Source organism: Pseudomonas sp. LjRoot71 (assembly GCF_964253255.1).
In the GTDB taxonomy this organism is placed as follows: domain Bacteria; phylum Pseudomonadota; class Gammaproteobacteria; order Pseudomonadales; family Pseudomonadaceae; genus Aquipseudomonas.
The window spans coordinates 744,071-855,753 of record NZ_CAXURA020000001.1; the positions used below are offsets into that span (position 1 = coordinate 744,071).

At 61.5% G+C, this 111,683-nt stretch carries 115 protein-coding genes (2 of these 115 running past the window's edge); 44 read left to right on the forward strand and 71 right to left on the reverse strand.

What is annotated here, in order from left to right; genetic code table 11:
• The 3 genes from ACSQ17_RS03515 to ACSQ17_RS03525 form a co-directional block, all read right to left on the reverse strand.
• Positions 1-1,102 carry the 5' portion of an aspartate aminotransferase family protein gene (locus ACSQ17_RS03515; protein ID WP_436067604.1) on the reverse strand. Its footprint begins 119 nt before the window's first position, so only the first 1,102 of its 1,221 coding nucleotides appear in the window; its start codon is at positions 1,100-1,102; its stop codon lies off the left edge, out of view.
• A 266-nt stretch (positions 1,103-1,368) separates the two neighbouring features.
• Positions 1,369-2,574, reverse strand: a complete 1,206-nt coding sequence (locus tag ACSQ17_RS03520; protein ID WP_436067605.1) for a patatin-like phospholipase family protein — start codon at positions 2,572-2,574, stop codon at positions 1,369-1,371.
• A gap of 214 nt (positions 2,575-2,788) precedes the next feature.
• A complete protein-coding gene (locus tag ACSQ17_RS03525) occupies positions 2,789-3,715 on the reverse strand; it encodes a lipid A biosynthesis lauroyl acyltransferase (RefSeq protein ID WP_436067606.1) in 927 nt (308 codons plus the stop codon).
• Between the two features lie 158 nt (positions 3,716-3,873).
• Here ACSQ17_RS03525 and minC point away from each other — a divergent pair, with 158 nt between their 5' ends.
• From minC to ACSQ17_RS03545, 4 genes are all read left to right on the forward strand, one after another.
• Positions 3,874-4,599, forward strand: a complete 726-nt coding sequence (gene minC, locus ACSQ17_RS03530; protein WP_436067607.1) for a septum site-determining protein MinC — start codon at positions 3,874-3,876, stop codon at positions 4,597-4,599.
• A 92-nt stretch (positions 4,600-4,691) separates the two neighbouring features.
• Positions 4,692-5,507 (forward strand): septum site-determining protein MinD, encoded by an 816-nt coding sequence (gene minD / locus ACSQ17_RS03535; protein ID WP_090251774.1) that lies wholly within the window; start codon positions 4,692-4,694, stop codon positions 5,505-5,507.
• Complete coding sequence (gene minE / locus ACSQ17_RS03540) at positions 5,504-5,758, forward strand: cell division topological specificity factor MinE (protein ID WP_025165363.1); 255 nt, start codon at positions 5,504-5,506, stop codon at positions 5,756-5,758. Before minD ends, minE begins: the two co-directional genes overlap by 4 nt.
• 168 nt (positions 5,759-5,926) lie before the next feature.
• Positions 5,927-6,562 carry an RluA family pseudouridine synthase gene (locus tag ACSQ17_RS03545; RefSeq protein ID WP_436067608.1) on the forward strand — a complete coding sequence of 212 codons (636 nt, stop codon included), beginning with the start codon at positions 5,927-5,929 and terminating at the stop codon, positions 6,560-6,562.
• A 124-nt stretch (positions 6,563-6,686) separates the two neighbouring features.
• On the opposite strand, the gene ACSQ17_RS03550 is transcribed toward ACSQ17_RS03545, so the two are convergent.
• Positions 6,687-8,288, reverse strand: a complete 1,602-nt coding sequence (locus tag ACSQ17_RS03550; protein WP_436067609.1) for an ATP-binding protein — start codon at positions 8,286-8,288, stop codon at positions 6,687-6,689.
• Between the two features lie 19 nt (positions 8,289-8,307).
• Positions 8,308-9,033 (reverse strand): winged helix-turn-helix domain-containing protein, encoded by a 726-nt coding sequence (locus ACSQ17_RS03555; protein WP_257778768.1) that lies wholly within the window; start codon positions 9,031-9,033, stop codon positions 8,308-8,310.
• 717 nt (positions 9,034-9,750) lie between these two features.
• On the opposite strand from ACSQ17_RS03555, the gene ACSQ17_RS03560 reads away from it, so the two are divergent.
• Together ACSQ17_RS03560 and ACSQ17_RS03565 are read left to right on the forward strand one after the other, a co-directional pair.
• Complete coding sequence (locus tag ACSQ17_RS03560) at positions 9,751-12,657, forward strand: ribonucleoside-diphosphate reductase subunit alpha (protein ID WP_436067610.1); 2,907 nt, start codon at positions 9,751-9,753, stop codon at positions 12,655-12,657.
• 403 nt (positions 12,658-13,060) lie between these two features.
• Positions 13,061-14,311 (forward strand): ribonucleotide-diphosphate reductase subunit beta, encoded by a 1,251-nt coding sequence (locus ACSQ17_RS03565; protein ID WP_436067611.1) that lies wholly within the window; start codon positions 13,061-13,063, stop codon positions 14,309-14,311.
• 675 nt (positions 14,312-14,986) lie between these two features.
• On the opposite strand, the gene ACSQ17_RS03570 is transcribed toward ACSQ17_RS03565, so the two are convergent.
• The 3 genes from ACSQ17_RS03570 to ACSQ17_RS03580 all read right to left on the reverse strand — a co-directional run bounded on the left by ACSQ17_RS03570 (position 14,987) and on the right by ACSQ17_RS03580 (position 16,539).
• Entirely contained in the window at positions 14,987-15,280 is a 294-nt protein-coding gene (locus tag ACSQ17_RS03570) for a type II toxin-antitoxin system RelE/ParE family toxin (protein ID WP_424485031.1), read from the reverse strand.
• Positions 15,277-15,501, reverse strand: coding sequence for an addiction module protein (locus tag ACSQ17_RS03575; protein WP_257778774.1), 225 nt, complete (start codon positions 15,499-15,501; stop codon positions 15,277-15,279). The genes ACSQ17_RS03570 and ACSQ17_RS03575 overlap by 4 nt, the downstream gene beginning before the upstream one ends.
• A gap of 138 nt (positions 15,502-15,639) precedes the next feature.
• Positions 15,640-16,539, reverse strand: coding sequence for a LysR substrate-binding domain-containing protein (locus ACSQ17_RS03580; RefSeq protein WP_436067612.1), 900 nt, complete (start codon positions 16,537-16,539; stop codon positions 15,640-15,642).
• A 118-nt stretch (positions 16,540-16,657) separates the two neighbouring features.
• Between ACSQ17_RS03580 and ACSQ17_RS03585 the strand changes: the two genes are divergently transcribed.
• From ACSQ17_RS03585 to eco, 4 genes are all read left to right on the forward strand, one after another.
• Complete coding sequence (locus tag ACSQ17_RS03585; protein WP_436067613.1) at positions 16,658-17,359, forward strand: FMN-dependent NADH-azoreductase; 702 nt, start codon at positions 16,658-16,660, stop codon at positions 17,357-17,359.
• Positions 17,360-17,465: 106 nt separating this feature from the next.
• Positions 17,466-18,152, forward strand: coding sequence for a GNAT family N-acetyltransferase (locus ACSQ17_RS03590; protein WP_436067614.1), 687 nt, complete (start codon positions 17,466-17,468; stop codon positions 18,150-18,152).
• A gap of 93 nt (positions 18,153-18,245) precedes the next feature.
• The gene (locus tag ACSQ17_RS03595) at positions 18,246-19,607 is read left to right on the forward strand and encodes a diguanylate cyclase domain-containing protein (RefSeq protein WP_436067615.1); all 1,362 of its coding nucleotides are present in this window, start codon (positions 18,246-18,248) and stop codon (positions 19,605-19,607) included.
• Positions 19,608-19,760: 153 nt separating this feature from the next.
• Entirely contained in the window at positions 19,761-20,237 is a 477-nt protein-coding gene (gene eco / locus ACSQ17_RS03600; RefSeq protein ID WP_436067616.1) for a serine protease inhibitor ecotin, read from the forward strand.
• Positions 20,238-20,254: 17 nt separating this feature from the next.
• On the opposite strand, the gene ACSQ17_RS03605 is transcribed toward eco, so the two are convergent.
• Positions 20,255-20,560: a putative quinol monooxygenase gene (locus tag ACSQ17_RS03605; protein WP_436067617.1), complete on the reverse strand. Its 306-nt coding sequence runs from the start codon at positions 20,558-20,560 to the stop codon at positions 20,255-20,257.
• A 153-nt stretch (positions 20,561-20,713) separates the two neighbouring features.
• Here ACSQ17_RS03605 and ACSQ17_RS03610 point away from each other — a divergent pair, with 153 nt between their 5' ends.
• Positions 20,714-21,295: an NAD(P)H-dependent oxidoreductase gene (locus tag ACSQ17_RS03610; protein WP_436067618.1), complete on the forward strand. Its 582-nt coding sequence runs from the start codon at positions 20,714-20,716 to the stop codon at positions 21,293-21,295.
• A gap of 10 nt (positions 21,296-21,305) precedes the next feature.
• On the opposite strand, the gene ACSQ17_RS03615 is transcribed toward ACSQ17_RS03610, so the two are convergent.
• Complete coding sequence (locus ACSQ17_RS03615) at positions 21,306-21,815, reverse strand: DUF2938 domain-containing protein (protein ID WP_436067619.1); 510 nt, start codon at positions 21,813-21,815, stop codon at positions 21,306-21,308.
• A 72-nt stretch (positions 21,816-21,887) separates the two neighbouring features.
• Between ACSQ17_RS03615 and ACSQ17_RS03620 the strand changes: the two genes are divergently transcribed.
• The gene (locus ACSQ17_RS03620; RefSeq protein ID WP_436067620.1) at positions 21,888-22,313 is read left to right on the forward strand and encodes a helix-turn-helix domain-containing protein; all 426 of its coding nucleotides are present in this window, start codon (positions 21,888-21,890) and stop codon (positions 22,311-22,313) included.
• A gap of 24 nt (positions 22,314-22,337) precedes the next feature.
• Here ACSQ17_RS03620 and ACSQ17_RS03625 read toward each other — a convergent pair whose 3' ends face one another.
• The 9 genes from ACSQ17_RS03625 to ACSQ17_RS03665 form a co-directional block, all read right to left on the reverse strand.
• On the reverse strand, positions 22,338-23,147 hold the full coding sequence (locus ACSQ17_RS03625) for a CAP domain-containing protein (RefSeq protein ID WP_436070421.1): 810 nt from the start codon (positions 23,145-23,147) through the stop codon (positions 22,338-22,340).
• A 315-nt stretch (positions 23,148-23,462) separates the two neighbouring features.
• Positions 23,463-23,756 carry a hypothetical protein gene (locus ACSQ17_RS03630; RefSeq protein WP_436067621.1) on the reverse strand — a complete coding sequence of 98 codons (294 nt, stop codon included), beginning with the start codon at positions 23,754-23,756 and terminating at the stop codon, positions 23,463-23,465.
• A 6-nt stretch (positions 23,757-23,762) separates the two neighbouring features.
• On the reverse strand, positions 23,763-23,936 hold the full coding sequence (locus ACSQ17_RS03635) for a hypothetical protein (protein WP_436067622.1): 174 nt from the start codon (positions 23,934-23,936) through the stop codon (positions 23,763-23,765).
• 251 nt (positions 23,937-24,187) lie between these two features.
• Positions 24,188-24,598, reverse strand: coding sequence for an HPF/RaiA family ribosome-associated protein (locus ACSQ17_RS03640; protein ID WP_436067623.1), 411 nt, complete (start codon positions 24,596-24,598; stop codon positions 24,188-24,190).
• 173 nt (positions 24,599-24,771) lie between these two features.
• Positions 24,772-25,203 (reverse strand): YybH family protein, encoded by a 432-nt coding sequence (locus ACSQ17_RS03645; protein WP_436067624.1) that lies wholly within the window; start codon positions 25,201-25,203, stop codon positions 24,772-24,774.
• A gap of 27 nt (positions 25,204-25,230) precedes the next feature.
• Positions 25,231-25,575, reverse strand: coding sequence for a YciI family protein (locus tag ACSQ17_RS03650; RefSeq protein ID WP_436067625.1), 345 nt, complete (start codon positions 25,573-25,575; stop codon positions 25,231-25,233).
• 134 nt (positions 25,576-25,709) lie between these two features.
• Positions 25,710-26,927, reverse strand: coding sequence for an RNA polymerase sigma factor (locus tag ACSQ17_RS03655; protein ID WP_436070422.1), 1,218 nt, complete (start codon positions 26,925-26,927; stop codon positions 25,710-25,712).
• A gap of 77 nt (positions 26,928-27,004) precedes the next feature.
• Positions 27,005-27,766 carry an ABC transporter permease gene (locus ACSQ17_RS03660; protein ID WP_090251723.1) on the reverse strand — a complete coding sequence of 254 codons (762 nt, stop codon included), beginning with the start codon at positions 27,764-27,766 and terminating at the stop codon, positions 27,005-27,007.
• Positions 27,763-28,692 carry an ABC transporter ATP-binding protein gene (locus ACSQ17_RS03665; protein WP_436067626.1) on the reverse strand — a complete coding sequence of 310 codons (930 nt, stop codon included), beginning with the start codon at positions 28,690-28,692 and terminating at the stop codon, positions 27,763-27,765. The genes ACSQ17_RS03660 and ACSQ17_RS03665 overlap by 4 nt, the downstream gene beginning before the upstream one ends.
• 160 nt (positions 28,693-28,852) lie before the next feature.
• Here ACSQ17_RS03665 and ACSQ17_RS03670 point away from each other — a divergent pair, with 160 nt between their 5' ends.
• Positions 28,853-29,152, forward strand: a complete 300-nt coding sequence (locus tag ACSQ17_RS03670) for an I78 family peptidase inhibitor (protein ID WP_436067627.1) — start codon at positions 28,853-28,855, stop codon at positions 29,150-29,152.
• Positions 29,153-29,192: 40 nt separating this feature from the next.
• Here the strand turns inward: ACSQ17_RS03670 and ACSQ17_RS03675 are convergent, their stop codons facing one another.
• On the reverse strand, positions 29,193-31,019 hold the full coding sequence (locus ACSQ17_RS03675; protein WP_436067628.1) for a long-chain-acyl-CoA synthetase: 1,827 nt from the start codon (positions 31,017-31,019) through the stop codon (positions 29,193-29,195).
• 158 nt (positions 31,020-31,177) lie between these two features.
• Between ACSQ17_RS03675 and ACSQ17_RS03680 the strand changes: the two genes are divergently transcribed.
• Positions 31,178-32,245 carry an AraC family transcriptional regulator ligand-binding domain-containing protein gene (locus ACSQ17_RS03680; RefSeq protein ID WP_436067629.1) on the forward strand — a complete coding sequence of 356 codons (1,068 nt, stop codon included), beginning with the start codon at positions 31,178-31,180 and terminating at the stop codon, positions 32,243-32,245.
• 21 nt (positions 32,246-32,266) lie between these two features.
• Complete coding sequence (locus ACSQ17_RS03685; protein ID WP_436067630.1) at positions 32,267-33,805, forward strand: sigma-54-dependent transcriptional regulator; 1,539 nt, start codon at positions 32,267-32,269, stop codon at positions 33,803-33,805.
• Positions 33,806-33,814: 9 nt separating this feature from the next.
• Here the strand turns inward: ACSQ17_RS03685 and ACSQ17_RS03690 are convergent, their stop codons facing one another.
• The 7 genes from ACSQ17_RS03690 to ACSQ17_RS03720 all read right to left on the reverse strand — a co-directional run bounded on the left by ACSQ17_RS03690 (position 33,815) and on the right by ACSQ17_RS03720 (position 38,922).
• Positions 33,815-34,582, reverse strand: coding sequence for a crotonase/enoyl-CoA hydratase family protein (locus ACSQ17_RS03690; protein ID WP_436067631.1), 768 nt, complete (start codon positions 34,580-34,582; stop codon positions 33,815-33,817).
• A 108-nt stretch (positions 34,583-34,690) separates the two neighbouring features.
• A complete protein-coding gene (locus ACSQ17_RS03695; protein ID WP_436067632.1) occupies positions 34,691-35,602 on the reverse strand; it encodes an SDR family oxidoreductase in 912 nt (303 codons plus the stop codon).
• A 107-nt stretch (positions 35,603-35,709) separates the two neighbouring features.
• Positions 35,710-36,240 carry a DUF1569 domain-containing protein gene (locus ACSQ17_RS03700; RefSeq protein ID WP_436067633.1) on the reverse strand — a complete coding sequence of 177 codons (531 nt, stop codon included), beginning with the start codon at positions 36,238-36,240 and terminating at the stop codon, positions 35,710-35,712.
• The gene (locus tag ACSQ17_RS03705; RefSeq protein WP_436067634.1) at positions 36,240-37,124 is read right to left on the reverse strand and encodes an alpha/beta fold hydrolase; all 885 of its coding nucleotides are present in this window, start codon (positions 37,122-37,124) and stop codon (positions 36,240-36,242) included. The genes ACSQ17_RS03700 and ACSQ17_RS03705 overlap by 1 nt, the downstream gene beginning before the upstream one ends.
• Positions 37,121-37,903 carry a class II aldolase/adducin family protein gene (locus ACSQ17_RS03710; protein WP_422909973.1) on the reverse strand — a complete coding sequence of 261 codons (783 nt, stop codon included), beginning with the start codon at positions 37,901-37,903 and terminating at the stop codon, positions 37,121-37,123. The genes ACSQ17_RS03705 and ACSQ17_RS03710 overlap by 4 nt, the downstream gene beginning before the upstream one ends.
• A 99-nt stretch (positions 37,904-38,002) precedes the next feature.
• Complete coding sequence (locus tag ACSQ17_RS03715; RefSeq protein WP_436067635.1) at positions 38,003-38,470, reverse strand: cupin domain-containing protein; 468 nt, start codon at positions 38,468-38,470, stop codon at positions 38,003-38,005.
• Positions 38,470-38,922: a flavodoxin gene (locus ACSQ17_RS03720; protein ID WP_436067636.1), complete on the reverse strand. Its 453-nt coding sequence runs from the start codon at positions 38,920-38,922 to the stop codon at positions 38,470-38,472. The genes ACSQ17_RS03715 and ACSQ17_RS03720 overlap by 1 nt, the downstream gene beginning before the upstream one ends.
• 112 nt (positions 38,923-39,034) lie before the next feature.
• Here ACSQ17_RS03720 and ACSQ17_RS03725 point away from each other — a divergent pair, with 112 nt between their 5' ends.
• Positions 39,035-39,496 carry a PAS domain-containing protein gene (locus ACSQ17_RS03725; protein ID WP_436067637.1) on the forward strand — a complete coding sequence of 154 codons (462 nt, stop codon included), beginning with the start codon at positions 39,035-39,037 and terminating at the stop codon, positions 39,494-39,496.
• Positions 39,497-39,547: 51 nt separating this feature from the next.
• On the forward strand, positions 39,548-40,159 hold the full coding sequence (locus ACSQ17_RS03730) for a hypothetical protein (RefSeq protein WP_436067638.1): 612 nt from the start codon (positions 39,548-39,550) through the stop codon (positions 40,157-40,159).
• A gap of 140 nt (positions 40,160-40,299) precedes the next feature.
• Here the strand turns inward: ACSQ17_RS03730 and ACSQ17_RS03735 are convergent, their stop codons facing one another.
• Both ACSQ17_RS03735 and ACSQ17_RS03740 read right to left on the reverse strand, forming a co-directional pair.
• Entirely contained in the window at positions 40,300-42,078 is a 1,779-nt protein-coding gene (locus ACSQ17_RS03735) for an acyl-CoA dehydrogenase C-terminal domain-containing protein (RefSeq protein WP_436067639.1), read from the reverse strand.
• A 205-nt stretch (positions 42,079-42,283) separates the two neighbouring features.
• Entirely contained in the window at positions 42,284-43,237 is a 954-nt protein-coding gene (locus ACSQ17_RS03740; RefSeq protein ID WP_436067640.1) for a MerR family transcriptional regulator, read from the reverse strand.
• Positions 43,238-43,328: 91 nt separating this feature from the next.
• On the opposite strand from ACSQ17_RS03740, the gene ACSQ17_RS03745 reads away from it, so the two are divergent.
• Positions 43,329-43,751 carry a thiol-disulfide oxidoreductase DCC family protein gene (locus ACSQ17_RS03745; protein WP_436067641.1) on the forward strand — a complete coding sequence of 141 codons (423 nt, stop codon included), beginning with the start codon at positions 43,329-43,331 and terminating at the stop codon, positions 43,749-43,751.
• Positions 43,752-43,755: 4 nt separating this feature from the next.
• On the opposite strand, the gene ACSQ17_RS03750 is transcribed toward ACSQ17_RS03745, so the two are convergent.
• Positions 43,756-44,052: a DUF6482 family protein gene (locus tag ACSQ17_RS03750; protein WP_436067642.1), complete on the reverse strand. Its 297-nt coding sequence runs from the start codon at positions 44,050-44,052 to the stop codon at positions 43,756-43,758.
• 263 nt (positions 44,053-44,315) lie between these two features.
• Here ACSQ17_RS03750 and folM point away from each other — a divergent pair, with 263 nt between their 5' ends.
• From folM to ACSQ17_RS03780, 6 genes are all read left to right on the forward strand, one after another.
• Positions 44,316-45,026 (forward strand): dihydromonapterin reductase, encoded by a 711-nt coding sequence (folM, locus tag ACSQ17_RS03755; RefSeq protein ID WP_436067643.1) that lies wholly within the window; start codon positions 44,316-44,318, stop codon positions 45,024-45,026.
• Between the two features lie 22 nt (positions 45,027-45,048).
• Positions 45,049-45,609, forward strand: a complete 561-nt coding sequence (folE, locus tag ACSQ17_RS03760) for a GTP cyclohydrolase I FolE (protein WP_233686321.1) — start codon at positions 45,049-45,051, stop codon at positions 45,607-45,609.
• Complete coding sequence (gene folX / locus ACSQ17_RS03765) at positions 45,609-45,980, forward strand: dihydroneopterin triphosphate 2'-epimerase (RefSeq protein WP_436067644.1); 372 nt, start codon at positions 45,609-45,611, stop codon at positions 45,978-45,980. Before folE ends, folX begins: the two co-directional genes overlap by 1 nt.
• A 101-nt stretch (positions 45,981-46,081) precedes the next feature.
• Positions 46,082-46,375, forward strand: a complete 294-nt coding sequence (locus ACSQ17_RS03770) for a DUF1244 domain-containing protein (protein ID WP_233686323.1) — start codon at positions 46,082-46,084, stop codon at positions 46,373-46,375.
• Positions 46,372-46,716: a HopJ type III effector protein gene (locus tag ACSQ17_RS03775; RefSeq protein ID WP_233686324.1), complete on the forward strand. Its 345-nt coding sequence runs from the start codon at positions 46,372-46,374 to the stop codon at positions 46,714-46,716. Before ACSQ17_RS03770 ends, ACSQ17_RS03775 begins: the two co-directional genes overlap by 4 nt.
• A gap of 181 nt (positions 46,717-46,897) precedes the next feature.
• Positions 46,898-47,485: a putative glycolipid-binding domain-containing protein gene (locus tag ACSQ17_RS03780; RefSeq protein ID WP_436067645.1), complete on the forward strand. Its 588-nt coding sequence runs from the start codon at positions 46,898-46,900 to the stop codon at positions 47,483-47,485.
• Between the two features lie 55 nt (positions 47,486-47,540).
• Here ACSQ17_RS03780 and trxB read toward each other — a convergent pair whose 3' ends face one another.
• A complete protein-coding gene (trxB, locus tag ACSQ17_RS03785; protein WP_436070423.1) occupies positions 47,541-48,491 on the reverse strand; it encodes a thioredoxin-disulfide reductase in 951 nt (316 codons plus the stop codon).
• Positions 48,492-48,906: 415 nt separating this feature from the next.
• Here trxB and cysZ point away from each other — a divergent pair, with 415 nt between their 5' ends.
• Entirely contained in the window at positions 48,907-49,659 is a 753-nt protein-coding gene (gene cysZ, locus ACSQ17_RS03790; RefSeq protein WP_436067646.1) for a sulfate transporter CysZ, read from the forward strand.
• Between the two features lie 117 nt (positions 49,660-49,776).
• Here the strand turns inward: cysZ and ACSQ17_RS03795 are convergent, their stop codons facing one another.
• Positions 49,777-50,886 (reverse strand): SRPBCC family protein, encoded by a 1,110-nt coding sequence (locus ACSQ17_RS03795; protein ID WP_436067647.1) that lies wholly within the window; start codon positions 50,884-50,886, stop codon positions 49,777-49,779.
• Between the two features lie 82 nt (positions 50,887-50,968).
• Between ACSQ17_RS03795 and bsrA the strand changes: the two genes are divergently transcribed.
• The gene (bsrA, locus tag ACSQ17_RS03800; RefSeq protein ID WP_436067648.1) at positions 50,969-51,871 is read left to right on the forward strand and encodes a LysR family transcriptional regulator BsrA; all 903 of its coding nucleotides are present in this window, start codon (positions 50,969-50,971) and stop codon (positions 51,869-51,871) included.
• A 58-nt stretch (positions 51,872-51,929) separates the two neighbouring features.
• On the forward strand, positions 51,930-53,105 hold the full coding sequence (locus ACSQ17_RS03805; protein WP_436067649.1) for a glycosyltransferase family 4 protein: 1,176 nt from the start codon (positions 51,930-51,932) through the stop codon (positions 53,103-53,105).
• Between the two features lie 66 nt (positions 53,106-53,171).
• On the opposite strand, the gene sfsA is transcribed toward ACSQ17_RS03805, so the two are convergent.
• Positions 53,172-53,879 (reverse strand): DNA/RNA nuclease SfsA, encoded by a 708-nt coding sequence (gene sfsA, locus ACSQ17_RS03810; protein ID WP_436067650.1) that lies wholly within the window; start codon positions 53,877-53,879, stop codon positions 53,172-53,174.
• Positions 53,869-55,050: a pyridoxal phosphate-dependent aminotransferase gene (locus ACSQ17_RS03815; RefSeq protein ID WP_436067651.1), complete on the reverse strand. Its 1,182-nt coding sequence runs from the start codon at positions 55,048-55,050 to the stop codon at positions 53,869-53,871. The genes sfsA and ACSQ17_RS03815 overlap by 11 nt, the downstream gene beginning before the upstream one ends.
• Positions 55,051-55,445: 395 nt before the next feature.
• Between ACSQ17_RS03815 and dksA the strand changes: the two genes are divergently transcribed.
• On the forward strand, positions 55,446-55,889 hold the full coding sequence (gene dksA / locus ACSQ17_RS03820; RefSeq protein WP_090251641.1) for an RNA polymerase-binding protein DksA: 444 nt from the start codon (positions 55,446-55,448) through the stop codon (positions 55,887-55,889).
• A gap of 50 nt (positions 55,890-55,939) precedes the next feature.
• Positions 55,940-56,827: a tRNA glutamyl-Q(34) synthetase GluQRS gene (gene gluQRS, locus ACSQ17_RS03825; protein WP_436067652.1), complete on the forward strand. Its 888-nt coding sequence runs from the start codon at positions 55,940-55,942 to the stop codon at positions 56,825-56,827.
• A gap of 10 nt (positions 56,828-56,837) precedes the next feature.
• Here gluQRS and ACSQ17_RS03830 read toward each other — a convergent pair whose 3' ends face one another.
• On the reverse strand, positions 56,838-57,197 hold the full coding sequence (locus ACSQ17_RS03830; protein WP_436067653.1) for a winged helix-turn-helix domain-containing protein: 360 nt from the start codon (positions 57,195-57,197) through the stop codon (positions 56,838-56,840).
• 16 nt (positions 57,198-57,213) lie between these two features.
• Positions 57,214-58,866, reverse strand: a complete 1,653-nt coding sequence (gene pgm / locus ACSQ17_RS03835; protein WP_436067654.1) for a phosphoglucomutase (alpha-D-glucose-1,6-bisphosphate-dependent) — start codon at positions 58,864-58,866, stop codon at positions 57,214-57,216.
• A gap of 129 nt (positions 58,867-58,995) precedes the next feature.
• Here pgm and ACSQ17_RS03840 point away from each other — a divergent pair, with 129 nt between their 5' ends.
• Positions 58,996-59,529, forward strand: a complete 534-nt coding sequence (locus ACSQ17_RS03840) for a hypothetical protein (RefSeq protein WP_436067655.1) — start codon at positions 58,996-58,998, stop codon at positions 59,527-59,529.
• A gap of 17 nt (positions 59,530-59,546) precedes the next feature.
• Here the strand turns inward: ACSQ17_RS03840 and ACSQ17_RS03845 are convergent, their stop codons facing one another.
• The 3 genes from ACSQ17_RS03845 to ACSQ17_RS03855 form a co-directional block, all read right to left on the reverse strand.
• Positions 59,547-59,780, reverse strand: a complete 234-nt coding sequence (locus tag ACSQ17_RS03845; RefSeq protein WP_436067656.1) for a zf-HC2 domain-containing protein — start codon at positions 59,778-59,780, stop codon at positions 59,547-59,549.
• Complete coding sequence (locus ACSQ17_RS03850) at positions 59,774-60,382, reverse strand: RNA polymerase sigma factor (protein ID WP_436067657.1); 609 nt, start codon at positions 60,380-60,382, stop codon at positions 59,774-59,776. Before ACSQ17_RS03850 ends, ACSQ17_RS03845 begins: the two co-directional genes overlap by 7 nt.
• A 202-nt stretch (positions 60,383-60,584) precedes the next feature.
• Positions 60,585-61,706, reverse strand: a complete 1,122-nt coding sequence (locus ACSQ17_RS03855) for a beta-ketoacyl-ACP synthase III (protein WP_233686405.1) — start codon at positions 61,704-61,706, stop codon at positions 60,585-60,587.
• A 362-nt stretch (positions 61,707-62,068) separates the two neighbouring features.
• On the opposite strand from ACSQ17_RS03855, the gene ACSQ17_RS03860 reads away from it, so the two are divergent.
• The 4 genes from ACSQ17_RS03860 (at position 62,069) to ACSQ17_RS03875 (ending at position 64,649) form a co-directional block, all read left to right on the forward strand.
• Positions 62,069-63,142, forward strand: a complete 1,074-nt coding sequence (locus ACSQ17_RS03860; protein WP_436067658.1) for a hypothetical protein — start codon at positions 62,069-62,071, stop codon at positions 63,140-63,142.
• A gap of 137 nt (positions 63,143-63,279) precedes the next feature.
• Positions 63,280-63,891 carry a LysE family translocator gene (locus ACSQ17_RS03865; RefSeq protein WP_257778813.1) on the forward strand — a complete coding sequence of 204 codons (612 nt, stop codon included), beginning with the start codon at positions 63,280-63,282 and terminating at the stop codon, positions 63,889-63,891.
• Positions 63,892-63,920: 29 nt separating this feature from the next.
• A complete protein-coding gene (locus tag ACSQ17_RS03870; RefSeq protein ID WP_436067659.1) occupies positions 63,921-64,373 on the forward strand; it encodes a hypothetical protein in 453 nt (150 codons plus the stop codon).
• Complete coding sequence (locus ACSQ17_RS03875) at positions 64,374-64,649, forward strand: hypothetical protein (protein WP_436067660.1); 276 nt, start codon at positions 64,374-64,376, stop codon at positions 64,647-64,649. It abuts the gene before it with no gap.
• Between the two features lie 27 nt (positions 64,650-64,676).
• Here ACSQ17_RS03875 and ACSQ17_RS03880 read toward each other — a convergent pair whose 3' ends face one another.
• The 3 genes from ACSQ17_RS03880 to ACSQ17_RS03890 all read right to left on the reverse strand — a co-directional run bounded on the left by ACSQ17_RS03880 (position 64,677) and on the right by ACSQ17_RS03890 (position 67,232).
• Positions 64,677-66,011: an FAD-dependent oxidoreductase gene (locus ACSQ17_RS03880; protein WP_436067661.1), complete on the reverse strand. Its 1,335-nt coding sequence runs from the start codon at positions 66,009-66,011 to the stop codon at positions 64,677-64,679.
• Positions 66,012-66,275: 264 nt separating this feature from the next.
• Positions 66,276-66,701, reverse strand: coding sequence for a 3-isopropylmalate dehydratase (locus ACSQ17_RS03885; RefSeq protein ID WP_436067662.1), 426 nt, complete (start codon positions 66,699-66,701; stop codon positions 66,276-66,278).
• 93 nt (positions 66,702-66,794) lie between these two features.
• Positions 66,795-67,232, reverse strand: a complete 438-nt coding sequence (locus ACSQ17_RS03890) for an HIT family protein (protein WP_257778820.1) — start codon at positions 67,230-67,232, stop codon at positions 66,795-66,797.
• A gap of 178 nt (positions 67,233-67,410) precedes the next feature.
• Between ACSQ17_RS03890 and ACSQ17_RS03895 the strand changes: the two genes are divergently transcribed.
• Entirely contained in the window at positions 67,411-68,115 is a 705-nt protein-coding gene (locus tag ACSQ17_RS03895) for a glutathione binding-like protein (RefSeq protein WP_436067663.1), read from the forward strand.
• Positions 68,116-68,284: 169 nt separating this feature from the next.
• Positions 68,285-68,611: a hypothetical protein gene (locus tag ACSQ17_RS03900; protein ID WP_233686347.1), complete on the forward strand. Its 327-nt coding sequence runs from the start codon at positions 68,285-68,287 to the stop codon at positions 68,609-68,611.
• 146 nt (positions 68,612-68,757) lie between these two features.
• Here the strand turns inward: ACSQ17_RS03900 and ACSQ17_RS03905 are convergent, their stop codons facing one another.
• The 9 genes from ACSQ17_RS03905 to ACSQ17_RS03945 all read right to left on the reverse strand — a co-directional run bounded on the left by ACSQ17_RS03905 (position 68,758) and on the right by ACSQ17_RS03945 (position 78,203).
• Complete coding sequence (locus ACSQ17_RS03905) at positions 68,758-69,234, reverse strand: DUF1348 family protein (protein ID WP_436067664.1); 477 nt, start codon at positions 69,232-69,234, stop codon at positions 68,758-68,760.
• Positions 69,221-69,466: a hypothetical protein gene (locus tag ACSQ17_RS03910; protein ID WP_436067665.1), complete on the reverse strand. Its 246-nt coding sequence runs from the start codon at positions 69,464-69,466 to the stop codon at positions 69,221-69,223. The genes ACSQ17_RS03905 and ACSQ17_RS03910 overlap by 14 nt, the downstream gene beginning before the upstream one ends.
• A 14-nt stretch (positions 69,467-69,480) precedes the next feature.
• The gene (locus ACSQ17_RS03915) at positions 69,481-71,538 is read right to left on the reverse strand and encodes a pyridoxamine 5'-phosphate oxidase family protein (RefSeq protein WP_436067666.1); all 2,058 of its coding nucleotides are present in this window, start codon (positions 71,536-71,538) and stop codon (positions 69,481-69,483) included.
• 51 nt (positions 71,539-71,589) lie between these two features.
• Positions 71,590-72,219 (reverse strand): glutathione S-transferase, encoded by a 630-nt coding sequence (locus ACSQ17_RS03920; RefSeq protein ID WP_436067667.1) that lies wholly within the window; start codon positions 72,217-72,219, stop codon positions 71,590-71,592.
• A 176-nt stretch (positions 72,220-72,395) separates the two neighbouring features.
• Entirely contained in the window at positions 72,396-73,301 is a 906-nt protein-coding gene (locus ACSQ17_RS03925; RefSeq protein ID WP_436067668.1) for a LysR family transcriptional regulator, read from the reverse strand.
• A 3-nt stretch (positions 73,302-73,304) separates the two neighbouring features.
• A complete protein-coding gene (locus ACSQ17_RS03930) occupies positions 73,305-74,201 on the reverse strand; it encodes a LysR family transcriptional regulator (protein ID WP_436067669.1) in 897 nt (298 codons plus the stop codon).
• Positions 74,202-74,523: 322 nt separating this feature from the next.
• Positions 74,524-75,015 (reverse strand): hypothetical protein, encoded by a 492-nt coding sequence (locus ACSQ17_RS03935; RefSeq protein ID WP_436067670.1) that lies wholly within the window; start codon positions 75,013-75,015, stop codon positions 74,524-74,526.
• A gap of 137 nt (positions 75,016-75,152) precedes the next feature.
• Entirely contained in the window at positions 75,153-75,848 is a 696-nt protein-coding gene (locus tag ACSQ17_RS03940) for a tRNA (adenine(22)-N(1))-methyltransferase (protein WP_436067671.1), read from the reverse strand.
• Between the two features lie 312 nt (positions 75,849-76,160).
• A complete protein-coding gene (locus tag ACSQ17_RS03945) occupies positions 76,161-78,203 on the reverse strand; it encodes an autotransporter outer membrane beta-barrel domain-containing protein (RefSeq protein WP_436067672.1) in 2,043 nt (680 codons plus the stop codon).
• Between the two features lie 515 nt (positions 78,204-78,718).
• Here ACSQ17_RS03945 and ACSQ17_RS03950 point away from each other — a divergent pair.
• From ACSQ17_RS03950 to ACSQ17_RS03960, 3 genes are all read left to right on the forward strand, one after another.
• Positions 78,719-80,893, forward strand: a complete 2,175-nt coding sequence (locus ACSQ17_RS03950) for a TonB-dependent receptor plug domain-containing protein (protein ID WP_436067673.1) — start codon at positions 78,719-78,721, stop codon at positions 80,891-80,893.
• Between the two features lie 61 nt (positions 80,894-80,954).
• Positions 80,955-81,653, forward strand: coding sequence for a hypothetical protein (locus tag ACSQ17_RS03955; RefSeq protein ID WP_436070424.1), 699 nt, complete (start codon positions 80,955-80,957; stop codon positions 81,651-81,653).
• Positions 81,654-81,663: 10 nt separating this feature from the next.
• On the forward strand, positions 81,664-82,740 hold the full coding sequence (locus ACSQ17_RS03960; RefSeq protein ID WP_436067674.1) for a 2Fe-2S iron-sulfur cluster-binding protein: 1,077 nt from the start codon (positions 81,664-81,666) through the stop codon (positions 82,738-82,740).
• A 218-nt stretch (positions 82,741-82,958) separates the two neighbouring features.
• Here the strand turns inward: ACSQ17_RS03960 and ACSQ17_RS03965 are convergent, their stop codons facing one another.
• Positions 82,959-83,702 carry a substrate-binding periplasmic protein gene (locus tag ACSQ17_RS03965; protein ID WP_436070425.1) on the reverse strand — a complete coding sequence of 248 codons (744 nt, stop codon included), beginning with the start codon at positions 83,700-83,702 and terminating at the stop codon, positions 82,959-82,961.
• A gap of 273 nt (positions 83,703-83,975) precedes the next feature.
• Between ACSQ17_RS03965 and ACSQ17_RS03970 the strand changes: the two genes are divergently transcribed.
• Positions 83,976-84,320 (forward strand): hypothetical protein, encoded by a 345-nt coding sequence (locus ACSQ17_RS03970; protein ID WP_436067675.1) that lies wholly within the window; start codon positions 83,976-83,978, stop codon positions 84,318-84,320.
• A 127-nt stretch (positions 84,321-84,447) separates the two neighbouring features.
• Here ACSQ17_RS03970 and hrpA read toward each other — a convergent pair whose 3' ends face one another.
• The 9 genes from hrpA to ACSQ17_RS04015 all read right to left on the reverse strand — a co-directional run bounded on the left by hrpA (position 84,448) and on the right by ACSQ17_RS04015 (position 97,306).
• The gene (gene hrpA / locus ACSQ17_RS03975) at positions 84,448-88,497 is read right to left on the reverse strand and encodes an ATP-dependent RNA helicase HrpA (RefSeq protein WP_436067676.1); all 4,050 of its coding nucleotides are present in this window, start codon (positions 88,495-88,497) and stop codon (positions 84,448-84,450) included.
• Positions 88,498-88,632: 135 nt separating this feature from the next.
• Positions 88,633-88,842 (reverse strand): cold-shock protein, encoded by a 210-nt coding sequence (locus ACSQ17_RS03980; protein WP_090251540.1) that lies wholly within the window; start codon positions 88,840-88,842, stop codon positions 88,633-88,635.
• A gap of 238 nt (positions 88,843-89,080) precedes the next feature.
• A complete protein-coding gene (locus tag ACSQ17_RS03985) occupies positions 89,081-89,269 on the reverse strand; it encodes a 4-oxalocrotonate tautomerase (RefSeq protein WP_311090908.1) in 189 nt (62 codons plus the stop codon).
• A 375-nt stretch (positions 89,270-89,644) separates the two neighbouring features.
• Positions 89,645-91,480, reverse strand: coding sequence for a GldG family protein (locus tag ACSQ17_RS03990; RefSeq protein ID WP_436067677.1), 1,836 nt, complete (start codon positions 91,478-91,480; stop codon positions 89,645-89,647).
• 8 nt (positions 91,481-91,488) lie between these two features.
• Positions 91,489-92,223 (reverse strand): ABC transporter permease subunit, encoded by a 735-nt coding sequence (locus tag ACSQ17_RS03995; RefSeq protein ID WP_108487108.1) that lies wholly within the window; start codon positions 92,221-92,223, stop codon positions 91,489-91,491.
• Complete coding sequence (locus ACSQ17_RS04000) at positions 92,220-93,143, reverse strand: ABC transporter ATP-binding protein (protein WP_436067678.1); 924 nt, start codon at positions 93,141-93,143, stop codon at positions 92,220-92,222. The genes ACSQ17_RS03995 and ACSQ17_RS04000 overlap by 4 nt, the downstream gene beginning before the upstream one ends.
• Positions 93,144-93,326: 183 nt before the next feature.
• On the reverse strand, positions 93,327-94,496 hold the full coding sequence (locus ACSQ17_RS04005) for an iron-containing alcohol dehydrogenase (protein ID WP_436067679.1): 1,170 nt from the start codon (positions 94,494-94,496) through the stop codon (positions 93,327-93,329).
• Between the two features lie 8 nt (positions 94,497-94,504).
• On the reverse strand, positions 94,505-95,893 hold the full coding sequence (locus ACSQ17_RS04010) for an aldehyde dehydrogenase family protein (protein WP_436067680.1): 1,389 nt from the start codon (positions 95,891-95,893) through the stop codon (positions 94,505-94,507).
• Positions 95,894-95,932: 39 nt separating this feature from the next.
• Positions 95,933-97,306 (reverse strand): glutamine synthetase family protein, encoded by a 1,374-nt coding sequence (locus ACSQ17_RS04015; RefSeq protein WP_436067681.1) that lies wholly within the window; start codon positions 97,304-97,306, stop codon positions 95,933-95,935.
• Between the two features lie 318 nt (positions 97,307-97,624).
• Between ACSQ17_RS04015 and ACSQ17_RS04020 the strand changes: the two genes are divergently transcribed.
• A complete protein-coding gene (locus tag ACSQ17_RS04020) occupies positions 97,625-98,431 on the forward strand; it encodes a substrate-binding periplasmic protein (protein ID WP_436067682.1) in 807 nt (268 codons plus the stop codon).
• Positions 98,432-98,509: 78 nt separating this feature from the next.
• Here the strand turns inward: ACSQ17_RS04020 and ACSQ17_RS04025 are convergent, their stop codons facing one another.
• The 7 genes from ACSQ17_RS04025 to ACSQ17_RS04055 form a co-directional block, all read right to left on the reverse strand.
• Positions 98,510-99,562: a TRAP transporter substrate-binding protein gene (locus ACSQ17_RS04025; RefSeq protein ID WP_436067683.1), complete on the reverse strand. Its 1,053-nt coding sequence runs from the start codon at positions 99,560-99,562 to the stop codon at positions 98,510-98,512.
• A gap of 167 nt (positions 99,563-99,729) precedes the next feature.
• A complete protein-coding gene (locus tag ACSQ17_RS04030) occupies positions 99,730-101,055 on the reverse strand; it encodes a TRAP transporter large permease (RefSeq protein ID WP_436067684.1) in 1,326 nt (441 codons plus the stop codon).
• Positions 101,055-101,561 (reverse strand): TRAP transporter small permease subunit, encoded by a 507-nt coding sequence (locus ACSQ17_RS04035; protein ID WP_436067685.1) that lies wholly within the window; start codon positions 101,559-101,561, stop codon positions 101,055-101,057. Before ACSQ17_RS04035 ends, ACSQ17_RS04030 begins: the two co-directional genes overlap by 1 nt.
• A gap of 150 nt (positions 101,562-101,711) precedes the next feature.
• Positions 101,712-102,659 carry an alpha/beta fold hydrolase gene (locus ACSQ17_RS04040; RefSeq protein ID WP_436067686.1) on the reverse strand — a complete coding sequence of 316 codons (948 nt, stop codon included), beginning with the start codon at positions 102,657-102,659 and terminating at the stop codon, positions 101,712-101,714.
• A 228-nt stretch (positions 102,660-102,887) separates the two neighbouring features.
• Entirely contained in the window at positions 102,888-103,997 is a 1,110-nt protein-coding gene (locus tag ACSQ17_RS04045; protein WP_436067687.1) for an NADH:flavin oxidoreductase, read from the reverse strand.
• Positions 103,998-104,033: 36 nt separating this feature from the next.
• The gene (locus ACSQ17_RS04050) at positions 104,034-104,636 is read right to left on the reverse strand and encodes a TetR/AcrR family transcriptional regulator (protein WP_436067688.1); all 603 of its coding nucleotides are present in this window, start codon (positions 104,634-104,636) and stop codon (positions 104,034-104,036) included.
• Between the two features lie 264 nt (positions 104,637-104,900).
• Positions 104,901-105,188, reverse strand: coding sequence for a PA4642 family protein (locus ACSQ17_RS04055; RefSeq protein ID WP_436067689.1), 288 nt, complete (start codon positions 105,186-105,188; stop codon positions 104,901-104,903).
• Positions 105,189-105,371: 183 nt separating this feature from the next.
• Here ACSQ17_RS04055 and dauA point away from each other — a divergent pair, with 183 nt between their 5' ends.
• A complete protein-coding gene (gene dauA / locus ACSQ17_RS04060) occupies positions 105,372-107,111 on the forward strand; it encodes a C4-dicarboxylic acid transporter DauA (RefSeq protein ID WP_436067690.1) in 1,740 nt (579 codons plus the stop codon).
• Here the strand turns inward: dauA and ACSQ17_RS04065 are convergent.
• Entirely contained in the window at positions 107,108-107,581 is a 474-nt protein-coding gene (locus tag ACSQ17_RS04065) for a WbuC family cupin fold metalloprotein (protein WP_436067691.1), read from the reverse strand. The genes dauA and ACSQ17_RS04065 overlap by 4 nt on opposite strands.
• 5 nt (positions 107,582-107,586) lie before the next feature.
• The gene (locus tag ACSQ17_RS04070) at positions 107,587-108,144 is read right to left on the reverse strand and encodes a hypoxanthine-guanine phosphoribosyltransferase (protein ID WP_436067692.1); all 558 of its coding nucleotides are present in this window, start codon (positions 108,142-108,144) and stop codon (positions 107,587-107,589) included.
• A gap of 249 nt (positions 108,145-108,393) precedes the next feature.
• On the opposite strand from ACSQ17_RS04070, the gene upp reads away from it, so the two are divergent.
• Positions 108,394-109,032, forward strand: a complete 639-nt coding sequence (gene upp, locus ACSQ17_RS04075) for a uracil phosphoribosyltransferase (RefSeq protein WP_436067693.1) — start codon at positions 108,394-108,396, stop codon at positions 109,030-109,032.
• A gap of 2 nt (positions 109,033-109,034) precedes the next feature.
• Positions 109,035-110,300, forward strand: coding sequence for a uracil-xanthine permease family protein (locus tag ACSQ17_RS04080; protein ID WP_436067694.1), 1,266 nt, complete (start codon positions 109,035-109,037; stop codon positions 110,298-110,300).
• Between the two features lie 55 nt (positions 110,301-110,355).
• On the opposite strand, the gene ACSQ17_RS04085 is transcribed toward ACSQ17_RS04080, so the two are convergent.
• Positions 110,356-111,683, reverse strand: partial view of a spinster family MFS transporter gene (locus ACSQ17_RS04085; RefSeq protein WP_436067695.1) — the 3' portion only. 4 nt of this gene lie beyond the right edge of the window; 1,328 of the gene's 1,332 nt are visible here — the last part of the coding sequence; the start codon falls outside the window, past its right edge; its stop codon occupies positions 110,356-110,358.

Below are 111,683 nucleotides of genomic sequence, written 5' to 3' on the forward strand. Positions count from 1 at the left end.
CCATCACACCTTCCACGGCAGCGGCATCGAGAATCGCCTTGGCCTTGCCCTTCCAGGCATCGGACAGCACCGCACCGATCAGCAGACCAAGACCGCGGACTTCGCTGAACACGCCGTACTGCTGGCCGATCTGCTCCAGCTTGCTCTTGAAGCGCTGATGCTTGGCTTTGACGCCCTCCAGCACCTCTGGGGTGTTGATGATGTCGATCACCGCCTCGCCCACCGCACAGGCCAGCGGGTTGCCGCCGTAGGTGGTGCCATGGGTGCCGACGGCCAGGTGCTTGGCCAGCTCGTTGGTGGTGAGCATTGCACCAATCGGGAAACCACCGCCCAGGCTCTTGGCGCTGGAGAGGATGTCCGGGGTCACGCCGTAATGCTGATAGGCGAACAGCGCACCTGTACGGCCCATGCCACTCTGCACTTCGTCGAACACCAGCAGCGCGTTGTGCTTGTCGCACAGTTCGCGGGCCGCTTGCAGGTAGGCCAGGTCGGCCGGCAGTACGCCGCCTTCACCCTGAATCGGCTCCAGCACCACGGCGCAGGTCTTGTCCGATACGGCGGCTTTCAGCGCGTCGATATCGTTATAGGGAATATGGCTGATGCCCTGAATTTTCGGGCCGAAACCGTCGGAATACTTCGGCTGACCGCCGACGCTGACGGTAAACAGGGTGCGACCGTGGAAACTGTTGGTCGCAGCGATGATCTCGCACTTGTCTTCGCCGTACTTATCAAACGCCACGCGACGGGCCAGCTTGAAGGCGGCCTCGTTGGCTTCAGCGCCGGAGTTGCAGAAGAACACGCGCTCGGCAAAGGTGGCATCCACCAGCTTCTTGGCCAGGCGCAGCGCCGGCTCGTTGGTAAACACGTTGGAGACGTGCCAGAGGTTGCCCGCCTGCTCGGTGAGTGCCTTGACCAGCGCCGGGTGAGCGTGGCCCAGCACGTTGACGGCAATGCCACCGGCAAAGTCGATCAGCTCGCGACCGCTCTGATCCCATACGCGCGAACCGGCGCCACGTACTGGAATAAAGGCTGCGGGTGCATAGTTGGGCACCATCACCTGGTCGAAATCGGCGCGTTGCACCGGGTCGTGCTGAACGGACATCTGAGCTCTCCTGACGAGGAACACCTGCATTCAATAGCAGGCGATGTGAAGGATTGTAGGGACTGATCCGGGGCCGGCATTGCCGCCATGCGACAACTTCTTATAGCGCCAACCCGAGGAAATCCGCTGCTTTCGCAAATGCGACAGAAAGCATCGGGAAGGCGCAGTTTAAATGCAGCCACCCGCCTTGGCGCGGTTTTCTCAGCCACGCGGAAAAGGAATTTGGCCGCACAGGCGGCCGGAATCAAACAAGAGTGATGACCTGGCTAGGCGGTTACCGGAATTACCGCCGGTACCGGCGGGCTGTCCAGGCTAAGGAATTCGATCAAGCGGGCTTTCTGCGCCATGGCGTCCTGATAACCCAGCTCGATCAGCTCATTGCAATAACCCGGCTCGAACAGCAGGTAACTTAGCACTCCGGCACCGCTGGCCTTGGTTGCCCCAGGGCCGCGCAGGAACAGACGCAGGGCTTTGGGCAACTCGTGACGGTGACGCGCGGCGATCAGGTCCAGCGGCTGACTCGGTGAAATCACCAGCACATCCACCGGCTTGAGCCCAAGGCCCCGCGGGTGTTTCTCTGCGGGAATCAGCCGACCCATCTGGTTCAGCCGCTCCAGCAATTCGATATCGCTTTCCAGGCTGTCGATAAAGGTGCTGTTGAGCATATGCCCGCTGATCTGCGCCAGGCTCGGCGGCCGGCTCTGCTGCGGCCGCACCACTGGCACCTGCGCCTGTGGGCCGGAAGCAGGATTGCCACTGACCCCCACCACCAGCACACGGCTGGCGCCCAGGTGCAGCGCCGGGCTGATCGGCGCGGACTGGCGCACTGCACCGTCACCGAAGTATTCGCGGTTGATCTTCACTGGCGGAAAAATCAGCGGAATCGAGGCACTGGCCAGCAAATGCTCAAGCGCCAGACGGGTCGGCACCCCGACACGGCGATGACGGAACCAGGGGTCGATGGCCGCGCGACCTTGATAGAAGGTCACCGCCTGACCGGTTTCGTAACCGAAGGCCGTCACCGCCACGGCGCGCAGCTGACGATGGCGCACGGCGGCGGCAATTCCGCTGAAATCCAGCTCGCGACCGAGCAACTCGGCCAGTGGCGAACTGTCGAGCAGCGCCACCGGCACTTGGCCGCCCAATCCCAGCAGGCTGTGACCGATAAAGCGACTGGCCTGGCGCAGCACCCCCGGCCAATCGCTGCGGTACACCTGATGGGTATGAAAGCCCTGCCAAACACTGGTCAGCCGGCGCACCGCTTCGGTGAAATGCAGCGCCCCACAGGCCAGGCCCACGGCATTGATGGCGCCGGCCGAGGTGCCCACGATAACCGGGAAAGGATTGTGCGATGCATCAGGTAGCAGGTCGGCAATCGCCGCCAGCACCCCCACCTGATAGGCCGCCCGTGCGCCACCGCCGGAGAGAATCAGCCCGGTAACCGGCTGACTGGTTGAAGCGGTGAGCGGCATAGGCTGTTTCCTGTTGTTTTTCAGCCAGTATAGGAGCCCGCCAGGCACACACGAAACAGGCAGCGCCAAGAAACCTCACCTCAGCGCAATAACCCGCCAATTGGATGGCGCACCTAAGAACCTGTTCACGATCTCGCGAGCTAGAGCGATACAAGGCAAAAAAAAGCGAGGAAGCGGAGTTTACGAACTGTAAATGAGCATTCCGAGCTTGTTTTTAACGTTTCTTCTTATAGAGCTTCGACTCACCCTCGGGGCGCGTCTTGAAGCGCCGGTGCGCCCACAGGTATTGCTCAGGACATTGGCTGATCGCCTGCTCGATCCACTGATTGACCCGCAGGCAGTCGGCCTCTTCGCTGTCGGTGGGAAAGTCCGCCAGCGGCGGATGAATCACCAAGCGATAGCCCTGGCCATCGGGCAAACGTTGCTGAGTAAAAGGGATCACCTGAGCGCGGCCCATACGGGCGAACTTGCTGGTGGCGGTGACCGTGGCCGCTGGGACACCGAACAGCGGCACAAACACGCTGCGCTGGGCGCCGTAATCCTGATCCGGCGCATACCAGACCACACCACCCGCGCGCAGCAGCTTGAGCATGCCACGCACGTCATCACGGCCAATCACCCCAAGCAAACGCTGCTCGCGGCCGCGACGCTGCACATAGTCAAACAGCGGATTCTTGTGCGGGCGGTACATGCCATACATGTTCTGCGCCATGCCGAGCAGCCCGCCACCCATTTCCAGGGTGGTGAAATGCAGCGCCATAAGGATCACGCCCTGCCCGTCGGCTTCGGCCTGGCGCAGATGCTCCAGGCCCTCGATGGTACCCAGGCGACGCAGGCGCTCGGCGGGCCACCACCAGGCAATCGCCATCTCAAAGAAGGTGATACCGGTGGAGGCGAAGTTTTCCTTTAACAGCGCCTCGCGCTCGGCGTCGGGCATCTGCGGGAAGCACAGCTCCAAGTTGCGTGCGGCGATCTTGCGCCGCGAACTGGCCAGGCGGTACATCACCCCACCCAAGCCGCGCCCCAGCTGCAGCAACACCTTATAAGGCAGCTGGGCGATCAGCCACAGCAGGCCCAGGCCCAGCCACAACAGCCAGAAACGGGGATGCAGAAAATAAGCGCGAAATACTGGGCGATCCATAACGCAGGTCCGAGGCACGCAATAAAGCGCGGCATTCTATCAGGAGTTTGTTCGCTGCCTGGTTTCACGGCGCGCAACTTGCGAGCACGCGGCGTTCTCGCTATAAGTCCGGCTTACTTTTCCTCCCGCGCCTAGATAAAGGCCGTATCAGGCAGACCATGAGCCAAGCCGACCTCCTCGAGCAAGACCCCGTATTCCAGCTTAAAGGCAGCATGCTGGCCATCACCGTGATGGAGCTGGCGCACAACGACCTCGCCCGCCTCGACCAGCAGCTCAGCGAAAAAGTCGCTCAGGCCCCCGCCTTTTTCAGCAACACCCCGCTGGTGCTGGCCCTGGACAAGCTGCCGGAAGGCGAAGGCGTGCTCGATCTGGCCGAGCTGATGGCGGTCTGCCGCAAGCACGGCTTGCGCACCCTGGCAATCCGCGCCAACCGCGAGGCCGATATCAGCGCCGCTGAAGCGCTGGATCTGCCCGTACTGCCACCCTCCGGTGCGCGTGAACGCTTGATCGACCTGGCCCCGCCAAAGCCGGAAAAACCCGCCGAACCCGAATTCAAGCCGAGCAAGATCATCACCAGCCCAATACGCGGCGGCCAGCAGGTGTACGCCCAGGGCGGCGACCTGATCGTCCTGGCCCCGGTCAGCGCCGGTGCGGAACTTCTCGCCGATGGCAACATCCATGTGTACGCCCCGATGCGTGGCCGAGCACTGGCCGGCGTCAAAGGCAATCTCAAGGCGCGGATTTTCTGCCAGCAGATGGGCGCTGAACTGCTGTCCATTGCCGGCCAGTACAAGGTGGCCGAAGACCTGCGCCGCGACCCGCTATGGGGCGAAGCGGTGCACGTCAGCCTGTCGGGTGACGTGTTGAACATCACCCGCCTTTAACGGATACTGCCGCCACTTTTCAAACAGGGCAGCCGGACGCCTGGAACAGGCCACGGAACCTGCGTTTTCTCTACATTTTGGGGTGAATCACCTTGGCCAAGATCCTCGTTGTTACGTCCGGCAAAGGTGGCGTTGGTAAAACCACCACCAGCGCTGCCATCGGTACCGGCCTTGCCCTGCGCGGCCACAAGACTGTCATCGTCGACTTCGACGTTGGCCTGCGTAACCTTGACCTGATCATGGGCTGCGAACGCCGCGTGGTGTACGACTTCGTTAACGTGGTTAACGGCGAAGCGACCCTCACCCAGGCCCTGATCAAAGACAAGCGCCTGGAAAATCTCTACGTGCTGGCTGCCAGCCAGACACGTGACAAGGACGCCCTGACTCAGGAAGGCGTTGAAAAAATCATCAACGAGCTGCGCGAAAACTTCGAATACGTGGTCTGCGACTCGCCGGCCGGTATCGAAAAAGGCGCGCACCTGGCCATGTACTTCGCCGATGAAGCGATTGTCGTGACCAACCCGGAAGTCTCCTCGGTACGTGACTCCGACCGCATGCTCGGCCTGCTGGCGAGCAAATCGCGCCGCGCCGAGAAAGGCGAAGAGCCAATCAAGGAACACCTGCTGCTGACTCGCTACAACCCTGAGCGCGTAGTCAAAGGCGAAATGCTGGGCGTGGAAGACGTCGAAGAAATCCTCGCCATCCGCCTGCTCGGCGTGATCCCCGAGTCGCAAGCCGTACTCAAGGCCTCGAACCAGGGCGTGCCGGTGATCCTCGACGACCAGAGCGATGCAGGCCAGGCCTACAGCGACGCGGTTGACCGTCTGCTGGGCAAGGAAGTGGCACACCGATTCCTCGATGTGCAGAAGAAGGGATTCATGCAACGCCTGTTTGGAGGTCGTGAATGAACATTTTTGACTTCTTTCGTGAGCGCAAGAAAGAAACCACCGCGTCCATTGCGAAAGAGCGTCTGCAAATCATCGTCGCCCACGAGCGCGGCCAGCGCAGCCAGCCGGACTACCTGCCGGCCCTGCAACAGGAACTGGTCGAGGTGATCCGCAAGTACGTGAATATCGACTCGGACCAAGTACAGGTTGCACTGGAAAACCAGGGCAGCTGTTCCATTCTGGAACTTAACATCACGCTCCCCGACCGCTAAACGCGGCTAGCGCAGCAGAGCCTGTACAAATGGCGGCCTTAGTGGCCGCCATTTTATTCAGGCACCAATCGCGGTCGACGTGGGAGGGGCTTTAGCCGCGACAGATTTACCCAAGAGCCGTCGCGGCTAAAGCCCCTCCCACCCTCAATCACCAACCAGCCAGTTGCCATGCCCCTCAGCCAAATAGAAATTCTCCACCAGGACGCCGCCCTGCTGGTGATCAACAAGCCCACCCTGCTGCTCTCGGTGCCTGGCCGTGCCGAGGACAACCGTGATTGCCTGGTCACCCGCCTGCAGGAAAACGGCTACCCGGAAGCGCGCATCGTTCATCGCCTGGACTGGGAAACCTCGGGGATCATCGTGCTGGCCCGCGACGCCGACAGCCACCGCGAGCTGTCGCGGCAGTTCCACGACCGCGAAACCGAAAAAGCCTACACCGCCCTGTGCTGGGGCCAACCCGAGCTGGACAGCGGCAGCATCGACCTGCCGCTGCGCTACGACCCGCCGACCAAGCCGCGTCACGTGGTCGACCACGAACAAGGCAAACACGCCCTGACCTACTGGAAAGTGCTGGAACGCCACGCCGAGCATTGCCGCGTCGAGCTGACGCCTATCACCGGTCGTTCGCACCAGTTGCGCGTGCACATGCTGTCGATTGGTCATCCGCTGCTCGGCGACGGCCTGTATGCCCACGAACAAGCGCTGACCGCCTACCCGCGCCTGTGCCTGCACGCCAGCATGCTCAGCCTGACCCACCCGCAAACGGGCGAGCGGATGCGCTTTGAGTGCCCTGCTCCGTTTTAAGCGCCACGGCTATTTAAGTAGGGTGCGCCATGCGCACCGGCCAGTAACCCGTGGTGCGTACAGCGCCCCCTACACCTGCAGTCGTTCGAGACTGATGCCCTCCCCGAATTACATCAGGGCACGCTCAGCCCTGCTTACGCGGCCAGATCAGGGTAAAGCATGCCCCGCCGAGGCTTACGCTGCGGCTGATCTGCGCGCGCCCGCCATGCCAGTAAGTGATGCGGCGCACGATGGACAGGCCCAAGCCATGCCCGCCGGAGGCGCGGGTGCGGCTGTCGTCCAGGCGCAGGAAGGGGGTGAAGATATGCTCCCAAGCCTCTTCCGGCACGCCGGGGCCGTCATCTTCGACATCCAGTCGGCAGCGCTGCTGGCCGACCTGATAGCTGACCCGCACCCGTGATTCGGCGTGACGCATGGCATTGCTCACCAGGTTCTGCAGGGCACGGTGCAGGTAGCGCAGTTCAGCTTCAACCAGCGCCCCACTGCCATCCAGCGCATCACGTGACGGGCCGTGTTCGACGCGCACGCTGGCGCGCAGCGGTGCCAGTTCGGTAATCACCTGATCGATCAGTTCATCCAGATCGACCTGCTGGAAGTTCAGCGCCGGCGCGCCCTGTTCCAGGCGCGCGTAGGTCAGCATCTCGTCAACCAGCTTGTCGAGGTCCTGGATATCGCTGTCCATGCCCTCCATATATTTACGCCGCGCGGCTTCGGTTTCCGCATCACCGATCATTTCCAGGCCGAAGCGCAAACGCGCCACCGGCGTGCGCAGTTCATGGGACACCGCACGAACCATCTCGCGCTGAATGCTCAAGGAGCGCTGCAAGTGCTCGGCCATGGCGTTGAAGGCAGCCGCCAGACGCCCCACCGAATCACTGCCTCTGGTCGGCACGCGGGCATCCAGACGGCCACTGGCGATGCGTGTGGCGGCGCCCTCCAAATCACTCAGGCGCTGCTCCAGCGGCCGCACCAGCAGGTAGACCATCAAGCCGATCAGGCTCAGGCCCAGCGCACCAATCAGCACCAGCCACTGCGCCGGATAGGGATTCATCTGGTACAGCGGGCCGATTTCCAGCACCCAGGGCGTGTCGACGATGCCGGAGAACACATGGATGCTGTCGCCACCACGACCCAGGGCCATCACCGTGTCGCCTTCATCGACCCGGCGACGCTGATCGGGGTCGAGGTCAGCCTGATCGAGGCGCACCAGGCGCAGGTCGAAGCCGAACTGCTTGTCCTGTTTCAGCGCTGCCAGCCGGCGCGGCTGTTCATCCCAGGGGTAGCGCACCAGCTCATCGATCAGCAGAAAGCTGGTGGCACGTGCCAACTGCTCGCTGACCTGCTGCACATCCGCCACCAGCAACAGCGGCTGCTGCGCCAACTGACTGTAAATGCGCGCTTCATGCGGCCCGGTCTGCTGCACCAGCACCTGCCCACGGCGCAGGCTGTTGCGCACACCACTGTCCAGGCTAGCCTCATCCAACGCCTCGATGCGCAACGGAATCCCGAGCAACCGTCCCCATACCGTCACCGCGCGCCGCCGCTCGATCTCCACCATCGGCGCGAGGTTGTCGGCCATCAGGCGGAACGTGCCCTGCGCCAGGCGCTCGCGGTACTGATCCACGCGCACTTCGTTGAGCAACTGCAAGGCGCCGACGCCAAGCAGCGCCACCAACACCAGCACCGCCAGCATGCCGCCATAGATGCGCAGAAAGATCGAGTTCATCAGCCGGCCACAACGCAGTTCATGCCATGGCCTCGGCGGCTTCAGCGACAAACAGATAGCCCTTGCTGCGCACGGTCTTGATCAGCCGTGGGTGCATCGGGTCGTCGCCGATCTTCGGGCGGATGCGCGAAATGCGTACGTCGATTGAGCGGTCCTGGCCGTCGTACTCGATACCACGCAGGGCGTTGAAGATTTCTTCGCGCGAGAGAATCCGCCCGGCATTGGAGGTCAGCAGCCACAGCAGGTCGAATTCGGCACTGGTCAGCTCAATGCTCTGCTCGCCCAGCCAGGCCTCACGCATGGCGCTGTCGATCACCAGCTGGCCGAATTGCAGACGGCGCCGCTCGCTGGGGGCCTGCGCCTCGCTGCTGCCTTCATGGCGCCGCAGCAGCGCACGGATACGCGCCAGCAGCACGCGCGGGCGCACCGGTTTGCACACGTAGTCATCGGCGCCCATCTCCAGGCCCAACACCTGGTCCATGTCATCCGTACGCGCGGTGAGCATCAGAATCGGCCCGTCGTACTGCCCACGCACTTTGCGGCAGATCGACAGACCGTCTTCGCCGGGCAGCATCAGGTCGAGAATCACCAGATCCGGCTGCTCCTGCAGAATCCGTGCAGCCGCCAGTGCGCCATCCATCTCGATGGACACATTCAGGCCATTGCCCTGCAGGTACTCACGGGTCAGCTCGGCCAGACGCTGGTCGTCCTCGACAATAAGAATGTGCCACGACTGCTGCTCCACAACGGACTCCCAGACAAGACCAAAACGGTCGGCATTGTAGCAATGCACCGGGCAGTGCACAGCGCATGCCAAAAACTTGCAAAAACACTAGATGTAGTATCCGTCTGTGAGCCAGAACACGCTTGTGCAACAGGCAGAAAAACCCCGTTCAACACCGACGAACGGTACACCCCAGCCAGTACACGGGCTTGCCGTCATTCGGTCGGTTTAACCCACAAACCACCCACAAGTTATCCACAGGTTGTTAGCGCTCGATTGCCTTGCAATACCCCACACAGCGCATTATCTTGTATGCCAATCGCGCGACACCCACCACATGTTGGGTTTAGCTTGGCAACCGGACAGAAGAAGAATGACTCGCACACGGCCTGGTCCCAGACCGTCACCGGTGGCCTGAAACGCTTTATGCAGTACGCCTGCGCTAGCCCGGCAGGTTTGGCTCCAGCGTCGCGCAGTGCGCACCTGAGCACGAATAACCGGTCAACCGCACACGCGGTTGCACCACTAGATGTAGTAGTTGAGGCGCAAAAACGCCTTGACGTGTGACTTTTGAGCCAGGAAGGCGCTTTAGTCGTTCCTTCCCTGCCCAATTTGCAAGCCCCCGTGTACCCGGCCTCTGGCTGTGCCCACGGTATTGTTGAAATGGAATGAAGGCAGTAGCCGGCAGTGATCGACGGCAAAGCGTCTAACTAATAAATACAGAACATGGAGACTTTCATGCACACCGACACCTCTCGCGAGAACCCGCAGGCCAATGCGCCGCAGGCTACCGATGACAACCAGAGCCTGAGCGCCACCGCGCCAGGTCAACTGCGGGTGATCAAGCGTAACGGCACCGTGGTGCCATACACCGATGACAAGATCACCGTTGCCATCACCAAAGCCTTTCTCGCGGTAGAAGGCGGCACCGCTGCCGCTTCGTCGCGCATCCATGACACCGTCGCACGCCTGACCGAGCAGGTCACCGCCACCTTCAAACGCCGCATGCCGTCCGGCGGCACCATCCATATCGAAGAAATTCAGGACCAGGTTGAACTGGCCCTGATGCGCGCCGGCGAGCAGAAAGTCGCCCGCGACTACGTGATCTACCGCGAAGCCCAGGCCAACAAACGCAAGGCCAGTGCCGGCAGCGAAATCGCCCAGCCGCACCCGAGCATCCGCGTCACCCACCTCGACGGCAGCGTTGCGCCGCTGGACATGGGCCGCCTGGACACCATCATCCGCGAAGCCTGCGAAGGCCTGGCCGAAGTCGATGGCGAACTGATCCAGAAAGAAACCCTGAAAAACCTCTACGACGGCGTGGCGCAAAGCGACGTCAGCACCGCCCTGGTGATGACCGCACGCACCCTGGTTGAGCGTGAGCCGAACTACAGCTACGTCACCGCCCGCCTGCTGATGGACAACATCCGCGCCGAAGGCCTGGGCTTCCTCGGTGTCGCCAGCAGCGCCACCCACCACGAGATGAGCGAGCTGTACGCCAAGGCCCTGCCGGCCTACATCGCCAAGGGTATCGAGTTCGAACTGCTCAACCCGGTGCTGGCCAGCTTCGACCTGGAAAAACTCGGCAAGGCGATCAACCACGAGCGCGATCAGCAGTTCACCTACCTGGGCCTGCAGACCCTCTACGACCGCTACTTCATCCACAAGGACGGCACCCGTTTCGAGCTGCCGCAAGTGTTCTTCATGCGCGTGGCCATGGGCCTGGCGATTGAAGAGAAGCAGAAAGAAGACCGCGCCATCGAGTTCTACAACCTGCTGTCTTCCTTCGACTACATGGCGTCGACCCCAACCCTGTTCAACGCCGGCACCCTGCGTCCGCAGCTGTCCTCGTGCTACCTGACCACCGTGCCGGACGACCTGTCGGGCATCTACAACGCCATCCACGACAACGCCATGCTGTCCAAATTTGCTGGCGGCCTGGGCAACGACTGGACCCCAGTACGCGCCCTGGGCGCCTACATCAAAGGCACCAACGGCAAGTCGCAAGGCGTGGTGCCGTTCCTCAAAGTGGTCAACGACACCGCAGTAGCAGTTAACCAGGGCGGCAAGCGCAAGGGCGCGGTCTGCGCCTACCTGGAAACCTGGCACATGGACATCGAAGAGTTCATCGAGCTGCGCAAGAACACCGGTGACGACCGTCGCCGCACCCACGACATGAACACCGCCAACTGGATCCCGGACCTGTTCATGAAGCGCGTGTTCGACGACGGCAAGTGGACCCTGTTCAGCCCGAGCGAAGTGCCAGACCTGCACGACCTGACCGGTAAAGCCTTCGAAGAGCGCTACGAGTACTACGAAGCCCTCACCGAGTACGGCAAGATCAAGCTGTTCAAGACCATCCAGGCCAAAGACCTGTGGCGCAAAATGCTCTCGATGCTGTTCGAGACCGGCCACCCATGGCTGACCTTCAAGGACCCATGCAACCTGCGCAGCCCGCAGCAGCACGTGGGCGTGGTGCACAGCTCCAACCTCTGCACCGAGATCACCCTGAACACCAACGCCGACGAAATCGCCGTGTGCAACCTGGGTTCCGTGAACCTGCCGAACCACATCGTCGACGGCAAGCTGGACACCGCCAAGCTGGAAAAGACCATCAAGGTCGCCGTGCGCATGCTCGATAACGTTATCGACATCAACTACTACTCGGTGCCGCAGGCGCGTAACTCCAACTTCAAACACCGTCCGGTCGGCCTCGGCATCATGGGCTTCCAGGACGCCCTGTACCTGCAGCACATCCCGTACGGCTCCGACGCCGCTGTGGAATTTGCCGACAAGTCGATGGAAGCCGTCAGCTACTACGCCATCCAGGCCTCCTGTGACCTGGCCGACGAGCGCGGCAGCTACGAAACCTTCCAGGGTTCGCTGTGGAGCAAAGGCATTCTGCCGCTCGACTCCCAGCAGATCCTCATCGAAGCCCGTGGCCAGAAGTACATCGACGTTGACCTCAACGAAACCCTGGACTGGGCGCCGATCCGTGCCCGCGTGCAGAAAGGCATCCGTAACTCGAACATCATGGCCATCGCACCGACCGCCACCATCGCCAACATCACCGGCGTATCGCAGTCGATCGAACCGACCTACCAGAACCTCTATGTGAAATCGAACCTGTCCGGCGAATTCACCGTGATCAACCCGTACCTGGTACGCGACCTCAAAGCTCGCGGCCTGTGGGACTCGGTAATGATCAACGACCTGAAGTACTACGACGGTTCCGTGCAGCAGATCGAGCGCATCCCGCAAGAGCTGAAAGACCTCTACGCCACCGCGTTTGAAGTCGACACCAAATGGATCGTCGATGCCGCCAGCCGTCGCCAGAAGTGGATCGACCAGGCGCAGTCGCTGAACCTGTACATCGCCGGCGCTTCGGGCAAGAAACTCGACGTGACCTACCGCATGGCTTGGTACCGTGGCCTGAAAACCACCTACTACCTCCGTGCCCTGGCCGCGACCAGCACCGAGAAGTCCACCATCAACACCGGCAAGCTGAATGCCGTGTCCAGTGGTGGCAACGATGGCCTGAGCGCAGCACCGGCCAAGGCCCCGGAAGTGGAAATGAGCGCAGGCCCGGCGCCAGTACCAAAGGCCTGTGCCATCGACGAACCAGACTGCGAGGCTTGTCAGTAAGCGCGCGGATCTGAGCGGCGCGCGCGTTGTTGCCTGATCGGTCGGCCCCCATCACATACAGTCGTATGCTCAGGGGTTCCAACCGACCAGGCGCCTAGCGCTCACTCGCTCAGCTACGCGCTCGAACGTCGAGCGAAGAGCACAAGCAACACACGGTTTTATCCCCTCGCCCCTTCGGGGAGAGGGTTAGGGAGAGGGGCAAAAGCAACACCGCCCTCCCCACTTATTACCAACCCCCGCCCTACCCGGCGTGGGTTTCGGGGCAACGGCCAGCCACTAGAGCCACCCCGACCAGCGGTACCCGTTTTACCCTTGCGCGCGATACGCAACGGAACATAATCAGAACTATCTGTATATCCATACAGGCCGGCACTTTCACCGGCCCGCAAGCAGGAGCCAAGCCATGCTGAGCTGGGATGAATTCGACAAGGAAGACGGCGCCGACGCCGTTGTAGCAAGCAAAGCCACTGCCCAACTGGCAGATATGAACATCGACAAACTCGACCAGGCCGGCGGTGCCGCCGCCGTCGAAGCCCGCGCCGTGGCCGCTGACGACAGCGCCGCCGTGGCCCGCGCCAAAGCCGCCCTCGACCAGCTCGACATCCAGGAAGGCCTGGACGAACTGGAAGGCTCCGCTGCCCGCGTACAGGTCGGCGACAAGCAGATGATCAACGCCCGCGCCGACCTCAACCAGCTCGTACCCTTCAAGTACGACTGGGCCTGGCAGAAGTATCTGGATGGTTGCGCCAACCACTGGATGCCGCAGGAAGTGAACATGAACGCGGACATCGCGTTGTGGAAAAGCGCCGACGGCCTGACCGACGACGAACGCCGCATCGTCATGCGCAACCTCGGCTTCTTCTCCACCGCCGACAGCCTGGTCGCCAACAACCTGGCCCTGGCCGTGTACCGCCTGATCACCAACCCCGAGTGCCGCCAGTACATCCTGCGCCAGGCCTTCGAAGAGGCGATCCACACCCATGCCTACCAGTACTGCATCGAATCGCTGGGCATGGATGAAGGCGAAATCTTCAACATGTACCACGAGATCCCGAGCGTCGCGAAAAAGGCATCCTGGGGCCTGAAATACACCCGCGCCATCTCCGATCCGCAGTTCAATACCGGCACCGTCGAAACCGACAAAGAACTGCTGCGCAACCTGATCGCCTACTACTGCGTACTGGAAGGCATCTTCTTCTACTGCGGCTTTACCCAGATCCTCTCCATGGGTCGCCGCAACAAGATGACCGGCGTCGCCGAGCAGTTCCAATACATCCTGCGTGACGAGTCCATGCACCTGAACTTCGGCATCGACGTGATCAACCAGATCAAGATCGAAAACCCGCACCTGTGGGATGCCCAGCTCAAAGACGAAGCCACCCAGATGATCCTGCAGGGCACCCAACTGGAAATCGAATACGCACGCGACACCATGCCGCGCGGCGTACTGGGCATGAACGCCGCGATGATGGAGGACTACCTCAAATTTATCGCTAACCGTCGCCTGACCCAGATTGGTTTGAAGGAAGAGTACCCAGGTACGACTAACCCGTTCCCATGGATGTCGGAAATCATGGACCTGAAGAAAGAGAAAAACTTCTTCGAGACGCGGGTTATTGAGTATCAGACTGGTGGGGCGTTGAGCTGGGATTGATTCCAGTCACTCACTAAAGAGATTAAGAGCGCTTTACCTGAAATGGATGTTTGGGGTGGCGCTTTAAGACTAAAAGCCCCGCCTAGTGCGGGGCTTTACTTTAGAATAAATAAAACCACTATAAAACAGCCAACTTAAAAGCGAATAACCATGGATGAGATTCTTTCTAAAAAACACTACAGACAGACTTTTTATCTTGTAATATTCCTACTGCTAATACTAGCTGTACTGTGAATCGCCCCGCCGAACCAATCCACTCGGGCCAGGACAAACGCCCCATCAGAAGGCCGAGTGGAATCGTTGTGAAACGGAGCGCAGCGAAGTAACAGCCGCAGGCTGGCCCGAAGGGCGAGCGAAGCGAGTCAAGGGGTTGAGCGGCATGGATGCCGCGAGAGCCGCGATGGGCCAGGGATGGCCCTTCGCGGCGGGCCCTTGGAGCAATGATGGAGCGAGGGAACCCGACGAAGTCGGGCCGGATGCAAGGGGCAAGACCTTTTGCTTACTTTTGGGGCGTCTGCCAAAAGTGAGCCGCCGTAAGGGCGGAACCGTTAGCCCGGCCAACACATAAGCGGCGCAGACAAAGCCCCAAAAGAAGCAGCAAAGCTCGCGGCTAAAGCCCCTCCCACGCGCTCGATAAAAATTCACGAGATGTGGCAAGCAGTGCTAATCGATGCGTTAAAACCTGCCAAGCCAGTACTGCGGGCGGCGGCGATGATGGGCAACAGCCAGCACCTGAAAACCGTCAGACGTTTCCCGGTAAACGATGGATAACGGAAAGCGCTGCAAGGGAACGCTGCGAATATCTGGCTCAAGTTCAACACGCCAGGCTTTCGGTGACTCGCCAATCAATGCGGCCAGAGCTTCGAACTCCATGATGAAAGCCCCACCCAATCCAGAAACCTTCGATTCGTAATAACCGACTGATTCCAAAAACTCGGCTTCCGCTGCCGGGTGAAAAGAGTAATTCATCGAATCAGGGCTCTGGCCTTCTTCATCACCTCATCACCGGGCACAGCCTGAACCGCGCCACTATCCAGCTCTTCTGCTCGCCGCCGCGCCTCAAGCAACCAGTCTGCTCGCAGCTCTTCTTCTGAGGGCGCATCCAGACTCAGGACCAACCGCTGAATCAGCTGTGCCCGCTCCTTCTTGGGAAGGTGCAGGGCTTCATCCTCAATTTTCTGCAGATCCATGACAAAACCTCTCGCTTATCTACCGGCAAAGCTTGGCACGGATGGCTAGCAGGTGCCATGGCCAGGTGCTTGCACGCTACAAGTGGCAACCCAGCTGGATTCCACAGCCCCCGCCAAGCTGCTGCTATACAGCCCAACCTACAACGTACACAGCCCGCCCGGCACGGCCATCACCCAATCGCGCACGGCCTGAATGGTCGGATCACTCTTGCGGTTTTCCGGGTACACCAGAAAGAACGGCTTGCCTTCCAGTTCCGGGCCGAAGGGTTGTACCAGGCGCCCTTCACGCAATTCATCCTCGATCAGCTGACGGCTCATCAGCGCCACGCCCTGCCCGCCGATGGCGGCCGAGACGGCATGGGTCTCGTCGGAGAACACCAGCCCGGCGTTGACGTCCAGCCCTGGCACCTGGGCCTGCTTCTGCCACAAGGCCCAATCCAGCGGTGAAGACACTGCAGCCTGATTGCGGAAGTGAATCAGCGAATGCTTGGGCAGCTCGGCGGCATCGTGCAAACCGAGGTGCGGGCTGCAGGCCGGAATAAAGCTGTTGTCGAACAGCTTCTCCGCCACCAGCCCCTGCCAGCGGCCGTCGCCATAACGGATGGCAATGTCGGCGGTAACGCCATCCAGCGCCACCGGCTCATGGGAGGCGTGGATGCGCAGGTCAATATTTGGATGGGCATCGCGCAGCATGCACACCCAGGACAGCAACCAGCGCACCGCCACCGCAGGTGTGGTGCTGAGCGTGATGGCCTGGCGACAGGGCACTGCGCTGAGGCGTACCGCCGTGGCGCTGATGCTGTCGAAGGCGCTTTCCAGCACCTGCTGCAACTCGCGTCCCTGGGCGGTCAGTTCCAACTGGCGCGGCTTGCGCAGAAATAGCGCGACCCCGAGCGACTCTTCCAGGGCGCGAATCTGGTGGCTGATCGCCGTGGCCGTCACCGAGAGTTCTTCGGCAGCCTGCTTGGCGCTCTGGTGGCGTGCAGCCGCTTCAAAGGCGCGCAAGGCGGAAAGCGAAGGTAACCAGCGCTGCGCCATAGATGAATCTACCTCATCCGTACCTGAAAATAATCGTCGTTTGTCGCCCGTATGGGCTGAACTTAGCCTGATTCTGCTGCGAACAACAGATGAATTCAACTTCGAAAGGAGACTCGACATGCCACATATCCTGCACCTGGACGCCAGCGCCCGCCCCGGCCTCGCCGGCAAGGATCAACACGGCTCGCACAGCCGCAACCTCACGCAGCGCTTTGTCAGCCAATGGCTGGCCAGGCGTGGGCAGGACAGCCTCACCTACCGCGACATCGGCCAGACGCCGCCGTCGATCATCAACCACGACTGGGTCGCGTCCTCCTTTACCCCCAAGGAGCAACGCGAACCGTGGATGCACGACACGCTGAGCGAGAGCGATCAGCTGGTGGATGAGTTGATTGCCGCAGATGTGCTGGTGATCGGCGCGCCGCTCTACAACTTCGGCATGCCGGCCGCACTCAAGGCATGGATCGACCAGATCGTGCGCCCTGGCAGAACCATGGGTATCAATGAGGGCAACCCGCTCGACCCTTACGTGCCGCTGCTGGCCGATCGGCCAAGACATGCGGTTATCCTCAGCGCCCGTGGCGGTGTCGGCTTTGGCGTGGGCGGCGAGCTGGCGCATATGAACCACCTGGAACCGAGCCTGATCACCAGCCTCGGCTTTATCGGCATTACCCAGGTGCACCAGATTGCCATCGAGGGTCAGGAAGTCTGCGGGGAACTGCTGGCCGAGTCGGTGGCTCAAGCCCTTAGCAAGGTCGATGCCTTGGTGCTGCAGCTGCAACGAGCGTTGCAGGTAAACCGCACCCCTGAGCCGGCCTGAAAACCTGCCGCGCAACCAGGTGAATCACTCATGGTTTGTCCACCCAGCACGTCAGCCGAGGGCGTTACACTAGCGCCCTCGCGCACGCCCCGGAGCCAGACTGACGATGTTCACCCTTGTACACCTGGATAGCCCGCCACCCGAATCGCTGAACAGCCAGGTGCTGCAGATGGTGATGGACTACCTCAGCGACATCAGCCCGGTATCGCTGACGCCGAGCAACCCGCTGTATCAGCTGTACCAGTACGTGATCGGCTATGAAATGCACCTGTACCTGCGCGCCATGGACAGTGCGCAGCCAAGCAGCGCACGCCTGATCCTCGCCCTGAGTGATCAGGACCCGTCGCAGGTGCTCGGTTTTGCCCTGTACCTGCCGGCCCAGGACGCACCCGACGCCTGCACCCTGGCCTATATGGCCGTGCAGGCCAGCCAGCGACGCCACGGAATTGCCCGCGCCATGCTGCAGCAGATGGTCGATCGCCACCCGCACGCCGAACTGGCCTGCGTGGCGGGCAAGGTCGCCACCTTCGAGGCCATGGGCTTTCAGGTGCTGGCCGCGCGTGGGCCGCAGGTGTTGATGAGCACCCGCGACCACAGCGCCAACGGCATGCTGGCGGTGCAGGACCTGGCGCCGATCTTCCAGTCCACGGAAGTCCGGCAGATTCACGCCTACCTGCTCAAGCAGCACGGCAAGCGGGCCATGAGCGATGCGGAGAAGCAGCGCGACCGCCTGCTCGACCAGATGGCCCAGCAGGCGCAGGCGCTGGTGCGCGAGCGGCTGACCGTGCATTGACGTAGCCATACCAGGGCGAGCACAGAGAAAACGCGGGCAGAAAGCCACCATAGCGCTGGCGAACCGCGCAGACAGGGCAGTATATTCACTGCCATGACGTCAAACCCGTACCTGCCTCACGACAAACTACTGGATCTGCTGCTGGACGTTGTCTGCGTAGTGGATATAGAGGGCCGCTTTCTGTCCGTTAGCGCGGCCAGCGAACGGGTTTTCGGCTACCGCCCCGAAGAGATGATCGGCCGCACCGCCTTTGAACTGATGCACCCCGACGACCGCGCCGCCACCCGCGCGCTGGTCAAGCAGATCAACTCAGGCCAGCCCTCGCACGATCACGAAAACCGCTACATCCACAAAGACGGCCATATCGTGCACATCATGTGGTCCGCCCAGTGGCTGGAGGCCGAGCTGGTGCGCGTGGGTGTGGCGCGTGATATCACCCGACGCAAGCGAGCCGAGGCAGTTCAGGCGGCGTTGTATGCCGTCTCCGAAGCGGCCCACGCGGCAGGTGATCTGCACATGCTCTATGGCCGCGTGCATGAGGTGATGGCGCAGCTGCTGCCCGCCCGGCATTTCTGCGTGGCGTTGTATGACGCGGCGAGTGATCAGCTGAGCCTGACCTATCAGGCCGAGCAATGCGCCACGCCCGCCGCCACCCGCCGCTTCTGTGCCGAGGTAATCCGCACCGGCTACGCCCTGCTGCTGACGCCGGACACCGCCAGCCACTGGCTTGCCCAGCATGAACCCGAGGCCGCAGCGCCTGCTCTGGACTGGCTTGGCGTGCCGCTGATCTCGGGCACCCAGACCATCGGCGCACTGGTGCTGCAGAACCACAGCGCCAAGGTGCGCTACAGCGAACAGGACCAGGAGCTGCTGCAATTTGTCTCCAACCAGGTGGCCACGGCAATTGAGCGCAAGCGCACGCAGTCGCGCCTGGAGTTTCTTGCCCAGTACGATCAACTGACTGAACTGTCCAACCGCACGCTGTTTCTCGACCGCCTGCGCAGCGCCCTGCAACGGGCCAAACGCGACGCCCTGCAGCTGGCGGTGCTGTACCTCGACATGGATAACTTCAAGCAGATCAACGACAGCTTCGGCCACGGCACCGGCGATCTGCTGTTGCAGGAAGTGGCGCGGCGTTTGCGCCAGTGCGTGCGTGAGTCGGATACGGTGGGTCGCCTGGGTGGCGACGAGTTTGCGGTGATTCTGGACAACATCGGCCGCCAGGAGGATGCCACCCTGGTGGCCGAGAAAATCATCACCGCCCTCAGCGCGCCCTACCTGCTCGACGGCCACCATTTGCTCAGTGCGCCAAGCCTGGGGATTGCGCTGTACCCCCAGCACTGCCAGAACGAGTTGCAGCTGGTGCAGTACGCGGATGAGGCCATGTACGTGGCCAAACGCAGCGGCGGCAAACGCTACGTGCTCGCACAGCAGCCGCTGACGGACGCCGGCTGACCGCGGCTGGCGATACCCGAATGGCCTCCCTGGCCAGCTGCGGTTTGCCAAGCCGAGGAACTTCACCTATGCACAAGAGTCAGTTGGCTGCGCTGCCAACCCGGCACGTTTGTTCCACGGACGGCCCACAAGGCCCCTTACTCAGGACTGCTTATGACCTCGCCAAAACTGCCCCTGTTCGTTCTCGCCTGCGCCCTGCCGCTGGCCGCTTGCGCCGCCACACCGGAGGCGCTCAAGCCTTACCCGGCAGCCGCCGCAGGCTATCAACGCCATGTGATCGAGCTGCCGGCCCAGGCCAATGAGGCCGAGCACAAGGTTGAACTGATTGCTGGCAAAACCCTGGAAGTGGACTGCAACTCCCAGCGTTTGGGTGGCCAGTGGCAGGAGAAGACCGTCGAAGGCTGGGGCTACAACTACTACGAGCTGGGTCAGGTCGGCCCGGCGATGAGCACCCTGATGGCCTGCCCCGACAACAGCCGCCAGCAGGCATTTGTCCCGGTGGGCGGCGAACCCTTGCTGGTGCGCTACAACAGCAAACTGCCACTGGTGATCTACGCCCCGGCGGATGTGCAGGTGCGCTACCGCATCTGGTCCGCTGCCGCAGACAGCACAGCGGCACCGCAGCAGTAAACGCAAGCAGCCCGGCGCTAGCGTGCCGGGCTGAGCATCTCGATCTCACGAATCTCGAAATCACGGCGCAAGTACTCCATGCGCCGCTCATAAAACTCGCGCATATGCGGCAAGGCACTGTGGATGGCCAGATGCTCCCGTGACTGCCAGACCTCATAGAAGATAAACAGCGTCGGGTCCTGGCGATCACGCAGCATGTGGTAGGCCATGCAACCGGCCTCGGCACGGCTGGGTTCGACATAGGCACGAAACAACGCCTCGAACGCGGCGGCCTTCTCCGGGCGGGTGTGGGCGTGCAGGATAAATCCGTATTGATCAGCCATTTGGGGCTCCAGGCAGGGTGGGTTTATTTACCCTATAACAGCCAAAGCCCGCGCATTCATGCCTTTTAGTCACAGGTCATTTGCCCGCCAGCGGCTGTTTCGACCCGCCTGCACGCCCTAGCATGGCGCCATCCATTTCCCGAGACCCCTGCCATGAAAAAGATTCTGCTGCTCAACGGCGGTAAACAGTTCGCCCACTCCGACGGCCGTTACAACGCCACGCTGCACGACACCGCACTGGCCTTTCTCGACCGCGCCGGTTTCGACCTCAAGCACACGCATATCGACAGCGGCTACGACGTCGCCGAGGAAGTGCAGAAATTCCTCTGGGCTGACGTGATCATCTATCAGATGCCCGGCTGGTGGATGGGCGCGCCCTGGACGGTGAAGAAATACATTGATGAGGTGTTTACCGCAGGCCACGGCAGCCTCTACGCCAACGACGGCCGCACCCGCTCGGACGCCTCGCAAAAGTACGGCAGCGGCGGCCTGATCCAGGGCAAGCAGTACATGCTGTCACTGACCTGGAACGCGCCGCAGCAAGCCTTCGACGACCCGACTGACTTCTTTGAAGGCAAAGGTGTGGACGCCGTGTACCTGCCCTTCCACAAGGCCAACCAGTTTCTCGGCATGCGCGCCCTGCCGACCTTCCTCTGCGTCGACGTGATGAAGCGCCCAGCTATCGAAGCCGATATAGCACGCTACGAACAGCACCTGGCGCAGGTGTTGGCTTAAGCGGCTGGCTTTAACCGCAGAGGGGCGCACTAAACAACTGCGCCCCCAACCAGCCGGCCAGGTACACACCCACGCCGAATACCAGGTGGGTAAGCAGCGCCCGCCCCCTGGCCTGCCAGGGTTTGGCCGTCCGTGAAGCGGCAACCCCCATGCCGAACCCCGGCTGCATCAGCAGCAACGGCGCCGCCACGCTGACCACACCCAACAGCAGCGCCGGCCACAGCGTCGGCCGGCATAGCCACTGCGGCCCTACCAGCGCGACAAACAGGCCGGCAAAGGCAACGCCGATCAGGTAATGGCTGCCCCAGCCCAACAGCCGTTCGCCGCGCACCGCTTGCGCCTTGCCGATGGCCGCATGCTGGAAACAGTCATGGCGCATATGCCCCAGCCAACGGCCAACCAGGGCGTAGTCGAGCGAGGCAATGCCGAATACGCGCCGCCGCGCCAGTGCCCAGACATCCATCAGCAGCGTTGCACCCACGCCCACCACCAGCACGTGCAGGATCCATTGACTGTTCATATCCACCTCTTTTGCTTTGTCTGAAAGGCTGTTTTCATAAGCCTGCCAGTTCAAGCCAACTTGAGGTCAAGGATGAAAGAGATGGATATCGGCAAAGTCTCACGCTGGTCCGGTTTACCAGCGTCAACGCTGCGCTATTACGAAGAGAAAGGCCTGATCAGTTCCATCGGCCGCAACGGCCTCAGGCGGGTGTTCAGCGAATCGGTGATCCAGCGCCTGGCCCTGATTGCGCTGGGCCGCGAAGCCGGATTTTCCCTGGACGAAATCGCCACCATGCTCGCCACAGGGACCCAGCCGGCGATTGACCGCGCCCAACTGCAAGCCAAAGCCGACGAGCTGGACCGCAGTATCAAACGCCTCAGCGCCATCCGCGACGGCCTGCGCCACGCCGCCTCCTGCCCGGCGGAAAACCACCTGGCGTGCCCAAAATTTCAACAGCTGATGAACCTGGCCGCACACACCACGGCCAAGCACAGGAATCACCCGCCGCTTAAATAACGGAGGGGCTCGATATGTTGGCTGTTACGGCGCACCAAACATGGCAGTCCAGTAGATGCCCGCATCGCTCTTCGGGTCGCTGGCGTAGGCCGCGCCCAGTTCAGTGAACTGTGGGTTCATCAGGTTGGCGCAATGACCGGGGCTGGCCAACCAGCCGGCCACCACCTTGCTCGCGCTATCGAGCCCAGCGGCTATGTTTTCGCCCACACGCTGGCCGCCGTAGCCGGCCAGTTCGGCGCGGTCGCCAGGGGTGCGGCCATCCTGATCCTGGTGGGCGAAGAAATTGCCATTGGCCATGGCCCGGCTGTGGGTGTGTGCGGTGCTGCCCAGCAACTCATTCCAGCCCAGCGCGGGTGCCGGGGCGAAGTGCTGGCTACCGCACTGGCGAGCGGTGGTGCGTGCCTGGTTGACCTGCTCCAGCAACTTCTGCCCTTCGGCCTGCCAATCGCCCAGACGGCCGGCCAGCAACGGCCGCGCCAGCAGGATGCGCCAGTCGCGGTCCTGGCGGCTGACGCCGATATCGACAAACTGCGGGTCGAGCACGATCTGACAGAAGCTTTCCTTGAGCACCTGCAAGGCCGAGGCAGCATCACGCGGGCCGGACAGGCTGATGGCCTGCACGTTGACCATCGGGTAGCCGCTGCTGGCCATGGCGGCCTGCAAATCCGCGCGGCCTGTGGCCGGCAGCAGCAGGCGCCGGTCGGCACTCAGGGGCGGCAGTTCTTCGGAGGCCTGGGTGCCACAGCGCTGCACCTCACTGCGATAATGGTTAATCAAGCCAACCAGTTGCGCTTCTTCAGCAGCCTGTACGCCGCCCTGCGACAACCCCAGCATCAGGGCGATGAACGCCCGCGTAAACCACCTGCGACCCATAGAATCCCTCGATCTGACAATGCCCACACGGCAGGGCTTGCTGATCTTGGCGCACCTGAAGCAGCGGCGCCAGCCCACTTCTCTGACAACAGGCCAACGCAAAACTATCCAGTAATGCAGCAGTTGGGGCGGCTCAGAACCTGTTCACGATCTCGCGAGCTAGAGCCATACAAGGCAAAAGCAGGCGAGGACGCGGAGTTTACGAGCTGTAAATGAGCAGGCCGAGCCTGTTTTTAACGCAGTAGGGCCGACGCGCAGCAGATCGCAAACAAGTTCTCAGACGTAGATGCTGACGCCACCCCTGGCTTGCAGCCAGTCACGATAGGTCGCCAACGAGTCGGTCTGCTTATCACCGTTGTAACCGACAAAGGTGCCGGTCTTGTCCATACCGGATTCAACCAGTTTGTTGATCTGTGCCAGCAGCTTGGCCGCATCGTCGCGATCCATCGTCGCAACATCGGGCAGGGTGATCATCGAGTTGCCACTGTTCTGCTCGGCCACCGGGCGGTAACGGTCGCTGGCAATCGAGCCGCTCGCGCCGCTGCTGTCAGCCTGCAGTGCACGCAGCAAACCACCTCAGCTATGGGCTACCACCTCGCTGGCAAAGCGGCGGATTTCGCCAAGCGGGTCCTGCGCGGTGGTGGTGCCGGCGGTATCCGCGCCACCGGTAGTTTTGGTGCTCGCAGCGCTGGGCTTGGCGCTGTTGCTGAAGTAACTCGCCAGCGGCGAATTGTTGGAAATACTGGTCATGGCAAATCCCTGCAACTGTCAGTTGGCCAGGGCACTGCAGGATATGGGCCAGCGCTCTACAGCCCAGTAAAACCGCTATTTCAGCCTGTTGAGTCGCCTATGAGCGGAATCGTCTTGCCGCCTCGGGCAGGTGCTTGCCGCTGCTGGCTACACCGCTACCGCCCCCTGAAACGACAGCGCCCCCGCAGAAACCTGCGGGGGCGCGAGCAAGGAGTGGATGGGCCGCCGGTCAACCGCCGGCCCGTAAATTGTCAGACCGCGCGCAGCTGCTCCTCGGCGAGGAAGTCCTCTTCCAGCAGTGCATCCTGGCCCAGATCAGCGGCTTCATTGGTATGCAGCGGCGTGGCGCGTTTGCTGCGCAGTTTGCCGAACTGATGCTCAAGGGCGTGGTGCAGTTTTTCGATAGAACCGTCGATGGCCTGCTCCAGGGACTCGGCCTTGTGGGTCACGGAAAGAGGTTGCAGGCCTTTTGGCCGAGCTTCGATCTGGCAGCGCTTGTCATGTGCGCCGGCTTTGGCGCCGTTGTCGTCATGCAGGTGGACGACGATACGGGTCAGTTCGTCATCGAAGCGTTCCAACTTGCTGGCAACACTGGCACTCACCCACTCCACCAACCGTGCGCTGCCTTCGATGTGGTTATCGCTGTGAACTTGGATTTGCATAAAGCTTTCCTTCTTCAACTGTTCGCGAATAGCGTCGCCAAGCAAGGCGACGACTCCAGCCTACGCCACTAAGCCCCCCTTTAGGCAAGCCCTAAGACGTTGGTCGTAGCCACAAATCGGCAGCGCCATAGCCGGCAATTGGCTACAGCCCTTGTGCCCCGTGCGTTAGCGAACTACGGCTGCAACTCAAACAAAATTTTTCCGCTTTCCATATCGCCCGGCATGGAGAAATGCTCGTGGGCAATCAGCCATCGTCCGCCTTGCAGGCGATAAAACTGGCTTACGCGCATCCAGCTGGTATGCAGTTCGCCCTTGTCGTCAGTGCCGCCGCAATTGAGCAGGTAATGCGCAACCGCCAGCTCGCCACTGAGCAGAATGCTCGGCTGATGAACCTCGAACAGGGTATGTCCGGGGCACATCGCCATACAGGCTTGCCAGTGTGCCTGGTAAGCCGCGCGGCCCTGAAAGCGCAGCGGGCCGATGGCGTCATAGGCCACCACATCCTCGGCATAGTGGCTGATGATGCGCTCGACATCCTTGCTGCGGCAGGCCGCAGCCCAGGAGTCCAGTAGTTGTTGAATCGGTGCGTGTGCGGTGCTGTTCATGTCGACTCTCCTTACGTGGGGGTTAGGTCAAACCTGCAACTCGCGAACCGGACGTACCTCGACGCAACCAACTCGCGCCGCCGGAATATTCCCGGCCAACTGGATGGCTTCATTGAGGTCGCGGGCTTCCACCAGATAGAAACCTGCCAGCTGTTCCTTGGTTTCAGCAAATGGCCCGTCAGTGATCGACAGCTTGCCGCCGCGCATGCGCACGGTGGTGGCCGTCTGCACCGATTCCAGGGCCTCGGCAGCAAGCATGCGGCCGCTCTGCACCACCGACTCGGCGTAGGCAAAGCACTCCTCATCACGCGGGCTGTCGGGCGAGTTATGCAGCGCATGCTCGTTGCTGTAGACCAGGCACAGGTATTTCATGGCGTTCTCCGGTGGTGTGACGCGGTTACCGACTAATCGAATGGCGCGGCACAGAATCGACAGCCCAGGTAAAAAATATTTCAGGCCCGACCAACGGTAGCCAAGCAGCAGGGATCTGCCAGGCGGATAACGGCTTAGTCGGCCGCCAGCTGATCCAGGCGCATCTGCAGAAATTGCCGATCCGCGCCCTGCTGAGCCAGCTCCAGGGCGCGCTGATAGGCCTCGCGTGCAGGCTGCACACGACCCAGGCGGCGATTGAGGTCGGCTTGTGCGGCATGGGCCAGGTGATAATCGCCCAGCTCGCCGCGGGTCAGCAGCGCGTCGATTAGCGCCAAGCCAGCCTCAGGGCCGTGCTGCATGGCCACCGCCACGGCGCGATTAAGCTCAATCACCGGCGAGGGGCTGATACGCAGCAACGCATCGTAGAGCCCGACAATCTGCGCCCAGTCGGTCTGCTCGGCGCTGGCAGCCTCGGCATGTACGGCGGCAATCGCCGCTTGCAGGGTGTAAGCGCCGAAGCGCCGCGAATGCAGGGCCTGCAGCACCAGGGCATCGCCTTCGGTGATCAGCGCACGGTCCCACTGGCTGCGATCCTGCTGCTCCAGTAGCACCGCTTCACCGCTGGCCGAACTGCGCGCACTGCGTCGCGACTCGTGCAGCAGCATCAGCGCCAGCAGGCCCTGCACTCCCGGTTCGGGCAGCAGCTCCAGCAGCAGACGCGCCAGGCGGATGGCCTCATCGGACAGATGCGTGCGAGTCAGCGAATCGCCAGAACTGGCGAAATAGCCTTCATTGAACACCAGGTAAATCACCCGCAGCACATCATCCAGCCGCTCGGGCAACTCGCTGCGGCCAGGCACCTCATAAGGAATGCGCGCATCGCGAATTTTCGCCTTGGCACGGACGATGCGCTGCGCCAGGGCGGCGGGCGTGGTGAGAAAGGCGCGGGCGATGTCCTCGGTGCCAAGGTCGCAGACTTCGCGCAGGGTCAGGGCGACCTGGGCATCGCTGGCCAACGCCGGGTGGCAGCAGGTAAAGATCAGTCGCAGGCGGTCGTCTTCGAGCAGCTCAGCTTCATCTACCGATGCGTCATCGGCCAGGTCGACCTGTTCATCCAGCAGCTGAAAGCGCCGCTGCCGGCGCAGGGTATCGATGGCCTTGAAGCGCCCCGCCGACACCAGCCAGGCGCGCGGATTGGCCGGCACGCCGCTCTGCGGCCACTGCTCCAGGGCCGCACGAAAGGCCTCGTGCAGCGCCTCTTCGGCCAGGTCGAAATCGCCCAGTAGGCGAATCAGGGTGGCCAGTACACGGCGCGATTCATCGCGGTAGAGCTGCGCGAGCTGGGCCTGCAATGCAGTTGACTGATCCTTGTCCACTCATCCCTCCCGCGGCACGCTGAACAATTTCACCCTAACGCATTAGATGTGCGTCAGCTCTTCAGCCGATAACCGGTTTTGAAAATCACGCCCACCGCCAGAATGCACAGCAGCAGAAAGCCGAGAATCATCGCCAGGCTCAGGCCAACGTTGACGTCGGACACGCCGTAGAAGCTCCAGCGGAACGCGCTGATCAGGTACACCACCGGGTTGAACAGCGTCACCGTCTGCCAGGCTGGCGGCAGCATGCTAATCGAGTAAAAGGCCCCGCCGAGGAAGGTCAGCGGCGTGACGATCAAGGCCGGCACCACCTGCAATTTCTCCCAGCCATCGGCCCACACGCCGATGATGAAACCGAACAGGCTGAAGGTCAGCGCGGTGAGCACCAGAAACGCCAGCATCCACAGCGGATGGAGAATCTCGAAGTCCACGAACAGCCGCGCGGTAATCAGGATCACCAGGCCGAGAATGATCGACTTGGTGGCCGCCGCGCCAACATAGCCAATCAGGATTTCCAGGTAGGACACTGGCGCTGACAGCAGCTCGTAGATGCTCCCCGAATACTTGGGCATGTAGATGCCGAACGAAGCGTTGGAAATGCTCTCGGTGAGCAGCGCCAGCATGATCAGCCCTGGCACGATAAACGCGCCGTAACTGACGCCCTGCACCTGGGTCATGCTCGAACCGATGGCCGAACCGAACACCACGAAATACAGCGACGTGCTGATCACCGGGGTGGCGATGCTCTGCAGCAGGGTGCGCCAGGTGCGCGCCAGTTCGAACAGGTAGATGGCACGGATTGCGTAGAAATTCATGCGCGCGACTCCTTGACCAAGGACACAAAGATTTCTTCCAGCGAACTCTGGCTGGACTGTAAATCCTTGAAGTCGATGCCATGCTGGGCGAGGTCCTTGAGCAGCTCGGCGATGCCGGTGTGCTCGCTCTGGGTGTCGAAGGTAAACACCAGCGCGCGGCCCTCGTCGTTCAGCTCCAGCGGGTAGCGCGTAAGCTCCGCAGGGATGCTCGCCAGAGGCTGCTGCAGCTGCAGGGTCAACTGCTTCTTGCCGAGCTTGTGCATCAACGCCTGCTTGTCTTCCACCAGAATGATCCGGCCCTTGCTGATCACCCCGATGCGATCGGCCATTTCCTCGGCCTCTTCGATGTAATGGGTGGTGAGGATGATGGTCACGCCGCGCTCACGCAGACTGCGCACCATGTTCCACATGTCGCGACGCAGCTCGACGTCAACGCCGGCAGTGGGCTCGTCGAGGAACAGAATCTGCGGCTCGTGGGAGAGCGCCTTGGCGATCATCACCCGGCGCTTCATGCCGCCGGACAGCTCGAAAATCTTCGCGTCGCGCTTTTCCCACAGCGACAGGTCCTTGAGCAGTTGCTCCAGATAGGCCGGATCGGGCTTCTTGCCGAACAGGCCACGGCTGAATTTCACCGTCGCCCAGACGGTTTCGAACACGTCACTGACCAGCTCCTGCGGCACCAGGCCGATCTGCGAACGTGAGGCGCGATAGTCCTTGATGATGTCCTTGCCGCCCACCAGCACCCGCCCGCCACCTGGATTGACGATGCCGCAGATAATGCTGATCAGCGTGGTCTTGCCTGCGCCATTGGGGCCGAGCAAGGCAAAGATTTCGCCGGGGCGAATATCCAGGTTGATGTCCTGCAGGGCCGGGTGGCCACTGGCGTAGGTCTTGCTCAGCTGTTGAATCGAGATCACCGCTTGCACAGAACCTCCTGCTCTGGGGAAAAGCGCAATTGTAGGGAAGTTGGCCGGGCTTGCGGAAATGCTGATGCAGTAACCTGACTGATTGACCAGCCCGACGTTGAGCTACAACGGATGCGGCTGCTAGGCTGACCCGAGTTTTATGCAGACAAGGAAATAGATCATGGCTCTTCGTCACGCCCTCACCAGCCTCAGCCTGCTGGCCCTGCTGGCCGGTTGCAGCTCACAGCCGCCCGCCCAGCAAGCAGCCGAAATCAGCGGCGACTGCGATGTCGAGCAGGTTCACGGCGTACTCGGCCAGACCGCCAGCAGCGAGCTGATCGAGCAGGTGCAACAGCAGGCCAACGCCAAAACCCTGCGCGTGCTCGCCCCCGGCGACGCCGCGACCATGGATTACAACCCGCAGCGCCTGAATATCGATATCGATGAAAGCGAAGTGATCATCCGCCTGACCTGCGGTTGAACGCCCCTCGATACACGAGGGGCGAGTCAAGTGTCAGGCCTTAGTAACGGTAGTTGCCGGCGCTGATGGCCGCGTGCAGCTCACGGGTCAGCGGCACATAGCGGTCAGAGCCGGGCAGCCAGGCATACAGCGGATCGCGGCAGCGGTCGAGGTCGTAGGCCTGCTCCTTCAGCGGCGCTTTCTTGTGCTTGAAGGTGCCGGTGGTTTCCATTTCAGCACTCAAACGCAAGAACAGCGGCACGGCGTAGGTCGGCAGTTCCTGGCGCAAGTGCGTAAGCAGGGCCTGGAAATCAAAAGCCTCCGGCGCACAGGCCAGACGGATACAGGCCATGCCGGCACGGCCATTGGTGTTGGCCACCTCGACGCCATAGACCACGGTTTCGCTGACCCCGGCCACGCCATCCAGCACCGCTTCGACCTGAGTAGTGGAAACGTTCTCGCCCTTCCAGCGGAAGGTATCGCCCAGGCGGTCGACAAACTGCGCGTGGCGAAAGCCCATGTCGCGCATCAGGTCGCCGGTGTTGAACCAGGCGTCGCCCGGTTCGAATACATCGCGCAGGATGCAACGCTCGGTGTCGCGTGCATTGGTGTAACCGTGGAACGGCGACTTGTCGGTAATCTTGCCCAGCAGCAAGCCCGCCTCGCCCTTGGCCACGCGCTGCAGGTGACCGTTCTCGCGCAGCGGCGCCTCGCGTTCCTGATCGTAGCGAACGATGGCGTAGGGGTAAGGCGAGAAGCCCACGGTGTTATCCAGATTGAGTAGGTTGGTGAAACCGATATTGCCTTCACTGGAGGCATACAACTCGACCACCCGCTCGACCGCGAAGCGCTGCTTGAATGCCTGCCAGATGCTCGGGCGCAGGCCATTGCCGACCATCACGCGGATCGGGTTGGCAGCGTCGCTCGCGCGTGCTGGCTGATCGAGCAGATAACGGCACAGCTCGCCGACATAGCCGAAGGCAGTCGCCCGATGCCGCTCCACTTCATCCCAGAAACGGCTGGCGCTGAACTTGCGCACCATGATCAACGCCGCCTGGCCGGCCAGTACCGAGCCCCAGCACACCACCATGGCGGTGCCGTGATAGAACGGCAGGCTGACGTACATGCGGTCCTCGCGGCCCAGGCGTACAGCCGCGAAACCAAAGGCCCCGTAGCCTTTCATAAAGCGCCCGTGATTGAACACCACGGCTTTCGGCAGGCCGGTGGTACCGGAGGTGTAGATATAGAAACAGGGGTCGTCGGCACGCACCGGGCGCTCCAGCAGCGGCGCATCGACGGGATAATCCTTAAGCGCGGCAGCTGGGTGTTGCCAGCCGACAGGAGCCTCACCCGGATCACGCCAGGTTGGCCGGTCGGCAAAGTAGTGGCAGGCATCGGCGGGTAACGCCACCTCAGCGGCGATTTCCGTGAAGGCGTCTTGCAATTCTTCGCCCACCAGCACCATGCGCGGTGATGCCAGGCTGATGCTGTGGGCCAGCACACGGCCGCGTTGGCTGCTGTTGATCAGCGCACTGACGGCGCCGAGCTTGGCGCAGGCGACCACCCCGGCGAGCAGCTCGAAGCGGTTCTCGAACATCAGCGCCACGCTGTCACCCTGGCGCAGGCCGTGAGCACGCAGGTAGTGCGCCAGCTGATTGGCCCAGCGGTCGAACTCGGCGTAGGTGAGTTGCTCGTCGCCCTGAATCAAGGCCACACCCTGTGGATTGTCACGGGCCGCCGACTCGATACAACTGGCCAGGCTGACGGGGTAGTCGCCACGGCTGCGGTTGCCAATATGCAGCCCCTTGACGATGGCGGGCAGGTCAACCAGCAGACGGGGCAAGCGCGACAGCAGGCGGGGCAAGGTGATCAGGTCAGCATGACTCATGGTGCAGGACTCCAGGCGGTGCGAAGCACTCGATGTTGTTTGCCGGCCAATCTAGTCGCTCGCTGCTGCGCGTTTAATAGCCAGAGGTTGCATCACTGTGGCAATTTGTCTCACCGGCGACGCACAATCGCATGACCCTGGTTGGAAAAGGACGCCCCATGGCACTGCCCCACATACCCAGCGCAACCGCTTCACAGTTGCTCGATCTGTACATGACGCTGCAGGGCTTCGACCTCGCCGGCCCGGATGACCTGGAAGAATTGGGCGTCGAGCTGGAGCAGTTGAAAAACCTGGAAATGCGCGTGCCAGTGCGCTGGGCCTTGCAGCTCTGGCAACGCGCGGCCAGCCGTGGCGCGCGTGCGGAAATCGGCCTGCTGGTCGGCCAGCAGCGCGGCCTGCACACCCGCGGGCCGGTTGCCCATCTGGCTGCGCAGAGCGCCACGCTGGGCGAAGCCATTGAGCTGTTTCGCCGCTATATCCCGGTGATGAGCGAGGGCGAAAGCCTGCGCGTCGAATCCTTTGCCGGGCGGGTGCGTATCCACTTTCTGTTCAATGCGCCGCTGCTCGGCCACCCCGTAATCAGCGAGCACAGCCTCAGTTCGGCACTGTGCTGGGCGCGTCAGCTCACGGGGGTGCGCCTGGTGCCGCAGGCCGTGGGCTTTCGTCATGCGCCACTGACAGCCCCGGCGATCTATCGCCAGGTGTTCGGGGTATCGCCACGCTTTGCCGAGCCCTTCGACTACCTCGACATATTGGAGAGCGATCTACAGCTAGCGGTGCTGGGCGCCAGTGCCTACCTCAAGGACCTGATGCAGCAACGGGTCAGCGCCATGCAGGCACAGTTGCCAACGCAGCACAGCACCCGCTTGCAGGTATTGCAGCTGATCGAGCAGAACCTGCTCAGCGGTGATCTGTCGGCGGACGGGGTGGCGCGGCACCTGGCCATCAGCCGGCAAACCCTGCACCGCCACCTGCGTGAAGAAGGCTGCTGTTTCTCCGAACTATTGGCGCAGGTACGCCGCCAACATGCGCTGCAACGCCTGCAACAGCCCGGTTGCCGGATCGAGGCGCTAAGCCGCGAACTGGGCTTCAGCGAGCCGAGTGCCTTCTACAAAGCCTTCAAGGGCTGGTTCGGCCTGTCACCCAAGGCCTACCAACAACAGGTTGCTGGCGACTCGACAGATTTAACTAAGCCAGACAGACCGGGCATACTGGCGCACCTGTAAACCAGTCGGCCGCCCGTTTTCATGCGTATTCACGTCAGCTTTATCGACCGCGTTGGCATCACCCAGGAAGTGCTGGCCCTGCTCGGTGGGCGCAATCTAAACCTGGATGCGGTGGAGATGGTGCCGCCCAACGTCTATATCGATGCGCCGACCTTGAGCCCCGACGTGCTCGACGAACTGCGCGAGGCGCTGTTCAAGGTGCGCGGCGTGCAAGCGGTGACCATTGTCGACATCCTCCCCGGCCAGCGCCGCCACCTGCAACTCGATGCCCTGCTTGCCGCCATGACCGACCCGGTGTTGGCGGTCGACAGCCAGGGCCGTGTGTTGCTGGCCAACCCGGCACTGATCGAACTCTGTGGCCAACAGCCTGATGGCCTGGGCATTGGTGAGCTGTTCGCCGACAACGATCTGCACCAGGCGCTGCTCGACCAGGGCTTTCGCCTGCCGATGCGCGAGGTCACGCTCAAGGGTCAGGCCCTGCTGCTGGATGCGCAGCCGATCACCGAAGGCGTCGACGGTGGCGCGCGGCAATTGGCCGGCGGTCTGCTCAGCCTGTATGCGCCAAACCGCATCGGCGAACGCCTGGCGGCGCTGCACCACGACCATGCCGAAGGCTTCGACTCTCTGCTCGGTGACTCCGCGCCCATTCGCAGCCTGAAGACCCGTGCCCAGCGCGTCGCCACCCTGGATGCACCGCTGCTGATCCAGGGTGAAACCGGTACCGGCAAAGAACTGGTGGCGCGCGCCTGCCATGCCATCAGCACACGGCGTACCGCGCCGTTTCTGGCGTTGAACTGTGCGGCACTGCCGGAGAACCTCGCCGAAAGCGAGCTGTTCGGCTACGCCCCCGGCGCCTTTACCGGGGCCCAGCGCGGCGGCAAGCCGGGGCTGCTGGAGCTGGCCAACCAGGGCACGGTATTTCTCGATGAAATCGGCGAAATGTCACCGTACCTGCAGGCCAAGCTGCTGCGCTTTCTCAGCGACGGCAGCTTCCGTCGCGTTGGCGGGCAGAGCGAGGTCAAGGTTAATGTGCGCATCCTCAGCGCCACCCACCGTGACCTGGAGAAGATGGTCAACGAAGGAGCGTTCCGTGAGGACCTGTTCTATCGCCTCAACGTGCTCAACCTGGAAGTACCGCCGCTGCGCGAGCGCGGCCAGGACATCCTGCTGCTGGCGCGGCACTTTATGCAGCAGGCCTGCGCGCAGATCCAGCGCCTACCCTGCCGCCTGACGCCGGACACCTATCCGGCGCTGCTGGGCAACCGCTGGCCGGGCAACGTGCGCCAGTTGCAGAACGTGATCTTCCGCGCTGCGGCGATCTGCGAAAGCAATTTGGTGCAGATCGGTGATCTGGATATCGCCGGCACCGCGGTGGCCGCGCAGCAAACCGAGGGTGAAGTCAGCAGCCTGGAAGCCGCCGTGGCCGAATTCGAAAAGAATTTGCTGGAAAAGCTCTACCCCAGCCACCCTTCAACCCGGCAACTGGCGACTCGCCTGAGCACCTCGCACAGCGCCATTGCCATGCGCCTGCGCAAATACGGGATTCCGGGCAAGCCGTAAACGCGCTGATCAGAAGGTGCCGTGACGCCCCGTGCCATCCTTGAAACGCTGTGCGCCGGCCAGGGTTTCACCGCTGGCGATTACCGTCATACCACCGGCAAATTCGTTGGCCATGGCCTGGGCAAACGGCAGGTGCCACTGCGCGTAGGCACTGGCGCGGTCGGCGAGCATGCAGCGCTGCGGGAAGCCAGCAATCTCCAGCGCCAGTTGCTGGGCGGCGGCTAACACGCTGCCAGCGGCGACCATCCGATTGACCAACCCCATGCTCAACGCCTCTTCAGCCAACACCGGACGACCGGTGAGAATCAGATCCAGCGCGCGGCCCTGGCCGATAATCCGTGGCAAACGCACCGTGCCGCCATCAATCAGCGGCACGCCAAAGCGTCGGCAGAACACCCCGAGCACGGCGTTATCGGCCATCACCCGCAGATCGGCGAGCAGCGCCAACTCCAGCCCACCGGCCACCGCGTGACCTTCGATAGCAGCAATCAGCGGTTTGCTCAGCTGCATGCGGCTGGGGCCCATCGGCCCGTCACCCTCGGTTTCCAGGCGATTGGTGCGCTCAACACCCTCGGCAAACGCGCCCAGATCAGCACCGGCGCAGAAGGTGTCGCCGGCCCCCGCCAAAACAGCCACCCGCGCCTGCTCGTCCGCTTCAAAATCCCGTAAGGCGCTGGCCAGCGCCTCAGCCGTCGGCCGATCAACCGCGTTGCGCACCTCCGCGCGGTTGATGATCAGGGTGGTTACCGGGCCGTTCTTTTCGATGATGACGCGCATGACCTGCTCCCTAAAAAGCCGAAGGCCGGCATTAAGCCGGCCTTCACCTTATAGCCCTGGGCGGTGGAAATCAGCCTGCTGACCGATCTCTCTGCCAGAGTGGCGCAATCAGAGGGCGAACTTCTGCAGGTTGGCCATCATCTCTTTCATCGCTTCGATATTGTCCTTCGGATGAGCCGCGCCCTCGAAGTCGCAGATCTGCGCAAAGTTGGCCGCCACGTCTTCCGGGCTGTAGCCTTCGCGCGGGTCAAAGCCGGCACCCAGGCTGCGTTCCCAACGCACTTTGCCCATCCAGCCGCCGCCCACTTCGAACAGGCCGGAGGTTTCTTCACAGACATTGCTCGCCAGGTACACCACCAGCGGGCTGACCAGCTCAGGCTTGAGCTGCTCGAACACCTGCGGCGGAATCAGGCCTTCGGTCATGCGCGTGCCGCCAGTCGGCGCGATGGCGTTGACCAGGATGTTGCTCTTGCGCCCTTCGAGGGCCAGGGTGCGGGTCAGGCCGTACAAGCCGAGCTTGGCCATGCCGTAGTTGGACTGGCCGAAGTTGCCGTAGATGCCCGAGGTGGACGCCGTGAAGATCACCCGGCCATAACCCTGCTCACGCATGTGCGGCCAGGCGGCGCGGGTAACCTTGTAGGCGCCTTCGACGTGGACTTTGTAAACCAGGTCCCAGTCGGCGTCTTCCATCTTGTGGAAGGTCTTGTCGCGCAGGATGCCGGCGTTGTTCACCACCACATCAATGCGGCCGAAGTTATCGAGGGCGCACTGCACGATCTTTTCGCCGTCGGTCACCGAGTCATGGTTGGCCACGGCGGTGCCGCCTGCGGCGCGGATTTCCTCGACTACCTTGTCTGCCGCCGAGGCGTTGGCGCCCTCACCGTGAGTGCTGCCGCCCAGATCGTTGACCACCACCTTGGCGCCGTGTTTGGCAAACAGCAGTGCATGGGCGCGGCCCAGGCCGCCGCCAGCCCCGGTGACGATTACAACCTGATCTTGAAAACGGATGGCGTCGCTCATGCAGCATTCCTCGGCAGATTAACAATGCGCCGAGTGTCCAGCAGGCGCGCCCCGGTCACAATAGATACAAGTTGCGCTGAATGGTGCGCAATAAAGCAGCAGGATAGTCAGGCCGGACGGATCAGACTCATGTGGTTATACAGATGCAACACATGGGCCTGGGCATAGTCGGCATGGCTAAGCGCGCCGTAGGCAAAATGCGGCTGTAACTCACCCTGATACGCGGCGAAGTCGGCAAACGCCTGCTGCAAACGCTGCAGCGCCTGAGCCTGGGTGGCTGGCACATTCAGCGCAGCGGCACCGGGAATGGCTTCATCCAGCGGATGTCGCATGGCCCCACGCGCGGCAAAGACGCTGAACGCCAAGGGGCCGACGCTGCTGCGAAACCAACCTGGCTTGAGTTCGGGGTAACCGCTGATGGAATACTCGATGCTCTGCGCGCAGTGATTGAACACTTCGGCCGGACTCCAACCCTTGAGGCTGCGCAATGGCTGATCGACCAAACTGGCCAGCAGCTTCTGGGCCGCGTCCAGGCTGACGGCGGCTGGCGCATCGCCGCTGGGCAACGCCCAGAACCCGGCACCGAGAACGGCCACACCTCCGAGGGCGGCACCTTTCAGGACTGTACGTCGTTGCATCATTTGGCCTCCAGCCGTTGACGAAATTGCAGGTAATGCGCCAGCACCTGATCCGGCGCTTCGGTCTGCGGATAATGACCAATGCCCTCCAGCAGCACAGTGTCCGGTTTGGCAATCAGCTCACGGTAACGCGCCACCATATGCGCCCCGGAGATCGGATCGACAGCGCCGTCGATCACCCGCAGCGGCACCGCGGTGGCCTGCATCGCCGTCACCCAACGCTCGCGGTTGACCCGACGCTCGGGCATATAGCGGATCAAGCGGTGCATCACCGCCGGGCCATTATTGGCAGCAATCAGGCTCCAGAAGTCATCCAGCTCACGGGCACTCGGCTGGGTGTGCGGGCCGAACACCTTGGCAAAACTCTGCGCCAGCTTCTGCCGGCTGAACAGCCGGCCAACCAGCGGGCCGATGGGGCTGAGCAGCAGCTTCTGCACCAGCACCGGATGGTGCGTTTCCGGAAACAACCCACCATTGAGAAACACGCAACTGGCGAGCTGCACGCGTCCGTCCTGATGCCGCGCCAGCAGCTCTTGCGCCACGCTGTCGCCGTAATCATGCGCCAGCACATGCAGCGGCTTATCCACGCCCAGATGCGCCAGCAGCGCCTGTTGCAGATCGGCCTGTTCCAGCAGGCTGTAGGCATGCCCACGGGGTTTGGCCGAATCGCCAAAGCCGAGCATGTCGCAGGCAATCACCTGGTAGCGCTCAGCCAGCGCGACCCACAGGTAGTGCCAATCCCAGCTGGCAGTGGGAAAACCGTGAATCAGCAACAGCGGCTCGCCCTGCCCGGCCGTCCAGTAGCGGATGCCATGGCCGTTAAAGCTGAAGTCTTGGCCCGCGTTGCGCCAATCCGCCAGGGCAATGCCTGGCAACGCCGTCATGCTGCGTAACCCGGCATCTGTTGGTCCAGTTTGCGCAGCAGCGCTGGCCACGGCAGTGCGCCGCCCATGCCCTGCGGGCTTTTCATCACGCCGGCGATCATTGCGCGGGCGCCATCGAGAATCTGTTGCGGGATATGGATCAGCTCGGTGCCGCCGCTCTGCGCCATCACCTGAATCTCGCAGGCACGCTGCAGGGTGAACATGCCGAGGAAGGCATCGGCGATGCTGCCGAAAGCGGTGAGCAGGCCATGGTTGGGCAGGATCATGAAATTCTTCTCACCGAGATCCGCCTGCAAGCGCGCTTTCTCGTCATGGTTCAGCGCTACGCCTTCATAGCCGTGGTAGGCCAGGCTGGCGAGGACGAACAGCGACTGCTGCGACAACGGCAACAGGCCCTGCTTCTGCGCCGACACGGCGATACCGGCGGCGGTATGGATGTGCAGCACACAGGCCACGTCGTGGCGCACCTCGTGCACGGCACTGTGGATGGTGTAGCCGGCCGGGTTGATGTCGAACGGGCTGTCCATCAGCTTTTTGCCAGTCAGGTCGATTTTCACCAGGCTGGAGGCAGTGATCTCATGGAACATCAGGCCGTAGGGGTTGATCAGAAACTCTTCGGTGCCGGGAATCTTCGCCGAGATGTGGGTGAAGATCAGATCATCCCAACCATACAGGGCGATCAATCGGTAGCAGGCGGCCAGGTCTACCCGGGTCTGCCATTCAGCGGCGGAGACCTGATCTTTGAGGCTGACAACAGGCAGTGCGTGGGCAACGGTCATGATGAACTCCTCGGCTTTTGTTATTGAAGTGCCCAGGAGTCTAGCGAGGGATGGCGCAAAGGTGAGTCGCTCTGGCGGCCAGCGTGGTGGCCTTGCAGGTCAAACCAGTTCGGGATGCAGCTGCGCGAGCATGGGCCAGTCGCGCTGGGCATCAAGGTCATCACTGAGCAGCTGGAAGCCGGCAAAGTCGAAACCCGGCGTCACCGTGCAGCCCACGAGGGTAAACGCCCCGGTGCTGCGCGCCGCCTGCCAGGTATGTGCCGGCACCAGGCGCTGCGGCAGTTGACCAATGGCTACCGGACCAAGACGCGCACAGCGCACCGCATCGGGCGGCTCGGCCAGCAGCAGCTCCAGCGGAGCACCTTCATAAAAGTGCCAAAGCTCGTCGGCATCCACCCGGTGCCAACGACTGACCGCGCCGGCGGGGAGCAGAAAGATGATCGCCGTGCCACACAGACGGCCACCGTCCAACTGTGCTGACGACTCATACAGACGGCGGTAATAACCGCCTTCCGGGTGCGCCTGCAGTTGCAGCGTGCTGATCAGTTCCTGGGCGCGCGGGTGCATCAGCCGTGCAACGCCGTAATAAAGTCCGCCAGCCAGGGCTCGGCGTCGGTTTCCGGGGTCACGCTTTCGCTGCTGTCCAGGCGCAGCATCGGCTGCACTTCGCGGATGCCCAACTCGGCATACAGCTCGCGCACCAGCTCGCCGCCGCCACAGAAGGTATCGCCATAACTGGAATCGCCGAGGGCAATCACCCCGCCCGGCAAGCCACTCCATGCCGGCAGATGATCACGGATGGCGTAGTACAAGGGCTGCAGATTATCCGGCAATTCGCCCATGCCAGTGGTCGAAGTCACCGCCAAAAAAGCTTCAGGAGCAAACGCCTGAATATCCGACAGGCTGGCGCGCGGGTTGTGCCAGGCCTCATGGCCGGCGGCCTTGAGCAGACGCTCGGCGTGGCGGGCAACTTCCTCGGCGGTGCCGTACACCGAGCCGGAAAGGATGGCGATTTTCATGCAGAACTCCGAAACAGTCAGAACCAAATCGATAAGCCCGGCATTATGCCGCAAGTAGACAGCCCGCCCGGATGTTTTAGAATGCAGCCGACATAGACTGGGAAATCGCCTCATGATCAACGCCAAACTGCTGCAACTGGTGATCAACGCCTCCAATGACGGCATCGTGGTGGCCGAACAGGAAGGTGACGACAACATCCTGATCTATGCCAACCCCGCCTTCGAAAAGCTCACCGGCTACGCCAGCGAAGACATCCTCTACCAGGATTGCCGTTTCCTGCAGGCCGGTGACCGTGATCAGGCCGGGTTAGCCGCAATTCGTGAAGCGGTGAAAGCGCAGCGCCCTTGCCGGCAGATCATCCGCAACTACCGCAAGGACGGCAGCCCATTCTGGAACGAACTTTCGATCACCCCGGTGGTCAACGACGCTGACCAGTTGACCTATTACATCGGTATCCAGAAGAACGTCACCGAGCAGGTCGAAGCGCAGGAGCGAGTCAAGGAACTGGAAGCCGAGATGGCCGTCCTCAAGGCTGAGCTGGCACGTTTGCAGGCGACGACCGGCACTAACTAATCCTCACATCAGCGGTCACAACAGCTCCAGAGCTTGATACAGACCGCGCCCATGCAAGAACAGGCACTCCTGACCCAGGCAGAACTGGCGTTTATCCGCCAGCTGCATCAGCCCGCCCCCACCGAGCAGCGCAACCAACCGCGCCTGCCGGTGGATCTCGGCAAACAACTCAGCGAACTGCTGTCGCACTGCGCGGCCAATGAACAGCTGAGCCTGCATGCGCACATCGCCAACCAGCACCTGACCTTTGACCTGCACCTCAGCCAGGACGAGCAAAACGCGCCCTGCCTGCAACTCAGCGCCCCGCAGATTTTCGACGAAGGTGAAATCAACCGTGCCTGGCGCTCGCCTCTGCCCGAGCCACTGCCGCTGCACAACAGACGGGCGCAGCCTGGCGACCTGTGGATTCATCAACTGTCGATGAATGGCGCACTGGTTGAATACCGTGGCAGCGGCCAGCCGCCCAGACGTTTTCAGCGCCTCCTGCCGGTAGGTGAAGAGCGCCCGATTGCTGTGAGTGGCACCTTCGTGCGCACCACCGCAGACGACCTACTGGCCTACCAACTGCATACCCTCGACCGCTATAACGACGAACAATTGCGCCAGTTCATCTATCAGCAACACCTGCAGCAGGAACAACGGCAGCAGGCCCGGCGCGGCTGAGTGAGCGCAGCAGAATGGCAGGCAAAAAAAGACCCGCACTCAGTGCGGGCCTAAGGTGCAGGAGAGATTCCTGCAGCAGGGATAAAAAAATCCGATAACCGAAAAGGGCGGAAAAATGGCTATCGGATTGCGCAGTCGTTTCAGGCAGCAAATTCCTCATCACTGAAGGCCATCAAGGTGGCTTTGCCGGCCTTGACCTCAGCCAGCAGGCTATCGGTCTCGGTGAGGATGCGCGCCATAAAGAAGTCGGCAGATTTGAGCTTGGCGCCGTAGAACAGGGTTTCCGTGCTGCCGGCCGCCAGCTTGGCTTTAGCCACCGCCGCCATCCGTGCCCACATCCAGGCCAGGCTGGCCAGGGCAAACAGGCGCAGGTAAGGCGTGGCCGCCGCACCGGCTTGCTCGGGGTCTTTCATGCCTTCGCTGGCAATCCACAGCGTGGCTTGCTGCAATTGTTTAAGCGCGGCACCGACCGCAGACACATGCTCTGCCTCGGCATTGGCCTTCAGCCAGCCTTCAATCAGGGCAAAGTAATTACGTACGGCACGCCCGCCACCTAACCCCAGCTTGCGACCAACCAGATCAAGCGCCTGAATTCCGTTGGTGCCTTCATAGATGCGGGTAATCCGCGAATCACGCACCAGTTGCTCGATGCCCCAGTCTTCGGTGAAGCCGGAACCACCGAGTACCTGCAAACCTTCGTTGGCGCAGTTGAAACCTTCATCGGTGAGGAAGGATTTCACCACCGGTGTCAGCAACTGCACCAGATCATCCGCCTGCTCGCGTACTGCAGGGTCTTCATGGTCATGGGCAACGTCTTCATGCAGCCCAGTGAAATACGCCAGTGCGCGGCAGCCTTCGATCATCACCTTCTGCCGTAGCAACATGCGCCGTACATCCGGGTGCACGATGATCGGGTCGGCCGGTTTGTCCGCCGCTTTCGGGCCCGACAGTGAACGACTCTGCAGGCGCTCCTTGGCGAAGCCGAGGCTGACCTGGTAGGCACTTTCAGCAATGCCGAGGCCTTGCATACCGACCATCAGGCGCGCCGAGTTCATCATGGTGAACATGCATTTGAGGCCTTTGTTCGGCTCGCCAATCAGCCAGCCCTGGGCACCTTCAAAATTCATCACACAGGTGGCCGATCCCTTGATGCCCATCTTGTGTTCCAGGCCACCGCAGAACGCCGGGTTACGGCTGCCGTCTGCAAGGAACTTGGGCACCAGGAACAGCGAAATACCTTTCACGCTGTCCGGTGCATCCGGCAGCTTGGCCAGCACCAGGTGCAGGATGTTGTCGGCCAGATCATGCTCACCGCCGGTGATCCAGATCTTGGTGCCGCTGATGGCATAGCTGCCGTCTGCATGCGGTACGGCACGTGTGCGAATCAGCCCCAGGTCGGTGCCGCACTGTGGTTCGGTCAGGCACATGGTGCCGGTCCACTCGCCACTGATCAGTTTCGGCAGGTAGCGCTCCTGCAAGTCACGGGTGCCGTGAGCGGTCAGCGCATTGATCGCGCCGTGGGTCAGGCCCGGATACATGCCCAGCGACAGGTTGGCCGAGCAGACCATCTCTTCGACCATCATGTTCAGCACATGGGGCAGGCCCTGGCCACCGAACTCCGGGGTACAGGCCAGGGCTGTCCAACCACCTTCGGCGAACTGCTGGTAGGCCGCACGGAAGCCATCCGGGGTTTTAACCGTCTTGCTCTGTGGGTCGTAGTGACAGCCCTGCTTATCACCCGAGCTGTTCAACGGAGCGAGCACGTTTTCCGCCAGTTTGGCGGCTTCTTCCAAAATGGCGCCACCGAGGTCGTCTCCGAACTCGCGCTGCGTAGGCAGCGACTGCAAGGTGGCATAAGCGTCGAGCACCTCGTCAAAAACGAAACGCATGTCACGAAGGGGTGCGCGGTATTGGGTCATGTTGCTGAGTCCTCAAGCTGTACAAGTGGAGACAAGCTATACACAAACAAACAATGTATAGCTTTTGTACAGCATAAAACTGCAAACAGCAAGTCTTTCTTGTACAGCATGTACAAGAAAAGGAATTCAGCCACAAAACACAGGCACAGGTAAGCACTGCCGGGCAGGCCACAATCGAGGGGGTCAGATCAATTCAGCGACGGACTCAGGTGTCCAGGTGGCCGGCGAGAAACTGCTGCAGACGACGCTGCATCAGACGGCCTTCATTGCCCAGGCAGGCAATCGGCGAACCACTGAGGCTGTCCTCAGCCAGGTCAGCGCCGTCCCCCGCCATCACCAGCGGGCAATCCAGCGCCAGCGCCAGGCGCGACAACACCTTAGGCAGGTCATCGCTGGGTGGCTGGTTGGAGAACAGCACCAGGGCCTGGGGCTGCATTTTTTCGCAGATCAGGGTCAATTCTTCCAGCGGCTGGCCCAGCCCCAGCACGCTGACAGCAGTGTCAGCGCTGCTCAGCAGCAAACCGGCCACCAACAATTCTAGTTCGCGGCAATGGCCTGGCAACGCCGCCAGCAGCACCCGCTCCTCCACCTGAGCACGCAGCACCTGCAAGCGTTGCAGGGTGCGGGCACGCAGGAAGGTATCGAAGAACAGCCACTCGCTGGCCTGGCCGTATTCGTCCTGGCGCAGCAACAGTTCCTGCCACAGCGGCATGAGGATGTCCTGAAACACCACAGGCAACGGGTAGCTGGAGAAAATCTGCCCGTACAGACGATCCAGGCGCAGCTCATCAAATGCGCTGATGGCACGGCGTAGCTGGGCTTGCCACTCGCCCCACTCGCTGGCGCTGACCTCTTCATAGACCGGCGAGCTGGCGGACTTGATCGAACCGCTCTTGGCCAGAATCTTGCCGACCTTGCTCACCGCCACGCCGCGCTCGATCCACGCCAGGATGCTGCGCACCGACTCAATGTCGGCCTGCGAATACAGGCGATGACCGCTGTCGGTGCGCGTCGGCTGGATCAACCCATAGCGCCGCTCCCAAGCCCGCAGGGTTACCGGATTGACGCCCGTCAGGCGCGCCACTTCGCGGATGGGAAACAGCTCCTCCTGCTTGAGGGCACTCGAAACGAGGGACGACGCACCAACGAGATCGGACATGGGCGGAGGTTTCACAGAAAAAATGTTGCACGCATTGTAACTCAGCTATTTAGCGCATACTTTGTACAAAACCTATACAAAGACTTAGACCATGAACACGCGACCGGCCTGGCCCCTGACGCTCTACTACGACGGCGACTGCCCACTCTGCGCACGCGAGATCCAGACACTGCGTCGGCACGCCAGCGTGCAGCGCCTGTGCCTGGTCGATATCAGCCTGAGCGACTTTCACCCCGAGTCCATCGGACATACCCGGCAAGACCTGCAGGACCGCTTGCATGCTCGCTTTGCCGACGGCCAGTGGGTTACCGGCCTGGACGCCACCTTGTGGAGTTGGCGCGCGGCCGGCCTGGGTCACTGGGCAGCGCCGCTGACCTGGCCGGCATTGCGCCCCCTGCTGGAACTGGCTTACCGCCTGTTCTGCCGGCTGCGCCCACACCTCGACTGGTTGCCGCATCCCGATGGCAGCCAGCGCTGCCGTAAGCAGCAGTGCGACAGCACATCTGCCCACTGAGCGGCTAACGCAGAGGCAGCCAGAGCCCCGGGTCGTCCCCAAGCAAGGCCGGGCGACCGATAATCTCATCGTGACTTTCCGGCTGCAGCAACAACACCTGACGCACCCCACTGCGGCGCAAGCGCATCTTCAGTAGTGCCAGGTTCGGCCAAAGCGCTCGACCCGCTGCGTAGTCCAGCGTGCGCACCTGCCCAGACTGACTGACCACCCGCACCTGATAGCCGCAGCAGCGCAGCGTCAACACCTCAACATGCCGTACTCGCCCGCACATCAACGCCACACTCAATTGCCAAGGCTTCATGACCACCATACCTGTACAAGAAAACCAATCTTGTACACGATAAAAACAATTTTATTGAGCCGCAATCTGTAAAAAATACCGATTAAACTCAATGAAATAGGGCATATAGCGGCAAAGGCAGCAGTATCCTCACAGGCTGCATGGTTGTACAAACAGCATTGCTGGTATAACTTTACTCCTGGTTCAGTCGAGGCCGCGCTCTACTGGTCAGGTAACCCGGCGCAGCGTCGCTGAACCCACCCCTTTCTTTCTGCGAGTCAAGCATGAGCGCCAGCGCCGCCCCCATCCTGATTACCGGAGCCAGCCAGCGCATTGGCCTGTACTGCGCCGAACGTCTGCTGGATGACGGTCACTCAGTGATCGTCACCTACCGCAGCGAACGCGACGGCATTGCCGCACTCCGGCAACGCGGGGTCCTGGCTCTGCAGGCTGACTTTTCCAACGAAGCCGGCATCATGGCCTTTATCGAACAACTTAAAGGACACACCGACAGCCTGCGCGCCATCGTGCACAACGCATCCGACTGGTTGGTGGAAACGCCGGGCGAAGAAGCGGCGGTCTTCCAACAGCTGTTCAGCGTGCACATGCTCGCGCCCTACCTGATCAATCTGAACTGCCAACCTTTGCTGGCACGTTCCACGCCGGCCGATATCGTGCATATCAGTGATGATGTTGCGCGCAAGGGCAGCGCCAACCGTCCGGCCTACTGCGCCAGCAAAGCCGGGCTGGACAGCCTGACCCTGTCGTTTGCTGCGCGCTTCGCGCCACAGATCAAGGTCAACGGCATCGCCCCGGCATTGATCATGTTCAACCCGGACGACGATGCCGACTATCGCAGCAAAACCCTGAACAAATCGGCACTGGGCATCGAACCCGGGCCTCATGTGATCTACCAAAGCCTGCGCTACCTGCTGGATAACCCCTACGTCACCGGTACCACACTGACTGTCAACGGCGGTCGCCATCTCAAATGAGGCTGGCCGCGAGGACCTTGCAATGACCCCAGAACTGCCTAACCACTACCGCGAGATTCTCCTTGGCGTTGGTGAAAACCCTGAACGTGAAGGCCTGCTGGATACGCCCAAACGCGCCGCCAAGGCCATGCAGTACCTGTGCAACGGCTACCACAAGAGCCTGGAAGAAGTGGTCAATGGCGCACTGTTCGAGTCCGACAACGATGAGATGGTGATCGTCCGTGACATCGAGCTGTACTCGCTGTGCGAGCACCACATGCTGCCCTTTATCGGCAAGGCGCACGTCGCCTACATCCCGACCGGCAAGGTGCTCGGCCTGTCGAAGGTGGCACGCATCGTCGACATGTATGCACGGCGCCTGCAGATTCAGGAAAACCTCACCAAGCAGATCGCCGATGCGGTCCAGCAGGTGACCAACGCCGCTGGCGTGGCCGTGGTGATCGAAGCCAAGCACATGTGCATGATGATGCGCGGCGTGGAGAAGCAGAACTCGGTGATGACCTCCTCGGTGATGCTTGGAGCCTTCCGTGAATCCTGCAACACTCGCCACGAATTCCTGCAATTGATCGGACGGAGCAAGTAATGCCGCGACTGGAACCTGGGATGGCGCGCATCCGCGTCAAGGATCTGCGCCTGCGCACCTACATTGGTATCAAGGAAGAGGAGATCAACAACAAGCAGGACGTGTTGATCAACCTGACCATCCTCTACCCCGCTGCCGAGGCCGTACGTGACAACGATATCGATCACGCCCTGAACTACCGCACCATCACCAAGGCGGTGATCCGTCACGTTGAAGAAAACCGCTTCGCCCTGCTCGAGCGCATGACCCAGGAAATTCTCGACCTGGTCATGACCAACCCCGACGTACGCTACGCCGAGGTGGAAGTCGACAAGCTGCACGCTCTGCGCTTTGCCGAGTCGGTGTCGATCACCCTCGCCGCTCACCGCTAACTGCTGCCCGGCGCGTCCTGCGCCGGGGCCGTTGCCGCCAGGCGGGCATGCTTCTATCATCGCCGCCAACGTCTCCTCGCCTGCCATCAGAGAGCATCGCCATGACCGAGCAAGAACGTCTCGAACTTGAAGCCGCCGCCTTTCGCAGCCTGGTACAACACCTGCGTTCGCGTCCCGATGTGCAGAACATCGACATGATGAACCTCGCCGGTTTCTGCCGTAACTGCCTGTCCAAGTGGTTCAAGGCCGCAGCCGACGACATCGGCGTCGCCATCACCCCGGATGAAGCCCGCGAAGAGGTCTACGGCATGCCGTATGCCGAGTGGAAAGCCAAATACCAGAAGGAAGCCAGTGCCGAACAGCAGGCCGCCTTCAATAAAGGAAAAGATGCATGAGTGTCCTGAACGAATTTCGCGCCAAGCTGCACAGTGACCATTTCACCTTCGCCGAAACCCTGGCGTTTATCGCCGAGCACTACCAGTACCAGCCCAGCGCCTTCAGCAATGGCGATGTGGCCAACGCGGCCGGGCAGAACGAAGGTTCGTGCAAGACCCTTGGCCTTGCCCTGCTCGAAGGCTTGAGCCTGGAAGAAACCCTGCGCTGCTTCGGCGAGCATTACCGCAGCGTGCTGGCCACCCCGAGCGGCAGCGACCACGGCAATATCCGCGCCCTGATGAATAGCGGTCTGGCGGGCGTGCGTTTCGAGCAACCATCGCTGCAGCGTATCAGTCACTAGTCACTCGCCAGGCCCACTGCGCAGATTTCTGCGCAACTGTAGGCAAAGGCTGACAGACATCAGTGTGCGGCCGCTCTAAACTGCGCGCCATCAGTCGAACGAGAACACCAGGGAAGGTGCTCCGTGCAGAGTCGTTGCCGCTCTTCCCGGTTTACCCCTTACCCGGCTTGGAGTCGCTTCAATGCAGCAGACCCTGGTATGGAAACCATGGCACAACCCCGGCGTGGAAAACCTGCGCCTGAACATCGATGAGCATGGCATCAACGCCACCAGCCATCTGATGCAAAGCTTGCGGGGCAACAGCATCGCCGCTACCTATGTGCTCAATTGTGACCCGCGCTGGCGCTTTCGCCGCCTGTGGCTGAAGGTCGACAACCACGGCCAGCGCAGCCTTAACCTGAAACGCGATATTCGTGGCAACTGGTTTCACAACGGCGAACCGCGCACGGACCTCAGTGAATGCCAGCAGGTGATGCTGTCCGACTCGCCCTTTACCCACACCCCAGCCCTGCAACGCTGCGCCCTGGAAACCGGGCAGAGTGAATCGCTGCAGGTGGCTTATGTCGACCTCTTGACCCTCAAGGTAGAAGCCCGTAGCCAGCGCTATCAGCGCCTGCGTGAGGAAGGAGGAAGAACCCTGTACCGCAGCGAATCACAAGGCAGCAAAAGCCGCGAGCTGACCGTTGACCAGCACGCCCTACTGGTCAAAGCCAGCGATCAGTTTTTGCGCATGAGCTCGCGGGATTTGAAACTTAATACCTGGGTCTGAGCCTGCCTCTGAGTGCAAAAAGCCCCGAGTCAATCGGGGCTTTTTGCACTCAGACTTATTGACCGTCGAGATAACGCTCCACATCCAGCGCCGCCATGCAACCAGCACCGGCCGAGGTGATGGCCTGGCGATAAACATGATCGGCCACATCGCCGGCAGCAAACACTCCCGGCACGCTGGTGGCGGTGGCATTGCCTTCGCGGCCACCGTTGACCACCAGATAGCCGTCTTTAAGCGCCAGCTGCCCCTCAAACAGTGAGGTATTCGGCGTATGGCCAATGGCGACAAACAGACCATCGACACTCAGCTCGTCAAAGCTGCCATCGTTGTTCTTCACCCGCACGCCGGTCACGCCCATATTGTCGCCAAGCACTTCATCCACCTCGGCGTGCAGCTTGAGCACGATCTTGCCTTCGGCGACTCGCGCTTGCAGTTTGTTCTGCAGAATTTTCTCCGCACGGAAGCTGCCACGGCGGTGCACCAAGGTCACCTTGCTGGCGATATTGGCCAGGTACAGCGCTTCTTCCACTGCCGTATTGCCACCACCGACCACAGCCACCTCGCGGTTGCGATAGAAGAAGCCATCGCAGGTGGCGCACGCGGAAACACCCTTGCCCATAAAGCGTTCTTCGCTGGGCAGCCCCAGATAGCGGGCGCTGGCCCCGGTGGCGATGATCAACGCATCACAGCTGTAGGTACCGCTGTCGCCGATCAGGGTGAAGAGCTTGCCGGCCAGGTCCACGGCATTGATATGGTCGTAGACGATCTCGGTCTCAAAGCGCTCGGCATGCTCCTGCATACGCTGCATCAGCGCCGGCCCGGTCAGGCCATGCACATCGCCCGGCCAGTTATCCACCTCGGTGGTGGTGGTCAGTTGGCCGCCGGCCTGCAGGCCGGTAATCAGTAAGGGCTTGAGGTTGGCCCGCGCAGCGTAGACCGCAGCACTATAACCGGCGGGGCCGGAGCCCAGAATGATCAAGCGGGCATGACGATTGGTAGACATCAGCAACTCCACCCGGCAGGGCCGGCAGCAATAAAAAGGGACTTCCACAATCACCAGGGGAAGGCAACAGAACCTGCTTATGACCTGCTGCGCGTCGGTCCTGCTGCGTTAAAAACAGCCTCGGAATGCTCATGTACAAAAGTACACTCCGCTTCCTTGCCTGTTTTTGCCTTGCAGGCTCCTAGCTCGCGAAGTCGTAAGCAGGTTCTTTAGTCGGAAGCCCCGCAAAGGGATAAACCATCAGTGCCGCGCAGCCTATGCTCGCTAGCCGCACGGCGGAAATATGCTTTGCCAATGCCCCATATAGGCAGGCCCTATAACGCGCCCCAGGCAATCGTTAGCGTCCGTTACCGAGGCTTTCACCTGCCTCGCAAAGCCGGTAAGGTCGGCGCGACTTCCACCTCATGGAGACTTCCCCATGCCCGCTCCCGTGCTGACCGGCCCGCAATACCTTAGCGAAGGCCTGAAACTGGTCTTGAGCCCCGGCTTGCGGCTGTTCGTACTGTTACCGCTGACGATCAACCTGATCCTGTTTACCGCGCTGATCGTGGTTTCCATGCAGCAGTTTGCCGGCTGGGTCGACACCTTTATGCCCAGCCTGCCAAGTTGGCTGAGCTTTCTCGAATACGTGCTGTGGCCGCTGTTTGTGGTGCTGGTGCTGCTGATGGTGTTTTTCACCTTCACCTTGCTGGCCAATATCATTGCTGCACCGTTTAACGGCTTTCTCGCAGAAAAGGTCGAGGTGGTGGTGCGCGGCCAGGACGACTTTCCACCGTTCAGCTGGGCCGAGCTGATGGCCATGGTGCCACGCACATTGGGCCGTGAAATGCGCAAGCTCGGCTACTTTCTGCCACGCGCCATTGGCCTGCTGATCCTCAGCTTTATCCCGGTGGTCAACCTGATCGCCGCGCCGCTGTGGCTGCTGTTTGGTGTGTGGATGATGGCCGTGCAGTACATCGACTACCCGGCGGACAACAACAAGCTGAGCTGGCAGGACATGCTCGCCTGGCTGCGCGAGAAGCGCTGGCAGAGCCTGGGTTTTGGTGGCATCACCTACGCAGCCTTGCTGGTGCCGGGACTGAACATTCTGATGATGCCGGCAGCGGTGGCCGGCGCGACGGTGTTCTGGGTACGCGAGCGCGGCGAGCAGACGCTGACGCCCGCCCCCTGAACTTATCCAGCTGTGTCTGGTGCGTATGGCCTCTGTAGGGTGCGCTGTGCGCACCGAAACACCGGCACCAGGTGCGCGCGGCGCACCCTACAACCCACTGACACTTAACCGAACTGCTTAACTGCGCTCCAAGACGCTGCGCAGTGCCTGCATCGAGGCCTGGGATTCGCGCTCAATGCGCCGGCTTAGCAGCAGGCGATTGGCCAGGCGCATGAGCAGATTGTCAAAACCGTACTCCAGGGTGCGAACAAACTCGCAACCGCCTTCCACGTCCTGGCACTCGTAGGTCAGCAGCAGCGCCAGACCGTGATCGCCACGGGCGCTGGCTTGCCAGCGGCGTACCGGTTGATAGTCGAGCACATCCCAGCACAGATGGCCGGCGCGGCCGCCGGCGTGGATGTCCTCTTCAAATACTTCGCCGGCAAGCAACGCCCCTTCGCGGCCGTAGATGCGCAACGAAGACGGATGCCATTCAGGCCAATGCACCGGTGCGGCGGCATAAGTCAGCACCTCGTCCGCCGGGCGGGTGAGACGGATGCGATGCTGCTGACGATTCTGCTGATAGGTCGGCTCCGGTTCCCAGTGCAGGGTGCCGTACAGCCAGTCCATCAGTGGATGGACGATGCCGAAGTTGCGCGCATGCATCAGCTCACGGCGGTGATGCAGGGTGTGCAAGCGGCGCATCTGACGAATCCACGGCAGGTGCGAAATCGGGTGTTCGTCTGGCAGATGCTCGCAGGCGTGCACCACTTCATAGCTCATATACCCCAGCAGCATGCTGCCGGCGAATAGCGCGGCGAGGTTGCCGTCGAGGTGTGCCAGCACCCACCAAATACCCAGCAGCGGCACGCTGTAGAGCACGATCAGCCAGGCCGGAAAGAGGATCACCCGCCAGTCACGCGACGTTTCATAGCGCATCTGGCCTTCGATGAAAAAGCTGTGGTGATCACCCGTGTGGCGCTTGTAGAACAGCTGGCCAAAGCGCGTCTTGTTGTGCCCCAGGCGCTTGTGTACCTGGTACTCGCCCCAACTGAAGAACACCAGGGTCAACGGCACCAGCAGCCACTGCCAGGACGCCACCGCATCCAGCGTGCGCCACAACAGGGTCAGGCAGATCAGACCGTAGGCCAGCACAAAGGCGGCATGCAGCCAAGGGTTGTACAGCGGGTGGATGGCATCCCGGTAACGCGTACGGAAAGCCTGGGCATTGTCATTGTTGTAGGCCACGGCATGACTCCTGTGCAGATTGACAGCAGTCTAGGCGCGGCCAGATCATTCCGATAATGGATATTTAGAAAGAGTATTATTCTTGATAACGAATTTACGCCAGCTCGACCTCAACCTGCTGCTGGTCTTCGACGCCCTGATGCAGGAGGGCAACCTGACCCGCGCCGCCGAACGCCTGCACCTGAGCCAGTCGACCGTGAGCAACGCCCTGGCCCGCTTGCGCCAGCAACTCGGTGAAGAGCTGTTTCTGCGCACAGCACGCGGCCTGACGCCCACCTCCCGTGCCCAGGCCCTGTATGTACCGGTGCGTCAGGCGCTGCGCCTGCTACAGACCGGCCTGGGCCCGGCTGAGCCATTTGACCCGCAAACCCCGCACGTTTTCAGCCTGTCGCTTAACGACTACGCGCAAGCCGCACTGCTGCCCATGCTGCAGGCGCACCTGGCGCGGAGCGCCGCGCAGGTCGAGTTGCTGGTGCAAGCCGATGATGCCGACAGCCTGGTGCACCGCCTGGAAAGCGGCGCACTGGACCTGGCCATCGATTACCTGCACTTCGACTCACCCGACCTTCACTACACGCCGCTGCGCGAAGAGCCGCTGGTAGCCATCGGCCGCGCCGGCCACCCGGCCTTTAGCGGCGGGCTGAGCCTGGAGAATTACCAACAGGCGCGGCATATCACGGTCACCCCGCGCGCCGGGCGCGGCTCGCCGCTGGAGATCGTCCTCGGTTCGGCCAGGGTGCGCCGGCAGGCGGCGTTGCATCTGCCCAACTACCTGCCAATTCCGGCCATCGTTGCCCAGACCGATCTACTCGGCACCGTGCCTGCCCGCCTGGCCGAAGCCTTCGCCCCGGTGCATGCGCTGGAAATCGCGCCGCTGCCTTTCGATATGCCGCCGGTGCAGGTCAGCCTGATCTGGCATCAGCAGCAGCACCACGACCCGGCACACGTCTGGCTGCGCCAACAGCTGATCGAACTGCTCGACTGACATATAAGCGCAACCCTAGCGTCACATGGGCTACATGACGGCGGCAGAGACTGCGTGCATGAACGCACCTACTTTGCATATTGCGCTGATCAGTGAAACCTTTCCGCCGGAAATCAACGGTGTGGCCAACACCCTTGGGCGCCTGGTCGATGGCCTGCGGGGCCGTGGCCATCGCGTGCAACTGATACGCCCACGCCAGGCCGGTGATCAGCGGCGGCCTGCTGACGACCTGCTGCTGACGCGCGGCTGGCCATTGCCTGGCTACCCCGGCCTGCAGTGGGGTCAATCGTCGCTGCACAAGCTGCTGCGCAGCTGGCAGCGGCAGCGCCCGGATGTGTTGTATATCGCCACCGAAGGCCCGCTGGGGCTTTCCGCCCTGCGCGCCGCACGGCGTTTGCAGATCCCCGTGGTCAGCGGTTTTCACACCAATTTCCAGCAGTACACCGGGCATTACGGCTTTGGCCTGTTAACCCGCCTTCTGACCCATTACTTGCGCTGGTTTCATAACCGCTCGCAGCTGACCCTGGTGCCCAGCGTCAGTCAGCAGATCGAGTTGCAACGCCGTGGTTTCGACAACCTGGCGCTGCTTTCACGCGGCGTCGACAGCCAGCTGTTCCACCCGGCCAAGCGCTGCGCGGCCTTGCGCACGAGCTGGGGACTGGAGGAAGGCGATATTGCCATCCTGCATGTCGGCCGTTTGGCGGCAGAAAAGAACTTGGCCCTGCTCAGCAAGAGCTTTCAGGCGCTGCAACAGGCGCACCCGCAGCAGCGGCTGAAACTGATCATGGTCGGCGACGGCCCGCAGCGCGCAAGCCTGCAGCAGCAACTGCCTGATGCAGTGTTCTGCGGCCTGCAGCGCGGCGAAGCGCTGGCTGCGCATTACGCCTCGGGCGATCTGTTTGTCTTTCCCAGCCTGTCGGAAACCTTCGGCAATGTGGTGCTCGAAGCCCTGGCTTCCGGACTTGGCGTGGTGGCGTTTGATCAGGCGGCAGCGGCGCAGCATATCCGCCACGGGCATAACGGCGCGCTGGCAGTGGCCGAGGACGAACAAGGCTTTATCGACGCGGCCAGCTGGCTGCTGACGGATCGAGAAAGCCTGCGCCGGGTACGCCTGAACGCCCGGCAGCACGCCTCACGCCAGGGCTGGCCGGCGATTGTCGAGTTGTTCGAGCAGCATCTGCGCAGCGCCATGCAGCCTGTGCAAGCGCTGCCGGCCGGTAGAACGCAACATTGAAGTGAATATTTGTGGGAGGCGCTTTAGCGGCGAGTTTTACCGCTATTGTCGCGGCTGAAGCCCCTCCTACAACTGCACATCCAGACGCTTGATCAGCTGCACACCCTGCGCACTGATGGCAGCACCATAGGCCAGCACTTCAACACCGGCGCTCACTGCCTCATGCAGGGCAGCGGCATAAGCCGGGTCGATTTCTTCGGCCGGGCGCACCGCATCGATATCTGTCAGGTTGACGCAATACAGCTGCACCGCGCGAATCCCCTCACGGGCCAGTGCCGCCAGCTCACGCAAGTGTTTGCTGCCGCGCTCGGTACGTGCATCGGGAAAGGCAGCAACGCGGCTATCGGCAAAGCCCAGCGTCACGCTCTTGACCTCAACAAACGCCGCGCCTGTGGGGTAGTCCAGGCGAAAATCGATACGGCTGCGTTCCTGGCCATAGGGCACTTCGCGCTTGAGGCCGGTAAAGCCGTTCAACTCGGCGATCAACCCAGCGTGTAACGCTTCCTCGACCAGGGCATTGGCGCGCCCAGTATTGATTACCGCCAGGCGACCATGGGGTGTTTCGCCGACTTCCCAGGTGCCGGGCAGCTTGCGTTTGGGGTCATTGCTGCGACTAAACCAGACTCGCGCACCTTCGCTCATGCAATTGAGCATCGAACCGGTATTTGGGCAGTGGACGGTCAGTTGCTCGCCACTAGCAGTCTCGATATCGGCGAGAAAGCGCTTGTAACGGCGCAGCAGGCGCCCCTCTTCCAGCGGCGGCTCAAACTGCATGGGCTTGCCAGCTGATCAGGCCACGCTTGATTCGCTCCACCGCCTGCTGCAAACGCGGTAAGTCCTGGGTATAGGCAAAACGCACATGCTGCGTCGCCAGGTGGCGACCGAAATCCAGGCCCGGGGTAAAGGCCACATGCTCGGTTTCCAGAAAGTGCTGACAGAAAGCAAAAGCATCACCGCCAAAGGCGCTGATATCGGCATACAGGTAGAACGCGCCCTCCGGCTCCACAGCGATCTTGAAGCCCAGCTCACGCAGGGCTGGCAGGAGGAAATCGCGACGGTTCTGAAACGCGTGGCGGCGCTGCTCAAGGATCTCCAGGGTCTGCGGCTGAAAACAGGCCAGCGCAGCATGCTGAGCCATGCTCGGCGCGCTGATATAGAGGTTCTGCGCCAGCTTCTCCAGTTCCGGCACAGCGGCCGGTGGCGCCACCAGCCAGCCGAGTCGCCAGCCGGTCATGCCGAAATACTTGGAAAAACTGTTAAGTACAAAGGCCTCATCGTCCACATCCAGCACGCTGGCGGCGTCTGTGCCGTAGGTCAGGCCGTGATAGATCTCATCGACCACCAGATGGCCGCCGCGCGCCTTCAGCGCCTGCGACAGCCCGCCCAGCTCATCACGGCTAAGCAAGGTGCCGGTCGGGTTGGCCGGCGAAGCCACCAGCGCACCGACGCTATCTTGATCCCAATAGCGCCCGACCAGCTCGGGTGTTAGCTGATAACGCACATCCGGGCCAACTGGCACCAGCTGCGCCGCGCCTTCGACCAAGCGCAGAAAGTGGCGATTGCAGGGATAACCGGGGTCGGCCAGCAACCAGTGCTTGCCCGGATCGACCAGCAGACTGCTGGCCAGCAGCAGCGCGCCAGAGCCGCCGGGGGTGATCAGAATGCGCTGCGGGTCGATATCCAGACCGTAACGTTGGCCATAGAAACTGGAAATCGCCTCACGCAGGGCCGGCAGGCCGCGCGCGGCGGTGTAACGGGTGTGGCCATCGGCCAGCGCCGCCTGCCCGGCGGCTACAATCGGCGCGGCGGTGGTAAAGTCCGGCTCGCCGATTTCCAGGTGGATCACATCATGGCCATCGGCCTGCAACTGATTGGCACGGGCCAGCAGCGCCATCACGTGAAAAGGTTCTATGGCGCGGCTACGCGCACTGTAGGACTGAGCCATGGGGCTGCCTTACTCGGGATTAAGGCGCGGATTCTAACAGGCCGTTGAAAAACTACCTGCGTTGGCAATACTGCGTTAAAAACAGGCTCGGTAAGCCGCTTGCCGCTAACGCGCTTTAGCGCGACCCGAAGGGCGAGTGAAACGAGTAATGCTCATGTACAAAAGTACACTCCGCTTCCTCGCCTGTTTTCGCCTTGTCTTGCCTGCCTCGCCTACATTTTTCAACGGCCTGTCGCCGCATACCCGGCGCAGCTTCGACAACCGGGAGTGGCGCAGGCTGAGTTGTTCTGGTAAGTTCGCCCGCTTGCAGCCGCAGGGCCAGTTCTACTTGATGTGGAATTGGCAAGGGACACCGTCCTGCGCAGTGGATTAGAGAGAGTGAGAGGCGGTCATCCATGCCCACCAAAGCAAAAGCAAAAAGCAGCCAACTGACTCGCGGTTTCGAGCCCTATAAAGAAACAAAGGGCGAGGAATACATGGGTGAGCCGATGCGCGCCCACTTCACCGGCATCCTTAACAAGTGGAAGCTGGAGCTGATGCAGGAAGTTGATCGTACTGTGCACCACATGCAGGACGAAGCAGCCAACTTCCCCGATCCAGCGGACCGTGCCAGCCAGGAAGAAGAATTCAGCCTGGAACTGCGCGCCCGTGATCGCGAGCGCAAGCTGATCAAGAAGATCGACGAAACCCTGCAGCTGATTGAAGACAACGACTACGGCTGGTGCGACTCCTGCGGCGTGGAAATCGGCATCCGCCGCCTCGAAGCCCGCCCCACCGCCACCCTGTGCATCGATTGCAAGACGCTGGCGGAAATCAAGGAAAAGCAGATCGGTTCCTGATCTGACCCAGAGGGTGCTTCGGCACCCTCTGTTGTTTCTGGCCTCCTCAGATGAACACACCCGCCTACATCGGCCGCTTCGCCCCCACCCCGAGCGGTTACCTGCACTTCGGCTCACTGGTCGCCGCCCTGGCGTCGTACCTGGACGCGCGCGCGGTAAACGGCCGCTGGCTGCTGCGCATGGAAGACCTCGACCCGCCACGGGAAGTCGCCGGGGCCCAGGCCGGGATTCTCAGCACCCTGGAAAGCTACGGCTTTGAATGGGATGGCGAGCTGGTGCGGCAGAGTGAGCGTCACAGCGAGTACGCCGCCCTGGTCGAACGCCTGCTGAACCAGGGCCTGGCCTATGCCTGCACCTGTTCACGAAAGCAGCTGGAAGGCAGCCAGGGTATCTACCCTGGCACCTGCCGCAATGCCGGCCACGGCTTTGCCGACGCCGCGATTCGCCTGCGTGTGCCTGAGCTGAGCTACCACTTTGTCGACCGAGTGCAGGGCGATTACCGTCAGCACCTGGGCCGCGAGGTGGGCGATTTCGTGATTCGTCGCCGCGATGGCCTGTATGCCTACCAACTGGCCGTGGTGCTCGACGATGCCTGGCAGGGCATCACAGATATAGTGCGCGGCGCAGACCTGCTCGACTCCACCCCGCGCCAGCTGTACCTGCAGGAGCTGCTCGGCTTCTCGCAACCGCGCTATCTGCATGTGCCGCTGATTATCCAGCCCGATGGCCACAAGCTGGGCAAATCCTACCGCTCGCCACCGCTGCCGGCTGACCAGGCTACGCCATTGCTGATCCGCGCCCTGCGTGCGTTGGGCCAGCAACTGCCGGACGCAGCGGACTATGGCGAACCGACTGAATTGCTGCGCTGGGCCAGCCAGCATTGGGACGCCACACGTATTCCACGCAGCCTGACCCTGGCCGAAGCGCAGCTGCGCTAAGTCAATCGACTCAACCCTCGGCAGCCGGCTCGGCCAATAACTCAGCCAGCTCATCGCAACCACCCTGCACCGCCGCCAGCGCTTGCCCGCAAAGCGCTCGGTAACGCTGCAACACCTGCTCGCCGGTTTCTGTCAGCTGCGTACCACCGCCATGTTTGCCGCCGGCCAGGGTGCTGACCAGCGGCTGCTTGAAGCTGCGGTTCATGGTTTCCACCAAGAGCCAGGCGCGTCGATAGGACATGCCCAGCGCCCGAGCCGCCGCACTGATCGAGCCATGCTGGGCAATCGCCTCAAGCAGATCAGCCTTGCCTGGACCAAGCGCAATATCACTGCCGTTATGCAGGCGGATTTTCAGGTCGAGACGATACATTGGCGTACCCAATGACTTATGCAGTGATCAAGGCCGCATCGACGATCTGCTGCGCCTCGCTGAAGATGCGCTGCAGGTGTGCCGCATCGCGGAAGCTCTCAGCGTAGATCTTGTAGATGTCTTCGGTGCCGGAAGGTCGCGCGGCAAACCAGCCGCCCTCGCTGATCACCTTGATGCCGCCAATCGCCGCGCCGTTGCCCGGTGCCTTGTCGAGCACCTGGGTGATGGCATCGCCGGCCAGTTCACGGCTGCTGATCTGCGCGGGCGAGAGTTTGCCCAGGGTCTTCTTTTGTGCGGGGGTTGCCGGCGCGTCGACGCGGTCGGCGTAGATTGCGCCGAACTCATCGCTCAGGCCCTGATACAGCTCGCCCGGATCGCGGCCACAGACGGCGGTCATCTCGGCAGCCAGCAGCGCCAGGGCGATGCCGTCCTTGTCGGTGGTCCAGACCCGGCCATCGCGGCGCAGGAAGGTCGCCCCGGCGCTTTCTTCGCCGCCAAAGCCCAGCGAGCCGTCGAACAGGCCGCCGGCAAACCACTTGAAGCCCACCGGCACTTCCTCCATCGGCCGCCCCAGGCGCGCGGCGACGCGATCGATCATCGCGCTGCTGACCAGGGTCTTGCCCACCGCCGCGCTGGCGCTCCACTGCGGCCGGTGCTGGAACAGGTAGTCGATGGCCACGCTGAGGAAATGGTTGGCCGGCAACAGGCCGACACTCGGCGCAACGATGCCGTGGCGGTCGTAGTCGGTGTCGCAGGCAAAAGCGATGTCGTAACCATTTTTCAGGCCGATCAGGCGCTGCATGGCGTGGCTGGAGGATGGGTCCATGCGGATCTGCCCATCCCAGTCCAGGCTCATAAAGGCGAACTGCGGATCGATGACCTGGCTGACCACATGCAGATTCAGGCCGTACTGCTCGGCGATGCGCCCCCAGTAATGCACGCCCGCGCCGCCCAGCGGATCGACGCCCAGGCGCAGACCCGCGGCGCGGATCGGGGCGAAGTCGATGACATTACCCAGATCACTTACATAGCTGCCGAGGTAATCGTATGCCTGCACATTGGCCGCCTGCCGCGCCTGTGCCAGGGGCAGGCGCTTGACCTCGCGCAGGCCGCCTTCGAGCAGCGCATTAGCGCGGTTCTCCACCCAGGTGGTGATATCGCTGTCGGCCGGGCCGCCATTGGTGGGGTTGTACTTGAAGCCGCCGCAATCCGGCGGGTTGTGCGACGGGGTGATGACGATGCCATCGGCCAGGCCCGAGCTGCGACCCTGGTTGTGCACCAGGATGGCCTGACTGATGGCCGGCGTCGGGGTGAACTCGCCACCGGCCGAGATCATGGTCTGCACGCCATTAGCCGCCAGCACTTCAATCGCACTGTCCAGCGCCGGCTGCGACAGAGCATGGGTATCGGCGCCAATAAACAGCGGGCCATTGATGCCCTGGGCCACCCGGTAATCGCAGATAGCCTGACTGATCGCCAGCACATGGGCCTGGTTGAAGCTGTGCGCCAGGGAACTGCCGCGATGCCCGGAGGTGCCGAAGGCCACGCGCTGGCTCGCCACGCTGAGATCCGGCTGCAAGTCGTAATAGGCCGCCAGCAGCGCGGAAATGTCAGTCAACAAGGAGGCAGGAGCCGGCTGACCGGCCAAAGGATGAATACGCGCGCTCACAAAAACTCCGAGGAGGATAGAACCCAGCAAAAGTGCGCAAGCTTAGCAGGCCAGCGCGCCTAAACGCAGCGCCTACAGATGGGTTTGCGCTATCCTTGCGGCCCATTTCTTATGCCGCAGGATGACCCGATGAAAGCTCAGCTCGAAGAACTGATCAGCAAGATAAGCTCGGGCTGCATGCTGGCCGAAGAAGTCGCACGCATCGCCGATGAAGCCGCTCGGGCCTACGCCGACCCACAGGCGTTTCTCGCTGCCAACCCGGACATCAATTACGACGACAGCTTCCCCATCCCGCTGGGTGAGTGGGTGGTGGTCGGCAGCCTGCCGGAAACCGTGCTGTTTCAGGCCGACAGCTATGACGCGCTGTTCCAGCAGATCACCGAGTCCTTTGGCCCGCAAGTGAGCTTTGTGCTCAAACCCAAGCAACTGGTGAAGGTTGAACCGCTGAAAGCGCTGAACCGTATCCAGGTGCAACTCGCCAGCCTCAGCCCGGAAACCAAGGGCTATGTGCTGCTGGATTTCAGCGAACCACTGGACGACGAACTACAGGCCGTACTGGTGTACAGCACGGATCTGCCGAGGGTGATGGAGTTGGCGGTGGAGGTCGGCATCTACGCCGCACCGGCCTATGAGGCGCTAAAGGCCGCGCAAGAAGCCGAATAGACGCAAAGCCTGGTCGGTCAGGAATTATTGCGGCGCAACTCCGCCAGCTTGGCGGCCAGCTGATCCAGCTCGGCGCTCTGCCCGGGTTGCAGTTGCCGCAGCACCGCCTGGCTCAGGCGCAGCTGCCGGATAAACCGCCGGCAGTGCTGACACATGGCCAGGTGCAGGCGCACCGACATACGCGGGCGCAGGCCGAGCTGACCATCGAGAAACTCGCTGGAGCGGGCCACCAGTTCCTTGCAGCTCAACATTGGCCGGTCTCCTCAAAATGCTCCAGGGTGGCGAATACCTTGAGCCGCGCGCGGTGCAGCAGCACCCGCACATTGGAGAGCGAGACCTGCAAAAGATTACAGATTTCCTCCAATTCCAGCCCTTCACGTTCACACAGGTGCAACACGCTGCCTTGCAGCTCGGACAAGCTGGCCAGGGTTTTCTCCAGACACTCACGTAACTCGTCCTCGGTCAGCAGGGCTTCCGGAGAGTCGTGGTGCCAGGCATGTGGCGCCAGCAGCCAGTGACCATCGGCGCTGAAGCGCTCATCGCCGATGCTGCCATGGGGCGCGGGAATATCGTCGAGCAGGATTTCGCGGCGATTGCCCTTGAGACGGGTTTTTGCGGTATTGGCGGTGATGGTCAGCAGCCAGGTTTTCAGGCTGGAGCGCGCCTGAAAACCATCGAGGCTGCGCACCACGGCCAGCCAGGCGTCTTGCACCACTTCATCAGCATTGCGGCTGCCGACAATGGCAAAGGCCACCGCGCGCATCGCCCCCTGATAGGTGGCGACCAGTTCGCGGTAGGCCTTCTGTTCGCCCGCCCGCAGGCGAGGAAGGAGATCAGCGTCATTTACCGGCATAGGCAAAATCGCCTTAAGGTCGTAGCGAGCGCAGGGCAGGCAAGGCGAAAACAGGCGAGGACGCGGAGTTTACGAGTTGTAAATGAGCAGTACTCACTCCGTTCGCCCTCACAGGCCACCCCTTGGGCGTTCAGTGGCAAGCCACTGTCCGAGCCTGTTTTCAACGCAGCATCCCCAAGCGCAGTAGACATTAAGGTGATTTTTAATGCTTGCGCAGGATCACGCTACCAATCGAGTAGCCCGCACCGAACGAGCTGAGCACACCGAGGGCGCCGCTCGGCAGGTCTTCCTGGTATTTGTGCAGGGCGATCACCGAACCGGCCGAGCTGGTGTTGGCGTAGGTGTCGAGAATCACCGGCGCTTCGCCTGGCTCAGCATCACGGCCGAGCAGCTTGCGCGCGATCAGCAGGTTCATATTGAGGTTGGCCTGGTGCAGCCAGAAGCGCTTCACATCGCCGACGTTCAGCTTGTTCTCGGCCAGGTGCGCGGCAATCAGCTCGGCAACCATCGGGCAGACATCCTTGAATACCTTGCGGCCTTCCTGGACGAACAGCTTGTCACGGGCGCCAACGCCCTCTTCCGCACAGCGGTTGAGGAAGCCGAAGTTGTTGCGGATGTTATTGCTGAACTGGGTGATCAGCTTGGTGCCGACGATATCGAACTGATAATTCGAGGTGGCTTGGTCGGCACGCTCGATAATCACCGCCGTGGCGGCGTCACCGAAGATAAAGTGGCTGTCGCGGTCACGGAAGTTCAGGTGGCCGGTGCAGATTTCCGGGTTGACCATCAGGATCGCGCGGGCCTGGCCCAGCTGCACACTGTTGGCCGCAGCCTGGATGCCGAAGGTGGCCGAGGAACAGGCCACGTTCATGTCATAGCCGAAACCTTGGATGCCCAGCGCGGCCTGCACTTCAATCGCCACTGCCGGGTAGGCGCGTTGCAGGTTGGAGCAGGCGACGATCACGCCGTCGATATCCGCCGCCGTTTTGCCGGCACGCGCCAGGGCGTCCTTGGCAGCGCCTACGGCCATTTCGCAGAGGATGCCCCAATCTTCGTTACTGCGTTCCGGGATGCGTGGCGCCATGCGTTTGGGGTCGAGGATACCGGCCTTGTCCATGACAAAGCGGCTCTTGATGCCGGAGGCTTTTTCAATAAAACCGCTGCTCGACTCGCTCAGCGCTTCGACTTCACCGCTGGCGATGGCCGCCGCGTTTTCGGCATTGAACTGCTGTACATAGGTGTTGAACGACTCGACCAACTCATCGTTGGAAATACTGTTAACCGGGGTATAGAGGCCGGTACCACTGATCACGACGTTATGCACAGTCATTCCTCTTGTTCTTCGCCGCAGGCAGCGGCCAGTTATGCAATGCGCCCAGGGCTATGCGGCCATGGGCAAAAATGGGCTGACAGGCTCAGCAAACTCGATCCATGAAACGTCCTGTTACGGGCTTCGGAGTTTGCCACAGCCAGGGGGCGTTCGTCCGCTCAGCACGTCAGGCCGATTGCAACAAGCGGTCGGCTATTGAGGCAAAGATGCTCGCAACGTCGTACAAGGCACATCACTCCAGGGCCCATCAGGCGTAGCGCAGGCGGGCATGTAGACCGCTCACCCGTCCGGGGGATAGATGATTGTCGGACAATCTATATGCTCGCCTTTCCCTAATAACAAGAAAGGTGTTCGTCATGCGCAAGCTGTTGCTATTGCTGGTGCTGAGTTTTGCCCCCTTGAGCCAGGCCGCCGTTGGGGTATTCCCTGACAGCACCTTCCAGAACCTCGACCATGGCCTGTACTGGTTCGGCTATGGCGACAGCTGGCAGAAGGCCGTACCCGGCCAGAGCAATGCCTATTACGTAGCCAACAAGCCGACGCTGATTTATATCCACGGCTGGCAGAATGGCTCCAGCCAGAACAAGAACCGCGAAACCTTCAACCGTAAGGATGCTGGCGGCCCCGATCTGGACCTGGCCAACGCCTGGCTGGCGGCAGGCTACAACGTCGGCGTGTTGTACTGGAACCAGTTCGCCGATGAAGGTGAAGTGAAAGACGCCGAAGCCAAGATCTGGACCGCCAGTGGCCCACGCGCCATGCGCTGGCGCAACAGCAGCGGGGTGTACAGCACGGGCCCAACTCAATCGGCCAGCGACCTGCTGTTCAACAGCTACAAAGCCAACCTGGCAGGCTACAGCGGCAACAATATCCGCATCACCGGGCATTCGCTGGGCAACCAGATGGCCATCGTGCTGACCAAGAAAATCAGCGATGCGGTCAGCGCCGGTACGGTTAACAGCAAACTGCTGCCTAAGCGCGTTGCCCTGCTCGACCCCTTCTACTCCAACAACGCGAAAAGCTACCTGGGCAACAAGTGGGTCGGCGAAGTCTGCCGCACCTATGTCAGCGAGCTGAAAACCAAAGGCGTGATCTTCGAGACCTACCGCACCTCCGGGGCCAGCAGCACCGGCTTTATCGGCGACAGCAACACCGGGCTGATGAACATGACCGCCTTCAGCGAACTCAAGCCCTGGTACTTCAACGCCACACAGCTGACCGAGAAGCACAATGCAGCAGTCTGGCACTACCTGTGGTCGTTCAGCAGCAACCCACCACTGATCAGCGGCACCAGCAACCAGGCCGCCTCGGCGAAAACCAGCGACAGCCGCATTACGACCCTGATGAACGGCAGCAAGAAGCTGGTGCAGGATCAGGGCGCCTATAGCAAGGAGCCGTCCGACGACAACTTCAAGGAGGCCAATCGCTGATTACCAGGCGCCGCCCAGGCTGATCATGACGACCGCGCAGCTCAAGTCGGCTTGACTATCCGGGCACAGCATGAAAAAACAGAGGCACGCAGGGCCGCGCAAGGCCCTGCACTCCCCTGCTTCTGGATACCTGTCTTATGGCCCTGCATACCTGGCTGCTCTTTGTTACAGCGGTGTTCGGCCTGGCGCTGACGCCCGGCCCCAACGGCCTGCTCGCCCTTAGCCATGGTGCACTGTACGGCCATCGCAAAACCCTGTTTACGGTCAGCGGCGGTGTGCTCGGCTTCACCCTGCTGATGGCTTTGTCGATGCTCGGCATCGGCACCTTGCTGCAAGCCTCGGCACAGGCCCTGACCATTCTCAAATGGCTCGGTGGCGCCTACCTGATCTGGCTGGGCATTCAACTTTGGCGCGCGCCGCCTCTGCATCTGAGCATGGCCGAGAAAGCTGAGGCGCAAAGCGGGCTCAAGCTGTTCCGTCAGGGCCTGCTGTCGGCACTGTCCAACCCCAAGGTGATCCTGTTCTTCGGTGCCTTTCTGCCGCAGTTTCTCGACCCACGCGGCGACCTCTGGCTGCAGTTCGCCATCATGGCGCTGACTTTTGCCGTGGTTGAAGGCAGCGTCGAATACCTGCTGGCACGCATGGCCCATCGCGTTCGCCCCTGGCTGCAACGCAGCGGCAAAGGCTTCAACCGTTGCTGTGGCGGGCTGTTTGCACTGATGGGCGCTGCCCTGCCGATGACACGCTGAACCGTCTCGGCCAGACAGGACCCACCCCGGTGCTCAAGCTGTTGCCCGCACTGCTGTTGCTCGCCTTGAGCCATTCCGCATGCGCCGAAGAACGGGCACTGCGCTTCTCGATCAACGACAGCTGGGCCATGCCCATGGTGCACATCGAAAACGGCCAGGCCGTGGCTGGCATTCTCGTTGACCTGCAACAGCGCTTGGCGGCCAAGGTTGGGCGCAAGGCTGAACTGCTGGTAATGCCACGCCTGCGCGTACAACAAGCGCTGGATAATGGCGAAATCGATGTGCGCTGCTACGTCAGCCCGAACTGGGTCAACGGTGGCCACTACCGCTATATCTGGAGCCTGCCGTTCATGAGCCAGCGCGATGTGCTCGTCGGCACCCGTGCAGCAAACCTGCAAGCCGAACAGTTGCAAGGCGAGCGCCTGGGCACCGTGCTCGGTTTCGCCTATCCACGCCTGGAGCCGCTGTTCGCCAGCGGCTAGTTGCAGCGCGAAGACGCCCGCACCCAGGACCTGGCGCTGCTCAAACTGAGTGCTCACCGTTACCAGTACGCCATCAGCAACGAGCTCTCGCTGCACTGGTTCAACCGCCAGCAACCCGCAGAGCAGAAACTGCACATTCTCAGTGAAATAGCCTCCGACCCGATTGCCTGCATTATCCGCGACGCCCCCGACGTTCCCACCACAGCCCTGCTGCGTGCCATGGTGCAGATGAAACAGGCGGGCGAGTTCGACGAGTTGCTGGCGCGCTACCGCTGAGCCAGTAACAAGCGCCACGCCAATGGCTCAAGCCACCGGCAGCGGCGCAACATCTGCAGAGGTCGCTACGTCATTCAAGCCCAGCTGCTCAGGCTGGCCATTCCAGACCTGCAACGACCGTCCGGTACCACTCAGCAACCAACCACTGCGCCCACCCACCAGGGTGCTGACGGCATGCGCTCGCCCCAGTGGGTTGTGCCGGGCCATCAGCAGCACACTGTCGCGCAGCCAGGCCAAACTGCGGCTGTGGGATTGGAACAGCGGCGTCAGCAGGCGACTGGCCTGACGGTAGTAACGCAAGTGATCGCGTCGGCTGCGGGCATAGGCGACAAACACAGCCTGCCAGTTGCAATCCGCCAGCGTGCTCTGTGTGCTGACCGCTGCGGCTAATGCCGCTGCATCGACCAGAGCCATATTCGCGCCCTGGCCGAGCTGCGGGCTCATGGCATGGGCACAATCGCCGATGGCGATTACCCGGCCGTCGTGCCACTGCTGCATACGCACATCGGCATACACCGCCTGGCTCAGTTGCTCGGGGCGCTCGATCAGCTCAATAAAGGGTTCGGCTGCGCTGCCGGCCAATTGCCGCACCTGGGTTTTCCAGGCAGCCAAGCCGGCTTCACGCCAGGCGCCGAACTGCGCCACCGGCAGGCTCCAGAACAGGCTGCTCAGCGGCTGCTCGCGATTATCGTGAGTACACCCCGTGGGCATGATGCCGAACATCTGCGCGCAGTCGCGGTACCACTGGCGCAGATCGGTGGCATCCGGCGCGCTTGGTGACGACGCCGGGGTTGGCACAATGCTCCACAGCGCGCCCCAGGGGTATGGCTGTAGCCATTGTTTGACCTGCATCTGCCCTCGCAGGGTCGAACGCACACCATCAGCCAGCACCAACGCGGCGAACTCGCCAAATGGCTGCTCGACGCCCTGCTCGTCCTGGCGATACAGCTGCACATGGCTGCCATGCTGGCTGAAGCGGCTGATATGCACGCCAGTTTCAACCTGCACACCGGCCTGCCGCGCTGCATTGAGCAAGGCGGTGAGCAATACACTGCGATGAATGCCCATGCCGAAACTACCGGGCTGCCAGTGCGCGTAACGGGTATCGAGAATCACCCGGCCATTGCCCGAGGTGCCGTACAAGCGGCTGACCGCAGCCCCCAAGCCGCTGCACTCGGCAAACAGCCCCAGTTGCTGCAACACCGCCAGCCCGGAGGGTTGCAACAACACCCCGGCACCGACCGGCTGCAGCTGCGGCACCCGCTCCAGCAGGCGCACACGGAAACCCTGGCGGGCGAGGAACAACGCCGTGGCCAACCCCGCCGTACCGGCCCCGACAATGGCAATCGGCAATCCCTTCACGATCCGTCTCCGTCAATTAACCGAGCGGATTCTACCCTTGCCGCTTGCCCGAGCCGCCATATATCGCAGCCGATTACCGCCAGCCTGAGCGCCAACACACACCCTATGTCGGCAAGCAGCAGAACCCGGTAGGTCGGTAGAAATAGGACGATACGACCCTGCTCGACGAACAGCCACAGCGGGTGCGCGTATTTATGCAATGGCTGGAAGGGTTACTGAGCGAACACACCGGCACCTGACGGGCAGGCACCGGTGCATCAGGCGTTACTGAGTTACCGGCAGAATGTCGAAACCCTTGCGGTTGTCGCTGACGATGCGGAAGTCCTGCTGTGTGCCTGGCTGAACTTTCACCGCCAGCTCGCGGCGCAGGCGGCCCATGCCACACAGGGTGTCGTCCATTTCATCGATGCCGATACCCAGCACGCGGGTGCCGACCGGCACCTGGAAGCGAACCAGCTCTCCCACGCCAATGCGCGCGGCCACTTTGCGATCCACCAGAACGGCCACATAGCAGCCCGCCCCCATACCGCCAAAATCGCGGTTCACCGACAACTGCCCGCCCTGCTCCAGCGGCTGCTGATAGCCCAACAGACGATCCGCTGGCACAGGCTTGATATGTTCGGGCGCAGCCTTCCAGGACGAGCAGCCGGCCAACAGCAACAGCGGTAAAACGGCACCAATCAATCGCATGGGAGCCCTCCATGGGCGCAAGGAACAGCAAAGGAAACGCGCTTGAGTATTGCCTCAGCCGCAGCCGACCTCAAGTCGCGCTGTGCTCGGTTTTCAGCCCGCGATACGTTTCAGCAGACGCGCCTGCAAGGCCGCCAACTCTTGCGGTTCAGCCTTGCCACCGGCGTGTACGCTGAGTTTCTCACCGGCATAGCGCGGCACGATATGCATATGGATGTGAAACACCGTCTGCCCGGCTGGCGCGCCGTTGAACTGCGCCACCTGCACCCCGGCTGGCTCCAGCTCGTCGACGATCACTCCCGTCAGCTTCTGCACCACGGCCATTACCTTGCTCAGGCTGTCGGCATCAATTTCCAGGATATTGCGCGCCGCCGAGCGCTTGGGAATAACCAGGGTATGACCAAATGACTGCGGGAAGACATCGAGGAAAGCCAGTACATCCTCATCTTCGTAGAGTTTGTAGCAAGGGGCTTCACCGCGGATGATCTGGGCAAAGATATTCTGGCTGTCGTATTCGCCGTGCAGGCTCATGTCGAGAAACTCCGTACAAGGTGGCGGAAAACTCGCACCATACCGGACTCGCTCGCACCCAGGGAACTGCTCACCATTGCCCAGAGCAATGGGCATTAACGAAACAATCGATTTTGTTCAGGTTGCCGGGCATGGTCTGATGCCTCGCACCCCTTTCTCGTCCAGATTCGGAGCCCGCATGACCGACCTTTCACGCTTCCCCATCACCCATAAATGGCCCGCTCAGCACCCCGAACGCCTGCAGCTGTATTCGCTGCCCACACCCAACGGCGTCAAGGCTTCGATCATGCTGGAAGAGATCGCTCTGCCCTATGAAGCGCACCTGGTCAGCTTCGACAGCAACGATCAGCTCAGCAGCGAATTCCTCTCGCTCAACCCCAACAACAAGATCCCGGCGATCCTCGACCCCAATGGCCCGGACGGCAAACCACTGGCGCTGTTCGAGTCCGGCGCGATTCTGATCTACCTGGCCGAGAAAAGCGGCCAGCTGCTGGCCGAGGATGCCGCCACACGTTATGAAACCCTGCAGTGGCTGATGTGGCAGATGGGCGGTGTTGGCCCGATGTTCGGCCAGCTGGGCTTCTTCCATAAGTTCGCTGGCAAGGACTACCCGGACAAGCGCCCACGTGACCGTTACGTGGCGGAATCCCAGCGCCTGCTGGGCGTGCTGGAGCAGCGCCTGCAAGGTCGCAGCTGGATCATGGGCGAGGCCTACAGCATCGCCGATATCGCCGTGTTCCCCTGGGTGAGAAACCTGGTGGGCTTTTATGAGGCTGGCGAGCTGGTGGAGTTCGAGCGGTTCAGCAATGTGCAGCGCGTGCTGCAGGCCTTTGTTGCCCGCCCGGCGGTGATCAAGGGGCTGGCCACTCCGGCACGTAGCTAAGTCGGCCGTCAATCGCCTATGAGCCAGGCTGTTTTGCGCACGCGAAAGCAGCCTGGCAGAGCGCCATAAGCAGTTAGCGGGCAGGCGCGCTCATGTATTCACCCAAGCGCGTGACCTGGCCAGCGAACCGTGTAGAATCCCGCGCCCCAAAAATGCAGGAGACAACACGTTGGCCATTCACTACTCCGCTGCCCCGGACAATATCGCATGCGGACGCACAGGTTCGAACCTGAGCAGCACCCAGGATGTAACGCAGGTTTCCTGCAAACTCTGCCTGCGCAGCGTGGAAAAGGGCAGCGCTGAGCCTATCCGTAAAACCCCCAGCCTGGCTGAACTGAGAGCCGCCGCGAAGGCCGCCAAAGCGAGCCAGGCCGCAGCTGAAACAGCCCAAGCCAACACCGCCCTGAGCCCTCGTGCCGAATGGCAGAAACGCCTGGAGCAACTGCCTGGCAAACAGCGCTTGCCACGCGGAGTGGCTCGCCAAACCCTGGTATAAACAAACCTCTGCGGATGCTTCTGGCATCCGCTTTGGCCGCCTGCTGCTCACCAGCAGGCGGTCTCTCGCTGCACTAACCACCCTCTTCAGCTGCGTAGGCCGCACTCCGGCTGTTGCTCTTCAAACCACACACAAGCTGACTGACGTTAAAGCCCCAGCTGCGAAAGCCCTGGATGGTCGTCAGGGCGGCGACCCAGTGGCCAGTGAAATTTGCGCTCGGACTCCTGGATCGGCAGGTCGTTGATGCAGGCAAAGCGATGCGCCATCAGGCCGTTTTCGGCGAATTCCCAGTTCTCGTTGCCGTAGGAGCGAAACCAGTTGCCCGAGTCATCGTGCCATTCATAGGCATAGCGCACGGCGATGCGGTTATCGGTAAACGCCCACAATTCCTTGATCAACCGGTACTCCAGCTCCTTGCGCCATTTGCGCTCTAAAAACGCCTGCGCTTCGGCACGGCTGGTGACGAATTCGGCGCGGTTGCGCCATTGGGTGTCCGGGGTATACGCCATAGCCACTTTGGCAGCATCACGGCTGTTCCAGCCATCTTCGGCGAGGCGGACTTTTAGCAGGGCCGATTCGCGGGTAAAGGGTGGAATAGGTTGACGGACTTCAACGATAGACATTGCGGTGGCTCCTGTATGGGCTGAGGGATGGCGTAACGGGTGGCGCAAAACGGCGTGTCCGTAAGGCGGCAAACAGCCGCTTCACCACACGCAACAGCGCCGCATTGACGTCGTGGCCTGGGTACTCAGAACCAGGCAGCAACTGCGGCAGTAAATAATTCACCTCCCAGTGCCCTGGCGTTTCACTCGATGCATCGGGTGCGTCGTAGCGCTCCACTGTTTCGCGGTTCATGTCGCAGCACCTCACTAGAGTTCAAGCACCAGGGGTTGGATAGCGCCGTCCAGCGCTGCCGGTACGGCGCAGCAGATCAATACGCTGTCACCCTCGGGCAGTTGCGCCGGTGGATTGGGGTAATGCACGTGGCCGCTGACCAGGCGCGTTTTGCAGGTGCCGCACGAGCCACCCCGGCAGCTAAAGTCCGGGCTCAGGCCGCGGCTCTCGGCCAGCTCCAGCAGGCTGCCACTGCCTGGCGCCCAGCGCGCTTCCTTCGCTGATGAGGCGAAATAGACCGGTACTGGAGCGCTGGCGGCGGGTAGCTGCACGGGAGCGGCAAGCGGTTCGGGCGCCAGGCGTTGCAATGTCGAAGGGCCAAATGCCTCGGCATGGATGCGCTCATCCGGGATGTTCAGCGCCCGCAGCCCGTCATACATGGCCTGCAAAAAACCGCCGGGACCGCACAGGTAAAAGTCGTAGTCATCCAGCGGCAGCCGCGCCTTGACCTGGTCGAAGTCGAGGCGGCCGGTGATCTCAAAATCACGCCCCACAACCGCCTCAGCGCCAGGGCTACTGAGCGCGCGGTGGATATGCAGGTGCTCGGTATCGTGCTGTTGCAGCGCCTTGAGTTCGGCCTGAAATGGCAGGTCCGCCAGGGTTCGGGCGCTTTGGAACAGGTGCACAGGGCGTTGCCGCTGCTGCTGACTATTCTGCGCAGCCAGCTCGCGGAACATCGAGAGCAAGGGCGTAATGCCGACCCCAGCGGCAATCAACACCACCGGGCGCTCGGTTTCCTCGATCAATGTGAAGCTGCCCATGGGCGGGCGCACCTCCAGCACATCGCCAACCTGCACCTGCTGGTGCAGATGCTGCGAAGCCGGCCCCTGGGCTTTAACGCTGATGCGGATATGCCCATCGGACGGCGCGCTGGAGACGCTGTAGGTACGGATCAGCGGGGCCTCAGCGTCAGCTGTTTGCAGGCGTAGCGGCATATGCTGCCCAGGGGTGAACGCCACCGCCGCGTTATCCAGCGGCTGGAGATAAAACGAGCGAATGTCCTGGCTCTCCTGCTGCACCTGGGTCACGCGCCATTGCTGCCACTGCCGGCGTTGCTCGCTCTGCCGCAGTTTCGCGTCCGCCTCTGCCCAGGTGCCGGTGGCCAGGCTGGTCGGTGCGTAATCGTGAAACGTCCAGCGCAAGGCGGTTGCCGCTGGGCGCAGCACGGCCTGCTCAACCTCGAAGGTCCACAGGCGCTCGGCACTTTCGAAGGCGTGGATCATCGGGCTGTCGAGAATCAGTTCGGTGCGGCCAGTGAGTTGCAGGATGTCGCCCGTGGCGAAATCGACAAACAGCAGCCCCGCAACCGGATTGGCCTGCAGATTGCCCAAGGTGTTGAAGAATAGGTTGCCGGCGTAGTCGGGGATGGTCAGCCGGTTGCCTTCGACTTTGACAAAGCCGGCGCGGCCACCCCGGTGCGAGACGTCGACCGAGCGATTGCTCGCGTCATGATCGAAATAGCTGGCGATAAAAAAGGTATCGGCCTCACGAATCATCGCGGTGGTACGGTCATTCAGTTCGGTGAAGTTCTCGCGCGCGGCGCGCGGCGGCGGCTCCGATGTGCGCGTATAAGCGCGCGCCTGGATGTACTTGGGGCAGTTGCCGTAAGAGTGCTCGACCGCCACGCTCAGGCCATCGGCTGACACCTGCTGGATCAATCCGTTGATGCGATTGCGCCGACGCGTATGCAACTCGATGCCGAGCAAGCCAATCGCCTGACCGGCTTGTAGGCCGCTGGCGGCCGGGTCCTGCGCATCGGGCTGAACTGCCAATAGCAACTGCTGCGGATCGGGCGAGGTGACGAAGCCTTCCGGCCCCTCCAGCAGGGTCGCCCAGGGCCGCTGCTGCGCATCGACTGCACCGACGACCATAAACGGCAGTTGCTGGTAGAACTCACGGTGCTGATCAGGCATGTAATCACGGATGACCTTCTGCCCAATCACCTCCATGCGTTCGGCGACGTTGTAGATGTCCTGGAGCGTTTTTTCCCCGGCATGCCAGGGCGAGCGGCGGTGTTTGGGCAGATGATCCATGCTGTGCGCTCCTCAAAAGGGCTGCCGAGCACCCGGCAGCCTATGACGGTCTCAGTTGGCCTGCAGGCCGGCAGCAGTGCGCTGCATCGGTACAAAACCGGGCAAGGCTTGGACGCGTTCCAGCCAGGCACGCACGTTCGGGTAGGCCTGCAGCGAGACATTGCCTTCCGGCGCATGGGCGATATAGGTGTAATTGGCGACATCGGCGATGGTCGCGGTGTTACCCGCAAGGAAAGGCTCGGCGGCCAGTTCGCTGTCCATCACCTTGAGCAGGGCATGGGAGCGAGCGATCACATCCTCGGCATTCAAGAGTGCACCGAACACAGTGATCAACCGAGCCGATGCCGGGCCGTAAGCCAGCTGGCCCGCGGCTACCGACAGCCAGCGTTGAATGCGCGCAGCAGCAAGGGGCTCTTCAGCCAGCCAGCTACCGTTGCCGTACTTCTTGGCCAGATAAACCAGAATGGCGTTGGAGTCGCTGAGGAGGGTGCCGTTGTCATCAATCACCGGCACTTGGCCGAAGGCATTGATGGCAAGGAACTCAGGTTTCTTGTGTGCCCCGTTGGCCAGATCCACAAACACCAGCTCGGTGGGCAGCTTTAACAATGAGAGCAGCAGCTCAACGCGATGGGCGTGACCGGACAGCGGATGGCGATAGAGTTTGATGGCTGGCTGAGACATGGTGCGGCTCCGTATGGGGTCAGGGAAGTCAGCGCGCTGCCAACCGAATCGGCGACTCTTGCGCTGGTAGGTTTATGCTGCGCCTACTCAGGACTGAGCAGAATCCCCACACGAAGCAATGCATAATTTCGTTTTATAAAAGAATGCGCCTACACATCGGCACGACTGCCGCGCAGTTATGCACCAAGAAACGCCGGGTGAGCGCGCAGCCTGGGCGTGGCGAAGTCGATAAAAGTGCGCACCCGCGCCTCAGCCCGGCGGCCATCGCGGTAGATCAGCTGTGCAGGCAGGGCCGGGCTGGCAAAGTCGCTCAACACCGGTTCAAGCAAGCCGCTCTGCAATTCGTGGTGCGCCTCATAACTCATGCAGCGAATCAGGCCCAAGCCGAGGATCGCAGCCTGGATGGCGGCACGCTGGGTCGTACAGGTGAGCACGGGGGCAGGCCTGACCAGACGGCTGGAACGCTCACTGCGAAAACGCCATTCGCTTTGCTGGTCGGTGGCCGTGGTCAACACACTGCGGTGCCTTTTCAGGTCATCCGGTGTGTGCGGCCGCCCCCAGGTCGCCAGGTAGGCGGGAGACGCACAGACCACCGAGCGCACCGTGCCCAGCGGCATGGCAAACCCTGAGGAGTTGGGCAGCTGGCCCACCACCAAAGCAACATCGATGTTTTCCTCAAGCAGTTTGGGCACGCCTTCGCTGGCCTGGGTGACCAGCTGCACATCAGGGAACGCGGCCAGATAGTCGAGGGCGATGGGCATAAAGACCTGCTGGTCCATCAGTTGCGGTAACGACAGGATCAGCTGTCCGGCAGGGTGCGCATGCATACCGGCCGCGGAGCGTTCAGCAACAGCGGTTTGCTCAAGAATCTGCCGACAACTGACGGCAAACTGCTCGCCCGCCGGGCTTAGCTCAACGCCGCGCGGCCCGCGGATCAGCAGGCAGTTGTTCAGCCGTGCCTCCAGTGCAGCGATGCTGCGCATGACAGTCGCGGGCGACTGCTCAAGCTGGCGCGCGGCCGCAGCCAGGCTGCCGGTTTGCGCCACGGCGGCGAACACCTGCATCTGCCGGTAGCGGCTCATGCGCTAGAGGCTCCCGGCCTTTTGCAGCGCCGGGTTCTGCAGAAACCGACTGGTACAGAAATCGACAAAGGTGCGTACCTTGGCAGGGACCCGTGCACCACCTTGATAGAGCACATGCACCGGCAGTGCCGCCGCTTCAAACGGATCGAGGATGATCTCCAGCTCACCCTTGGCGACCAGCTCAGCCACCTGATACGACAACACCCGCGTCAGCCCCCAGCCCAGTCGCGCCGCATTGATCGCCGCCTGGTTGGAACTCACCAGCAGACGCGGTTTGGGGTGCAGCGTAAGGCTGCCGGTCCCCAGGTTGAACTGCCAGTCGGTGAGCAGGCTGCTGGCAGAGGACATCACGATGGGCGCAGCCATCACCTCCCTGGGCTCTTGCGGCCGGCCAAAGCGCTCGAGAAAGGCCGGTGCAGCGCAGATAACCGGGCGGATTTGCCCGACCTTGATGGCCTGCAGGCCGGTTTCCGGCAACTGACCGATGCGGATGGCGACGTCCACGCCCTCTTCCACCATATTCACCAGGCGATCCACCAGCAGCGCATTGATCGTCACCTGCGGGTGCGCCGACAGGTACTCGGTAATCAGCGGAATCAGGTACAGCTCACCGAACATCACCGGCGCCGTCACGGTCAGGTTGCCCCGTGCGCGGATGCTGCTGCCGGTGGCCAACTCTTCGGCTTCTTCCAGCTCCAGCAGGATGCGCTTGCAGTCCGCCACATAGCGCCTCCCCGCTTCGGTCAGGCGCAGACTACGGGTGCTGCGCGCCAGCAACAGCGTACCCAAGCGCTTCTCCAAACCGGCAATCACACGGGTCGCGCTGGGTGGCGACATGCCGAGTAACTTGGCACCTGCGGCGAAACTCTCCGCTTCGGTAACGGCCAGCAGCACCTTCATTTCCTGAAACCTGTCCACACTCACCGCCCATCGAGACTGACTTAAAGAATGACCAAACAGGCCCAAGCGTAGCGTGCACGCGCAGCCTACTGCTGAAACCTGACAGGTCATCCATACAGTGGCCGCGAGCACATCCTGGAGAGGTTAAGCGCTTAATTTTTCAGGTCATAGCCCGGGAGCATGAAAATCACACCGGTGATGCATGCACCCATTACATCTGGAAGCTGCAAGTGACATGCAAGGGTATCCGTGAGCGCGATCAGTGCTCGCCAACCCTGTTAGCGCCTGGAGAATCACCCTGACCCACTCGGTATGAGGCGCTCTAAGGACGAGCGCTGCCGCGTGCGTTCTTCTTCTGCAGGATCAGCGAGGCTTCGTTGTAGGCATTCTGGAACGCGTCACTGCCAATCCAGACCACCGCAGCGTCCTCGTCTTCATCGTGGAACATCCCGCGATAGACGATCAGCAGGCCCATCATAAAGTCGGTCGCGGCCTCCTCCGCCTCTTCTGCGACCACCAGCTCCAGTACCGGGTATTGCAGAAACACCAGGCACATCGCCAGCAGGCTGATACCTTCAGCCATCTTCATCGCCTGGAACAGGTCATCGAAGTGCGCGGGGTCGAAGCCATTTTCCTCGATATCGTTGAAATTGAAGGTGCTCAGGTCGATTTCAACATCATCGAATGGCTCATTGATCAGCGGGTTGGCCAGCACCGGGTGAATCACATTGGCCTTGGGCTTAGCCATACGGTTCTGCTTGGCCTTGGTTTTAGCCCGCTGGGCGCGTTTTTGCTGTTTGTCTGGGGAGGCCATGCTGGCGAGTTCCTTGTCCGGTACAGCCATATTCATGGCACGGGGATGATGATGGGCATATTGTATTCAGTGTTGGCCGCATGCGGCTGCAAAGGGACAATTTCTTTGTGGCCGCAGCACTACGGCGTTAATCCGGCTTACGCCAGCAACGCCATAATCCACTGCGTCTGTTGAGTGAGTTGCTGCACTTTCGCCTCAGGCACCGCCTGCCGTGCCTGGGCAAAGTCAGCCAGGGTCTGCTGCTTCAGACGCAGCAGGCGTTGCCATTTGGCCAGGAATGCCGGGCTGCGCGCCTGCATCTGCAGCGGGCCAAAGTACAGTTCCTCAGCACTGTACAGCACCGGGCCAGAGCGTTCGGCCACGATGATTTCGTAGGCAAAGCGGTTTTCCCGCAGCACTTCCTCACAGAGGATGCGGTAGCCATTGTCCATCAGCCATTGGCGCAGCGGCTGCTCGCCGCCGTTAGGTTGCAGGATCAGCCGCTCCTGGCCCGTCAGGCGCGCCTTGCCGCTGTCGAGGATGTCGCGAATCCGCTCGCCGCCCATGCCGCAGATGCTGATTGCCGTGATGGCATCGCCCGGCTCGATCGCCGCCAGGCCATCGGCCAGACGCACACTGATCTGTTGGCTAAGGTCATTTTCTTGCACGCTGCGTTCGGCGGCGTGGAACGGCGTCAAAGCCACCTCCCCCGCCACCGCAGCCACAATGGCGCCACGGCGCATCAAGGCTACCGGCAGATAGGCGTGATCCGAGCCAATATCAGCCAACCGTGCACCCGCCGGCACATGCGCCGCCACACGTTCCAGGCGCATGGATAATGTCTGCTCGTTCAACGCCCGCCCCTTCTCAGCTTCGACGTCCGGCCATTGCGCCGAATCGGGGCGTGATTTTGTCGAGCAACGCCATGCATGGCAAATCCCGGCGACCAGCGCGATAGCACTCGCCGGATCGAAGGCTCGGAACTTATGGACAGTGGATATCAGTGATGGGGATGTTTGGCTGAGTTGGAGTAGTGAAAAATCCGTCTCAGCTCCAAACCATCCGTGCGTGGGTTGATGCGGGCTCGATTCGATGCAGAAGCATCACCCTGCATCCGGCCCTGCAAAGAAAGCTCAAACATTCGAGCCTCCTTTGCAGGGTCATGCTCAGAAGCTCCAAACGGCCCGAACCGAAGCCGAATGGCTCAGGTAGTCATCTCGCCCATTGGCCTCGTAACGAATAGAGATATCCGTCCCGTTTGCCAGGCTGTATGCATAGCCTACGCCGGCCTTGGCCAGCCACGGACCATGGTCGATCCCGGTTGCCACAAAGCTCTGCCCTGGTGCGCCGGTATATGTGGCCACCAAGTTGCCGTCGTCGTTGAGGGCGTCATAACTCACACCGACGATGGCTTCAAGTTGTGCATTGGGACTCAAGGCATGAACGATACGACCATCGATACCGAAGGTCAGGGCCTCGACAGTGTTGGCCTCGACGTCAAGGCTCAATGCCCCCGCACCACGTTCGGTATAGGACTCGCTTCTGAGCCGGGTGTAGTCCGCGCGAATCGCCGGAATAAAGGTATTGGCCTGATCCAGAACAATCGCTTTGGACAGGTTGGAGCCGACATGCAGGCTCAAGCTGTCGTAACTGGCGCGGGCAGAGCGATTGAGCCCACCGAAGTCGAGGGTGCGATCACTGTCGTTGTCGTTCCATCCTGCATCGACCTGAAAGCCCAGAACCATGTCGTTGAGCGGGCGACTGCCATATAGGGCGATGACGTGGCTATCGATCTCGGAGTGGGTTCCTGCGCCGCTCAGGTGGGTATTGCCGTCGAGCCGAGTGTTGGCATAGGCGTAGGCAATGCCGATCTGGGTTTGACCGATTTCCCCCTCGAGGCCAGCGGCCAAACCCCAGGTATCGGCACTGTAACCCGAGGCATTGTCATCGGTATCGTTCTGATCGGCTCTGGAGCCGAAGGGGCGGATCCAGACTTGCTTGTTCGTCGTCACGTCACCCGCAGACAGACCGGTGGGCCCGGCAGGCGCAAAGCGACTGGCGAAGATCGAGTTGATGGTATTGAGTGCGCCCAGCGTGGCCTCGGCGCCCGCATTGAGCGGCAATGTCTGTGCCGCGGCACGGGCAACACTGCGCTCATCCGGCAGACGACCAAGCGCGGTAACGACGTCGGCCATATCGCCGGTCGGCGCGCCCTGTACCTGGCTATCAAGGACACTGGCCGCACCCAGAGCCGGGTACAGGCGATTGTTGAGCGCTGAGCTGTAGACGGTAGTACCGCTCGAACCGTTGCCACTGGCAATCACATTGAGGTCGACGCTATTGCCGTTGATGGTGGAGTTGAAGTCGAACAGCGCAGAGTTATCCGTGACGTTGAAGTTCGTAGCGTTCAAGGTGCCGGCCGTAACAACACCTGTCAGGGCTAGGTTATTGGCCAGTACCGGACTACCAATCACATCGACAGCAAGGTTGCTGTTGTTGAAGTTGGCCACGCCGCTGACATTCAGCCTGCCGTAGTTCGCACTGCCGGCGACGCCAATGGTTAGGGTCTGTGTGCCACTCTGGGTGTAACTGCCGAGCGTCAGCGTGCCAGCGCTTACAGTTGTGTCGCCATCCCAGGAGTTGTCGCCAGCGAGGGTAAGGGTGCCTGCACCCAGTTTGGTGAAGCCACCGGTGCCGATAAGGAGGCCAGACGTTTGGACGCCGACGTTATAGCCGTTGGTATCGAAGAAGGCGCCATTATTGGTGATATCAATATCCCCAAAAACGAAATTGGGGAAAAACTCTGCTTCATTGCTTCTGGCCTGCAGAATACCGCCATCCCACTGAAGTAACCCCATACCAACGCCTTTCATAATAAAAGGTGTTGAAAATACTCCACGAGCGCTGCCGGTACCGCTGAGTGTCAGCTGAGCGAAGCTGTTAATGCCTGCTGCCAGGTCAGTGCCATCTCGGACGATGACACTTGCACCGTCGTCAACCATGACGACGGCCTGCCCATCAAAACCTATGGAGAGAAAGCCGTTATTTGTCCATTTGGCGCCTGCGCCGCTAACGAATACCTCGCCCTGGCTCCCATTGCTAAAGCCAATATAAGCATCGGTGTTGGTAGCTTCGCCGCCACTGGCGATGTTGAGTTGGCCAAACGTGTTTCCGCCAACGATAAGGTACCCGGCAGCGTCGAACGGCATGCCTGAAACCACATTCTCGATCGTGCCACTGTCAATAACTGTATTGGCTGCTGCAGTGCCTGCGGCTACGGAAACACTCGTCGCTAGCAGTGCTTGGGTAAACAAACGCCCCGATTTAAATGCTTTGGCTGCCTGCTAGACAGCCCCGCCACTCCAGATCCCCCGAGCCGACGTTTTAATACGGCTTTATAACTGCGGCTCATACCACTCTCCCTAGCGTCTGTAATGTGCGGGTTGTCGCACTTTTTAGCTTGGAGGCTAACCGTCAAACCTACTCGTTGCAATGAGAGAGCCAGCCAGCAATGGCACGCGCAGGGTTAAAAAATGCCTGATCACGCGCTTCATCAGTGGATGGCACCAGGCGTTGTCAGCACTCGATAGTCGCTTCAGACCGTCTACACCGCGAGTGCAGCGACTCGTATTGCTGGTAGCGCCAAAGTTCCGTTCTGGGGCTTCTTAATTTTGTAAGTATTTGTGATAATTGTTATCACTACCATGCACAAGAAGTGAGTCCCATGATGCAGCGCGTCACCAAGCAATACTGGCTGGGGTTATTGATTACCGTAGCCAGTGCCCCGCTAGCCGCAGAGATGCTCAGCCTTGATGCGATGACCATTTCAGGTGCACCCATCGAAAGCGCGGCTCAGCAAGCAAACGCCGAGCGTCGCGCTGCCAGTCATTCAAAAGCGGTTATCGAAGCAGAACAGCTCAACCAATTTGGTGACCAGCCGCTGGGCGACGCCTTGCGTCGTTTGGTTGGCGTGTCCTTTGCCGGTGCCAATCGCGCGCGCGAAGTACAGCTGCGGGGTATTGGCCCTGAGTATGCGCAGGTACTGGTTAATGGCCGTCGCCTTCTCGATGCCAACTCCAAGCGCAGCGTGCAGCTAGACCGTATTCCCAGCTCGCTGGTCGAGCGCGTTGAGATCATCCGTACGCCGCTGGCCAATCAAGAGGGCCAGGGGGCTGCGGGCACGGTCAACATCATCCTCAAGCAACACGCCACTCAGGGCAACGGTGAGATCGGCATAGGTGCCGGGCACATGGAGAGCAATGGCGGCCTCGGTGATGCCACGGCGTTTTACACCTTGGGCAACGACAATGTGACCCTCAACCTCGCCGGTGGTGTGCAGTTGCAGCGCCGCAACGAGAGTAAAGACACGCTGGTTTTCAATGCTAACGGGGCCGCCGGTGGCGAACTGGGCAGCAACGAGCGGCGTTTTGAGCAAGGCAACTTCATGCCTTCGCTGGAACTACGGCTGAACCCGGACAACCGGCTTAATTTTCAGCTCGACTACCTGAAAACCACCGAGTACCGCGATGACGTGGCCGCCGAGTTGGAAAACCCGCAGAACGCCATCAAACGTACCGAGTTCGAGGCCCGTAATCGCGAGCGCACCAACCTTGGCCTGCTCAGCGACTGGACCCACCAATGGAGTGACAACACAGAGTTGTTGCTAAGCCTGGATCTGCAACAAGCAGACGAAGACACCACCCGTGACGCCCAACGCTACAGGGCGAATGGCACGCTGGACCGCACGCGGCAGCGCAGCGAAGACATTCGCATGACGTCGGTCTCACCAAACTTCAAGGTCAAGACCCTGCTTGCCGAACACAGCCTTGAATGGGGCGCTGGCGCACGACGCGAGACTCGCAGAGAAGGTAATTCGGACATCGAGAATGGCATCGTCAAGCCAAGCAATGCCGCACGTACCTACCAGATCCGCGAGGACATCACCCATGTGTTCGCCCAGGACACCTGGGCGTTGTCGTGGGGCGATAGCCTGACTTACGGCCTGCGCCTTGAAGACGCACATACCCGGACCCGCGATGCCAATGGCACTAAAAAACAGGTCAGTGAGCTGAGCCCGCTGCCATCGCTTAACTACCTGGGGCACCTGAGTGCTGATACCGACTGGCGCCTGGGTATTGCTCGCACCCTGCGCCGGCCTGATATGCGCGAACTAAGCCCAACGATCACCAATGATGGCGGCACATTGGCCAAGCCCGATATTGGCGGCAATGCCGACTTGAGCCCGGAGTCCATCTGGGGTGCCGATCTGGGCCTGGATCACTTCCTGTATGACCAACGTGGCTTGCTTTCGGCCAACCTGTTCTACCGCGTGTTTGACGACAAAATCGAAAACGTCCTCAGCCAGCAAAATAACGGTCGCTGGCTAAGCCGCCCGGAAAACACAGGTAAAGGTCAGGCCAGCGGCCTGGAGCTGGAAGCGCGCCTGCCGCTGGATGGCCTCGGCCTGCCACAACTGACCCTCTGGTCCAATGGCACCGCGGTGCACACACGCCTAAAAAGCCAAGCCACTGGCGAAACACGGCGCTTCCTCGACCAGCCGGACTACTTGCTCAATGCCGGGGCTGATTACTACCTGGCCAGCCTGCAGACAACGTTCGGCATCAATTACAACTGGAACAGTGGTTACCACCAGCGCTATCAACTGACCTCAGGCAAGACTGCCGAGGGGGATCAAGATGCTGTCGGCCGCGTCGACCTGTCGGCCCGTACCCAGCTCAGCGATAGCACAAGCCTGAATATTTCGGTGCTCAACCTGTTTGCCCAGAATGAAGACAGCCGCGCCACGACCCTTAGCAATACGGGTGTTCTGGAGAGCAACAGCCTGACCGAGGAAGGCACCTACCGAACGTTTTACGTTCGCCTGCAGACAGCGTTCTGACAGCCAACCACCCCACCCTTACAGGCCCCAGGTCGCTAATTAGCCTGGGGCTTTTGTCGTTATTACTCGCAGAGGAAGGCTCATGACTGCGCGTCAGTTCCATTTATGGTCAGGCATTCTGCTCGGCCTCCCCATGTTGATCGTCGGAATCACCGCGGTGCTATTGGCCCATGAAAAGTCACTGGGCTTACCGGGTATCGCCGTGCCATTCCTGCAAATGTCTTCTGACCAGAAGCTGGAGCTGGACACCAGCACCGAGGATGCACAGGGGCGTTTATGGCTCGGAGGAAAGCAGGGGCTCTACGTGCAGCACCTTGACGGTCGCATCGAGAAACAGGCCGACCTTGAGGTAAAACAGCTGCTAAGCCATGCCGAACAACTCTGGATCGCCAGCAAAAGCGGGCTTTTCAGTTTGCGCGGCACACACTTGCAACAACACCTGAGCGGCGAGACCAAAGGCATTAGCCTGCTGGCTGATGGCCGTCTGATGGCCAATCATAAAAGCCGTGGTGCCCTGCTTAGCGCAGATGGTGAAAGCTGGCAGGCATGGGCCGGTAACAGTGCCTTGGCAGCAGCCCAGGCCAGCCAAACCCAGCCCTATACATTGGATGAACTGGTCATGGACCTGCATACCGGCAAACTGCTGTTTGGCAAACAGGGCGAATGGATCTGGATTGACCTGCTGGGTGTATTTCTATGCGCGCTCGGCCTAACCGGTGTCTGGATTTGGTGGCGCTCGCGCCTACGGGCTGCCGGCTGATATGTCTGTAATGCTGATTACCTTGCTCGGCCTGGCGACAGCGGCCCTGCTCACCGTTATCGGCCTCATCTTCCATGGTCTGTGGCTGATCGCACTTGCCCGGCGGCAGCGCCGGGGCTTGCCGTTGGTTGTCACACACGCTCGCTGGTTGAACCCCAACCTGCTGCGACTGCACTTGCGCCATCGCTACTTTCTGCCATTGCCACGCTTCGCCGCTGGCCAGTACCTGACGTTGCTGGGCACGCCGGCCGGCGCACGCCCTGTGCGTCGTTGCTACTCCCTGGCAGCCTGGACCGCCTGGCCATGGCGCTACGAGTTGTGCATCAAGCGCGAAGAGCATGGGCGTATGAGTAACTGGTTAAGCAGCCATGCCTGCGCCGGTGCCCCGCTCTATGCATTACCGCCAAGAGGGCACTTTATTCTGCGTGACCAGCATGGCCCACACCTGCTTTTGCTGGCTGGCGGCGTGGGCGTTACCCCGCTGCGCTCGATGCTCCATGCCTGGCAACAACGCCCGAATGGCCGCCGCGTAACCCTGCTGTATGCGGGGCGCACGCTAAACGATCTGGCCTACCACGATGAGTTCGTAGCGTTAGCAAACCAGCGGCCAGACTTCGATTACCAACCACTGCTCAGCCAAGACCCAACCACTGTGGCGATCTGGCAAGGGCGGCTCGACGGCACAAGGCTGCATGCCTGCCTTACCCCTCACAGCGAAGTCTTTATCTGTGCCAGTGCACAGCTGCTGCAACACGCCCTGGCGCTGCTAGCCCAGCAAGGCGTACCTGCCGAGCGGGTGCATTACGAAGCCTTTACCACGGAATTGGCCGCCGGCAGTGGCGAGCATGTGGTGCACTGGCAGGGGCAACCCTTCCACTATCAAGGCCAGCCAAGCTTGTTGGCAGCACTGCGCGAGCAAGGTGTCGATCTGGCCGCAGACTGCTGGGGCGGACATTGCGGCAGCTGCCGTGTACGTTGCCAGGGTGAGGTCGAATGGCGGATACAACCCTCAGCACCGCTGGCTGAGGCGGAAATACTCGCATGCTGCTGCATACCGCGCGGGGCGTTGAGATTAGGCGACAGCTGAATCGTCATGCAGCACCAGCACGCCAGCCAAGGATTGGCTGACAACGCCCCATAACCTTATCGCCGCAATACCTGCGCAACCGTCTTGGCAGCCCCCTCAATAGCGCGCTCATCGTAAGGCGCAAACCCCAGCGCTGAGCACGGAGGTCATAATTTAATCAGGCGACCTGACGACTGCAACATCCCGAACGTGGCTGCTCTACAGGGGGAGCGCAGCGCTTAGGGTTTTATATAGCGCTGCACAATCCGCGCATAACGGCCATCCACCACCAGCTCACGCAGCGCATCGGCATAGGCCTGGGCAAAGTCAGGCTCGGTTGAGCGCTTGCTGAAAGCAATCTCTGCAGCGTCACTGGACACCACCACGGCCGTGGGCTTGATCCGCTCGCTGAGGCCCAGTTGCTGGATTTCATAGGCACCGGTGTTCTCGTCGGCAATCACCCCATCGATACGGCCCTTGCCGACCATGCGCCAGAGGTTGTTGCGATTGGCCACCTGCACCACCCGCGCGGCAAACGCCGGATCACTCATCAGTTGTTCATAGTCTGCGCCGTAGGCCACGTTGATCTGCGCGCCCAGGCGAAATTCGCTGTGCTGCAATTCCAGCAGCTGCGTGACGGGCCAGCGCTGCATGGCCTGCGTGTACATAAACAGAATATTGCGCGAAGGCGGCAGCACCGGCCCGGAGAAATGCGCATAGACCTCGCGCTCTGGCCGGCGGAAAGCACCGGGCAGAATATCCAGGCGGCCCAGCTCCAGCTCCTTGAGCGCCCGCGCCCAGGGCAGTTTGCGCAGTTTGATCTGGCAGCCCAAACGGGCCAGCGCCGCGCGATTGATTTCAACGTCGATGCCAACCACCGCACCATCCGCCGTTTGCATGCTGAACGGCGGGTCATCATCCCAGCGCAGGGTTTTCTCACAGGCGGCACCCGCTAGCACGGGCCAGCAGGCCAACAACAACACGAGATGGGATAAGCGATGGAATGGCCAGCGTGAGCGGCGGACAGCAACTGCAATCAAGGTCATCACTCACGCAGAATTCGACAGGGCGTGCCTTGAGTCTAGCAGCAGCGCCGTGAATATCGGCACAGCGCAGGGTTTATCGCAGAAAATGCCTGGATTTCGTGCCCATATACGCGGCTTAGCCACTGTTATGGCCCCCGCAAAATTTGACCCCGTGGCAGTCAGCAACCATGGTTCTTATGACCATGACTAAAATCGCCGAGGCATTATCCAATGCACACCCTGACTACCGCGTTTGTAGCGCTGACCTTACTGCTTAGTCTGCCCGTTCAGGCGGCGGACATTGATGTGGAAAATCAGTCGTCCTGGGAAATCCACGAGATCTATTTTTCGCCCAGCGACGAGGATGACTGGGGCGAAGATCACCTCGGCGACCACGTGCTGGAGTCCGGCATGACCCTTTCGCTGACAGGCGTCAGCCCAGGTGAATGGGATATCCGCCTGGTGGATGAAGATGCCGATGTCTGTGTGCTGCAAGGGGTGACGGTGAGCGCCTCGGAAACCTGGCTGATCGAAGACGACGACCTGCTCGGCTGCCAGTCGGATACAGAGGAATAACGCATCCGCGCAGCTGGTTAAACGCGAGGTGGACTGGCATCTCTAGGGTGCGCCGTGCTCACCCTAGAGATTTCCCTCGGCCCCCATGTGCAGGCCATCGTCATTGCAACGCCGAGCTGCCGCGGCATTAGCCTTCGACGCTGCTCCACTGCTTGCTCAGGCGCTTGTCGGAGACTGGCAGCTTGGTGCCCAACTGCTGGGCAAACAGCGACACGCGGTACTCCTCCAGCAGCCAGCGATACAGCACCAGCTGCGGATCGCGCTTGCCTTCCTGACTGTGCTTGCCCAGGCGCGCCTGGTACTGCTCCCAGTACCCCGCCAGTTCGCCGCTCCACACACGGTCGCGCTGCACCTGACCGCCGATCTTGTCCAGGCGCTGCTCGATGGCCTTGAGATAACGCGGCACTTCCTTAAGCCACTGCGCCGGGGTTTCGCGGACAAAGCCGGGATATACCAGATTGCTCAACTGCAGCTTGATGTCGTTTAGTGCCATGGCCTGGGCCAGGTCGATCTTGCCTTTGAAGCGCTTCTGCAGGCCGTGCCAGAGTTTGAGAATCTCCAGGGTCAGTTTGGCCAACCGCTCAGCATGACTGGTCCAGTCGCCGCGCTTGCGCTCGGCCAGGGCCGCCAGGCCAGCACCGTCACGCGGCAAGGGCTCACTGCCCTCAAGAATGCAGCTGTCGAGGCTGGCCAACAGAATATCTTCGACCAACGCATCGACTCGGCCCATGTCGCGATAGAGCAGCGCAAGCTCAGTCAGCCCCGGCAGTTTGCCGCGCAGGAACTTGGCTTGCTCACTCAACTGCTGCAACAGCAAGCGCTGCAAGGCACGACGATGCTGATATTCGGCTTCGGCCAGGGTCGGGAAGCGCCCCTCCTTGACCACGCCCGCCTCCTCCACCAGCGCCGGGTACACGGTCATGGACAGGCCGGCGACCTGCTGCTGAGTTTTCGCCGCGACTTCGCTAAAGGCCTTGGCCTCCACCGGCTGCTGGCTCTTGGCGGTTTTCGGCAGGGCCAGACCGGCCTGAGTGGCCTCGCTGAAACGCGCGGTCAGCTCGGCCAGATCGCGGCCTTCACCTAGGGGTTTGCCCTGGTTGTCGACCACTTCGATATTCATCCGTAGATGGCCTTCGAGCTGCGCGACGGACTCGGCCCAGGCTTCATCGCTGACGCGCGTACCGGTCATACGCATCAGCTCGCGGCCCAGGGCCTCGGGCAGGCTGCCGTCGGCAAAGCTGATCTTGCTCAGCGCTGCGCCGACAAAGTCCGGCACCGGTACAAAATTCTTGCGTAGCGCCTTGGGCAGGCCACGCACCAGGGCCATGCACTTGGCTTCCAGCAGCCCCGGCACCAGCCATTCCAGGCGCTCAGGCGGCAGTTGCGGCAACAACGGCGCGGGCACGCGCAGGGTTACGCCGTCACGCGGGTGGTTGGGCTCGAAGTGATAGCTCAGCGGCAGGGTCAGTTCGCCGAGGCGCAGGGTATCCGGGTACTGCGCTGCGGTGACTTCGGAGGCCGAGCGGGCCAGCACATCCTCTTCGCGCATCAGCAGCAGCTGCAAATTCTTCGCGCTTTCGGTCTTGTACCAGCTGTCGAAGGTGGCGCTCTGGTAGATGTTCGCCGGCAGGCGCGCCTCGTAGTAGGCGAACAGGGTTTCCTCGTCGGCGAGGATATCGCGGCGGCGTGCCTTGGCTTCCAGTTCGTCGAGTTTTTCCAGCAGCTGGCGGTTGGCCGTCAGGCATTTGGCCCGCGAGTTGATCTCGCCGCCCACCAAACCCTCGCGAATAAACAGCTCGCGCGAGGCCACGGGATCAATCGGGCCGAAATGCACCGCGCGGCGGCCGACCACGATCAGGCCGTAGAGGCTGATCTGTTCATAGGCCACCACCTGGCCGCGCTTCTTCTCCCAGTGCGGTTCCAGGTGGTTTTTCTTGATAAGGTGACCGGCCAGCGGCTCGATCCAGTCCGGCTCGATCTTCGCCACCATGCGCGCAAACAGCTTGGTGGTTTCCACCAGCTCGGCGGTCATCAGCCAAACCGGTTTCTTGCGGCCGATCACTGAGGACGGATGCACCCAGAAGCGCCGCTGACGCGCACCGAGATAGTCGCCGTCTTCGGTCTTCTGGCCGATCTGGCTGAGCAGGCCGGCGAGAATCGCCTTGTGCACGGCGGCGTAGCCTTTGGCGCGCTGGGCGGCCTGGTCTTTTTCAGCCAATTCCCTCTCTTTGTGGGAGCCAGCTTGCTGGCGATCCTGTGCATCAGACGCCTGGCCTTTAGCCCGCTGATCGCCAGCAAGCTGGCTCCTACCCTGCTGAGCGCTGTGACCTGGCGACAGCTGCAAATCACGGGTAATCAGCACCAACTGACGATGCGCATCGCGCCACTCACGTAGGCGCAGATAATTCAGGAAATTCTTGCGGCACCAGCTGCGCAATGCGCTGGAACCCAAAGCCTGACGCTGCTCTTCAAAGCCGCGCCAGAGGTTGACCAGTGCGGCGAAGTCGGAATCGACATCCTTCCATTGCGCATGGGCCTGATCGGCGGCCTGCTGGCGGTCGGACGGGCGCTCGCGCACATCCTGCACTGACAGCGCACTGGCAATGATCAGGATTTCGTCCAGGCTGCCCTGCTTGGCACCTTCGAGCACCATCCGGCCCAGACGAGGGTCCACCGGCAGGCGCGCCAGTTGACGACCCAGTGGCGTCAGCTGGCCCTCGCGATTAACCGCCGAGAGTTCCTGCAGCAGGTTGAAACCGTCGCTGATGGCCTTGCCATCCGGCGGCTCGATAAAGGGGAAGGCGTCGATCTCGCCGAGGCGCAGATGGAGCATCTGCAAAATGACCGCTGCGAGGTTGGTACGCAGGATTTCCGGATCGGTAAAAGCCGGCCGTCCGTTGAAATCGTCCTCGCTGTACAGGCGAATGCAGATGCCCGGCTCGACACGCCCGCAGCGGCCCTTGCGCTGGTTGGCGCTGGCCTGGCTGATGGCCTCAATCGGCAAGCGCTGCACCTTGGCGCGATAGCTGTAGCGGCTGATCCGCGCCGTACCGGAGTCGATCACATAGCGAATGCCCGGCACGGTCAGCGAGGTCTCGGCGACGTTAGTAGCCAAGACGATCTTGCGCGCGCCCATGGGCGCGAAAATCTTCTGCTGCTCAGCCGGGGTCAGGCGCGCATACAGCGGCAGCACTTCGGTCAGGCGCAGGTTGGCCTTGCGCAGCACCTCGGCAGCGTCGCGAATCTCGCGTTCGCCGGGCAGAAACACCAACACATCGCCGGGACGCTTGCCCTCGGCTTTTTCAAAGGCGCTGATTTCATCCAGCGTGGCGAGGATCGCCTGATCGACAGAGAGGTCTTCCTCAACGCGGTTACCGTCTTCGTCTTGCTCGGCGGCCAGCGGCCGGTACCAGGTGTCCACCGGGAAGGTGCGTCCGGATACCTCGACAATAGGCGCACCGCCGAAGTGCTCGGAGAAGCGCTGCAGGTCGATGGTCGCCGAGGTGATGATCAGTTTCAGGTCAGGGCGACGCACCAGCAGGGTTTTCAGAAAGCCCAGCAGAAAGTCGATGTTCAGGCTGCGTTCGTGAGCTTCGTCGACGATGATCGTGTCGTACTTTTCCAGATAGCGGTCGTGCTGGGTCTCGGCCAGCAGGATGCCATCGGTCATCAGCTTGATCAGGCTGCGCTCGTTGCTCTGGTCTTCGAAGCGCACCTGATAGCCGACCAGTTCGCCCAACGGCGTGCTGATTTCTTCCGCTACGCGAGTCGCCACGCTGCGTGCCGCCAGACGGCGCGGCTGGGTGTGGCCGATCAGCCCGTGCACGCCACGGCCCAGTTCCAGGCAGATTTTCGGCAGCTGGGTGGTCTTGCCCGAACCGGTTTCCCCGGCAATCACCACCACCTGATGCTGGCTGATGGCGGCCTTGATCTCGTCGCGTTTGGCGGCAATCGGCAGCGCATCGTCGTAACGCATGGTCGGCACACTGAGCCGGCGCGCCTCGACCTTGGCCCGCGATGCCTCGAAACGTTGCAACCACTGCGCCAGCTTGGCCTCGTCCACTGGCGTCTGCTTGCGCAGCTCATGCAACTGGCGGCGCAGGCGATGACGATCGCCCAGCAGGGTCTGGTCGAGGTTTTTCAGCAGTTGGTCAACGGCGGGCGTGGCATCGGTCATCGGGTAATCGCGGGGTGGGATCAAGGGGAAAAGCAGAAAGGCGGCGATTGTCGCATTTTTGCCTGTGGGAAAACGACCAAAGGGCAGAAAGCAAAAAGCCCATCGGCGATGGGCTTTTCTACTAAGGGAATGTGCTTAAACGGCGGACACGTCGTCAGCCTGCAAACCCTTCTGCCCCTGGGTCACGGCGAACTCGACCTTCTGCCCTTCGAGCAGGGTGCGATGGCCTTCGCCACGGATCGCCCGGAAATGCACGAACACATCCGCGCCGCTCTCGCGCTGAATAAAGCCATAACCCTTGGAATCATTGAACCACTTGACGGTGCCTGTCTCGCGCTCAGCCATTACCTGTATCTCCAGCGTGCAGTTTTTATTGTGTGGCGCGGCCGGCAGACGAGTGCCCGGCCATCACCGAAGGCCGAGTATAAAACAGCGTTTATCACTGAAAAGCACTTTTTGCAGGAAGGCTACAGGCCATACAGGACAAGCTATGCAGCGATATTCGCGGAGCTGAACAATCGACGCAGGATGGGTTCGCCGCGCAGCGGCGCAACCCATCACCATGGGCCGAAGTGAAAGTCGGCTAGTCGCGCTCAGACCACATCACGCCACCGGTGGCCCAGTCGCCTTTTTTCACGTCCTCGAAGATCACATCCACCGCGCTGGCATCGCAGCCGAGCACCTTGGTCGACGCGTCGGTCAGGGCCTTGGCGTATTCGCGTTTGATCTCATCGCTGCGGCCTTCGAATATTTTGACCAGGAGAGTAGGCATCTAATTAATCCTCATAACAGGTGCAACAGGACTGGTTAGATCGGTCACGGCGATCCGCTTGGCGCATTGGCGCGGAGGGCATTATGGCGTGAGTTATGGTTTTTGGCTTGCCACAGATGAGCACGTAGGAGCGGGCCATGCCCGCGAATTCTTTGATCGCGGGCATGGCCCGCTCCTACAGAGGCACCAACCGCAACACCGTGGGAGGCGCTTTAGCGGCGAGCTTTTAATCGCTCTTATCACGGCTACGACTGCATGGATGCAGGAGGTAGAGCGAAGCAGGACGCCAGAGCCGAAAGCCCCTCCCACATGGCCCATACGAAAGCCCAAAAACAAAGGGCCGCATTAAGCGGCCCTTTGCAGGTACAGGCGGGATCAGCCGTGCTTGCGCCGGCGCCACAACCACAGCGCCAGCACGCCGAGGGTCAGCGCCAGCGGCACCAGGGCGATATTGAGGAACTTGAGCGTGCTGCCCAGCGCCTCGATATCGGCATTCAGCTGGTAACGCACGTCGCGCAGTTCCTTGCGGATCGCCAGCTTCTGCTGCACAAACTGCTGCACCGCGGCTTGCTGCTCGGGCGTCAGCTCCAGGGCTTTGCTGGGGTCATCGCTCTGCTGCAGCGCGGCGAGCTTCTGCTCGGTATCGGCCAGTTGCGTTTGCAGGGCCTGTTCCTTCTCACGGAACTTGACCTCGGCCTCACGCTGAATCGCGTCCACCACCTCGAACGGCCGGGTAAAGCGACCACGCGAGCGAACGCTGATCAGCGCTTCGGAGCCGGCCAGGTTGTCCAGGGCGTTGATCGCGAAACCGGCGTTGTCCGCCCAGGGCTGCGGGATGCGCTGACCGAAGAAGTCCTGCACCTGCACCCACATGCGGTCGGTGAGCATGTCGGTGTCGGCGACAACGATCACGTTGATGTTGTCGGCCTGTTTCAGGCCATCCTTTTGCCCTTCGATCCCGTCCGGGAAAGCCGTTTGCGCCGGGCCGCTGATGCGCGCGGCCAGGGTGTAACGCTCACCGGTGGGTTTGAGTTCGCGGATCAGCTCTTCCGGGTTGGCCAGCATGCCGAAGCGTTTGACATCAAACGGCATGGCGTACTGCGAGCTGCGAATCAGCGGGATGAACTGGGTTTTTGCACCGTCCAACGGCTCCAGCATGCCGGCGGTGGCCACCGTGATGGTTTCCAGCGAGGCAGTGCTGATGTCGTCCTTGTCCAGGGCGTTCTTCGGCAGGCTCAGCCAGGCGGCGTGACGCACCGGGCGCTGGCCTTGGCCCATGCTCACCGACATGGCGTAGGAGCCGTCGCCCAGCACCTGATCCGGCACCATGCGCAGGCCCCAGGCCTTGAACAGCGCGGGCAGGTCGGAGGCTTTGTCGATAACCATCTCGCCGGGCATTTCAGCCTGGGTATCGGCCTCGCTGAACGGGTCGACGAAGGTCAGCAGCTTACCGCCGCGCAGGACGAACTGGTCAATCGCATACAGGGTCTGCTCGGGCAGCTGCTTGGGATGAATCAGCAGCAGCACCGAAACCTTTTCCGGGATCAGGTCGACATCGCGCTTGAGGCTTTCGATCTGGAACAGCTGACGAATTTCCTCGATCAGCATCCAGGCCGGTGTCGGCTGGCGCGCGGCCATGTCGAAACCACCGTTGACCTGCAAACCAGACAGCACGCCGACCACCGGGCGCTCGGGCTTGGCCAGGCTCTGCACCAGACGGCTGAGTTCGTACTCAAGGAACTCTTCCTGATCCAGGGCGAAGAACGGGATCACCTGGGTCTGGCCTTCGGCATTCTTGCCGGCCAGGCCGAAATAGATCGAGTCGCCGCCCTGCTGCAGCGGAATGCCCTGCAGGCCGAACTCGGCGGCTTTGTCTTCGTCCTCGGAGAACGGTGCCGGGTCGATGATCGTCAGTTTGAGTTTGCCATCTGCCTCACGCTGGTAAGCCTTGAGCATTTCCTCAACGCGCTTGGCATAGGTGCGTAGCGCCGGCAGGTCCTTGGTGGCGCTGTCGGAGTAGAAGAAGTTCAGCTCCACCGGCTCGTCCAGCTCGGCAAGAATCTGCTCGGTGCCGCTGGAAAGGGTGTAGAGCTTCTGCTCGGTCAGATCCAGACGTACGCCGCTAAGGCTGACGCTGGAGAACAGGTTGAAGGCGAGAAACGCCAGGGCAATGAGTGCAAGCCCGGCGCTGGAAACCATCAGCTTTTTCATGGGCGGCCTCAGTCAGCTTTCTTCAGGTCGATAACCACCGCCGTTGCAGCCAACCAGGCAGCAATCAGGGTGAGGAAATACAGCAGGTCGCGCAGGTCGATCACGCCCTTGCTGATCGCATCGAAACGGGTCAGGAAGCTCAGCGAAGCCACGGCATCCACCAGCCATTGCGGCGCCCAGCCACTGAAACCGTCGAGCACCATCGGGAAGCCGCTGACGATAAACAGGAAGCACACGCTGACCGCCAGGATAAAGGCGATCACCTGGTTCTTCGCCAGGGCCGACATGCACGAGCCAATGGCCAGATAAGCCCCGGCCAGCAGCCAGCTGCCGATATAGCCGGTGATGATCGCGCCGTTATCCGGCTCACCGAGGTAATTGACGGTGATGATCATCGGGAAGGTCAGCAGCAACGCCAAACCGGCAAACACCCAGGCGGCGAGAAACTTGCCAGTGACCGCGTCGAAACGGGTGATCGGCAGGGTCATCAGCAACTCAATGGTGCCGCTCTTGCGCTCCTCGGCCCACAGGCGCATGGCAATCGCCGGCACCAGAAACAGGTACAGCCAGGGGTGGAAGTTGAAGAACGGCGCGAGGTTGGCCTGGCCGCTCTCGAAGAAGCCGCCAAGGTAGAAGGTGAACACCCCGGACAGCACCAGGAAGATCAGGATAAACACGTAGGCCAGCGGCGTGGCGAAGTAGCTCGCCAACTCGCGCTTGAAGACTACTGACAACTGACTCATACCACCTCCCCACGGGTCAGGCTGCGGAACACTTCGTCCAACCGCCCGCGTTCGACATTCAATTCCTTAACCTGCCAACCGCGCTCGGCGATTAGCGCGTTGACCTGCGGGAAGATCACTTCACCCGGCTTGGCGAGGATGCTCAGGCTGTGTTCCTGGGTATTTTCTTCCACCCCGGCCACGCCCGGCAGCGCAGCCAGCGCGGCCTGATCGAGCGGCTCGGCAGCCACCAGTGTGACGGCCTGGTGATAGCGCGAGCGGCTTTCCAGCTCCAGCGGCGTGCCATCGGCCAGCAGCTTGCCGTGGGCGATGACCACCGCACGGGTGCACACGGCCGAGACTTCTTCGAGGATGTGGGTAGAAATGATGACGATTTTGTCGTGCGCCAGGCTCTGGATCAGCTTGCGCACTTGGTGCTTCTGGTTGGGGTCGAGCCCATCGGTGGGTTCGTCGAGAATCAGCACCTTGGGATCATGCAGAATCGCCTGGGCCAGACCCACGCGGCGTTTGAAGCCTTTCGACAGGGTTTCGATCGACTGTTCCAGCACGGCGTCCAACTCGACCTGAGCGACTGCTTTGGCCACCCGCTCACGCTTCGCGGCGCCCTTGAAACCGCGCACCTCGGCGATAAATTCGAGGAAGCTGCGCACCGTCATATCGCCGTAGCACGGCGCGCCTTCAGGCAGATAACCGATCTGCTGCTGGGCCTTGAGGGTGTCTTTCTGGATATCGAAACCGAGGATGCTGGCACTGCCTGAGGTCGGCGCCAGAAAGCCGGTGAGCATCTTCATGGTGGTGGATTTGCCGGCGCCGTTGGGGCCGAGAAAGCCCAGCACTTCACCGGGCTGAACGCTGAAGGACAGGTCGTCCACCGCGGTGTGCTGCGCAAAACGCTTGGTTAGGTTTCTTATTTCGATCATGGCCTCTCACCGTTGCGGTAACAGGCCCTGCTTGCAGCCGGGCAGGCGCAAGCCGGGCGCGCTTAAATGCCGGGGGAATATAAGGAGTCACGCGCAGGCAGCGCAAGCGAAGAACCGGCGGGTCATGTATCTGTTCGCTACAGCGCTGCTCGCCCACGCGAGCAGCGCTGGTAGAGCTAGAGATTAGAGGGTGCCGCGCAGGGCTTTCTCGAACAGCTGGCTGTATTGCTGCGCGGTAAAGGCAATCGGGTTGGTGCCGGCGGACGGGTCAACCTCGGCCATCTGCCCGACCTGCGCGATGCGCGCATCATCAATGCCGATCTCACCCAGGCTATGCGGGATGCCGACCTGCTCACGCAGCGCCATCACCCACTCCAGCACGCCCGTAAAACCAGGCTTGACCAGGTTCAGGTAGCGCGCCATTTTCTCCATCTGTGGCTCAATGCGCTCACGGTTGGCCACCAATACATAAGGCATCAGCACCGCGTTGAGCAGGCCGTGGTGGGCGTCGTACAGTGCGCCGAGCGGATGGGCCAGGGCATGCATGGCACCCAGGCCGCGCTGGAAAGCGGTCGCGCCCATGCTCGAGGCCACCAACATCTGCAAGCGCGCTTCAACGTCACTGCCCTGCGCCACCGCGCGCGGCAAATACTGCTGCACCAGGCGCATGCCTTCCAGGGCGATGCCTTCGGCCATGGGGTGAAACAGCGGTGAACAGAAGGCCTCCAGATTGTGCGACAGCGCATCCATGCCGGTGGCGGCAGTGATCTTGGCCGGCAGGCCGAGGGTCAGTTCCGGATCGAGGATCACCAGCGCCGGCAACATGCGCGCGTGGAAGATGATGCGTTTGATATGCGCAGCATCATCGGTGATCACCGAGGCGCGGCCGACTTCCGAGCCTGTACCGGCAGTAGTCGGCACCGCCACCACCGGGGCCATGCCGGCAACATTGACGCGGTTGCAGTTGTCGCCGATGTCCTCGAAATCCCACAGCGGCCGCTCCTGGCCGACCATCAGGGCGATGGCCTTGCCGGCATCCAGCGCCGAGCCGCCGCCAAAGGCGATCACCCCGTCATGCTTGCCGGCCTTGAACGCGGCCACCCCGTCCATCACGTTCTGCCCGGTCGGGTTGCCCTTGATGCCATGGAACAGCCCGGCCTTGAGGCCATCATCGCGGCAGTGCAACAGCGCTCGGTCGATCATCGGCAAGGCGGCCAGGCCAGGGTCAGTGACCAGCAGTGGCGCGCTCATGCCCAGTTGCCGGCAAGCCGCAGGCAATTCGCTGATACGGCCGACACCGACGCGCACCGAGGTCGGGTAATTCCAGTTCATGCGGTAGTCATTCAGGTCCATGGCGCGCCTCACAACTGAGTCTTGAAGTGGAAGGATTTCGGCCGGGTGACGTGCTCAAAGCCGACGCTGGACAGGGTGCAGCCGCGTCCGGAGTTCTTCACCCCAGTCCAGGCCAGTGCCGGGTCGAGGTAATCACAGCGGTTAAGAAACACCGTGCCGGCCTGCACTCGGTCGGCCAATGCCATGGCGGCATCGACGTCACGGCTGAAGATGGCGGCAGTCAGGCCAAAATCGCTGTCGTTCATCAGCGCCAGGGCTTCTTCATCATCCTTGACCTTCTGGATGCCCACCACCGGGCCAAAGGATTCCTCGGTCATCACGCGCATACCGTGATGCACATTGGTCAGCACCTGCGGTGCCAGGTACTGCGAGCCGGGATGGTCCATGGCAAACTCGGCCGGCACCAGATGGGCGGTGGCGCCCTGCTCGATGGCATCGTGAATTTGCCCGCGGACGAAATCCGCCGCCTCGGCACGTACCAATGGGCCGAGGGTAGTGTCCGGGTCATCGGAACGGCCGAGCTTGTATTGCTTGACCAGCGCCACCGCCTGCTCAACGAAGGCGTCATACAGCGACTCGTGCACATAGATGCGCTCGATGCCGCAGCAGGATTGCCCGGAGTTGAAGAATGCTCCATCGATTGTGGTTTCCACCGCATGGGCCAGGTCAGCGTCGGCCCGTACATAGGCCGGGTCCTTGCCACCCAGCTCCAGACCGATGCTGAGAAAGCGCCCCACCGCTACCCGCTCAACCATGGTGCCGCCCGGTACCGAACCGGTGAAGGCCACGTGGGCGATGGTCGGCGCCTGAATCAACGCCTCGGTTTCACCGTGGCTCAGGTGCAAATACTGGAACACCCCGTCCGGCAAGCCAGCCTCGCTGAAAGCTTCGACCATACGCTCGGCACACAGCGGGGTTTGCGCTGAATGCTTGAGCAGCACTGCATTGCCGGCCAACAGCGCCGGCATCACTGCGTTTACCGCCGTCAGATAGGGGTAATTCCACGGCGCGATCACCAACGCAACACCCAGCGGCTCACGGCGGATAAAGCGAATAAACCCGGGCTTTTCCGGCACTTTGATATCCGCCAGAGCCTGTTCGGCGATATCCGCCATATAGCTGGCACGCTCGACAAAGCCGCGCACCTCGCCTGCGGCATAGCGGATCGGCCGGCCCATCATCCAGCACAGCTCTTCAGCCAGCTGGGTTTCCTTGGCGGCGAACGCAGCAATCGCCTTGCGGCCGATGGCGATGCGTTCGGCCAGCGGGGTGTTCTTCCAGGCCTGCTGCGCCAGTTCGGCCTTGACCAGCGCCACCTGAATTTCCGGATTGGAGGCCAGATGGCGCTCGACATACACCGAGCCATCGATGGGTGAAATGCATTGCAGTTTGCTCATTGAAAAGACTCCATAAGCCCAATCAGCCGGGGCCGCGCGCTAGATAATTTCGAAGTAGCGATCCAGTTCCCAGTCGCTGACATGCCGGCGGTATTCGCGCTCTTCCCACTCGCGGCTGGCGGCAAAGTGCTCAACAAACTCGTCGCCAAACAGCTCCCGCGCCGCCGTTGAGGCTTTCAGCCGCTGCGCGGCATCCCACAAGGTGCGCGGCAGGGCCAGCTCCTCGGGGTGTTTCATCGCGTAGGCATTGCCCACCACCGGCTCGGTTGGCTCCCACTGCTGCATCACCCCATACAGACCGGAGCCGAGGGCCACCGAGAGGGCCAGAAACGGATTGCCATCGGCCGCGCCGAGGCGATATTCCTGACGCTGCGACTTGTCCGTACCGGGAATTACCCGCAGCGCGGCGGTGCGGTTTTCCACGCCCCAGGTGGCATCGGTGGGCGCCCAGAAACCGGGAATCAGCCGGCGGTAGCTGTTCAGCGTTGGCGCGACCATGCAGAGAAATTCCGGCATCAGGCGCTGCTGGCCGGCAAGGAAGTGGCGCTGGATCTTGCTCATATTGTGCGCCTGGCTCGGGTCATAGAACGCCGACTTACCGCTGGCCAGATCGCGCAGGGACACATGGATATGCCCGCTCTGCCCTGGATATTTGCCCGACCACTTGGCCATAAAGGTGGCCATCAGGCCGTTGCGCTGGGCCAGCACCTTCATAAAGGTCTTGAACAGCGCGCCCTTATCGGCCGCAGCTTCGGCGCGGTCATAGGCAATCGCCGCTTCGAGCACGCCAGGGCCGGTTTCGGTGTGCAGGCCTTCGATGGGAAAGTCCATGCGCTCGGCCATTTCCAGGATCTCGTGGTACAGCTCGGCGTGCACCGAGTTGCGGATCATCGAGTAGCCGAACCAGTCCGGAGTGAACGGCTTGAGGTTGCGAAAACCCTTCTCGCGGGCCGACTCCGGGGTTTCATCGAACATGAAGAATTCATATTCCAGCGCGGCAAACGCATCAAAACCCATGGCCTTGCAGCGCTCGATCACCCTGCGCAGGGTGCCACGCGGGCAGACTTTTTCCGCTGCCTCGGCAAACTCGCAGATAAACAGCAGCATGCCGTTCTCGAAGGGTAAGTCGCGGCAGGTATGCGGCAGCACCCGCACCGGCGCATCCGGGTAGCCGGTGTGCCAGCCGGTGTATTGAGCGTTGTCGTAAAGCTGGTCCTTCACGTCCCAGCCGAGCACCACATCGCAGAAGGCAAAGCCGCTGTCGAGAGCAGAAAAGAACTTGCTGCGGCTGAGGTATTTGCCACGCATCACCCCATCGTTATCGAACACCCCAACCTTGATATGGCTAAGGCCGCGCTCCTCGACAATGCGCTTGGCATCCAGAACGGTTTTCACGTCTCGCGGATTGAGCATAAATGCACCTGTCTATTGTTGTTATGGCCGACATCCGGTGTCAGTCCTGCAGGCAACAACAGCGTCTCAAGCGCATCCCCACAACCACCACACAACGCGCCCTGACGACTACCCAACGCCCCTTAGAACACCCGGCAAAAAGCTCCATCAGTGTGGTACAGGTTTGCCAAATTGGCTGGTCAATTAGGCAAAACAACCGGCAAGCGTTGCAGCACAGGTGACGGCAGACACAGCTCTGTTGTAAAAGCACAGACCACCACCCGCCGAATACCTGGCTGCATGTGCACAGTGGCCGCCAGAAGCCATACCGGAGATTGTTTGAACCCGATGTCCCGCACCCTGCCAGCGTCCGGCCAGACTCGGCATCGCACAACAGTTACCGCCGCACTGGTGCTGGCCCTGGCTGCCTGGCTTGCGCCTACGGCTTGCTTGGCGCGTGACTGGCTGATCTACACCCACAGCCTGGATAGCCAGGCTGTGCTGATCGACGGGCAGCTGCGCGGACGCGAACATGCCGGCAAGCGGGCGTTCTTTCTGGAGCTAGTGCGCGAGCTGCTGACTGATATGGCCGAGCCGCTGCCAATCCTGGAAGTGCCCTTGGCGCGTGGTCTGGCGCAACTGCAACAGCGTGACGATGTGGTGCTCTTCAACCTTGGCAAAACTCCGGAGCGCCTGCCGCTGGCGCACTGGGTCGGGCCCATCTGGGAAGAGACCGACTGGCTCTACGAAAACACCCAACGACCCACCGGTATCCACAACCTGGAAGCTGCCAAGAACCTGCCGGTATGCGTACTCAACGGTAGCTCCCATGACGAACGCCTGACAGCCATGGCGTTCTCGCAGCTAAAGCGCAACAACGCCTACAGCACCTGTTTCAGCATGCTCGCAGCCGGCCGGGTTGCGCTGGTTGCCTCGGCCGACTCCGGGCTCGCCCAGAGGCTGCACGAGGCTGGCGTCGCGGCTGACAAGGTACGCCCAAGTGCCGTGCAGCTGGGCCGCGACGAAGGCTATATCGCCCTGTCACGTGGGATGCCGGAGCAGGACATCGCGCGCTGGCGCGCTGCCTTGTTGCACGTGCAGCAGGATGGTCGCTTCCAAGCCTTGCACAATCGCTACGCGCACTGACTGAGTCGCCTGCCCGCCGCGCAAAAAAATACGCCCGCATCTTGCGCTGCGGGCGTGAGGTGTAGCGAACCCAGGCAGCTAGCCGCGATAGGGCGCGCCGGCCTTGGCCATCAGGGCGTTGTACTTCTTGAAGATTTCCACCACCCGCGCACATCGTGGGCTGGTCTTGGCGATTTCGTCCCAGAACTTCTGCGCCTCGGCCTCCACCGTGGCCCACTCCTCGGCCGGGATCGAGGTCAGCTGCAGCTTGCCGCCCTCAACCCGCAGTTGCGCCTCGCCACCCCAGTACCAGTGCTGGCGGTAGTAGTTGGAGCTGTCCATGCACAGCTTGAACAGGGTTTTTAGGTGCTCGGGCACTTCGGCCCATTTATCCGAGTTGGCGAAGTAGGAGCCGCACCAGGCCCCGGAGATGTTGTTGGTGAGGAAGTACTTGGTCACGTTGGCCCAACCGACGGTGTAATCCTCGGTGATGCCGGACCAGGCGATACCGTCCAGCTCGCCAGTCTGGATCGCCACTTCAACGTCCTCCCAGGGCAGAGTCACCGGAATCACGCCAAAGCGGGTGAGGAACTTGCCCGCCGTGGGGAAGGTAAAAATGCGCTTGCCTTTAAGGTGTTCAAGCTTGGTGATCGGCTCCACCGTGGCGAAGTGGCACGGGTCCCAGGCACCCGCACCGAGCCAGGTCACGCCTTTGACCTCGCCATAGGCCTCAGCCCAGATTTCATTGAGCCCGTACTGGTTGAACAGCACGGGAACATCCAGGCTGTAGCGCGTGGCAAACGGGAAGTAGCCACCAAACACCGAGATATCCACCGGTGCGGCAATGGAGTCGTCGTCACTCTGCACGGCATCGATGGTGCCCTTCTGCATCGCGCGGAACAGCTCGCCGGTGGGCACCAACTGATCGGCGTAATACAGCTGGATTTCCATCTCGCCATTGGCTGCCTTGTTGAAGGCGTCGATGGACGGTTTGATCACATGCTCACCCAGTGCCGGGCCGGCATAGGTTTGCAGGCGCCAGGTGATTTTCTTCGGCTCGGCCGCGTAGATATGCGCCGAGCCCAGCGCCGTTGCCCCGACGGCCCCGGTGGCCACTGCGGCGGTTTTCAGAAAACTGCGTCTCGTACTCATGCTGTGATCTCCAGACGTGTCGATTCAGGTGGCATACAACTGCTCTGCGTAACCCGGATGGGCTCGCAGGGTTTCAGACGGGCAACCTGTACCTGGTAATGCCTGAGCCACCCGAGCATGGGCGGCTGTAACCGGCACGACTGCGCTTACCTACTGCTGAATAGGGCTCAGCTACCGTAGTGCCACTGCGGTAGCCACAGGGCGATCTGCGGGAAGACCATGACCAGCGCCAGGGCCAGAATCATGATCAATACGAATGGGGTGACCGACACGTAGATATCGCGCAGCGAGACTTCCGGCGGAGCCATGGCGCGCATCAGGAACAGGTTGTAGCCAAAGGGCGGGGTCATGTAGGCGATCTGGCAGGTGATGGTGTAGAGCACGCCGTACCACACCAGATCGAAGCCCAGCGCACCGACCAGTGGAATATAGAGCGGTGCAACGATCACCAGCATGGCCGTGTCATCCAGGAACATGCCCATGATGATGAACGACACCTGCATCAGGATCAGCACTTCCCAGGGGCCCAAACCGAGGCTGTCGAGAAACAACGCTTCAATCGCCTTGACCGCCCCCAGGCCATCGAACACCGCACCGAAGCACAGCGCCGCGAGGATGATCCACATAAACATGCAGCTGATTGCCAGCGTCTTGCGCAGGGTTTCTTCCATTACGCTGCGGTTCAGACGCCCCTTGAGCCAGGCCATCAACGTTGCAGCCGCCGCACCCACCGCCGAACTTTCCACCAGGCTGGTGATGCCCATGAGAAACAGCCCGGTCATGCAGAAAAAGATAAACAGCGGGGCAATCCCGGCCTTGAGCAGCAGCAGTTTTTCGCGCGGGCTGATCTGCTGACGCTCAGCCTCGGAGAGTGCCGGCCCCATGTTCGGCTGGATGCGGCAGCGAATGGCGATATACAGCACAAACAAGCCGGCCATCATCAAGCCGGGAAACACGCCGGCCAACCACAGCTGGCCGACGGGCTGGCGGGCGATCATGCCGTACAGCACCAGCACCACGCTGGGCGGAATCAGGATGCCCAGCGAGCTGCCGGCCTGGATCACCCCGGTGACCATGATTTTGTCGTAACCACGACGCAGCAACTCCGGCAAGGCAATGCTCGCGCCGATGGCCATGCCGGCCACACTCAAGCCGTTCATCGCCGAGATCGCCACCATCAGACCGATGGTGCCAATGGCCAGGCCGCCATTGAGCGGCCCCATCCAGACGTGGAACATCTTGTAGAGGTCTTCAGCCAGCCCCGACTCGGAGAGCATATAGCCCATGAATACGAACAGCGGCAGGGTCAGCAGCGGGTACCACTTCATCAGTTTCATGGCGGCACTGAAGGCCATTTCCGACCCGCCGTCGCCCCACAGCAACAGGGCGGCTGCGGCGGCCACAAAACCGATAGCGCCGAACACCCGCTTACCGGTGAGCAGCAGCAACATCATCGAGGAGAACATCAGCAGGGCAATCAGCTGGTAATCCATTACAGGGTTTCCCCCAGGGCAGCGGCAATGTCCTTGAACAGCGTGGCAACGGCCTGCAGCAGCATCAGGGCAATGCCAATGCACATGATGATCTTGATCGGCGCCATGGGTGGCGACCAGGCCGAGTAACTGGTTTCGCTGTACTCAAGGGCGTACTGGGTCGAGGAGATACCGCCGTAAAGCAGCAACACCAGGTAGAAGAGCAGAAAGCCCACCGTCAGCAGATCCATGATTGCGCGGGTGCGGAGCGACCAGTTGCTGTAGAACAGGTCCATGCGCACATGGGCATCCAGTTGCATGGAATAGGCGCCGCCGAGTAGGAAGTAGGCGACCATCAAAAACTGCGCCGACTCCAGCGTCCAGGCGGCCGGGGTAAAGAAGGTCTTGCCGATCGAGGAGTAGAGCAAGACCCCAAGGATGGCGAAGATCAGGTACATGGCAAAGCGCCCAACAACGCGGTTGAGTGCTTCCACTGCGTATACAAACCACCTGATGGCCCTGAGCATAACGGCTACCCACTGGATAATTGTTATCTCGAGAGCCTAGACCATGATTGGCAAAACCAAGCGCCGCCGATGCCCGCAGCCCCCCTCACCCGTGTACCTGCATGGTTAAACCCGCGTGCCGAGCACCCGACAAAACTGCGGTATGCGCGGCTAGCCCTCTAGAAAGGCCTTCAGCACAGCCACGGTGCGCAGCGGGTCCTCTTCTTGGGGCACGTGACCCAGCTCGTCGAACAGCACCAGACGGCTGCCTTTGATATCGCGCTTGAAACGCTCGGCATTGACCGGCGGAATCAATTCGTCGCGCCCGCCCCAGATAATCAGCGTCGGCACCTGCAACTCGGCAATTCGCGTGTAGCCCTGCCCGGCTTCAGCCTGAATAAAACGCTGGCGCAAGGCCTCACGGTTGCCAGCGCGCAGGGTCAGCTCGTAATAACGGTCGATCAGCTCATCACTGACCTTGCTCGGGTCGCCATAGACGTTACGGATGCTCGCCTCAATCATCACGCGCGGCAGCAGGTTGGCCATCAACGGCGCCAGTGCAGGCATCTGCGCCAGACGAAAACCGATGGGCATGGAGGTGGCGTTACGTGGGTAACCGGCGGCATCCACCAGCACCAGTCGTTCGACCCGCTGCGGCTGATCCAGAGCAAACTGCCAGGCCAGTTGGCCGCCGAAACTGTTGCCGGCCAGTACCACACGCGACACCTGCAACTGATCCAGCACATGGCCGAGGAAGGCGCTGTAGTGGGCCATGCGGTAATCACCATCGGGGAATGGCCCGGTCAGGCCGAAGCCCGGCAGATCGAGGCTGATCACCCGCCTCTGGCTCTGCAACTGCGCCACCCAGCCCTCCCAGGTGTGCAGGCTGGCCGAGGTGCCGTGCAGCAGCACAATCGGCGCAGGGTCATCACGCGGGCCCTGATCACGCAGGTGCACCAGCATGCCGTCGATAGCCAGAAATGATGATGGTGGCAGGGCCCAGCGCGGCTTGAGCTGCGCCACGGGGCGATCCGGTGCCCAGTTCCAAGCAACCGCAGCGGCCAGGCTGATCAGCAACAGCAGGACAACGGATACGGCAATCTGCACAACACGTTTCATGGTTGATACCTGGTGACAAAACTCTGCCAATACTAGTCAACGGCGCGGCGCTTGCCTGTGACCGTCGTGCACCAACCGGTTGTAGGAGCGGCCCATGGCCGCGATAAGGGCTTCGTGGGTATGGCCCGTTCCTACAGGTTGCTCATTTAAAAGACGAAAAAAAGCCCCGATGTGCCGGGGCTTGAGGAGTGTTGCGCCGTTGTGCGGCGCACACGATAAAGCGAATGATCAGACCAGGCTGGTCAACGCATCACGGCTAAACGGCAGAATGTCCTGCTCGCGGCCATCGCGTACTTTCACTGCCCAATCCGGGTCAACCAGCAGGGCGCGGCCTACGGCTACCAGGTCGAACTCCTGCTTGTTCAGGCGCTCCAGCAGGTTTTCCAGGCTGGCCGGTTGCGCCACCTTGTCGGTGTTAACCATAAATTGCAGGAACTCGCCGTCCAGGCCGACGCTGCCGACGGTGATGGTCGGCTTGCCGGTGAGCTTGCGCGTCCAGCCGGCCAGGTTGAGGTCCGAGCCTTCGAACTCTGGTTCCCAGAAGCGGCGGGTCGAGCAATGGAAGATGTCCACGCCAGCGTCGCTCAGCGGCTTGAGGAATGCCCCCAGCTCTTCTGGCGTCTGCACCAGACGGGCGGTGTAATCCTGCTGCTTCCACTGCGAGAAGCGGAAGATGATCGGGAAGTCCGGCCCTACAGCCGCACGCACGGCCTGAATCAGCTCGATGGCAAAACGCGAGCGCTGCGCCAGGTCACCGCCGTATTCGTCGGTGCGCTGGTTACTGCCAGCCCAGAAAAACTGGTCGATCAGGTAACCGTGGGCGCCGTGGATTTCCACGCCGTCCATGCCAATGGCTTTAGCATCTTTGGCGGCTTGGGCGAAGGCGGCGATCACGTCCTTGATATCGTCCTGGGTCATGCCGTGCACAACCACATTGCCCTCTTTAATTTTTTCGCTCGGGCCGTAGCCTGGAACGCTGGCATCCGGCTCGGTGCCCAGCTTGCGCACATTGCCCACGTGCCAGAGCTGCGGAACGATCTTGCCGCCTTCGGCGTGCACCGCTTCGACCACTTTCTTCCAGCCGGCCAGGGCGTCTTCACCGTAGAAACGCGGCACGTTCGGGTAACCGTTGGCAGCTTTGTGGCCGACGGTGGTGCCTTCGGTGACGATCAGGCCCACACCAGCAGCGGCGCGGCGGCGGTAATACTCGATCACCTTGCTGTTAGGCACGCCACCTGGAGAGAAGGAACGGGTCATCGGCGCCATGACCACACGGGTCGGCAGCGCCAGGTTGCCCAGGCTGAAGGGTTGGAACAGCGCTTTAACTGAATCGGTCATGATCATTCCTCGGGGCGCTTGGAGCAGCGCAACTGGTTAAACGGGGGAAGCCTGCAACAACAGCTGCAAACGGTGGATAAAGTCAGTCAGGGCGCGGGTGTTGTTGGCCACCTTGAGCCGGGTCAGTGCGCCTTGCCAGGCGTTGGCGATAAAGCTCGCCAGGTTGCGGCAATCTTCGTCAGCAGGGAGTTCACCCGCGGCTTGCGCCTGCTCCAGGCAAGCCTGAAGGATGTCCGCCGAGGCTTGCAGAATCGCATCGACCTGCGCACCCAACGTCGGCGACAGCTCGGCCATTTCGAAGCTCAAGCTGCCGATAAAGCAGTGGTATTCCAGACGCTCCTGGCGAGCAAAGTGCTCCACCAGCTCGCTGTAATAACCCAGGATGCGTTCACGCGGGCTGAGCGCCGCGTTGCTCAGGGCTTCGGCATAACGTGCCAGGCGCGGCTGATAGACCTGCTGCAAGGCCTGCAGGGCAAAGTCTTCCTTGCTGGCGAAGTAGTGGTAGAAGGAGCCTTTCGGCACCCCCGCTGCCTTGACGATTTCCTGCACGCCAGCGCCGTGATAACCGCGACGGGTCATTACCTCGGCACCTTTGGCGAGGATCAGGTCACGCTTGTCGAGTCGAATGCTGGAGTTCATGCCAGCAAGAATATGACCGGTCGTCTCGCCCCGCCCAGCACTATTGATTTGCGTGATTATCAGCAAGAAGCGCAGCGGGTAATGCCTGGGCAGAGCTGGCGTCCATAGGATTTCGCGAGCATGGCTCGCTCCTACAGGTATCAGTCACTCTAGGAGCGGGCCATGCTCGCGATAACTGTGGATCAACAACAGGATTGAGCGCAGCGCTCCACGTTGTACAAAACGCGGAGCCAAGCCAGGCGAGCGCCTGGCGGAGGGGGTAAATCAGCCGCGAGCGGCTTTGATCACGTCAATGTAAGGCTCGGCAAAGCGTTGATCCTGGATCAGCGCGATAAAGTCATGGCCCTGGGCATCTTTGGCATTCAGGTCGTAGCCAGCGGCCACGAAGAAGCCAACAAAACGCTCGAAGTCATCGATACGCAGGCCGCGATAGGCTTTGACCAGCTTGTGCAGCGACGGCGGCGTGGCATCAGCCGGCTCCACAGTCAGGAAGAGCTTGATCGGCTCGTCACCAATCTCTTCGCCAATCACCTGTTTCTTGTCTTTACGCATCATTCACTCCAGCTCACCAAGCCACACGGGGCCGGCAGTGTACCTCCGGCGCAGGCCATGGCTCAACGGATGGCAGGCAGCTGCTCGAATTAGCATGCGGCGAAACAGCTGCACAGCCGACTTAGGTCAATACAGCGCAGCATGCCTTGCCCCTATACTGCGCATGGACACTTGGGAGTCATTATGTCGTTGCCCTTACCGCCGCTATTCTCCGCCTGGCGCCAGACCTTGCGCGCCGGCTATGGCTGGAAAAACCTGCGCAGTGATCTGAGTGCCGGTTTAACGGTGGGGATCATCGCCATTCCACTGGCCATGGCCCTGGCGATTGCCGTCGGTGTGGCGCCGCAGCACGGCCTGTACACGGTGCTGGTGGCCGGCACGCTGATCGCCCTGTTTGGTGGTTCGCGCTTCAACGTCTCCGGGCCGACTGCCGCCTTTGTGGTGATTCTGTTGCCGGTCACCCAGCAATTCGGCCTCGGCGGCCTGCTGCTGTGCACCCTGCTGGCCGGGCTGATTTTGATTGCGCTAGGCCTGATGCGCGCCGGCCGGCTGATCGAATTTATCCCCTACCCGGTCACCCTGGGTTTCACCGCCGGTATCGGCATCGTCATCGCCACCTTGCAGATCAAGGATTTGCTTGGTCTGCACCTGAGTAGCCAGCCGAATCACTATCTGGACCAACTCAACGCCCTGCTGCACGCCATGCCGAGCCTGCAACTGGGCGATAGCCTAGTGGCGCTGGTGTGCCTGGCGGTGCTGCTGATCTGGCCACGCTGGGTGCCGAAGATCCCCGGTCATCTGGTCGCGCTGACCGCTGGCGCCCTGCTCGGGCTGCTATTGGAAAGCCTGCAGATTCCGGTGGCCACCCTGGGGGAGCGCTTCAGCTACAGCCTCAATGGGCTTGAACACCCGGGTATTCCGCCGTTTCTGCCGAGCCTGGTCTGGCCCTGGCAGCTGCCTGGTGCCAATGGCCAGCCGCTGGTGGTGAATTTCGAACTATTCCGTCAGTTGCTGGCACCGGCTTTTGCCATCGCCATGCTCGGGGCCATCGAGTCACTGCTCTGCGCGGTGGTTGCCGATGGCATGACCGGCAGCAAACACGACCCCAATGGCGAGCTGATCGGCCAGGGCATTGGCAACCTGGTTGCGCCCTTCTTCGGCGGCATCACCGCCACCGCCGCAATTGCCCGCAGCGCCGCCAACGTGCGTGCCGGGGCCTACTCGCCACTGGCGGCGATTACCCATGCCGGGGTGGTGCTGATTGCCATCCTGTTTCTCGCGCCCTTGTTCAGCTACCTGCCGATGGCCGCGCTGGCAGCCTTGTTGCTGGTGGTGGCGTGGAACATGAGCGAGCCCCGGCATGTGCAGCACACCCTGCGCATCGCCCCGCGCAGTGATGTGCTGGTGCTGTTGACCTGCCTGATTCTCACCGTGCTGTTCGACATGGTGCTGGCCGTGGGCGTTGGCCTGCTGCTGGCTGCCGGGCTGTTTATCAAGCGCATGAGCGACCTGACCGATACCGCGCCACTGCCCAGGCACTTTCACCAGGCGCTTAATGATCTGCCCGAACACGTGCTGGCCTACGCCATTCGCGGGCCACTGTTCTTCGGGGCGGCGGAAAAGGCCCTGAGCGTGCTGCGCCGCTTTACGCCGGGAGTGAAAGTGGTGATCGTCGATATCAGCGCCGTACCGCTGCTGGACATGACCGCGATTGCCGCACTGGTCAATGTGCTGCGCGACTACCGCGAGCAGCAGGTCGCCCTGGTGCTGAGTGGTCCAACGCCTCAGGTGCGCCTGCAATTGCGCCGCGCCGGGATTGTTCGTGCAGAAAGGCAGCTGGCATATGTGCGTGACCTGGCCCAAGCCAGGGAAAAAGCACTGCGCTGGCTGGCACCCAAGGCTGATGGGGAATCAGCGGATTAAGTGAATTGTGCGCGCATCCAGGCCTGGTAGTCGGCGACGCCAAGCTCACCTTCACGCGGCGCCCAGTTGGCCTGCTCGCCGTTCCCCACAGGTTTGTAGGGCCCGGCTTTGCATTCGAAGAGAATGCTGTCGGCTTCCAGCACCACAAGAGCATGAAATACTCCAGGCGGCAGGTCGACACCGACACACTCGCCGCCGGCCTGCAGCACGCGCTTATCCAACACCTCACCGACGTCATTGAAGATCAGCACGCCCAGGCGGCCTTTGAGCACCAGCAGCGCTTCGGCCTTATCCGCCGAAAGATGGCGGTGTGGCGGGATGTAGGTGTCCGGCTGCAGCCCGATAGCCATGCGATGACAGGGCTCTTCCATCTGGTGGAAGTTATGGTGCTGGCGTTGCCGTGGGTTGGCCGCCGCTTGCTCGACCAGTGCGCCGAACAGGGTTTGATCGAGAAAGCGCGGCCCACTCATACGTCCTATAGTCCTTTGACCGCGTAGATGCCTGGGGCATTGCGCCAGTAGCCCTTGTAGTCCATGCCATAACCGAAGATATAACGGTCGATGCACGACAGCCCGACGTAGTCGGCTTTCAGGTCCGGCCGCGCCTTGCGGTTGTGTTCCTTGTCGATCAACACGGCGGTGTGCACCGCGCTGGCACCGGCATGGCGGCAGAAATCGATGATCGCACCGAGGGTGTGCCCTTCATCGAGGATGTCGTCGATGATCAGCACGTCACGGTCGATAAAGGAGATTTCCGGCTTGGCCTTCCAGAACAGCTCGCCACCACTGGTTTCATTGCGGTAGCGGGTGGCATGCAGGTAAGACGCTTCCAGCGGGAAGTTGAGTTTGGGCAACAGCTTGCCGGAGAAAATCAGCCCGCCATTCATCACGCAGAACACCACCGGATTACGCTCAGCCAGCACAGCGTTGATCGAGGCCGCTACCTGATCAATGGCCGCTTCAACTTCGGCCTCGCTGTACAGGCAATCGGCTTCGGCCATGACTTGGCGGATATGCGCGAGATCGGCAGACATGCTGTTTCCTCTTGGGGGCGGGACGCAGCGCAGCCAAAAGCTGATCAATGCGTCAAAATAAAAGCCGGCAAAGGTACGCATCTGCGCCCAACAGAGCAAGCCCCGACAGACCAACTGCGGCAATTGCCCGCAAGCGGCGACACGTTAGCTGCTTTTTAGCGACTTTAGCCCATCCAGGCCCAGCATTTGCCGTAGCCAATGCTTTAATCTAACGCGAATTTTTGCCCGTCCTCCCGGAGATCCCTGCCCATGCCCATCCTCGAGATTCGCCACCCGCTGATCCGCCACAAACTCGGTCTGATGCGCCGCGCCGATATCAGCACGAAGAACTTTCGCGAGCTGGCGCAGGAAGTCGGCGCCCTGCTGACCTATGAGGCGACCAAGGATCTGCCCCTGGAAAACTACGAAATCGACGGCTGGTGCGGCACCGTGCAGGTGGAAAAAATCTCCGGCAAAAAAATTACCGTGGTGCCGATTCTGCGTGCCGGTATAGGCATGCTCGAAGGTGTGCTCAGCCTGATTCCGGGGGCCAAGGTCAGCGCCGTCGGCGTAGCACGCAACGAGGAGACGCTGGAAGCGCACACCTACCTGGAAAAACTGGTACCGGAAATCGACGAACGCCTGGCCATGATCATCGACCCGATGCTGGCCACCGGCGGCTCGATGGTCGCCACCATCGACCTGCTGAAAAAAGCTGGCTGCAAGGAAATCCGCGCCATGGTGCTGGTCGCCGCGCCGGAAGGCATCAAAGTGGTCAACGACGCGCACCCCGATGTGACCATCTACACCGCCTCCATTGATCAGCGTTTGAACGAACACGGCTACATCATTCCCGGCCTCGGTGATGCCGGCGACAAGATTTTCGGCACCAAACAGAAGGATGCTTAAGCATGCAGGACGAATACAACGACCCGCTGCCGCGGCAGATTCTATCCGGTGCGCAGATGCTCTTCGTGGCCTTCGGCGCGCTAGTGCTGATGCCGCTGATCACCGGCATGGACCCTAACGTCGCGCTGTTTACCGCCGGCGTCGGCACATTGCTGTTCCAGCTGGCTACCGGCCGCCAGGTGCCGGTCTTTTTGGCATCGAGCTTCGCCTTTATCGCGCCGATCATCGCCGCCAAGGGCGAGTTCGGTCTGCCGGCGGTACTCGGCGGCGTAGTCGCAGCCGGCTTCGTTTATATGTTTCTCGGCCTGGCGGTGCGCCTCAAAGGCCCGGGTTTTATCGACCGCATCCTGCCGCCGGTGGTGATAGGCCCGGTGATCATCGCCATCGGTCTGGCCTTGTCGCCGGTCGCGGTAAACATGGCCATGGGCAAGACGGGTAACGCCAGCGCACAACTGGTGCCCTACCAAACTGCCATGCTTATCTCCATGCCAGCGCTGGTAACTACCTTGCTGGTCGCGGTGCTCGGCAGCGGCCTGCTTCGCTTGGTGCCAATCATCGCCGGCATAGTGGTTGGCTGCGGGCTGGCGGCCTTCTTCGGGGTGATCGACACCGCCGGTATTGCCGCCGCACCCTGGTTGGCGATGCCAAATTTCGTCGCCCCCGAATTCCACTTGGGTGCCATCCTCTACATGCTACCGGTCGCCCTAGCTCCGGCCATCGAGCATATAGGTGGGGTGATCGCAGTCGGCACCGTCACCGGCAAGGACTTCGTGCGCAAGCCCGGCCTGCATCGCACCTTGCTTGGTGACGGCCTGGCCACTTCGGCCGCAGGCCTGTTTGGCGGCCCACCCAATACCACCTACGCCGAAGTCACCGGTGCAGTGATGCTGACCAAAGCCTACAACCCGAAGATCATGACCTGGGCAGCCGTCTTCGCCATTGGCCTGGCCTTTATCGGCAAGTTTGGTGCCGCACTGCAGAGTATCCCCGTGCCGGTAATGGGCGGCATCCTCTGTCTACTGTTCGGTTCGATTGCGGTAGTCGGCCTGAATACCCTGATCCGCCATCAAGTCGACCTGTCCGAGGCGCGCAACCTGATCATCGTCTCGGTGACGCTGGTGTTCGGCATCGGCGGCATGGTCATCGGTGGCAACGAGTTTGCCCTGTCCGGCATCTCGCTGTGCGCTATCAGCGCCCTGGCGCTCAATCTGCTGCTGCCCGGCGGCCAGGGCTGGCGTAGCAAGACCGTGCTGGAAGAGCCGGAGTAAATCGCGCCCAGTAAAAAGCCCCGCATCTGCGGGGCTTTTTTATTCTTGTGTTGCTTCAGGCCGGATTGGCTGACCACTGCTGCAACCGCACCACACTCTCACGATAGGGTTTGAGGCTCATGCTCAGCAGCACAATCGAGCTGAACACGGCGATGCTGGTGACGATCAGCAGCGAGTAACGCAGCGCCATGTCATCGGCAAACACATAGTCGGTCACCAGCGCCACCGCCGTCGGGCCGATGCCCAAACCAATCAGAGTGATCACAAACAGATAGATGGCCGAGGCCTGGCCACGCATCGAGTTGGGCATGATTTCCTGAATTGCTGCCGGCGCCACGCCGAACGGCATGCTCAGGAAGAACACCGTCGGTGCCATCAGCACGGCGGCCCATATGGCGCTATCCATCAATGGAAAGGCCAGCACGCACGGCACGGCGCCGAAAGCGGCATACAGGCCGACACGCATATTGGCGTCGCTGCTGCCGCGCTTGGCCATCCAGTCGGCCAGACGGCCACCGAAGACAATGCCCAAACAGCCGAACACCGCCACGATGCTGCCGTAAACAATACCGACCTGGCCGGCATCCCAGCCGTAGGTGCGGATAAAGAAGGTCGGAATCCAGGCTGCGCTGCCATAACCGGCAAACGCCAGGCCGGCAAAGCCAAAGTTATGGCACAGCACAGTGCGCCGGTTCGCGCGGATATATCGCCCGACATCCGCCAGCGGTACCGCGACACCGGCCCCCACGCCGCGACGTGCAGGCTCCTTGACTGCCAGCAGGAGCAGGGTGAACAGAATCCCCGCGCCGCCAAGAATCAGAAAGATCAATTGCCAAGGCCGTACTTCACCGAATACCGGCAGCACCACATCGCCTTGAGCGGAAGCGAACTGAATCACCAGGCCACCGAGCAGAAAGGCCAGCCCTGAACCGAGGTAAACCCCCATGGAATACACGCTGATGGCGGTAGCGCGGCGCTCGGCTGGAAAGCTGTCGGCAATCAGCGAGTAGGCCGCTGGCGACAACGCCGCCTCGCCAACACCCACGCCAATGCGGCAGAGCAGAAATTGCCAGTACAGCTTGGCCATACCGCAGGCGGCGGTGGCGGCACTCCAGAACAGTACGCCAAAGGCGATCAGGCCACGGCGGCTTTTGGTATCGGCCAAACGACCCAGGGGAATCCCACACACGGTGTAGAACAACGCAAAGGACAGGCCCATCAGCAGGCTCATCTGCGTGTCGCTGATCATCAGGTCACGGCGGATCGGGCCGACCAGCAGATTGAGAATCTGCCGGTCGATAAACGACAGCACGTACGCCACCATCAGGATGGCGACAGTCACCCAGGCACGGGTGGAAGAGGGATAGCCGTTATTGTTGTTGA

Bases quoted from the DNA above. Each gene is read 5' to 3' on its own strand.
- folM (WP_436067643.1), top strand. From the start codon at position 44,316: ATGAGCGCCAGCGCCGCCCCCATCCTGATTACCGGAGCCAGCCAGCGC.
- sfsA (WP_436067650.1), bottom strand. From the start codon at position 53,879: ATGCAGTTTGAGCCGCCGCTGGAAGAGGGGCGCCTGCTGCGCCGTTAC.
- ACSQ17_RS03740 (WP_436067640.1), bottom strand. From the start codon at position 43,237: ATGTCCGATCTCGTTGGTGCGTCGTCCCTCGTTTCGAGTGCCCTCAAG.
- ACSQ17_RS03850 (WP_436067657.1), bottom strand. From the start codon at position 60,382: ATGCCGGTAAATGACGCTGATCTCCTTCCTCGCCTGCGGGCGGGCGAA.
- ACSQ17_RS03950 (WP_436067673.1), top strand. From the start codon at position 78,719: ATGATGCAGCGCGTCACCAAGCAATACTGGCTGGGGTTATTGATTACC.
- ACSQ17_RS03990 (WP_436067677.1), bottom strand. From the start codon at position 91,480: ATGAAAAAGCTGATGGTTTCCAGCGCCGGGCTTGCACTCATTGCCCTG.
- dksA (WP_090251641.1), top strand. From the start codon at position 55,446: ATGCCCACCAAAGCAAAAGCAAAAAGCAGCCAACTGACTCGCGGTTTC.
- ACSQ17_RS03650 (WP_436067625.1), bottom strand. From the start codon at position 25,575: ATGAAATACCTGTGCCTGGTCTACAGCAACGAGCATGCGCTGCATAAC.
- ACSQ17_RS03815 (WP_436067651.1), bottom strand. From the start codon at position 55,050: ATGGCTCAGTCCTACAGTGCGCGTAGCCGCGCCATAGAACCTTTTCAC.
- ACSQ17_RS03750 (WP_436067642.1), bottom strand. From the start codon at position 44,052: ATGAAGCCTTGGCAATTGAGTGTGGCGTTGATGTGCGGGCGAGTACGG.
- ACSQ17_RS03585 (WP_436067613.1), top strand. From the start codon at position 16,658: ATGCCACATATCCTGCACCTGGACGCCAGCGCCCGCCCCGGCCTCGCC.
- ACSQ17_RS03730 (WP_436067638.1), top strand. From the start codon at position 39,548: ATGCAAGAACAGGCACTCCTGACCCAGGCAGAACTGGCGTTTATCCGC.
- ACSQ17_RS03690 (WP_436067631.1), bottom strand. From the start codon at position 34,582: ATGCGCGTCATCATCGAAAAGAACGGCCCGGTAACCACCCTGATCATC.
- ACSQ17_RS03680 (WP_436067629.1), top strand. From the start codon at position 31,178: ATGGCACTGCCCCACATACCCAGCGCAACCGCTTCACAGTTGCTCGAT.
- ACSQ17_RS03700 (WP_436067633.1), bottom strand. From the start codon at position 36,240: ATGCAACGACGTACAGTCCTGAAAGGTGCCGCCCTCGGAGGTGTGGCC.
- ACSQ17_RS03770 (WP_233686323.1), top strand. From the start codon at position 46,082: ATGACCGAGCAAGAACGTCTCGAACTTGAAGCCGCCGCCTTTCGCAGC.
- ACSQ17_RS03735 (WP_436067639.1), bottom strand. From the start codon at position 42,078: ATGACCCAATACCGCGCACCCCTTCGTGACATGCGTTTCGTTTTTGAC.
- ACSQ17_RS03715 (WP_436067635.1), bottom strand. From the start codon at position 38,470: ATGCACCCGCGCGCCCAGGAACTGATCAGCACGCTGCAACTGCAGGCG.
- ACSQ17_RS03890 (WP_257778820.1), bottom strand. From the start codon at position 67,232: ATGAGCCTGCACGGCGAATACGACAGCCAGAATATCTTTGCCCAGATC.
- ACSQ17_RS03640 (WP_436067623.1), bottom strand. From the start codon at position 24,598: ATGCAAATCCAAGTTCACAGCGATAACCACATCGAAGGCAGCGCACGG.
- eco (WP_436067616.1), top strand. From the start codon at position 19,761: ATGACCTCGCCAAAACTGCCCCTGTTCGTTCTCGCCTGCGCCCTGCCG.
- ACSQ17_RS03635 (WP_436067622.1), bottom strand. From the start codon at position 23,936: ATGACCAGTATTTCCAACAATTCGCCGCTGGCGAGTTACTTCAGCAAC.
- ACSQ17_RS04000 (WP_436067678.1), bottom strand. From the start codon at position 93,143: ATGATCGAAATAAGAAACCTAACCAAGCGTTTTGCGCAGCACACCGCG.
- ACSQ17_RS04050 (WP_436067688.1), bottom strand. From the start codon at position 104,636: ATGAACTCCAGCATTCGACTCGACAAGCGTGACCTGATCCTCGCCAAA.
- ACSQ17_RS03985 (WP_311090908.1), bottom strand. From the start codon at position 89,269: ATGCCTACTCTCCTGGTCAAAATATTCGAAGGCCGCAGCGATGAGATC.
- ACSQ17_RS03845 (WP_436067656.1), bottom strand. From the start codon at position 59,780: ATGTTGAGCTGCAAGGAACTGGTGGCCCGCTCCAGCGAGTTTCTCGAT.
- ACSQ17_RS03840 (WP_436067655.1), top strand. From the start codon at position 58,996: ATGAAAGCTCAGCTCGAAGAACTGATCAGCAAGATAAGCTCGGGCTGC.
- ACSQ17_RS03980 (WP_090251540.1), bottom strand. From the start codon at position 88,842: ATGGCTGAGCGCGAGACAGGCACCGTCAAGTGGTTCAATGATTCCAAG.
- ACSQ17_RS03645 (WP_436067624.1), bottom strand. From the start codon at position 25,203: ATGAACAGCACCGCACACGCACCGATTCAACAACTACTGGACTCCTGG.
- ACSQ17_RS03775 (WP_233686324.1), top strand. From the start codon at position 46,372: ATGAGTGTCCTGAACGAATTTCGCGCCAAGCTGCACAGTGACCATTTC.
- ACSQ17_RS03525 (WP_436067606.1), bottom strand. From the start codon at position 3,715: ATGGATCGCCCAGTATTTCGCGCTTATTTTCTGCATCCCCGTTTCTGG.
- ACSQ17_RS03615 (WP_436067619.1), bottom strand. From the start codon at position 21,815: ATGAACAGTCAATGGATCCTGCACGTGCTGGTGGTGGGCGTGGGTGCA.
- ACSQ17_RS04065 (WP_436067691.1), bottom strand. From the start codon at position 107,581: ATGAGTGGGCCGCGCTTTCTCGATCAAACCCTGTTCGGCGCACTGGTC.
- ACSQ17_RS03830 (WP_436067653.1), bottom strand. From the start codon at position 57,197: ATGTATCGTCTCGACCTGAAAATCCGCCTGCATAACGGCAGTGATATT.
- minE (WP_025165363.1), top strand. From the start codon at position 5,504: ATGAACATTTTTGACTTCTTTCGTGAGCGCAAGAAAGAAACCACCGCG.
- ACSQ17_RS04070 (WP_436067692.1), bottom strand. From the start codon at position 108,144: ATGTCTGCCGATCTCGCGCATATCCGCCAAGTCATGGCCGAAGCCGAT.
- gluQRS (WP_436067652.1), top strand. From the start codon at position 55,940: ATGAACACACCCGCCTACATCGGCCGCTTCGCCCCCACCCCGAGCGGT.
- ACSQ17_RS03685 (WP_436067630.1), top strand. From the start codon at position 32,267: ATGCGTATTCACGTCAGCTTTATCGACCGCGTTGGCATCACCCAGGAA.
- ACSQ17_RS03545 (WP_436067608.1), top strand. From the start codon at position 5,927: ATGCCCCTCAGCCAAATAGAAATTCTCCACCAGGACGCCGCCCTGCTG.
- folE (WP_233686321.1), top strand. From the start codon at position 45,049: ATGACCCCAGAACTGCCTAACCACTACCGCGAGATTCTCCTTGGCGTT.
- ACSQ17_RS03905 (WP_436067664.1), bottom strand. From the start codon at position 69,234: ATGTCTATCGTTGAAGTCCGTCAACCTATTCCACCCTTTACCCGCGAA.
- ACSQ17_RS03720 (WP_436067636.1), bottom strand. From the start codon at position 38,922: ATGAAAATCGCCATCCTTTCCGGCTCGGTGTACGGCACCGCCGAGGAA.
- ACSQ17_RS03930 (WP_436067669.1), bottom strand. From the start codon at position 74,201: ATGAAGGTGCTGCTGGCCGTTACCGAAGCGGAGAGTTTCGCCGCAGGT.
- ACSQ17_RS03860 (WP_436067658.1), top strand. From the start codon at position 62,069: ATGCGCAAGCTGTTGCTATTGCTGGTGCTGAGTTTTGCCCCCTTGAGC.
- ACSQ17_RS04010 (WP_436067680.1), bottom strand. From the start codon at position 95,893: ATGAGCAAACTGCAATGCATTTCACCCATCGATGGCTCGGTGTATGTC.
- ACSQ17_RS03575 (WP_257778774.1), bottom strand. From the start codon at position 15,501: ATGGATCTGCAGAAAATTGAGGATGAAGCCCTGCACCTTCCCAAGAAG.
- ACSQ17_RS04045 (WP_436067687.1), bottom strand. From the start codon at position 103,997: ATGACCGATTCAGTTAAAGCGCTGTTCCAACCCTTCAGCCTGGGCAAC.
- ACSQ17_RS03560 (WP_436067610.1), top strand. From the start codon at position 9,751: ATGCACACCGACACCTCTCGCGAGAACCCGCAGGCCAATGCGCCGCAG.
- ACSQ17_RS03570 (WP_424485031.1), bottom strand. From the start codon at position 15,280: ATGAATTACTCTTTTCACCCGGCAGCGGAAGCCGAGTTTTTGGAATCA.
- ACSQ17_RS03565 (WP_436067611.1), top strand. From the start codon at position 13,061: ATGCTGAGCTGGGATGAATTCGACAAGGAAGACGGCGCCGACGCCGTT.
- ACSQ17_RS03710 (WP_422909973.1), bottom strand. From the start codon at position 37,903: ATGACCGTTGCCCACGCACTGCCTGTTGTCAGCCTCAAAGATCAGGTC.
- ACSQ17_RS04080 (WP_436067694.1), top strand. From the start codon at position 109,035: ATGCAGGACGAATACAACGACCCGCTGCCGCGGCAGATTCTATCCGGT.
- ACSQ17_RS04015 (WP_436067681.1), bottom strand. From the start codon at position 97,306: ATGCTCAATCCGCGAGACGTGAAAACCGTTCTGGATGCCAAGCGCATT.
- ACSQ17_RS03745 (WP_436067641.1), top strand. From the start codon at position 43,329: ATGAACACGCGACCGGCCTGGCCCCTGACGCTCTACTACGACGGCGAC.
- ACSQ17_RS03610 (WP_436067618.1), top strand. From the start codon at position 20,714: ATGAAAAAGATTCTGCTGCTCAACGGCGGTAAACAGTTCGCCCACTCC.
- ACSQ17_RS03960 (WP_436067674.1), top strand. From the start codon at position 81,664: ATGCTGATTACCTTGCTCGGCCTGGCGACAGCGGCCCTGCTCACCGTT.
- ACSQ17_RS03780 (WP_436067645.1), top strand. From the start codon at position 46,898: ATGCAGCAGACCCTGGTATGGAAACCATGGCACAACCCCGGCGTGGAA.
- upp (WP_436067693.1), top strand. From the start codon at position 108,394: ATGCCCATCCTCGAGATTCGCCACCCGCTGATCCGCCACAAACTCGGT.
- ACSQ17_RS03935 (WP_436067670.1), bottom strand. From the start codon at position 75,015: ATGGCCTCCCCAGACAAACAGCAAAAACGCGCCCAGCGGGCTAAAACC.
- ACSQ17_RS03970 (WP_436067675.1), top strand. From the start codon at position 83,976: ATGCACACCCTGACTACCGCGTTTGTAGCGCTGACCTTACTGCTTAGT.
- ACSQ17_RS04025 (WP_436067683.1), bottom strand. From the start codon at position 99,562: ATGAGTACGAGACGCAGTTTTCTGAAAACCGCCGCAGTGGCCACCGGG.
- ACSQ17_RS03705 (WP_436067634.1), bottom strand. From the start codon at position 37,124: ATGACGGCGTTGCCAGGCATTGCCCTGGCGGATTGGCGCAACGCGGGC.
- ACSQ17_RS04055 (WP_436067689.1), bottom strand. From the start codon at position 105,188: ATGCGTAAAGACAAGAAACAGGTGATTGGCGAAGAGATTGGTGACGAG.
- hrpA (WP_436067676.1), bottom strand. From the start codon at position 88,497: ATGACCGATGCCACGCCCGCCGTTGACCAACTGCTGAAAAACCTCGAC.
- ACSQ17_RS03925 (WP_436067668.1), bottom strand. From the start codon at position 73,301: ATGAGCCGCTACCGGCAGATGCAGGTGTTCGCCGCCGTGGCGCAAACC.
- ACSQ17_RS03675 (WP_436067628.1), bottom strand. From the start codon at position 31,019: ATGAGTCATGCTGACCTGATCACCTTGCCCCGCCTGCTGTCGCGCTTG.
- minC (WP_436067607.1), top strand. From the start codon at position 3,874: ATGAGCCAAGCCGACCTCCTCGAGCAAGACCCCGTATTCCAGCTTAAA.
- ACSQ17_RS04030 (WP_436067684.1), bottom strand. From the start codon at position 101,055: ATGGATTACCAGCTGATTGCCCTGCTGATGTTCTCCTCGATGATGTTG.
- ACSQ17_RS04040 (WP_436067686.1), bottom strand. From the start codon at position 102,659: ATGAAACGTGTTGTGCAGATTGCCGTATCCGTTGTCCTGCTGTTGCTG.
- ACSQ17_RS03910 (WP_436067665.1), bottom strand. From the start codon at position 69,466: ATGAACCGCGAAACAGTGGAGCGCTACGACGCACCCGATGCATCGAGT.
- ACSQ17_RS03865 (WP_257778813.1), top strand. From the start codon at position 63,280: ATGGCCCTGCATACCTGGCTGCTCTTTGTTACAGCGGTGTTCGGCCTG.
- ACSQ17_RS03895 (WP_436067663.1), top strand. From the start codon at position 67,411: ATGACCGACCTTTCACGCTTCCCCATCACCCATAAATGGCCCGCTCAG.
- ACSQ17_RS04005 (WP_436067679.1), bottom strand. From the start codon at position 94,496: ATGGACCTGAATGACTACCGCATGAACTGGAATTACCCGACCTCGGTG.
- ACSQ17_RS03580 (WP_436067612.1), bottom strand. From the start codon at position 16,539: ATGGCGCAGCGCTGGTTACCTTCGCTTTCCGCCTTGCGCGCCTTTGAA.
- ACSQ17_RS03620 (WP_436067620.1), top strand. From the start codon at position 21,888: ATGAAAGAGATGGATATCGGCAAAGTCTCACGCTGGTCCGGTTTACCA.
- ACSQ17_RS03520 (WP_436067605.1), bottom strand. From the start codon at position 2,574: ATGCCGCTCACCGCTTCAACCAGTCAGCCGGTTACCGGGCTGATTCTC.
- folX (WP_436067644.1), top strand. From the start codon at position 45,609: ATGCCGCGACTGGAACCTGGGATGGCGCGCATCCGCGTCAAGGATCTG.
- ACSQ17_RS03725 (WP_436067637.1), top strand. From the start codon at position 39,035: ATGATCAACGCCAAACTGCTGCAACTGGTGATCAACGCCTCCAATGAC.
- ACSQ17_RS03695 (WP_436067632.1), bottom strand. From the start codon at position 35,602: ATGAGCGACGCCATCCGTTTTCAAGATCAGGTTGTAATCGTCACCGGG.
- ACSQ17_RS03995 (WP_108487108.1), bottom strand. From the start codon at position 92,223: ATGAGTCAGTTGTCAGTAGTCTTCAAGCGCGAGTTGGCGAGCTACTTC.
- ACSQ17_RS03670 (WP_436067627.1), top strand. From the start codon at position 28,853: ATGGCTCTTCGTCACGCCCTCACCAGCCTCAGCCTGCTGGCCCTGCTG.
- ACSQ17_RS03885 (WP_436067662.1), bottom strand. From the start codon at position 66,701: ATGCGATTGATTGGTGCCGTTTTACCGCTGTTGCTGTTGGCCGGCTGC.
- ACSQ17_RS03920 (WP_436067667.1), bottom strand. From the start codon at position 72,219: ATGTCTCAGCCAGCCATCAAACTCTATCGCCATCCGCTGTCCGGTCAC.
- ACSQ17_RS03945 (WP_436067672.1), bottom strand. From the start codon at position 78,203: ATGCCGTTCGACGCTGCCGGGTACCTTATCGTTGGCGGAAACACGTTT.
- ACSQ17_RS04035 (WP_436067685.1), bottom strand. From the start codon at position 101,561: ATGCTCAGGGCCATCAGGTGGTTTGTATACGCAGTGGAAGCACTCAAC.
- ACSQ17_RS03550 (WP_436067609.1), bottom strand. From the start codon at position 8,288: ATGAACTCGATCTTTCTGCGCATCTATGGCGGCATGCTGGCGGTGCTG.
- ACSQ17_RS03605 (WP_436067617.1), bottom strand. From the start codon at position 20,560: ATGGCTGATCAATACGGATTTATCCTGCACGCCCACACCCGCCCGGAG.
- ACSQ17_RS03595 (WP_436067615.1), top strand. From the start codon at position 18,246: ATGACGTCAAACCCGTACCTGCCTCACGACAAACTACTGGATCTGCTG.
- dauA (WP_436067690.1), top strand. From the start codon at position 105,372: ATGTCGTTGCCCTTACCGCCGCTATTCTCCGCCTGGCGCCAGACCTTG.
- ACSQ17_RS03660 (WP_090251723.1), bottom strand. From the start codon at position 27,766: ATGAATTTCTACGCAATCCGTGCCATCTACCTGTTCGAACTGGCGCGC.
- ACSQ17_RS03915 (WP_436067666.1), bottom strand. From the start codon at position 71,538: ATGGATCATCTGCCCAAACACCGCCGCTCGCCCTGGCATGCCGGGGAA.
- cysZ (WP_436067646.1), top strand. From the start codon at position 48,907: ATGCCCGCTCCCGTGCTGACCGGCCCGCAATACCTTAGCGAAGGCCTG.
- ACSQ17_RS03625 (WP_436070421.1), bottom strand. From the start codon at position 23,147: ATGCTGGGGTTGTCGCAGGGCGGCGTACAGGCTGCTGAAGAAGCGCAA.
- ACSQ17_RS03805 (WP_436067649.1), top strand. From the start codon at position 51,930: ATGAACGCACCTACTTTGCATATTGCGCTGATCAGTGAAACCTTTCCG.
- ACSQ17_RS03590 (WP_436067614.1), top strand. From the start codon at position 17,466: ATGTTCACCCTTGTACACCTGGATAGCCCGCCACCCGAATCGCTGAAC.